Raw genomic sequence first — 115,343 nt, 5'->3', positions numbered from 1 at the left:
ACAAAGCCTATGGTAATTGAGAATGTAAGAGAGATACCACAACTTGGTAGGTTTGCAATAAGAGATATGGGTATGACTGTTGCAGCAGGTATGTGTATAGATGTTAAACCTAAGAACAAGTAATTCCTTCTTCTTACTTTTTAATTATTTTTTTAATGGAGTGGGAGCATGCAGAGGGCTAGAATAAAGTTGAGCAGTACAGATCACAGGGAACTAGATGACGTCTGTAGGCAAATAAAGGAGATCGCTGAAAAAACAGGTGTAGATATAGCAGGACCTATACCATTACCTACGAAGAGGTTGAAGGTAGTGACAAGGAAATCTCCAGATGGAGAAGGTTCTTCCACCTTTGATAGATGGACTATGAAGATACACAAGAGACTCATAGATATTGAAGCAGATGAGAGAACTATGAAACGTATTATGAAAATAAGAATACCTGACTCTGTTCAGATAGAGATTGAACTAAGAGGCTAATTTTGAATAAGTATTAATGTCATAGGCAGGTCAGTTGTTGCAATAGTTGAATACTATTGCAACAAAACTCCTTATTTTAAGTTCCTTATCCCATAGTGGATAAGGAGAAAAATATTGTATAACTATATTCCATAGTGAATATAGTGGATTTTTATACTTTTTATAATTTCATTACGAAGTTTAAAAATTATTATATTTAGTACTTAGAAGTTGTTCAAAGAGAAGATTTTTATATCTTTTTTATAATGTTTATATTTTTGATCGGATTTTTATTTTTACAATAATAATTTTAATTCCATTATTTACACTACATGCACCATTAAAAACCTCAAAAAACAATAACTATAAAAAAATAGAAAATCCCCAAGACTGTTAATTTCTCTAAAAAACAAATATTCTCCTTTGGGCCAAGTATATTGAATAGAGGTTTTTTACTATTTTTTAAAGTCTTTTCTTTTTATCACTCCCATCACTTATTAAATTATCGATTATTATTCTCATTTTTAAGACCACTCTTAACTTCCTCTAAGAATCTCCCTACTCCAACCCTACTCATAACAGCAGATAATCTCTCCCTCTGAGGTTTCTCGGCGTACTTGGAGTATACCTTCAATACACTCTCTATTAAATTAATTATCCCATCCACATCCATCAACCTAAGGGGCACTCCAAATACTATATCTCTTCCAGATTTCCCTCCAACATATACCATATACCCCTCCTCTTTTACCTCCCTCCCCTCGTTAGGACAGGCCTTGATACACTTTCCACAACCTATACAGAGGTTGTAGTTGGTGTAGGAGGTTTTCCCTCTAACATCTATGGCATCAACCTTACAAACATCAGCACATCTTCCACATCCATTACAGTTTTCATTGGTCTCAGGGTACTTAACACCAACAATTCCAATATCGTGGATCTGTGGCCTAACACACTTGTTTGGACAGCCACTTATTGCGATCTTAAATTTATAAGGAGCAGGGTACTCCTTAAACCTCTCATCTATCAAGGTACACAACTCCTTAGTATCTACCAGTCCACTACTACAGTTCCCACCACCTGGACACCCAAGAACAGCCCTAACTAAAGGTCCCTCGGAACCTGTAATAAAGCCCCTTCTATGTAGTTCTAAAACTGTATCCTCCACATCCATTGGATGGATAGAGTGTATCTCAAATGCCCCCCTATCTGTTATCTTTATCCTGCCTCCATACTTTTCAGTTATCTCCACTATATCCCTTATCTCCTCTGTGGAATACCAACCACAAGGTTTCCCCCTTATCCTTATAAAGTGGGTATTATCTGCCCTCTTACCTACCCCTCCGTAGTCTGTGATCCAGTAGTAGGATATCTTTTTCCCCTTTTTTCCCCTCTCCTCTATCTCCCTTCTAAATTTTTTCATCTTCAACTTTCTCATCCTCTCTATACTCTCTATATCTACTCCTTCCTTCAACTCTATGGCCTCCTTAATATCCTCCCCCTTTTCAGTCCTAACTATCACTGTAGAGTATCCCTCTGGACTTCCCACAGATCCCACAGAGACGTCTGCCATTACAGAGTCGAAATCTCTACAGATCCTACACCCTTCACAGTAATTTAGTTCCTCCAGGGGAACTGTATACCTCTCCCCCTCCTTAGTAATCATTATAAACGTTCCCCTCTTAATATCGAACTTCTCTATATCTTCCCTTTTAAGGTTATTCTTTTCAAGGACCCTATCTATACTCTCCTCTTCAAACTTCCCCATACAGAACAGTCCAATTAAGTACTCTATCCTTGGAAAATTCACCATTCTCCCATCCCAACCTATCTCACCGTTGTACTTAGCCAGATACGGGAAGTACTGAAGTTTTCTAAGACCAGATATTTGACATGGAAGACCTACAACTGCAACCCTCTCAATACCTATCTCCCCTGCAGTTCTAAGGGCATCAAGGGTAGAGATCGTATATTTAGATCTTGCAGATCTCTCTATATCCTTAGGATCCTGTACTATCATAGATACAGGTTTCCAGCACTCATCACCTACAACTATCGCCCCATCTATCTTATTATTCTCCAAGAGGTACTTTAAAAATGCAGTAACCACCCCGCCATCCTGCCCCTCAATATCTCCCCTTCCATAGCAGTACTCCTCCCTCTCCTTAAAACCTGCCCTGATCCTTATCTGATAACCTCCAGAAGATACCCTTGGACATACCTCGTAGCACATACCATGCCCTTTCCTTAGACATTCCTCTTTTAACTTGGGAACGTCCTCAAAAATCACTATATTATTTGGACACACTATAGCACAGGTACTACACTTAGCACATAGACCGTTGTCTACTATTTCACTTAGTTTCCACTGGTACATGATTTTCACCTATATTAATTAAATATTAGACAAAACAGTAAAATTTGTTTTATAATAAGTAATATAAAATTTATGATTAAAATTGGTATCAAATGAATCAATTCTCCGTCCCTCTTGGAACATTTTAAACATAAAGATAATAAAAGAGAGAGGACCTAAATTCTCTTTATTTAGCAGGCATATCAACCCTGCTACAACCTATAATAGAACTAGTAGGGAAAAAATTGATAATTTTTTGAATTTAATAAAAATTATTAAACAATTTTATAAGTAAAATCTTTTTTTTTCAAAAATATCATCATTTTTTACATATTTTATAATCTTATAAACCCTACTTCCCATCAAAAGAATAGTTTAAAGAATAATAAAAATAATTATAAAAATAATAAAAATAAAGAAAAAAGGTTTAAAAAAAACAGAAGACTTCTATTATCCTAGATATAGCATTTTAAAAAGAAGATTGGAGGTGAATGATCCTCTGAATATCTTTTAATATAGGGATTCAGAATAAGATCTCCTATCTTACCTAAGTGTTCAGAAAGATCCTAAAGATATTTAACATTAACCTGGTTCCCATCAAGATTGTAAGAAGAATAATAAAAATAATAATATAAAAAATAATAAAAATCTTAATGAGGAATAATAATAAAATGTAATAAAATTTGGATACTGGATAAACAAGTAATTATCACTTTTTGATGGAAAGTAGGGCATTAATAATAGCAACCTATTAGGAAGTATCTACTCCACTTCCATTTAGTATCTTAGAGTATCCCAGGAGAGATTATCTATCTCTTATTTTTGATCTTAATACCTTCTTTTTATTACTTTATAATTATTCTTATCAGAATTTATTGATTATTTTAATCATGATTTTTATTATAACAATTATTATTATTTTTTCATTTTTTCATTGTTCTTTTAATCACTACTTGGTAGGAACTAAGGTATTTTATAATAGAATAATAATTCCTATTAACAGTGTTTTTCTACAAATTATACAAGGAGTTTTAAGATCAATATGCCTCAAAAAATAAGGGCCAATGGAATTTCACATGTTTCCCAATACTCAGAAATAATCCAAAAAAGAAAATAATTATCTTAAGTCTTTTTTTCTTAGTAAGTATTAGAGTTATTTATTTTGAATTTTTGTATATAAAAACTAACCTGGTATAACCATGATAACCATAATAAGCCCAGAGGGAAGTTCTACAACTTATGCCCTAAAGAGGGCTATAGAGGATCTAGGAGTAAGATGTGAGATACAACTCTTAGCAGATGATAGATTAATAGTGGATAGAGATTTCAATATAGAGTGTGATTTAATACATCCCAGATGTAGTATAGGTAATTACTTAGATAGATTAACCATGTACTCCTGGCAGGTGTTAAATGCCTTGGAATGTGAAGGGCATACCTTTATAAACAGTTTAAAAACCCTATATAACTCATCAGATAAGTTTAAAACTATTAAAATACTCTCTAAAAATAAAATAAATACTCCAAAAACCGCCCTAATAAGAGATTACGAAGATGCAAAAAGGTTTATGGAGAGGGAAAATTTGGACTATCCCGTGGTACTGAAGAACTCCTTTTCAAAGTGTGGAGTTACAGTTAGAAAGATAACATCAGATGAGGAGTTAAAAAAATACACCAAGAATGCAATATGGGAGGGAATGATAGTACAGGAGTATATAGACTTTAAAATCGGAGATGCCTACAGGGATATTAGGATACTGGTAGTCGAAGATGAGGTAGTTGGTGGATATAGTAGGGTTAGTAAAAACTTCATTACCAATCTATATATGGGAGGTTCTATTAAGCCTGTAGAAATCACTGAAGAACTGGAGGATTTGGCACTTAGATGTGCCCAGGCTATGGGTGGGGATATAATGGGAGTAGATATACTTCCCTCGAAGGAGGGTTATTATGTTATTGAAACTAACGCCGTACCAGGTCTAAAGGGATTCCAGTACTTAGGTGTAGATGCAGATTACAGGATCGCAGAGTTTTTAATAAGGTGCAGTAAGGTATAAATCTCTTAGGGGATTTCTATGATGGAGTTGATCTATGGTTTCATCTTTATATTTATCGCTATAATCCTATCTATCAAAGAAGAGATCAGGTTAGAGAAGGAGATACTGTATTCTGCCTTTCTGGCACTTGTTCAACTTATACTGTTAGGTTATGTTCTTATCTATGTTTTTGAATATGAGGGAATGATAATTACCTACATCATAGTACTTGTAATGATACTTACTGCAACCTATATCGTCAACAGTAAAATTAGTACTAAAATTAAAGGTAATAAATGGTTTATGTTTTTTTATATCTTCTTAACACTTCTAACAGTTGCCTTCTTTACCTTGATAGTATGGAAGTTTTCCTATATAGTGCCCTACGAACCAAGGTATATTATTCCCTTAATGGGCATGATTGTTGGAAATTCCATGAATACCATCCATTTGGCACTGGATAAGATCATAGATCATATTAGATCCAACAGAGATATACTCTGGGGTTATCTAGCTTTAGGTGCATCTGAGTTTCAGGCACTGAAACCATTTATGAAGGTGGCGATTACCTCCGCCGTTATACCTAAGATGAACATGACTAAATCTGTAGGCATTATATTTATACCAGGGACTATGACAGGTATGTTACTCAGTGGTGTAGATCCTCTATATGCGGCGAAGATTCAAGTTATAATTATGTGGATGATACTGGGAACTGCCTTACTTTCAGGTTTAATACTCTGTTATCTCTCCTACAGGGAGTTAATTAGGATATAATATAGTATTTTATTGGCTATTGTTATTTTACAGCCTCCAGCTTTGAGATAGAAAACTTTAAATAGAGGAAAATATACCTTTTATATTCGTAGATACTACTAAAAATCGGATTATAGTAAATTAAAACTTATTATTACTATCTTTTTTCTTTTTTGACCAAAAAAATTGGAATTAAAAAGTAAATAATAAAAAAATTAATAATAATAAAAATTATTTTTTAATATTCAAAAGGTGAAATTGATGTTCAAAGCAACGATTAGTAATGCAAAGGAGTTTAAAAAAATAATTGATGCCATGAGTAACTTAGTAGATGAGATCTCCTTTGAGGTAGATGAAAGGGGTCTAAGGGCAAGTGCAATGGATCCATCTCACGTAGCGCTAGTGAGTGTGAATGTTCCAAGGGAGGCTTTTGAGGAGTATATTGCAGATCCTCATGAAATAGGGGTAAATCTTGAGGCGTTGAAAAAGATCATGAAAAGAGCAAAATCGAAGGAAAAATTGGCTTTAGAACTGGATGAGGAGAAAAACAGGTTGAATATTATCCTTAAAAACGATGCGACGAGAAAGTTCTCACTCGCCCTCTACGATGTCAGTACCTCGAATGTTAAAGTACCAGATCTGAACTATCCAAATGAGATAGTTATAAAGGCGGGGGCATTCAAAGATGCCCTGAAGGATGCAGAGTTAGTTGATGACCATGTCACTCTACAGACAGATGAAGAGGGTAGATTTATAGTATTTTCAAAGGGAGATATAAATCAGTGTGAGACGATCTTCGATGAAAACAGTGAGGCTGTATTGGATATAAGGATCACAGAACCTGCAAGAAGTACCTTCAGTCTCTCATACTTGGAGGATATTACAAAGGCAGCATCCTCAGACGATATACTCCACATATACTTAGGAACTGACATGCCTGTAAAGATAGAGTTTAACATTGCAGATGGAAAGATTCTCTTCCTCCTGGCTCCAAGGATAGAGTCCTAAATTTTTTTATCGGGAAATTATGTATAAAGAGATTGTAAATGTATTTTTTAACGAGTTGAAAAATGACAAATTGACAAAATTACCTGAAAATTTTTACGAGAATGTTAGAAAATATATAGAAGATGAAAAGTACGAAAGTGAAAGGGAGCACAGGCGGATACTGTACTATATCAAAGAGTTAAGAAAGTTAAGACTGTACAAGGCATTTTATGGGAGTAGGGAGAATCTCTTAGAGGAGGAGAAAGAAATATTGAAGATAATCGAGGATATTGAAGGTATCTCCAGCATCCAAAGGAAGGAGGTAGAGGAGGCTAAGGTAGAGGTATCAGAGGATCTATCAGAGATACCAAAACCTATAAATACTCAGAGGTATATTGACATTGTAAGGGTCTTAACCAATTTTCCAGAATTCACAGATGGAGAAACAGTATATAACCTAGATGAGAACGATATCATATCCTTAGATAGAAGAATTTCTAGGATATTGGAAAAGTACGGGATCGTTAAAAGGATAAAAGGTGAATTCTATGAAGATGAAAAAAAGGATAAAGAGGTACTGCCCTTACTGTAAAAAACACACTGTACATACAGTAGAGTTGGCTAAGAAGAGGAAGGCAAGTGAATTAACCTGGGGTCAGAGACAGTTCAGAAGGGTTACCTCAGGTTATGGAGGATATCCAAGACCTCTCCCAAGTGGTTCAAAACCTGTTAAAAAGTTGGACTTAAGGTACAAGTGCTCAGAATGTGGAAAGATGCACACTAGACGTAGTGGTGGATTTAGAGTGAGGATATTTGAATTGGTAGAGTAATTTTTAGATGGAGGTGAGATGTTGGATCTAATACCAAAACCAAGGAGTAGGTTTTTAAAGGTCCAGTGTCCAGAGTGTGGCAACGAGCAGGTTATATTTGGATGCCCTGCAACTGTTGTAAAATGTATAGGTTGTGGAAGAGTAATTGCAGAGCCAAGGGCATCTAAGGGGCTTATAAAGGCTAAGATATTGGAAGTATTGGAATAAATTTTTTATTTTTTTATTATAATTATTTTTATTAAAAATTTTAAATATACTATTTTAGGGATATAATGATGAAGATAACGAGGATGCACGGCGCTGGAGGAAAGTTAATGCAGGAACTTATTGAGAGGGTGATACTGGGTAATTTAGAGTTAACCTCTGTAGAAGGGGGAGTAGGATTGAGGGATTTGGACGACGGAGGAACTGTACCCATTGGAGATAAGGAGGTTATTTTTACCATAGATGGACATACTGTTAAACCTATATTCTTTCCAGGGGGGGATATTGGTAGGTTGGCAGTGTGTGGTACTGTTAATGACATAGCAGTTATGGGAGGAGAGCCGATAGCCCTTTCTTTATCTTTGGTATTACCTGAGGGTTTTCCCATCGATAAGTTAGATAGGATAATGAAGTCCATAAATGAGGCGTCTAAGGAGGCAGAGGTACCTGTGATCACTGGAGATACTAAGGTATCCAAGGTAGATGACATAGTAATAACAACCGCAGGTATAGGGATAACTGATAGGGGGAAGGTTATAAGGGACAGTGGTATGAAGGAGGGGGATGTTATTATAGTCTCAGGTAATATCGGAGAACATGGGATGGCGGTACTTCTGGCAAGGGAGAACTTCGACTTTAAGAGTAATCTAAAATCAGACGTTGCACCTCTAAATAGACTTATAAAAAAGGTACTTGACAGTGGTGTTGAGGTTCATGCCATGAAGGATCCAACAAGGGGGGGTCTCGCCAGTGCCCTAAATGAGATGGTGGAGAAGAGTGGTCTTGGGATAAACATATACGAGGATAGGATACCTATAAGTGAGGAGGTGCAGTCACTCTCTGAAGCCCTTGGTATAGATCCTCTAACGGTGGCTAACGAGGGAAAGGTTGTTATGGCAGTTAAGAGGGAGGATGGGGAGAGGGTGTTAGAAATATTACGTTCTCATCCTCTTGGAAGGAATGCCGAGATCATAGGTGAAGTAGTATCAGATCATAAGATGGTGGTGATGGAAACCTTAGTTGGTAGGAGGATAGTGGATACGCCGATGGGGGATCCTATACCGAGGGTGTGTTGATAAAAATATAAATATATAACCCTAATTCCTATCAAAAGGATAATTTTAATTTAAAGAATAATAAAAATAATTATAAAAATAATAAAGAATTTTAAAATAAAAATTTCTTATCATAAGGAGATCTACTTTTTTGACGATATTTAACTATCCATACTAATCAGGAGATAATGATCTTTTAAATTTCAATTAAAATAAAATATTAATATTTTATAAAAAAATTATAATATAATAAAAGATTAATAAAAAAGATAATTAAGAAAAAAGAAAAATTCCGCCTTACATTTCAGTACTCGGTGTAGTTGAGATTTTGTTTTTTCATCTGTATATATTCCTTAATTTTTTATTTCTTTAGTTTTAATATTAATTATTAATTATTATTTTTTATTATTGAAATCTCAATAGTTGTAGTTAATTTAAAATGTTATTAATTAATTTAAAAAGTTTTGTTTATTACCATAATTATTCTTTTTTATAATTCTCAATATTTTATTTAAGATCTCGAGGGTTGTTGTTTTAGTAGAAGTTTTATTACGATATATTTGTGATAAAGATGAAAACCTGGGAATTTATAAGAGAAGTAATAAAAAACATAAAAACTCCAAATTTAAACAGAACTGTCTTAACATCCTCTAATAAAAATAAACTCTTCTACACCAGTGCTCAGGGAGATGGGAAGGTAAAGGTAGTTTTACCCTTTGTTTTCAGAAGGGAAGATCTTATCAACTTAAATCCTAAGGGTTTAGAGGGAAGCACCGCTAGAATAATAGAATGTATCAAAGAAGAAATGAGAAGAGGAAAATTCCCTCCACTTTCAGGAAACCTTGGGAGGAGATACAGGGAACTCTACGAGCCTCTCACTGTAGTAAATTGTGATATGAACATAGGGAGTAACCTCTGGAGGGCAGATAGATACAACTACATAGAGGGGGATAGAATACACCTACTTTTAAGGATGGTATTCTCCGAGAGGGATCCAAGGAGTATAGGTAGAAAGATAGACGAACTCTCCCAGGAGTTGGAGGAGTACATAGATAAAATACCTTACTCCCTACTGGAGAGGGAGAACATCAATATAGTTAATCAGAAGGATCTAAGGGATAGGTTGGATGACCTGGGCCTTGTAGTTTTCATAGGGGATTACTCCAAACCTGCCAGGAGTTATACACCTGTTAGGAGACACTTTCGGATAGCGGGACCTAAGGAGGGGGTGAATGTACCTTTTATAACTCCTAAGGAGTTGAACCCTGTAGAGGTGGAGTTGTACGATGGAAGGGTGATAACAGGGTTGGGTATTAAGAAGAGGGAGGTATTTGTTATTACTGGAAGAAATGCCCAGGGGAAGACTACACTACTTGAGGGTATAGAGAGTGGCCAGGACGATCACCTCCTAGGTGATGGGAGGGAGTATATAATAACTACTAAGAATTTAACTAAGGTTACAGGAGGCTCTATGGATATGCAAGGTTGTGATATCAGTCTATTCTTCGAGAAACTACCTAAGGGGTTGAAGGGTACTCCAGAGAGGGTTGTAGGGAGGGCTTCAACATCTATGACTATGGCCTACAGGATCCAACGGGCTATGACTAACGGTGTAGATCTTATCCTTATAGACGAGGATAACTCTGCAGTAAATCTCCTTGTAAGTGGTTTGCTGTCTAAGTGGTTCGAGGGGGTGAAATCCCTCTCGGAGATTATGATGAGGGAGAGGGAGAAACTAACCTCTGCCTTTATCATCACCACCAGTAGTTTAGATCTACTAACTGCATTGGCAGATAGGGCTATCTATCTGGAGGATCACGAGGCGAAGTATTTAGATCTGGATTACTTCAGGGAGGAGTTAAGTAAGTACTACTTGGAGTTAAGTAGGGAGTTGAGGAGGATAGGAGGTGATAGAGATGGTGGAATTACTTGCTCCTGCAAGGGATCTAACATGTCTTAAGACTGCAGTTGATTACGGGGCAGATGGGATATACTGTGGATTGAAGGAGTTCAACATGAGGATAACCGCCAAGAACTTTACAAGGGAGGAGTTGAAGGAGGGCGTTAAGATAGCACATGATAACAACAGGAAGATCTACCTCTGTTTAAACACTGTAATATACGAGAAGGATCTGAAGAAGTTGGAGGAGGTTTTAGACTTTGCAGTGGAATCTGAGGTGGATGCAGTTATAGTAAGTGATATAGGGACTATGACACTTGCAAGAGATTACGGCTTAAGGGTACATGCAAGTGTCCAGACAAATATTACAAACTCCCTAACTGCAAAGTTCTACTCCAAGTTTGCAAAGAGGGTTATACTATCCAGGGAATTGACTTTGAACCAGATAAGGGAGATAAGGGAGAAGTTGAAGGAGGAGGGTGTAGATTTAGAGTTGGAGGGTTTTGTCCATGGGGCGCTCTGTGTGGCTATAAGTGGTAGGTGCTTCCTAAGTGCCTATTTATTCAACAGGAATGCAAACTGTGGGGACTGTCTCCAACCATGTAGAAGGAGATGGAAGTTGATAAATGAGCACCACGACGGTACCCATGAGTTGATCTGTGAGGGGAAGTATCTACTGTCTCCTAAGGATCTCTGTATGATAGAACATATCCCAGAACTTATGGAGGTGTTGGATAGTTTTAAGATAGAGGGTAGGAGTAAGAACGCCGACTATGTAATGAGAACTGTGAAGGTTTATAGGGAGGCTATTGATGCTGTATTGGATGGCACCTACTACGAGAAACTCCCTTACTTTAAAAAGGAACTCCTTAAATCCTACAACAGGGGATTTGATACTGGTTTCTACTTCAGAGATAAGGTAGATAAACATGACTTCCAGTACGAGATAGAGGGAAATGCCTCTCCATACAGGAAGGTTGAGGTGGGAGTTGTAACGAACTTCTACAAGAGGATAGGGGTGGTGGAGATTAAATTAACTGGAGATTTGAGGGTTGGGGATACCATACTTATAATGGGAAATAAGACAGGGTGTATAGAGGAGAAGGTTGAATCTATGGAGATCGATCATAAACCTGTAAAGATCGCTAAGAAGGGGGAGAGGGTTGGAGTTAAGATCAGGGGCGTTGCCAGGGAGAATGATAGGGTGTTTGTTTTGTTGAAAAATAATAAAAACCACAGTTCTTAAAGGGTTGAGATTTTATATTTAAAAGGTTATGTTCATAATTGCTATTTTTAATTATCACTTTTGATGAAAACTCGGATTATAAAAATAGTTTTAATAATTATAATTATAAAAATATTAAGTAAAATTATAACAATTTAGATAATTGATAGATGTCGATAGATGGATATTATTGACAACTTTGGGAATGTATAAAGAAAGATAAAGTAGGTAATTGAAGTGATATGGGTTAAGGTGTTAGAATTATGTTTTCTAAGAAGAAAATTGATGGTATGACTGCAGAAGAATGGTTCGAGAAGGGAAATACTCTATATGATCAGGGGAAATACGAAGAAGCTATAAATTGTTATAATAAGGCGTTGGAGATAGATCCAAATTATATAGATGCTTGGAAAAATAAAGGAAATGCTCTCTCTGATTTAGGAAGATACGAAGAAGCTATAAATTGTTATAATAAGGCGTTAGAGATAGATCCAAAATATGTTCATGCTTGGAATAATAAAGGAAATGCTCTCTCTAATTTAGGAAGATACGAAGAAGCAATAAAATACTATGATAAGGCGTTGGAGATAGATCCAAAATATGTAGATGCTTGGAATGGTAAAGGAGTTGCTCTCTCTAATTTAGGAAGATACGAAGAAGCAATAAAATACTATGATAAGGCGTTGGAGATAGATCCAAAATATGTAGATGCTTGGAATGGTAAAGGAGTTGCTCTCTCTAATTTAGGAAGATACGAAGAAGCAATAAAATACTATGATAAGGCGTTGGAGATAGATCCGAAGTATGCTTATGCTTGGAATAATAAAGGAGTTGCTCTCTCTGATTTAGGAAGATACGAAGAAGCAATAGAGTGTTATGATAAGGCGTTGGAGATAGATCCAAATAATGTATATGCTTGGAATAATAAAGGACTAGCTCTCTCTAATTTAGGAAGATACGAAGAAGCAATAAAATACTATGATAAGGCGTTGGAGATAGATCCGAAGTATGTTCATGCTTGGTATAATAAAGGAAATGCTCTCCGTAAGTTAGGAAGATACGAAGAAGCAATAGAATGCTATAATAAGGCGTTGGAGATAGATCCAAAATATGCTTATGCTTGGTATAATAAAGGAAATGCTCTCTATGATTTAGGAAGATACGAAGAAGCTATAGAGTGTTATGATAAGGCGTTAGAGATAGATCCAAAAGATGTAGATGCTTGGAATGATAAAGGAAATGCTCTCTATGATTTAGGAAGATACGAAGAAGCAATAAAATACTATGATAAGGCGTTGGAGATAGATCCAAAATATGCTTATGCTTGGTATAATAAAGGAAATGCTCTCTATGATTTAGGAAGATACGAAGAAGCTATAGAGTGTTACGATAGAGCATTGGCAATAGATCCAAAAGATGTAGATGCTTGGAATAATAAAGGAGTTGCTCTCTATAAGTTAGGAAAATTTTTAGAATCCATAATATGCTTTGGTAAAGCAGATAAGAAAAATTATATACTTTATATAATAATAACTCTTATATTCATCCAGATAGCATGGATCCTAATCTTTGGTTGGAATTGGATACTAATTACAACAATTAACCTAATAATTATTTACATCATTATAAAAACCACCTATTTCTGGATTAAGTATTGGACCAATAAGAAAAAAATAGAGAGGGAAATTTTTGAAATGGAGAAGAGATATATAATTAAAGAGTTGAAAAAACTTATAGGTGAATACGACGATGAGGACGATTAGGAAGACAAATACTTTAATAGGGACAGAAAAACCTAAAGCCCATAGATCCCAGGAAACTCAGAAGTATTTTTTAACTCCAATTACCTAAAAATAACAAAAAGTCCCAACACAATCAGTATAAAACCTGAGATAAAACTAACAAGATGAGAGTTTACAAATTTCTTAAATACCTCTTTACCTTCAAAACCTATAACACTTAGGAGAATTATTGGAAGTCCATAACCTATTGAATATATAAATAAAGCCAAAACTCCAAAAATAACATCTGATTTTGTAGATACGTAGGTTAATATTCCCGCTAAAATAGGATCTGCACATACATTGGCTCCAACACCGTAAGACAATCCAAAGATAAAAGAGGTAAGCACTTTATACTTAAGGGAGATATTTTTATTGTTAATTTTAGTTATAATCCTGTTAAAAAAATTTCCCTTCAATCTAAATGAAAAACCCTTTTTAAACATAATCAATAAACCTAAAACTATCGCCAAAATACCTGCAACGTACTTTAACCTGTAAATTCCTAAAAATATGCCAAAAACAGATGAAATAGCCCCCAATAAACTAAAAACTATGGAGAATCCCAAAACAAAAAACAAAGATACAATAAATGCCTCTATTTTAGATTCCGAGATCCCAAAGGTATAGGAAAATACCACAGGTAGTACAGTCAATACACAGGGACCCAATGCAGTAAATACCCCTGAAATAAATATTAACAGTAGATCCATAACATCTCCTAAGATTACTGATAAAGTTCCCTGGCCTTATTTACTATTCCCTCTGGATCGTAGCCGATAGTTCTTCCAACTACAACACCGTCCTTGACGTAGATAACAGTAGGTAGCCCTCTAATTCCCAATTTTTCTGCCAACTCTCGACGTTCATCAACGTCTATCCTTATAACCTCTACACCCTCCTTCTCCAACTGGTTCAGTGTAGGTTCAAGATCCTTACAGTATTTGCACCAGTCAGCGTGAAATACCACTATTGCAGTTTTTCCTTCAAGATTTAGATCCTTTATTAATACTTCATTGTATTCACTATTTCCAAAATCTATACAACCTGAAAGTATTGTTGTGATGGATAGTAATATTAAAAGTAGATATGTCTTCATATTATCACTATAATGTAGGTACTTAGGAGATTTTATTTTTTTGTAATTTTTTATTTTATTTTTTTACTTATTTATTTTTATTGTAATCATTATTTTTATTTTTTTGATAATTTTAGGATCTGTCTGAATAACTACCATCCTTTACCTCATTAAAAGTAAAAACATAAAACTATCATACAGAAATCTCTATATAATAATCGGTTTCATACTTATCCAGATGATATGGATCCAAATCTTAGGTTGGGATTGGAAAATAATTATAATAATATAATCTAATAATTATCTATCTAATTTTAAAAATCATCCATTTCTGGATCAATTATTGGATCAGTAAGAGAAAATAAAGAAGGAAATTTTTGAAAAGGAAAAAAAGAGTTGAGAAAACTTGTAGGTGATTAACGATGCTGGAGGAGATCAGAGAGGTGATGCTTGAATTGAAAGAATTAATAAAAGACGATAGTTACTATAATGCATCAAAAGATATTATCAGAAAGGCTATAAGGGAGATTAAAAAAGATAACTTCAAAAGAGCATTGAAATTACTGAAAGAGGCTAAAAATCTGGCTTTAAAAGAAAGGAATATCGTTGAGAGGATTAAAAATTTGGAAGCAAAGATAAAGATCCATGGAAAGGCAAGGAATGTTGCTAACAGTATCTACGATAGAATCAGAAGTGGAGATTTAGATAACGCCGAGGATCTCATCCCAGAACTTGAAAAGATATTGGAAATAGAAAATAGAATTTTTATGAAAATAGAAGATGTTGAAAGACTTATAAGTAGAGAACTCCCTGGCTCAAATCCTAAGGAGGCTAAGGAGTTGAAGGAGGAGGCACTCAATCTACTCAAAAAGGGTAGATTCAATGAGGCTGAAGAACTTATAGAGAAGGCTAAACTCGCTGCTAAACCAACTCCAGATTATCTACTCCAGAGGGCGAAGGATTTTGCCTTAGATGCTGAGAGAAGTTTCACACAGGATAAATTTGAGGAATCTATTGAACTGTGGAGGAGATCACTTGAGGAGTATGAGAGGGCTAAGGAGGCTGCAAGGGAGAGGAAAGATGAGGATCTAGTTAGGGATATAGAGTTTGCCCAGGAGAGGATAAGACAGAACATAGAGAACGCAAAGATAGCCATAGATAACAGGGAGATGCTCAAACTTGTTTCCAAGGCAAACGAGTACGTTGAGAAGGGTAATAAGTTTTTCTCATCTAAGAACTACGACAGTGCATTGGAGAGTTATATGGAGGCTAAGAGGTTATTCAAATCTGCACTTGATATCGCTGAAAAGAGGAATTTTGAAAGGGATAAGATAAGGGAGGGGCTGGAAAGTGTGGAGGAGAGTATTGAACATGTGAAACTTGGTAAAGGGGAGTATCTTATAGATGTAGATATCGAGGATCCTGAGGCTGAGAGGAAACTCTACTCTGCACTGGAGTATTTAAGATCCCTGGATGTTAGAGATAAAGATAGGGTTAAAGAGTTGATACAGGAGTGCTCCGAGAGAATAATCGCTGTGAAGATAAGAAATGCCGAGAGGATGATGGAGAAGACAGAAGAGTTGTTCAAGTCAGGTGAGTACTACGATGCAAGGGAGAGGTATAGGGAGGTATGGCAGTATTTAAACGAGGTTGAAGATGAGGCTGTGTCTCTAAAGGTAACCTCTAAGATACCCTATATCCAGGATCTGAGAAATGCCTGTGATAGGAACATAACACAGATAAGGAGGTTACTTGTGGATGTTGGAGAGGTGAAACCTGAGATATATAAAGTTGAGGATGTTAGGAGGGGTATTAAGATTGAAGTTGAGAGAGGGGGTGGTTTCATAAGGGATGAGCGCCTTGAGAAACTTAGGGAGGAGTACGAGTCCCTCGAGTATATCGGTTCTGGTGGTTTTGCCAGGGTTTATAAGGCTAAGAGGAGGGATGATGGAAGTATAGTTGCATTGAAGATACCTGAGGAACTTACAAGGGAGGCTGAGAAGGTATTCTTCAACGAACTTGAAAATTGGAGAAAACTTAACCACAGGAATATCGTCAGGTTGATAGAGCCAAGGTTGACTCCATTCCCTCATATGGTCTTGGAGTACGTTGATGGAGGGAGTCTCAAGGAGGGGAGGATGGATATCGAGGATGCATGTAGGATCATAAACGACGTTGCCAGGGGTATTGAATACGCCCACTCCCAACTTGTTATACATGGAGATATAAAACCACAGAATATTCTACTTAAGAGGATCGGGAGGTTCTACGAGGCTAAGATAACAGACTTTGGGTTGGCAGTTGCAGTTACGAAGTCCAGGAGTATTAGAGGATTTACACCGATGTACTCCGCTCCAGAACAACTGGAAGGGAAGGTAAGTGAAAAAACAGATGTATATCAACTGGGACTCCTCCTTTACGTCATGCTAACAGGGTTTAACCCATTTGATGGGAAAACTAACTCCGAGATAGAGGAGAAGGTAAGAAATTATATACCAGAACCTCCCTCAAAGTACAACAGGGATGCAGAGGGGCTGGACGATTTAATTATGAGATGTCTCTCCAAGGATCCTGAGAAGAGGCCAAGTGTAAGGGAGTTCAGGGAGGGGGTTTATGAGTTTATGAAGAAGAGGTACGGTATCAGTCTGCACCTGACGAAGGATTACAGAACGTTAGTTGAGAAGTCCCTGTACTTAGCCTTCTACCATGCAAAGGAGGGGGATTTAGTGTCCTGTTTGAAGGAGTTGAAGTTTGCGGAAGGTAAGATAAGGGATGAGAAACTTAAGAGGGATTGTAGGTGTTTAATAGGACAGATCGATTATATGGTAAGGGAGGGAATTAAAGGAGAATCTATAGTTGAAGAAATTGAGAAATTTTTGAAGTTGGTAGAGTGAGAAGGATGAAGAGAGTGAAAATATTTGGACTAGCGGTGTTTTTAAGTTTATGTATGTTGAACGTAGTATGGGGGGAAGAGTATGTTTTGTTATGGAAATATGAAACAGATGGAGTTGTTGAATCAGTCTCCATAACTCCAGATGGGGAGTATATTGTTGCTGGAGGTGGGTATGGTCATGTCTACCTCTTCAACAGATTTGGGAAGTTACTGTGGAAATATGAAACAGATGGTAGTGTTTACTCAGTCTCTATAACTCCAGATGGGGAGTATATTGTTGCTGGGAGTGGGGATGATCATGTCTATCTCTTCAACAGAGAGGGGGAGTTGTTATGGAAGTACAAAACAGATGATTGGGTTTACTCAGTCTCTATAACTCCAGATGGGGAGTATATTGTTGCTGGGAGTGGGGATGATCATGTCTATCTCTTCAACAGATTTGGGAAGTTACTGTGGAAATATGAAACAGATGGTAGTGTTTACTCAGTCTCTATAACTCCAGATGGGGAGTATATTGTTGCTGGAGGTGGGAAGGGGTCGTTAATAGGAAATAATATTTATTTCTTCAATAAAAAAGGGAAGTTACTGTGGAAGGATGGAATATATGGTTGGGTTAAATCAGTCTCTATAACTCCAGATGGGGAGTATATTGTTGCTGGAGGTGGGAAGGGGTCGTTAATAGGAAATAATATTTATTTCTTCAATAAAAAAGGGAAGTTACTGTGGAAGTATAAAACAGATGATAGTGTTATCTCAGTCTCCATAACTCCAGATGGGGAGTATATTGTTGCCGGGAGTGAGGATGATCATGTCTACCTCTTCAACAGAGAGGGGGAGTTGTTATGGAAGTATAAAACAGATGATTATGTTAAATCAGTCTCCATAACTCCAGATGGGGAGTATATTGTTGCTGGGAGTTGGGATAAACATGTCTATCTCTTCAACAGAGAGGGGAAGTTACTGTGGAAATATGAAACAGATGGTAGTGTTTACTCAGTCTCTATAACTCCAGATGGGGAGTATATTGTTGCTGGAGGTGGAGATATTTATTTCTTTGTCTCAGTTCAAACGATAGAAAAAATATTAGATGACGTTAAATTAATAATCTCTCAGATAAAGACCAAATACAATGTTAAAGAAGCCGAAGATATATTACACCAGGCTGAGGAGGCATTTAAAAGAGGAGATTATTCTAAAGCAGGAGAACTTACTTTAAAAGCAAAATCCCTTGCCCTAGATATAGACCAGGATGGAATACCTAATGAAGAAGATTTTGCTCCCTATGTAAACAACTACTATCTCTATACCTCAGGAGCTGTAATCTTTCTTATGTCCCTCTACTTCGGAAATAAATACTATAAATACAGAAAGAGAAGAAAAAAACAACTTGAAAAAGAAAAAAGAGAGATAATCGAAGAGTTGAAAAAACTCATTGGGGAAGAGAAATGAATAAAATAAAATTCTCAGCCCTTTCAGTGAAGGGAAAAAGGGAGAAAAACGAAGATGCTTACCTGGCAGAAAAAATAGGTAAATACTACGTCTTCGCAGTGGCAGATGGGATGGGAGGACATGCCTATGGAGAAAAAGCAAGTAGGATAGCCATAATGGAGTTAAAGGAAACCATCAAGAGATCCCAGGGCAAACCGGAAGATCTACTTAAAAAAGCATTTGAAAATGCCAACAGAGAGATCTTAGCCTACAGTGATATAGTTGGAGCAAAGATGGGAAGTACACTTGTAGCCTGCTTACTAAATAAAAATGGAGAGTGCGTCATAGCAAATATTGGAGATAGTAGAGCCTACATCATAGATGATGACAACGTATGGCATACGAAGGATCACAACTACATCCAGGAACTCCTCAACACAAACATCATAGATGAAGAAGATGCCAAGAAACACCCAATGAAAAACGTACTTACAAGAGCCTTAGGTATTGAAGAAAATATCGAGCCAGATATCTACAGAATAAAACTAAAGGGAACATTATTACTCTGTAGTGATGGCCTCCATGATTACGTAGATGACAGAGAAATTGCAGAGATCGTAAGATCCTACGAACCTGAAGAGGCCTGTAGAAAACTTGTTAAGTTGGCACTTGAAAGAAGTGAAGATAACATCACTGTAATCGTTGTAAGTTTGGAATAGTTAGTTTATAAACCTTGATTCCCATCAAGACTGGGATTAGAGGAATAATAATTATTATAATAAAAATAAAAGTCTTAAGAGGAATAATAAAATGAATAAAATTCTGATAGATGTAAAAAAATAAAATAACCTTTTCTTTCTATATTGAACACCGGATAAATAAGTAGGATTACTACCTTAGTTCCCATCAGTAGTGATTAAAGAATAATGAAAATGGGATAATAGAAGTTTTTATTTTAACCTCAATTCCCATCAAAATAATGATTTAAATAATAAAAAGACTGAGAAAATATTAAAATATAATACTTTTAATAAAATTAATAATAGCAATCTGTTAAGAAGGATCTACTCCACTTCCATAGTACCTTAGAGCGTCCCAGGAGATTATCTCTTATTCTGATTTTAATACCTTCTTCTTATACTTTTATTTTATAACTATTATTATCAGAATTTTTTTGATGGAAATTAGGGTAAAATTAATATTTTAAAGTAGGAAATATAAGACAGACGGTAGTACCAACTTATTAGTAATAACTCAGATATAAAGTATATAGTTTGTTGAAAGTAAAAAACATGTTTTTTACCTCCTCAACAGAGAAGAGATATTATTGTGGAAGTATAAAACAGATAATAGTATTTTATCAGCATCTAGACTAGAAATAAAATATTTATTACTATTATTAGTAAAAGCAGAATTTCTTACCATTCCAGCTAAACAGACATTCAATAAAGGATAATTACATCAGAGCAAAAATAGCAGAGTCAGCAAAAAGACTACCTTTTCCCAAAAAAGTTTATCTTTTCTATTAACTCAGTAAAAGCCCTTCTCTCAAACTCCAAAACCTCCTCCTCTGTCAAGGTACCACTTATCTCTCCATCTAAGGTTAACTTATCCACACCTCTAAGTACCATCCGATCTCCTCCATCTCTGTTTAGTATCTCCTCTGCTATCCTGTCATGGACAAAGGCTAGAGGTGGAATAAATACTGTGTCTTTCAACTCCTTAGGGTCTACTGTTTTTAAGTCCTCTGCTGTAATAAGATCTGCAATATCCTTATTTACCTTGACAACATTAACTGGCGTATCTTGAAATACTTTTCTAAGAAAATTATAGGCTATCCTTCCAGTGATTATAGTAGCCTCAGCCTCTACCTTATCCCTCAATCTTTCAAGTATATGCTCATGATAGGTTATTGCAAAGGGTGCCTTTGTTAAGGGATCGTAGAGGGGTGTTCCAGTGATTCTGATATTGTCTCCAAAGTTTTCATGGGCCTCTTTCACAATATTTTTAAATTCCTCAATAGTATGGGGGGTTATGCCCTCTATAATTGGAGCGTTTTTTAGTATAAGACCCTGTTCAGTGGTGTTTGCAAACCTCATCAATATAACTCCCCTTGCTCCCCAATCTACCAAATCCGACAACGTCTTTTTTAAAACCTCTCCGTCGTTGACCCCTGGAATAACTATTACTGCACAGTGTACCTCACAGTTTTCACAGAAGTACTGGAGACATTTTAAAGATATCTCGGCGTTTCTATCATTTAACCACTCTTTTCTTATCCCTGGATCTGTGGAGAATACTGAGAATGTAACTTCGTCCACCCCAGCATCTACAAGAACTTTTGCAGTGTCTAAATCTTTAAAACCCTTTCCAGAGGTGTATCCTAAGTGTATCTTTAAACCCATATTACCGATATACTCACAGAGAGGTATTAGATCTGGATAGAAACTTATATCTCCCCCACCAGTAATATTCACCTTCTTATACCTCTGAAAGAAGAGGGCACTTTGAACCTGTTGTATAACCAGTGGTAGTGGGAGAAAATCTCCATTAATCTCTCTTACAGAGTATGTACAGTAATCACAGCCTATTTGATATGTGCAGTTTTTGCATCCAAAAGGTGTTATATTATCCCTATCTAATTTCCTAAAATAACAGAATCTACAGAAACCTCCACAGTTTTTACCAGGTTCTCCTTTTAAATCTACCAAAAGTTGAGATTTATCCTTAAGTACATCCTCTTTTTCCTCTGTATCCCATAAACTCTGAAAGTTGCTAAGATCAAAGTTCATGATATCATTTGACATTTTTATAACCCATATTAAACATTTAATATGATACAATAATAAATATTTAATAATAAAAATAATCATATATGAAATTTAATAAAATAAATATTCCATTCAGATATATTAATATACAATCTTAGGGTTTTAAAAGAATATATATACTTTTCGATTTAGTTTTAATAGAAAATTTATAAATATTGTATTAACCGATAAAAGGTAATGATGGCTAATAAAAAGTAAAGAGTGGTTGATATGAAAAAGTACAACGATACAATATGCTTATACGATGCTAAAGGAAATCTTGTAGAGGAGAACGTACCAGTAGAGGCAATTAGTCCGCTACACAACCCAGTTATAAAGAAGTTAGTAAAGGATATTAAGAGAACTGTAGCAGTCAACTTAGCAGGAATTGAGAACAGTCTAAAAACTGGAACTCTTGGAGGAAAAGGTTGTAAAATACCTGGAAGAACTTTAGACTTACCAATTGTAGAAAATGCTGAAACTATTTTAGAAGAGGTAGAAAAGATCTTAAGAGTATCTCCTGAGGATGATACCTCTATTAAGGCAATTAACGGTGGAAAGCAGGCAGTTGTACAGTTACCATCTAGAAGATTAGAGATAGCAGCAGAGTACTCTGTATCTATGTTAAATACTGCAATGGCTTTAAAAGAGGCTATAATCAAAACCTTTAACATCGATATGTTCGATGCACCTCTAGTCCATGCTGCGATTATAGGTAGGTACCCACAAGTAATGGACTATATGGGAGGTAACATTGCCTCATTGTTAGGCGCTCCTTCTAACATGGAAGGTTTAGGTTATGCACTAAGAAACATTATGGTAAACCACTACGTAGCAACAACAAAGAAGAACATTATGAATGCAGTTGCACTGGCATCTATTATGGAACAAACTGCAATGTTTGAGATGGGAGATGCCATAGGATCCTTTGAGAGGCTACATCTGTTAGGTCTTGCATACCAGGGATTAAACGCTGATAACTTAGTTATCGACTTAGTTAAGGCAAACAGAAAAGGTACAGTAGGTACAGTTGTAGCCTCTATAGTTGAAAGGGCTTTAGAGGACAAAGTAATAGCTGAAGATAAAACTTTAGAGTCTGGATATACATTGTATAAACCATTAGATATTGCCAAGTGGAACGCCTACGCTGCAGCAGGATTAGTTGCAGCAGTTATTGTAAACTGTGGTGCTGCAAGGGCTGCTCAGAACGTCGCATCAACTATCCTCTACTACAACGATATACTAGAGTATGAGACAGGTCTTCCAGGTGTTGACTTCGGTAGAGCAGAGGGTACTGCAGTAGGATTTAGTTTCTTCTCCCACTCCATCTACGGTGGAGGAGGTCCTGGTATATTCACTGGAAACCACATAGTTACAAGGCACAGTAAGGGGTTCGCTATCCCACCAGTATGTGCTGCGATGTGTGTAGATGCAGGTACTCAGATGTTCTCTCCAGAGAGGACTTCAGCACTTGTTGGAACTGTATACGGTGCTATAGACGAATTCAGAGAGCCTCTGAAGTATGTTATTGAAGGGGCTCTTGAGATAAAAGACATGTTCCAATAAATTAACAGGTTGGAGTTATGATAGAGGTTGAGGTATTTCCCCACAGATATTTAAAAGCAACAACCACTGAAAAGTTCCTTAACGAGATATATTCTCTAGATACGGTAGAGAGGGTCATTATTCATGGCCAACCTCTACCAAAAACTGTATACTACGGTCCTGCAAGGGGCACTCCAGTGAATCACTCTGAGAGAAAGGTGATCAACGTACATGGGGTTCCAGTGGAACTTACAGTGATGGCAGGGCGGTTTTGGATTACCTTAAAAGATGACAGTGAAATAGAGAAGATCGAAGAGATCTGCAAATCCCTCTTTCCCTTTGGATACAATATAAAGGTAGGTAAATTTACTAGAGATAAGGCAACAGTGACAGATTATATAAAGTACGGTGAAAGAGTAGTGAATATGATGGACAGATCCCTTATCGGATTGACAGATCCAAGGAGTAAATTTGACAGTGCAGTGAAGATAATACCTAAGGAGAAAGATGAAGAGACATCTTCTAAAGAATAATAGGATGTGATTCTATGCCTGTGGGGAGAAGGGAACAGATAATAGACTGTAGGGCAGTGATGGGACTGGGGGAAGGAGGGGGCTTAGCCCAGAGAGGAACCTTTGCAGAGGCCCTAAGAAACGATGTAGTCGTTGTAGCCATGTCTCCAGGGAGACGACACATTACAAAGCCAGTGTGTGAGATAACCTATGGGATAAGAGAGGCTGGTATTCAAACTAGTGTCTTGGTTCTAAATGCTGGTAGTGGTATTCCCCATGACGCCCCCCATGGTAGTTTAGGGTCTACATTTGGTATAAAACCAGAGGAGGCAGAGCAGGTTAACAGACATAAACTCTGTATAATACACTTTGGGAATGTTAAAAGTCATATTGTATACAAAGCAAGACTTTTCTTGAGATACGTGGAGATACCAACGATAGTGGTCTGCCAAACTCCTGTAGATATGGAGGATTTCGCGAAGGTGGGAATAAAAACAAGGGACGTCATGCCCCTTGAACCTGTAACTAAAGGTACTATAGTAGATATAGTATCTGGTATTGTGAGAGGAGAATCTCCTCCTCAATCCAAGATCGATGAAATTATCAAAAAGATTAAAGACAATCTTAAAAATATAAAAAATAAGAGGTGATCTTATGGCATACACACCTCAATTCTATCCAGGTAAAACAAGAATTGCTCAGAACAGAAGAAACCATATGAACCCAGATATCCAGTTGGAGAAGTTGAGAGAAATCCCAGATGACGACGTTGTAAAGATCATGGGACACAGACAGCCAGGAGAGGACTACAAGACTGTCCATCCACCATTAGAAGAGATGGATCTTCCTGAAGACTACGTCAGAGATCTCGTTGAACCTATAAGTGGTGCTAAGGAAGGACATAGAATAAGATACATCCAGTTTACAGATTCCATGTACAACGCTCCAGCACAACCATACGATAGGGCAAGAACCTACATGTGGAGATTCAGAGGAGTAGATACAGGTACTCTCTCAGGAAGACAGGTTATAGAGATGAGAGAGAGTAACTTAGAGGAGATTGCAAAGAACTTCTGTATAGATACTGCATTCTACGATCCAGCAGTCTGTGGTATAAGAGGGGCTACAGTACATGGACACTCCCTGAGATTAGATGAAAATGGGTTGATGTTCGACGCACTACAGAGGTACGTATATGACGAGAAAACAGGGCATGTACTCTATGTAAAGGACCAGGTTGGGAAGCCTCTAGATGAGCCAGTAGATGTTGGAGAGCCTCTACCACCTGAGAAGTTGGCAGAGATAACAACAATATACAGAAAAGATAATATCCCAATGAGAGAAGATACAGAACTTATTACTGTAGTTAAGAGAATACACAGAGCCAGAACCTTAGGAGGGTACATGCCTACAGATGAAGTATTTAAAGAATTATAAAATATAACTATTATTAAAAATTTTTTGAGGTGAATATGATGGAGGCAGAAAAGAGATTATTCCTCAAAGCATTAAAGGAGAAGTTTGAGGAAGATCCAAAGGAGAAGTATACTAAGTTCTACATCTATGGAGGATGGAAGCAGTCAAAGAGAAAGAGGGAGTTCGTAGAACATGCAAAGGAATACTTAGAAAAGAGAGGAGGTATTCCATTCTACAACCCAGATATTGGAGTTCCACTAGGACAGAGAAAGTTAATGCCTTACAAACTCTCAGGTACAGATTACATAGTAGAGGGGGACGACTTACACTTCATGAACAACGCCGCTATGCAGCAGATGTGGGACGATATAAGGAGGACTGTTATTGTAGGTATGGACACTGCACATGCAGTACTTGAGAAGAGATTGGGAGTAGAGGTAACTCCAGAGACTATAAACGAGTACATGGAGGTAATCAACCACGCACTACCAGGGGGGGCAGTTGTTCAGGAGCACATGGTTGAGGTAGACCCTGCATTAGTATGGGACTCCTACGCTAGGATATTTACTGGAGATGACGAGTTAGCAGATGAGATCGATAAGAAGTTCTTAATAGATATAAACAAGTTATTCCCAGAGGAGCAAGCAGAACAGTTGAAGGCAGCAATAGGTAAAAAAACCTACCAGGTATCCAGGGTACCTACCTTGGTAGGTAGAGTGTGTGATGGAGGTACAATAGCAAGATGGAGTGCAATGCAGATAGGAATGTCCTTCATTACTGCATACAAACTCTGTGCTGGAGAGGCAGCAATTGCAGACTTCTCCTACGCTGCAAAACACGCAGACGTTATCGTAATGGGTACAGCACTACCTGCAAGAAGGGCAAGAGGTCCAAATGAGCCAGGAGGAATACCATTTGGTATATTGGCAGATATTGTACAGACCTCCAGAGTAAGTGAGGATCCAGTAGAGCAGGCTTTAGAGGTTGTAGGAGCAGGGGCTATGCTCTACGACCAAATATGGCTAGGTTCCTACATGTCTGGAGGGGTTGGATTCACCCAGTACGCTACAGCAGCATATACAGATGACATATTAGATGACTTCTCCTACTACGGATACGACTACGTAGAGAAGAAGTATGGAATAAACGGAGTAAAACCAAGTATGGATGTTATTGAAGACATTGCAACAGAGGTCACTCTCTATGCATTGGAGCAGTACGACGAGTACCCAGCCCTCTTAGAGGACCACTTTGGAGGTTCCCAGAGGGCTGCAGTTACAGCGGCAGCATCTGGTATCTCAGTATGTATGGCAACTGGAAACTCAAATGCTGGAGTTAACGGCTGGTACTTAAGTCAGATACTACACAAGGAGTACCACAGTAGATTAGGGTTCTACGGATACGACCTACAGGATCAGTGTGGTGCTGCAAACTCCTTGTCCATTAGAAACGATGAATCCTCTCCATTGGAGTTGAGAGGTCCAAACTATCCAAACTACGCAATGAACGTAGGACACCAGGGAGAGTACGCTGGTATAGTTCAGGCAGCACATTCTGCAAGAGGAGATGCCTTTGCTCTTAACCCACTGATCAAGATAGCCTTTGCAGATCCACTACTGATATTCGACTTCGCTCATCCAAGAAAAGAGTTTGCAAGAGGAGCACTGAGGGAGTTTGAGCCAGCAGGAGAGAGAGATCCTATTATTCCAGCACACTAATTAAATCTTTTTTTATTATTTTTTAATTTTAAAATATTTTATTTAAAGAATTCTTTATTATAATTAAATTATTCTTTAAAAAATCCTTATTTAGCCTTATTTTATAAAATTAAACCGAAAATAATATATATACTAGTATAATAATAAAGAAATAATTTGTTTTTAATGGATCGGGGTGAAACTATGGATTCAACACTATTAATCCTTGGAGCTTTAGCACTTTCAAGTGCTGCAGCTACTGTAGCAGGATGTGCAGAAGATTTAGAGTCTGATGTAGGTTCTCAGTCAAACCCAAACTCACAGGTACAGTTAGCACCACAAATGGGTAATATTCATAGGTACTTTAACAAGGCTATATCTGGAGAGCCTGTATCTTATGGTCTCTATGTCGCTGTAGCAGGTACTGTTGCATGGGCACTTATGAATATTGGAATAAATGTAATTTTGGCATTAGTTATTGGGGCAGGTATTGCAGCCTTTGTACATGGAGCATATGCTGTTAGTGCATACTTTGGGAGAATAGTAGGTCAGTCTAAAAACTTTGGTCAGCCTGTATACTTAGATGTTGTTATAACACATTTAGGGCCTATAGTTGGACATGGATTTATTGCAGTGTTCTGTATGTTACTAGCGGCCTATTTAGCAACTACCATGTTGGGCAATCCATTTCCACTGCCGTTAGTAGCACTGATCTTCGGTATTACAGTAGGTGCTATAGGTTCATCAACTGGAGACGTCCACTACGGTGCAGAAAGGGAGTATCAGAAGTATCCATTTGGTGGAGGAGTCCCTGTTGCAAACCAGGGGGATATTGACATCAAGGCAGAGGTAGGTATTAGGAACGGTATGGATTCTTCCTACTTCTGTTCCAAGTTAGGAGGTCCTTTAACTGGCCTTACATTTGGTTTAATAGTATTCCTCGACGGTTGGAGAGGTATAGTTGGGGAGGTTATTGGAAATCCTCTCGGAGGAGATCTAGTATCTAAATCACTAATTGCTATTATAGTAGGTATAATTATAGTGGCAATTGCAGCATGTTTAAACAGATTAGTGGAAGTTTATGCAAGGAAAAAGTATGGACCATACACCGATAGATAAAGAAGTGGTGATAGGATGGATATAACCTTACTAATCCCTTTTGTTGAGATCACTTTGGCAGGTGCTATAATTAACGCAAGTGTTCACTTTGTTCCAGTAGGTGGAGCTCCTGCAGCTATGGCTACATCTACAGGGATAGGTACAGGTACTACCCAGTTGGCAGCAGGGGCTGGATTCACTGGTTTAATGGCTGCTGCAACAATAGCTGCCCAGAGTGGAGTTAATATATTCAATCCTATACACTGGGCAATTATCTTACTCTCAGGTGCAGTTGGTTCTATGATCATGTTAGGTTTAACTATGCTAATGGGACAGTTGATCTACGTCTTTGGTATAGGGGTAGTTCCAGCGGCAGATAAGTGTGAAAAAGATCCAATTACAGGGGACTATCAAAAGTCTTACATCACCCCAGGTACTACAGGACATGCAGTTCCTACAGTATGTTTCATTAGTGGATTAATTGGAGCAGCCTTAGGAGGTTTAGGAGGAGCACTTGCATATGCGGCACTTATACAGTTAGGTTTCTCTCCAGAAGTTGCTGGAATTACAGCAGTAGGATTTTTCTTCATGAATGCAGTACTGGCATCCTATAATATAGGAGGTACTATAGAAGGGTTCCACGACCCCAAGTTCAAGAAAATACCAAATGGTATTATTGCATCCTTTATAGCGTCCCTACTAACTGGAATTATAGTAGTTTTAATGGCGTTAGGAATTAATTAAAAAATTAATTAAAATTATTAATTATTATAATAATTTCAATATTGAGTTGAGGTGTTGTTATGAGTCATGGTGGTGGAGGACACGCTGCAGAACTCTACCCTGAAAATCAGATTATAATAGTAGGTACTGTACTTGCAATCTTGGGAATGTATATTTCACAGTTTTTCCCACAGGTATCTATGATATTGGGAGGTCTACTAGCCTCTGCAGCTACTGTTGCAGGTGCAAATACCACAAGAAAGGTTGCAGCCTATGGACTGGGGACAGGGGTACCATCTATAGGTATGCTAAGTTTAGGAATGGGTATAATATCCTCAGTATCAGGTATATATCTCGTAAATACGCTGGTAAAGGAGTTGAATGTTGGTAATGAGATACTGTACATCATTCCAATAGTTGTGACAGTGATATCTATAGTCCTAGGATATATAGTAGGTAGGTTAACTGTAAAACCTATAGGTATGAAGATCCCTATCATGGTTGAGAGTATGACCAAGTTGTCCCTTATGGGGGCTCTCTCAATTATGGGGTTCTGTACAGCCTATGCAGGTGGATTTCTTCCAAATATCATCATCCCAGGATCTATAAATAATGGAGTTATGGCCTTGGCATTTATTGCAGCAGGTATGGCTATACTCCATCCATTTAACGCATGTTTAGGACCTAACGAAAGCCATAAAAGGACATTAACTTTGGCCGTAGCCTGTGGATTTTTAACATGGTTTATGTTCTCTATTGCTAAGTTGGATGTAATATCTACTATAGCCTCCTTAGTACTTTGGGCTGTAGTATACAGAGAGTTCATAAAACAGTCATTAAAGGATGCTTGTGCTGTATACTATACTCCAGAGTTACCTAAGAGAGAGATGTAAGGTGATTTCATGGATATAGTAAAGGTATGTCCCGAGTTGGGAATAGTAATGGATGTGGATTCGGGGCTGATTGCAGAAACAAGAGAAGATATTGTAATGGTAGATTTAAACCCTGTTAGGAGTGAAATAGAGAAGTTAGAGAAGTTAGCAAAGGCCTTTGAGAACTCCTTAGATCCACGAAATCCTCCCTTGAAGTCCTATCCTGGTAGAGAGGGTGTATACAGTATAGGAGGTATTTTCCAGGGAGTATTTTTCGGTTTCTGGATAACTATGGGGGTAGCCCTGCTGATTATAGTATTGCTAGTTAGTTTATATCCCAATCTACTTCAATAATCTTTAACTGTTGGGGGTGCTGCAGATGGTAGATATACTTAAATTTTTGATGGATAATATTGAATTAATATCTCTTTATAACAGAATGGATATTACCTTTGAAAATCCTGGAGCACTTGATGAGGAACCTATGATCTTGGATTTAGAGGGTGGAAAGGAAAAGGAGGAGGAAGATACAACTACTATAAAACCTTACTCACCAGAGTTAGCACTGTTAGAAGCTAGGACAAAGATAATATATGAAAAGATAAACGATGCTGCACTTATATCAAAATTTAATACAGGATACTATAACGGAAAGATCCAAGGTATAGCCATTGGGCTGTTTCTTTCACTGTTGATATTTTCATTGCTATAAAGAGGTGGGATAATGCCAGAGAAGAGAGAACCAGCTCCAGGATGGCCCATTGTTAGTGGGGAGTATGTGGTGGGAAATCCAGAGAGTTGTGTCGGAGTTGTTACATTAGGATCTCATGGTTTGGAACAGGCTGCCATTGAGGCTGGGGCTGCCATTGCAGGTCCATGCCATACTGAAAACCTGGGAATTGAGAAGGTAATAGCAAACTATATTTCAAATCCAAACATAAGGTTTATGATACTCTGTGGTTCAGAGGTACAGGGACATATTACAGGACAGTGTTTCAAAGCTCTATATGAGAATGGTATTGGAGACGATGGAGGTATCATAGGGGCAAAAGGAGCAATACCTTTCTTAGAAAACGTTGGAAAGGATGCTGTTGAAAGATTCCAGAGACAGATCGTTGAAGTGGTGGATCTAATAGATGTTGAAGATATTGACAAGATAACCCAGGCTATAAAGGAGTGCATCTCTAAGGACCCTGGAGCTACAGAGGAAGACCCTGAAGAGATAGATATAAAGAAAAAAGAGGGTGGATTACCAACAGTTGCTAAACCAGATTTGGAATTTACAAAAAAACTTATGGACTCATTAGAGTATAAGGTTGGATTGATGACGAGAGATTTAGGATTAGGTTCTGGGGTTCAGGCAGGATCCCTTTTAGGTATTATCTTGGGCTCTATACTGGCTATAGTATTAGTTGGAATACCCGTAGTTTTAAAAATACTTTTAGGGTGATTAGATGGTAGAGACTCCACCTTCAGTAATAACTCCCTCTAAGGAGTATAAGGAGTTACAGGAGAAGTTAGATAAAATCGATGAAATGGTGGACAATACAAATGCCGAAATAATGCAGAGGTTAGGTAAAAAGGCTGGTAGAGATATAGGAATTGTATATGGGTTTATAATTGGTCTTATTATTACAATATTGATAGGAAAATTGTTACCAAATATATTACTATTTATGAATATGAGATAAAAGAGAGGTGGCACCATGTTCAAGTTTGACAGGGAACAGATGGTAATTGAGATTGCAGGAAGGAAATTCGGTGGTCAGCCAGGAGAGTATCCAACAGGATTGTCAGGTACCATATTCTATGCGAGACATAAAATCGTAGAGGATGAGAGAAAAGGTATATTCGACAAAGCTGCTGCAGAGGATTTAATAAATAAACAGGCTGAAATGGAAGATATTACTGGAAACCCAGCCCTTGTCCAGGTATTTGGAGGGAACCCAGAGGCATTGGTAAAGTATATTGATTTTGTTGCTGAAGTATGGGATGGTCCAATGTTGTTAGACTCTACATCTGGAGAGGCAAGAATGGCTGCTGCAAGGAGGGCAACAGAGGCAGGATATGCAGATCAGTGTATCTATAACTCTATCAACGTATCCATTGAAGAGGAAGAGTTTCAGAACTTGGTAGAGAGCGATATAGAGGCCTCAATTGTTTTATGTTTCGATCCTATGGATCCATCTGTTGAGGGTAAACTGAATGTACTGTTAAATGGAGGTAAAACAGCAGACACTGGAATGTTGGAGTTGGCAGAGAAGGCAGGTATAAAGTATCCATTAATAGACGTTGCAGTTACACCTCTAGGTAATGGAGCAGGTCCTGCTGTAAGGGCCTCCTTTGCAGTTAAGGCGAAGTTAGGATTACCAGTAGGAAGTGGTATTCACAACATACCCTCTGCATGGGATTGGTTGAGAGAGTTTAGAAAGAAGTTAAGAGAATCTGGACACACCCAACTCGCAAAGGATGTGCACCATGTATGTGATATAGGGGCTAACATTATCCAGACCATGGCTGTAGGTGACTTTGTCCTCTATGGACCTATTGACAACGCTCAGTTAACATTCCCAGCAATAGCAATGACAGATGCGGTAATTGCAGAGGCTGCAAAAGAGATGGGTATAAACCCAGTAGAGGCACATCCATTTAATAAACTATTATAAAAAAGAGAAAGATTTAAGTTATTAACTACTCTCTGGAGTTTGTCCCTTTTCCATTACACTGATCTTACTTTCTAACTCTTTTTGAAGTTTTTCTATGGCTGCTAATGTTTTTGATATCTGTTCTCTAATCTTATTCTCTGCAGTGTTTAACTCCTCAACTGACTCTTTAAAATCTTTTATAGTCTCATCAATAGGTTTCTCAACAAAGACATCAGCACCTACGTTGGCGATAATTTTTTCACTGTCGTGGACTGTCGCTTTGGTAAATACTCCACCACCGAGAGGTATGAGTACCTCTTTGGACTGTTTTAACCCCTCCATAGACTCTATAGATTTTAAAATTTCCAACTTTATAAGTTCTATTTTCCCTAACTCCTCCTGTAATCTATTTATCTGCTGTTTATAGATCTCGATCTGGTAAAGTTGTTTCTGTATCTCCTCATTTTTCACAGTATCACCTTTTTTTAATAACTATATTAAGCATAAGATATATATAGTTATTTGTAATTATTGATAATTATAATTATTTTTTATTATAAAATTCTTTGGTGTGTATCATGTTACTCCTCGATGTCTTAGAGTATCTGTTTATACTGGCGAAGGCTCTAAGTGAGGCTTGGTTGGATGTAGTAAAGAGGAGTATAAATGGTGATATAGACCCCCAAGTTGTAGAAATAGAAACTGAGATAAACAGTTTAATAGGACAGGTACTCTTAGCATGTAGTATAACCCTCACTCCAGGGACATTAACTATAGGACTGAATCCCGAGAAAAGAATATTGAAGGTTGCCACAATTGTTCCTATAAAGAGGGAAGATATTGTACCCTTTGAGCCCTATATAAAAAAGATCTTCGATAAGAACTAATCTAACACCTTGAACCACTTAGGAGTTTTTAGTAATTTGTATCCCCCTAAGGCCCCAGGTTTAGTTTTTATCTCAAACCCTAAGGACTGTAGGTCCTTAATTCTCGAATACACCGCTCCTCTACTATTACGAGATATGTATTTTTTTAGATACTCTCCTGATACATACTCTGAATTCTTGGAAAATACTCCCTTATCTTCCAGTATTTTTCTCGCATCTTTTTTACCATATTTTTTAATGAGGTTGTTATATTCCCTGTTTATCTCTAACAACTTTATCAATATAATAAAATGTCCTAGATCTAACTTTATATTTTTTTTATAGGCCTCTCGTAGAAAAGCCCAAAAATCTAACTTTATACTGTCGTATTGTATCTCCATAGTACCTCCAAGTGGAACTGTCAAAAGATAATGGTATAAAATTATTTTAGATTCATTATATTAATTTAAATTTTCATGTAATATCCAATCAGAAATACTATCTTTTTTTTGATGGAGGTATCCTAGTGATTTCTCTTTCTTAAATTTGCCTAATATAATTAAAATGATAGTAATAATTAAAATTATTATGGATATAATAAAACAAAAAATAAAGAAAAAATGTTTCAAAATAAAAAATTTAAAAATAAAAAATCCCCTATCTACTCCTAAAATTGAAAAAAATAATCCTCTCTAATAGGATTTAACAGTTGAATACTTCATATACCGATAGAAAACTCCCTTCTCATTTTTTAGTACTCAGAAACACTCTAATAGTTTTATATTAATAGTTCTATATTTATTTTTTCATTGATTATCTTCGATAGATAATAAATATTTTATTATTTTTCTAACATCCTTTAATAGAGACTAAGAAACAAATTAATATAATCTTTAATAATATTTAATGATATAAACATATCTTAATAATATCTAGAGAGGTTTAAAGAATTTTCTTATAACAACCTTTTTTATACTCTCTATCCTTTATACTAAATAATTATTAAATCTTTTACCTAGGGAAGTTTTTGATGAAAATAGGATTAAATTAATTACTTTCGCACTACTTAATTCATTAAAGATAATTTTTTGCCTTTCCTTTAAAACTTTTGATCTAGATTCATTAATAAAACTTCAAATTAATATGTCTAGAAAACATTTTGGAGATAGCCTTTTATTAATACCTACAAATCTTTTTCAAATCTACTTTAAGATGAGAAGGGGGTATAATACCATGAGAGATGAAAAAGAACAAAAAGATATAGAATCTACTTCAAATACTCCCACTGGGCCCTCTTCAGATAGAGAGAGTAAAAAGTATTCAAAAAGACAGAAAATATCTCTTATTCTTGGATTACTTGTGTTTACAGTCCTCCTCTTAATTCCCACACCAAATACATTCCTTAATACAGCTATCGATCTCGTGGAATTAGATGATAAACTGCTTCAGGAAGCCTCAAAACTTGGGATGGTAAAGGATGGAAAAATAATCGATAAGTTAGCATTCATAGAGTGGTTAAGGGAGAAAGATCTTAAGAGTTACGAAAAGATCTATAAGAAAGCTACTGAAATGAAGTGTGTAGCAGCTTTAGCCCTATTAATGGTAATATGGTGGATAGGGGAGGCAATACCTCTACCTGCAACTGCCCTGCTACCTTTAGTAATTCTCCCTATACTTGGAGTCAGTGAGATCAAAGAGGTTGCACCAAGTTATGCATCTCCGATAATTTTTCTCTTCATGGGAGGTTTCATGATAGCCGCTGCAATGATGAAATGGGGACTTCATAGGAGACTGGCCCTTATGATAATCAAGATGATCGGTACAAGTTCTCGAAAAATTGTTCTTGGTTTCATGGTGGCTACAGCGTTCCTCAGTATGTGGATATCTAACACTGCAACTACAATGATGATGATGCCTATAGCCCTCGCTATACTCCTTCATATATCAAAGATGGGAGTTGAATCTAACAACTCCAGATTTGGTGTAGCGTTGATGCTTGGAATTGCCTATGCAGCGACAATTGGGGGAGTTTCAACCATAATAGGTACACCACCAAATGCCATATTAGTTGGTACCTTACCTATCCTGTTTCCCGATGCCCCTCCGATAACCTTCACTCACTGGCTTGCAATAGGGGTTCCTATTTCATGGACTTTCCTCTTTATCTCATGGTTTGTACTTGTATACCTGACTAACCCTCCTGAGATGAAGAAAATACCTGGAGGTAAAAGAATAATTGAGGAGGAGTTGGAAAAATTGGGACCATGGAGTAAAGGTGAAAAAATAGTCCTTTTAGTTTTCATACTTACAGCTCTAGCATGGATCAACAGTTCACCAAAGACAATAGGAGACATTGTAATACCTGGAATAAAGACATTTCTACCCTTTGTAAATGACACAGTAATAGCCATGATCTCTGCAATCTCCCTCTTCCTGATTCCTGTAAACTTTCGTAAAGGTGAATTTGCCCTTGACTGGGATAGTGCGAAAGAGATACCCTGGGGAATACTTCTACTCTTTGGAGGAGGTATAGCCCTTAGTAAGGCATTTGTGAAAAGTGGGCTGGCCAACTGGATGGCTGATCAACTTATGTTCTTAGAGGGAATGCCTCCGATTGTGATTCTATTTATCGTAGTTACCCTAACTATCTTCCTTACAGAGATGACGTCAAATATAGCCATAACAACCTTAATGATGCCAATAATGGCCAGTTTTGCCCTTGCAATAGGTGAGGATCCACGGATATTTATGATATCTACCGCTATTGCAGCAAGTTTTGCATTTATGCTCCCAGTTGCAACACCACCAAACGCCATAGTCTTTGGTACAGGTTATGTTACAATGCCACAGATGGTAAGGAATGGTTTTATATTGAATATGATAAGCATCTTTTTAATTACCCTCTTCTGCTATATTTTTGTACCAGCAGTCTTCGGTATCGAGTGGGGGACGGTACCTAATTGGGCAAAACCTTAACTTTTCAATATTTTAAATTTTTTATTAAATTATTAATTATTAAAATAATAAATTTTAAAAATATTAGATCCTACTTGAGAATAATAAAGAGTCCCAACACAACTAATATAAGACCTGAGACAAAATTAACAAAATCAGAGTTGGTAAATCTCTTAAATACCTCCTTACCCTCAACACCCATAACACTTAAAAGAATTATTGGAAGTCCATAACCTATTGAATACACAAATAAAGCCAAAACTCCAAAAATTACATCTGATTTTGTAGATACATAGGTTAATATCCCTGCTAAAATAGGATCTGCACATACGTTGGCCCCAACACCGTAAGATACTCCGAGAATAAAAGAGGTAACTAACTTATACTTAAAGGAAATGTTCTTATTATTCATTTTAGATATAAATCTGCTAAAAAAGTTTCCCTTCAACCTAAATGAAAAACCCTTTTTGAACATAATCAATAGACCTAAAACTACTGCTAAGACTCCTGCAATATATTTTAACTTGTAAATTCCTAAAAGCATGCCAAAAACTGATGAAATAGCGCCTAATATACTAAAAACTATAGAAAACCCTAAAACAAAAAATAAAGATATGATAAATGCCTCTTTTTTAGACTCTGAAATCCCAAAGGTATAGGTAAATACTACAGGTAGTACAGTCAATACACAGGGCCCTAATGCTGTAAATACTCCTGAAATAAATATTATCAGTAGGTCCATACTACTTCCCGAAAATATGTTAAAAAATTATTCATAAAGTTCCCTGGCCTTATTTACTACCTCTTTTGGATCGTAGCCGACAGTTCTTCCAACTTCAAAACCATTTTTAATGTAGATAACAGTAGGTAGCCCTCTGACTCCAAATTTTTGTGCCAACTCTGGATGTTCATCAACGTTTATCCTTATAATTTCTATACCTTCCTTCTCCAACTGGTTTAACGTAGGTTCAAGGGCCTTACAGTACTTACACCAGTCAGCGTAAAATACTATTACTACAGTTTTTCCTTCAGGATTTAGATCATTTGTTAATTTTTGATCATCCCCATTATTTTCATCTTCTATACAACCTGAGAATATTGTTATCAAAGATAGTAATATTAAAAGTAGATACACTCTCATATTATCCCATAAATTAGATATTAGAAAATTTTTACTTTATTTTATTTTTATTATAATCATTATTTTTTCTTTTCTAATATTATTATTTTTCTAATTATTTCTAAATCTACCTAAAAATTTAGGAATGTATTCGAGAGCATTCTTTAAACTCATTGATATATATTTATCTTTTAGGTATCCTCTCTTTCTCATCTCCTCTCCCACCCACTGGCAAAACCTCCTGTCCTGGATAACAACAATGCCGTAATCCTTCTCAGTCCTAATAAGCCTTCCTATCATCTGTATAACTGTGCTGGACATTGTATGAAAGGATGTCATTAAGAAGGACCTCCAATGGGCAGTTTTGGGATCCACACCTCTTCTTAACAGTTTCTCCTTTATCAACCTCTGTTCCCTGTTGAGTAGTGGAGTAGGTACTGGAAAGGGTAGACTGTCTATTATTACCATAGTGAGGGCCTCTCCCGGGATATCCACCCCCTCTGCAAATCTACCAGTTGCCAGGAGTACTCCCCCCTCTCTCTCAAAACGTTCCTTTAGTTTTTTAGCATCCTTTCCATCCATATCTGGGTGATAGCAGAATATATTTCCCTTTAACTCTGAGGCTCTCTCTAATAGGTAGTTATAGGCACTCTTAAGATCTTCGAAACTTCTAAAGAGTACTAAGGTATTGGCCTCTGCAGATCTTAGGAGTTTAAATATATTTTCATTTGCTCTTTTTCTTTTTAGATTCCAGTCTATCTCATACTTCATATTTACTCCATCAGTTAAAGCGATTATCTTTCTCCTCTCCTTTGGAAAGGGACTATCTAAGACCAATGGATCGAAAGATTCCACTCCAGTTTTAAGCCCATGTATCTTTAAATTACCTATGGTGGCAGAGCAGTGTATCACCGTTGCATCGCCGTATAGTCTTTTAAGGTAGGAGGAGACAAGTACAGGTACACATAACAGACTCTTCCCACTTCTATATATGACGAAGTTATTATCTATAGATTCCAAGTTCTTTATTCTATCTAGAAAATCTGTCAGGGACATATCTGGCAACTTCTTCTGGGATACATAGTGGTACTCTAAGTATACAAGAGCCCTGTTATCAATCTTAAATCTTAACTCTTCTCTCTCTAATTCCTTATTTTCCTCAAAGGAAAGGATCTTATCCTTTATACTACGGATCTGATAGTAGCCATCTAGTAGAGTTCCCAGTGCCACTATATTTCCCTTAGAAGTACCTATTATCTCCTCCCCGTAATAAAGGAGAGCATCTTTACACTCTTCAATATCTACATATCTCGATACATAGTTATGGACTATATTCCAAAAATCCCTCTCGTAATTTTCTATATTATCTCCATCTAACATTGGATACTTCTCTTTAAGTCTGGTAAGGTACTTTTCCAGCATCTTAGGAGCAAAATAATAGGCCATGGCCCTTAATCTACGAAGTGCCACCTCTGGATCTACCTCTATTGTGGCAGAGTTTCTAATACTTTTCTCAAGTTTATGAGCCTCATCACAGATGATAACCTCAGTTTTTCTGTTTGCATCGATCTCCTCCTTTATATGATAGAATATACTGTTGTTCATAACTAAGATATCTCCTTCTAAGCACTCTATCTTAGATTTTTGGTAATCACAGATGCAGAAGGGACAGTAGTATCTTATCTCTTCACCTATCTTTACAGGCTTTTTCTTTGTACCACATATACACTGGGTTCTTCTATTTGGCCGATGAAAACATCTCCTATTTAACTTACAGAAAAGCCCATCTGCCTTACTACCTTTGACCTTACAGATGAAGTTGTTCTTTCCCATTATAAAGGATATTTTTAAGTTAGGTTTTAGGGCGTTTAACTCCTCTAGTATCCTCTCCTGTTGATCTATAGTTTCTGTAAGTATAATGATCCTCTTACCTCTCTCTGCAAAGTATATGGCAGGAATGAGATAAGAGAGGGTTTTTCCAACACCTGTTGGAGCCTCCACTATGAGATGATTTTTATTTTTTATAGAGTGAAATATCTTTTCCATCATCTTTATCTGCTGAGGCCGTATTTTCTCATAGGGGAATTTCAACCTATAGAAGGTTCTAAAATCTTCCAGCGAGTTATCCATCTAAACCACCAAAAAGAGAATGGTTATTTTATACAATCTCTTTAATTTATTAAAAATTGAGATAAGGATTTTAATAACAAAATAGTTAATATTTATTCTGCGTCTTCGAAGTAGAGGAATATATTATTATAACCTATAAATTCTCTTCTTTTCACTATTTAGAGTTTAGTAAAATGATATGATAAGATACAAAAACATTATTATAAAAATTATAAGTTAATTAAGAAGTGATTTATATTATAACAACTATTATTTAAATTATTTAAAAAATTAAAAAGAAGTATTATTTTCTGTAATAAATGGTGAAAACTATGATATCGTCTACAACTTTAATTTTAATATTTCTAACACTCTGGATAATTTTAAATTTTTACTACTACAGAAGGGAAGATGAGAAAGGTTTGAAGACATATTATGGGATCTTTGGGATATTGAGGACATCCTGGGGTCTAAAGATTATAGATAAAATAGGTAAGTACAGATTTTGGCAGAGGATAGGATTCTTACTGATCCCTATTAGCGTAATAGTTAGTATCCTCACATTTTACACATTTATAAATTCTACAGTGGGATTGTTCACTGGTTCAATACCTAAGGAGAGTTCAAAACCGATCATACTACTATTTGGGGACGTTATCCCATGGATTCCAGGAATTATAGCACTTATATTGGGTATAACACTTCATGAATTAGCTCACGGTATTGTAGCCAGATCCTTTAACTTAAAGATAAAAAGTACAGGATTGATACTGTTTCTAGGTATCCCTCTTGGAGCCTTTGTGGAAATAGGAGAGGAATTTAAAAATGTTAGTAAGAAGATAAGGGGTGCTATAGCATCTGCAGGACCTATGGTAAATATAATGATATTCCTCCTTGTACTTCTAATAACTCCCTATATATCTAATATAACAACATCCATAACTATTACGAAGGTGTTTGAAGACTTTCCAGCCAGTGGAATTCTTAAAGAGGGAGATATAATATACTCCATAAATGGGAAGAGAATTACCTCTCTATCAGATTTCCGTGAGATAGTAAAGGAGATAGGGCCAGAGGAGAGTATAACCATTACAGTTATCAGAGAGAATCAGATGAAGACTTTCAAATTAACTACATCTCCAGAGGGTAAGATAGGAATCCTCGTTGAACCTCCTAAGTCCTTGGTATTTATAATGGAGACACTATTCTGGACAGGGATGTTGAATTTACTATTAGGGTTTTTTAACCTCTTACCTGCTCTACCTCTCGATGGATTTCATATCTGGAACGCCCTTCCTGAAATCGTTAGAGATCTAAGGGCTAACAGTAGGATAACAGAGACTATCTCAAAGTATATGGAGTATCTGATAAACGAAAGAAATCTAACCACGATGAGTATAACTATATGGTTTGTAATACTGGCTTCTATATTCTATTCCCTTATGTAGAAAATTAGGGGTGTGTAGAAGTGGAAAATCCAGTTGATATAAATCATATATTTGAAGAGGAAGGTATTAAACTACTTAAGGAGTTAGGGTGGTACGGTTCCATTGTAGTACAATACCATGATAATTACGATAAAAAAATTTTTGAGGAGGTTAAAAAGTACGGAGAGAGGGAGGGTTTGAGGATATACACAGGTGTAAAGATAAGATCTGAATCTCCTAAGGTGTTGGTAAGGTACGTAAAAAAGTTTAGGAATAAGGTAGATGTGATACTTGTGGAAGGGGGCCTATTAAAGATCAACAGACAGGCTTTAGAACTTCACGACGTGGATATACTTTCTACACCTGAGTTGAACAGAAGGGATAGTGGTTTAGATCATGTGCTTGCTAGACTAGGGAGTGTTCATAGAGTAGCTATCGAGTTGAATTTTAAACAGTTGTTGATAAAGAGAAATCCATATGAGAGGGCCAGGTTGTTATGGGCATTTAGGAGAAATATGCACCTGGCGAAAAAGTTTGATACTCCTGTGGTACTCTCAAGTGGCGCTGAAAGTATATACGATATAAAATCTCCCTACGACTTAAGGAGTTTTCTTAATACGTTAACAGGGGATCCTGTATATTCAAAGACTATTATGGAGTTTCCCTATAAGATTGCAGAGTACAGAGTGTATTTGAGGAGGGATAACGTTATAAGATATGGAGTAGAGGTTGTTGAGGATGAGTAGGATATAAAAATGACATATATAAGATATAAAGGGAAAAATATATTAAATAGAAAAATAATAACAAACAAATAGATTATTATCAATACTACAAGGGTGAAAGAATATGAAAACCTACTATGCTATAGTACTATCTTTATTGATAGTACTTAGCATACTACCTACCAGCTTAGCTGTAGATACTTCTGAGAAGATAGCAGTTGTTGTATCTACTCCAGCAGATGCAATTGTTGCAGCCCCCTATGCTAAGGCCATGGGGTACACTCTAATATATACACCTACAAATAAGTTATCAAGAGATGCTGAAAGGGAACTTATAAGAGGGAGATACAGTAAAGTTATAATAGTTGGGGGTCCAGTGGCAGTAAGTAAAACTGTTGAAAACAGTATAAAGAATTTAAAAATAAAAACTGAGAGAATTTGGGGAGATACAAGGGTGGAAACCTCCATAGAAGTATATAAAGCAATAAAGAGGGAGAAACCTGAATTGGCAAGGGATGTAGTAATTGTTGAGGGGTTCAACGAGAAGATATCACCAGTGGCAGTTAGCTTCGATGCTCCAGTATTGTACTATGGACTAAATAGGGAAAATGAAGTTATAGAGGTACTGAAAGACATAAGGGTAAAAAATGCAGTGGTCTTAGGTAAAAAGACTCCGAAAGATATTGTTAATGTAGTATCAAAGATATCTAAGAATACCTTCATTGCAAGTGGTTCCGAGAGAGATGTTATAAGGACTGCAATATCTTACATTGAGAAGATAAACCCAGAGATTAAGAATAAAGGGGCAGTAATAATTTATGCAGAGAGAACGAAAGACCCAGTTATAAATGGAATATTAAACTTTGTTAAAGGTTATACCGGTATGATAGTACCCCTTCCATCCAAAGATACAGGAATAGTAAAGAGAATACTTCTAAAGGTTGTAGAGATTACTTCTTCAATTACAGTGAATAGTGAGGATCCAAAGGTAGTTGAGAAGGTAAGTGATATTGCACAAAAGTTAGGACCTGTATCAGTTTCACCAGCACCTGGTGCAGGAGGTGGTGGAAGTGGAGGAGTAGGCGGAGGTGGTGGAAAAGGCGGAAGTGCACCTCCACAACAAACACCAACAGGTCCAGCAGTGAAGATTGTTGCAAGTGGGAAGGAAATAGTATTTATGGGGCAGAATGATAAAACTTTAAAGATCAGTGGAGATTATAACATAGATCTACCTGAGGTAAAAGCGGTTGTGAATGTAGTAGATAAGAAAGATACTAGTAAGAACATAACGATAGACTTTAAAGATAATAAATCTGTAAAGACAATAATAGAGGCAATGAATAACTTCAATGTGATAGCATATAGGGGAAGTAATGTAATTATAACCTACTATAATCCAGAGATGGAAAGTGAGAACGTTTCACTCCATGTAATAACTAATAGGAGATCCTTAAGGGATAATATAAACAAGTTATTAGATGGAAATGCTACAGGGTTGATAAAAATATTAAATATAAGTTATGTAGGAACAGGAACACTATGCCCTACTCATGGTGGAACAGGATTTATCTACACACCATCTGACTATGGAGAGCACATAGTAGTAATCACTGAAGGAAATGGAGTTCCAAGTGATGCTGATAATGTAAAAGTATTGGCAGTGGGTGGATTCGAGGTAGTAAGATATAATATGAGTATAGAATATGAGATAGATAGTGATACAGTAGAGGTAAATATAGCCCTAAACGAAACACCAGAAAATCCAGTGAGATACGGGGTAGTATTGATCAAAAAAGATATTGATTTAACATTAAAAATAATAGGAACTAATCCAAACAACAACCTGTTCAATGTATCTATCGTTGGTGACAACGGAGAACATGAGATTGTAATCAACAACAAGCGTATAGAATTGGATGCGTCAAAAGTGCATAACATAATTGGGACAGTGTACAATGATAGCACTGCTTCATCGTACTACACTAAAGTTACGTCAAATAATTATCCAGAATTACCTATGTTGTTAGAATATATACCAGACAGTTATTTAATAGCAATAGCCTACGACACAGAAGAAAAGAAGATCGTTGCCGTTGCTCAAAGATCAATAGACTAACAAATGGAAAATCTAATTTATATTTTTTAAATAATTTTTATTTTTTAATGTTCTATATTTAAAAATTTGAATATATTTAATATTTGAATATATTTAATAAATAATTATTTTAAAAATTTATTTTAGTTTTATCAAAAGGATAGGATTAAGTTTAAATTTACCTAGTTTCCGTGATTCCATAAAAATAATAATAAAAATATTAGAATTATAATAAGTATAATGTGAAGAACAATATATCAAATTTAATTTAAAAAGGTGATTTAAATGAAAAAACTGTTCTTTATAATCTTAGGATTAATACTAATAGTATCTCCAGCATATGGAGTATCGAATCTAACAATCACTCCCTCAGATCCAAAGGTTGGAGATACAATAACAATAACTGGAAAGGCAAATCCCAATGAAGAAATTAACTGTAAAATTTGGTTTGAGATCAACCCTTCCATTAATCCCCCTAAATATAAATACTTTATGAACAACGTAGAAATACCTAATGCCTCTAACAGTTTTAAAATTATTGCTAAAAATGCAGAGAGATTATACGTAAGTTTGAAAATTGGTATGTGGGTCACTCAGGGTGCAAAGGCGAATAAGGAAGGAATAGCAGTAATCTCTAAATCCAACATCCCTCCGGGTATTTACGATATTAGAATAAGAGGAACTATAAAAGACCCAGAAAAACCTGTAAAATTAAAAATATTTGCATCAACTAAGATAAAGGCAGATGAAAATGGTAATTTCAAGTACTCCTATAAGGTGAACAACATACCTGAGGGGACAATAGTCCATCTAGACATTGGAGGTATAAAGAGGGACATAGTAATAAAAAGTTCCATACCTGTACCTCCACCTGTAGATACAGAGGATGAGACAGATAAGGACAACACTACTACTGAAAAGAGAAGTACAGATAAAAAGGAGGAAGATATTACTTCTGTATCTATAGAAAAGGATTACTCAGACACTTCTCACAGTGGTAGTACTAATAAAAAGAATATTGAAGACAGTAGCTCTACATCTCCTGAAGAGGATAAGTTAGACACTACCTACAGTAGCAATAGAAACACCTCTAACAAAGAGAACAACTACAATACACCTATAAACAAGAAAGATTCTAAAAAGGATAACCAAAACACACCAATAAACAACTACAATATCAACAATGCTAAAAATACACCTCGAAAATCTAAAAAGGAAAATATAGTATACGGTACAGTGATAAAAAATATTGGAAATGCAATACTGATAATACCTAACGGTACCAGGGTAAGTACAGATGGGGAAATATCTATAAAGGAGGTAAATATTCCAAACACTACATTGGCATACTATATATCTCCAAGGAATGCTAAATTTAGCAAACCCCTTATCTTAGAGATACCTTATAATTTATCCCAGGATAAAAGGATCACAGTTCTTTATTACGACAGACAATTGGGAAGATGGATCAATATACCCTACACTTGTGATAACAATACAATAACTGTTAAAATATCAAAATCTGGATACTATACAGTAAAGGAGGAATATATAGAGATAGAAGATAAGAGTATAATAGATAAATTCTACTCCATCATAGATCTTTTCAGGATAATAACAACCTTATTACTGAACTACCTGCAGAACCTCTTTAAATAATATCTACCCTCTCAACCATACAAAGATCACCAGTACTACAAAGATAACAAAGAGAACTATTAACTGTGCTCTCATAATTCTCTTTCTCTTTTTTATATATTCATCCTTACACTTTTCAGAGCAGAAGGTTTCATCTGGTGGGATCGATATTCCACAGTTTAAACAGTGCCTATGTTTCTCCATAAAGATCCCCTGTATTATTCACCAGGTACAATTAAGGTACCGTTGTGTCTGTTCTCTATAACATTCATTATCTCCTCTGGAGTACCCCTGATAACTACAGTTCTCAATTTTGCCCTGTCTATTATCTTGGAGGCTAAGGGATCTACTATAGAGGAGGATCCCGCCGCTATAGAGGAGGATTTAGTAATTTCTACCAACTCCTTTGTTGTTAGATGTTTTATTTTCTTTGCATCTTTATACTTCCTTGGATCCCTGTCGTAAACTCCATCTACGTTAGTGGCAATAACAAGTAGATCTGCATCTATATACTCTGCCAGAGAGGCTGCAACAGCATCTGTAGTGTGGGCAGGATGGGTACCTCCCATAACAACGATCTTGTTTAAATTCAATATCATCTCAGCCTCCTTAAAATTCTCTGGTACCTTCTTTACAGAGTAGTTTCCAAGGGCGGCGATTAGAAGCATACTGTTCATCCTTGTTGCCAATATTCCTATCTCATCACAGAATGCTTCGTTTGTAAACTCCCTGGCTATAGAAATGTATTTCCTGGCAATATAGCCCCCTCCGACTACTATGCAGATATCATGTCCTATGTCTTTTATACTTTTGAACACCTCTGCGTATTTTCTTATGTTCTCTACATCACCCTCCCTGGGCATAACAACTGAGCCACCTAATGCAAAAACTACTTTCATATTTCTACCTCTCCACTTTTCAAAACATTAATAAAAAATAAAAAATAAACTATTATAAAAAAATTTATCGTAAATTATATATAGTATGAGATTTTATTGGAATAAAACATATTTTTATAATCAGTTGATGATTTTTAAAGGGGTACTATATAGTTTTTTAGATGATAAACATGGATAGATATAGGTCACCCTCTTTAACAGTAGACGGTATTTTAGAGGTCGATGGTAAGATTCTACTGGTAAAGAGAAAAAATCCTCCTTTTAAAGATTTTTGGGCATTTCCAGGAGGTTTTGTAAAGTATGGAGAAAGGACAGAGGAGGCTGTAGTAAGAGAAGTTTTTGAGGAGAGTGGAATAAAAACCAAGGTTAAGGACCTTTTAGGCGTATACTCAGATCCAAATAGAGACCCCAGGGGTCATACTGTATCTGTAGTATATGTGTTAGAGTATGTAGAGGGCTCTCCTAAGGGATCAGACGATGCGAAGGAGGCTAGATTTTTTACTATCGATGAGGTAAAGAATATGGATTTGGCCTTCGATCATAAGACTATTTTTAAGGATTATTTAAAATTTAGAGAGAAAAGGTGATATCGTGGTAAAATTTTGTAAAAAATGTAATAACATAATGCTTCCAAAAGATGGTAAGTGGGTATGTACTGTATGTCAATTTGAGATGGAGATGGAAAAAGAAGGTGAAACCTTTATACTCAAGGAGAGAATCGAGTCCAAAAAACAGGAAATCGCAGTAATCGAGAATGTAAATACACTACCAACTACTAAGGTGGAGTGTCCTCAGTGTGGAAACTTAGAGGCATACTGGTGGCTTCAACAGACAAGATGTGCAGATGAACCTGAAACAAGATTCTATAGATGTACAAAGTGCGGTCATACCTGGAGAGAGTATGATTAATTATTAATTATTATTTAAAAAATTTATTAAAATAATTATAAATAAAAAAAGAGATGACATTAAAAAATAATTCTCTATATTTTCAATATCCCTAAATATGGCTTTAATACTTTTTATTATTTAACTTCTCTTTCCCATCTAAAACCTGATGAGCCACTTAAAGAGGTTGGTGGAGATTTTTATCTTACTCCTCTTTTTTAACATTTATACCTTCTAAAAGTATCTGTCCCACCTTAACCTTTTTACATTCCTTCTCAGAGAACAGTCTAAACCGCCCTGTATTACAGAAGTGCTGTACCCTCAACCCTATCCTTTTCAGTGTATTCTCATCCATCCTCTCTCCAAGAAACTCCTTAAGTGTTTTAGAAACTCCTCCACAGGGAGAGTCCCTAATGACCTCTATTTTCTCTATGATGTTATTACTTAAGTAGATGTTTACCTTAGGTTTTCCAAAGTACCTTAAAAATTCTCGTAGTTGAGGGTACTCTTCTAATTTGTCTTGAAGGTAATCCTCATCTAAATTACACAGTAGATCTGGGCACACTACATTTTTAAACTTCTCAACCTGTCTCTTGAAACCTTCACCTTCCCATATACCTACTATTATAAAAGGATTTTTATCTAACTTTTGGTTGCTGATCTCTTCAAGTAGGGTATAGGTAAGATCTGGATCTCTTAGGTAGGTAATTAAAATATGGTAATCTTTAAGTTTTTTCAGTATTTCTTCTTCTATCTCTATATCATCAAAATTACCTCTATATTTCAATATAATATACTCGCAGGGGAACTTCTTTTTTATAACCTCGTAGGCTCTATGTCCATACTTCCCATCTGAAACTATGGCTACAGATATCTTATCCCTCATCTACACCACAGGATTAATTATATTTTTATATATTTAGATGTTTGGATATTTATTTTTATAAAATAAATGGTAGCCCGGCGCGGATTCGAACCGCGGTCCCGGGGTCCAAAGCCCCGGATGATAGGCCACTACACCACCGGGCTACTTCCAGGTAATCAAGCAAGATTTTAGTAGTCAATTCTTCTATTTATACTTTACTATGATTGATGTATTTAAATCAATTCTGTTTCAATATAAAAATATAGATATAAAAACATAACTTTTTAAACTACTGATAAAGTTAACAATTATTATCATAAATAAAAAATTAATAAAATAATAATAAGAAATGCAAAAAACTCTTAAAAAGAAAAACTAACAGAGGTTCTACTCTGCTTTTTTAGTACTCTCAGTATAGTCCAGAAAATGAAACAGTTATTTTTACTTTTCAGTTATATATTATACCCTACTTCCCATCAAAAGGATAATTTAGAGAATAATAAAAATAAAAATTATTATAAAAATAATAAAATTAAAGATTAAAGAAAATATTTAAAAAAACAGAAAACCTCTATCACCCCAGATACAAAAAATTTTAAAAATAATATTGAAGGAGAATGATCCTCTGTATATTTTTTAATACAGGGATTCAGAGTAGGATTTTCTATCTTAACTAAATGATCAGAAGGATCCTAAGGGTATTAATGATTTTTATATTGGTTATTTTTTATTATTCTTTTAATCACTACTGATGGGAACTAAGGTTATATTATAATTAAAAAACTCTAATTTCCATCAAAAAATTCTGATAAGAATAATAATTATAAAAAATAAAAGAACATAAAAAGAAGGTATAAAATCAAAATAAAAGATAATCTCTTGGGATACTCTAAAATACTCTATGAAAGTGGAGTAGATCCTTCCTCACAGGTTGCTATTATTAATTTTGTTAGATTATTAGATATTATATTTTTTATTATTTAAATCATTACTTTAATGGGAACTAAGGTATATATTATTTATTTTTAGGTGTTAATAGTTTGGATTTTTATTACTTTTTCATTATTCTTTATAGGTTACTATTAGTTTGAAGTGTTCTTTATTTTTAATTTTTTAAATATTTTAACACTATAGATTTTTAATAACTCTTCCCTTTAAAGGAGCTTTTACGTTTTTACTCTCTTTTTATTTTTATAATTTTTATTAAAATTATTTTTAATCTATATTTTTTTATATATAGTTCGAAAATTATTAAAATTTAATTTTTTTCTTATCTTATTACATTCATGATTCCTGCTTAGCCCTCCACTCCTCAAGTATTCTATTCCAGTTCTTCCTTAAAAATTCCCCAACTTGGGAAGAGTCTCTCGTTCCAACTACACATGTCCAGCCAGTCTTTTCCTCAATATCCCCCCTTACAGGAGCTGCTAACCCTGGAAGTATAATAATCCTATGATTTACCTTCTCCCCTATCTTCGTCTCCTCTATTAATCTTTTGGCGTTATCTCCACAGTACTGTCCCCCTGCCACTGCGACATCCACTGCCTTACCCTCTGTATCCATAACTAGGAGCCAACAGGTAACCCCATCCTTTTCAAAGTCTCCAGTTACTGTGTAGAATGTTAGGGAGAAGTTTGTAGTCATGATCACTGGGCTATTCTCATCTGGATTTCCAATTGGATATAATCCAGGCTCCACAGTTTGAGGTTTCCTAGGATCTGTATATATTGCCTGCCTAAGGGCAAGTATTGGCATCAACTCCCAAACCTCGGTACCGTGAATAATTATTCCATCTCCATACCTGTTCAACATTGCACAGGCTGTCCTCGCCTCCATAATTCCGGCAGCCTTATCTAGTTCTTCAACAAACTGTTTAATTGGATTGTTGCCCTTTAGTACGTAGAAGTAGGTATTTATTGGAAGTCCTAAGATAGGATATCCAAGAAGTTTATCTCCCCTTTCAATGGCACTTCTCCTTATCATCACAAATCTATCGAGAGTATCCATAATGTTCTCTGGTGTAGTGTGAGGATCTAAAATTAGATCCTCTATACCATGTTGAAGGGACGCCTTAACCATGCCCTTCAGTGTTTTAATATTTCCTGAAGATAGCACCACTGCAAACTCTTTTTTATCCTTCCTTTTCTTTGATATTAACATCCTCATCATTTCAGAGAAGTTCTCCTCTGTTACTCCGTATATCATAGGTTTAGATCTTACAACATCTAAGGCTTTTTCTATACTCTTTACATTTAGGGAACAGAGGGCGACAGGTACCTTGGTGTTTTCTTGAATAATCTTCAACGCCCTTACAAACTTTTCAGGATCATTTGAGGCATTTCGCAATGCTATAAAGTCTAACTTCAACTTCTCCCCTGTCCTCTCAAAAACAAAATCCTCAACGAATTTAGCCCTCTTTTTTATCTCCTCCTCAGGTAAATTATCTGATATATCTACCCCTATAGCCGTCGGATTAAAGAAGGTGAGTTCATACCTGTACATTACCTCCTCTCCACCTAGAACCACCTTCTTATCCTCGTATCCAAACCATACCTCCTTTACAGGTGGGGAGAGGAGTTCTTCAAGTTTCTTTCTATTCTTCTCAAACTTTGGAGATTTTAATATTGGACATTCATCGAGGGTGGCCTTCCTCTCCTGTAGTTTCGTAGCAAATGCCATACAGGAGGATTCCCCACATTTCTTACAGTTTGTCTTTGGAAGTAGTTTGTAGATATCCATGGCACTTATCTTTTTAGCCATCCTATCACCGATACTAAGCCCTTATCCACTGGTAGTTGTCAGTACTTACCTCTATCTCCCCAGGCTTACTTACCAACAACTTCCCAAACTCCTTTACTACCGCTATGGAGAGGGGGTGGAGCATCATAAATATATCTACGCCACAGAGGAGCATGGTCAATCCCGTTGTAATTTCCCAGAGTGGTAATCTGTACCTTCTATCTCCCCACTCTGGATTGACCATCCAGGCCTCTCTGGCACCTATGGCGTTTGTAGTTCCAGAGGACATGGGCATATTTACCAGTTCGTCGCCCTTTAAACCTGCTAACCTTAACCTTGTCATGGCATTTATGGAGAACTCTATACCGTATCCAAGGGAACATGTTGTAGGGTCCATAACGATTCTATCTCCATCGAGACCGTGGGATATTAACCTTCTATTTAAATCCCTTGCCATATTTGGATCCATAATAGTCCAGGACAGTACGTTATGATCGTACTTCATTGCAGCATCTGCTACTTTCTTATAATCTAAATCTAAGTTTGCAGATGCCAATAGACACCTCTCCCCCTCTGCAACTTGAGCACATGCTTCCAAAACAAGAGGATCCTTCTTAGGATCTCCACTACCCCCAATAACAAAGGGCACATCTACAGCCTGGAGTAGATCCTCCATCAACTTTGCAGCTTCCTTTGGAGGTGTATCTTTAATCTTTGGATCTGTAGATATATGGTGTATAGTTACCATATCGGCGTTGAACTCCTTTACACACTTTTTAGCCCATTCAACAGGATCCTCCATCACATCCTGGAAGTACTCCCTAACAGGCTTAGGTAGTCCAGGCATCGGCATATCGAATATGTCGAATGTTACCACTGGTGGATTCGGTTGAACCTCCTCGAACCTGTAAAGTGCCCTCTGTCCACCTATTTTTATTACCTTTCCTCTACCCCCTTCAGACTTAGGCCTACCAAGTTGCACCTCTCTTATATACCCTCTGTACTTTTCTACTGGAGGCTCCCAATCTACTTCAGGTATCTCTATCTTAGGTTCTTCCGGTGATACTATTTTCTTAATACCTTTCTTTATTGGAGGAGTTTGAGGTATAGAGATAGGAGATAGGGTAGGAATGTTTATAACAATTTCATCTGCAGTTATTTCGATGCTGTCTATCTTTATACTATTAACCTTTTTCATCAGTTTAAATATTTCATCTAAATCCATTATGACCACCAACAGGACAAAAATCTATCATTATAAATCATTATAGATTAGGCTAGTAATATATAAAGTTTTTGAATAAGTTATATTTTCCCTTAAAATCCGATTAAAAGAATTAAAATAACTTTTATAGTATTAAAATTAATTTTAAAGTGTTTTACAGTAAATTTATTTAAAAATTTTAGAACTTTGATGATCATAATGGAAAATACAAAAAAGATATTAAAATTTGAAGTTAAATAAGTCTTTGAAACATGGTAAATTATCATAAACAGGTAAATATCTTTTCAAATACTGCAAGATACTTAAAGAATATAGAGGAATAAAACTCTCTTAACAGGGTATTTTTTATAAAAATATATTTTATGTTAAAATTTTCTTTATTATTTTTTAAATTTAAATTACTACTTTGATAAGATTGATAGAATTGTTATTCTTTAAGATGTTTATAATTGGATTTTAACTATTTATATTAAAACAAAAATTAACAAAGACCCTAATCCCTATTAATAAAAAAATCCTGATAAGAACAATAAATTATAAAATAATATTATAAAATTAATAAAATATAAAAAGAATGTATTTAGATCAAAATAAGAGATAAATAATCTCTCCTGGGATGCTCTAAGATACTACGGAAGTGGAGTAGATCCTTTTTAATAGATTACTATTATTAATTTTATTAAAGATATTAAAGATAATGTATATTTCAATAATATTTTTTTCTAGTCCTTATTTATTATTCTTATTTTTATTATTTAAATCATTACTTTGATGGGAATTAAGGTTAACAAGATCTTAATAATAATTAAAATACCCTACTTCCCATCAAAAGGATAGTTTAAAAAATAATAAGAATAATAATAAAAATAAAATAAAAAAATATAAAAAAATAAAAAATGTTTAAAATAAAACTTCTATTAATCCCAGATATAACATTTTAAAAAGAAGATTGGAGGGGAATGGTCCTCTGAATACCTTCTAATTAGTGAATACCAGAATATGATTCCTTATCTTATCTAAGGGTTCGGAAGGATCTTAGGATATTTAAGAGTTTTTATATAGATTTTATACTGATTATTTTAATGATGATTTTTATTATTATAACAATTATCATTTTCACTGTTCTTTTAATCACTACTGAGGGAAACTAAGGTAATAAAATAATATAATAAAATTTTATTATTATAAAAATTAAAAAATAGAAAATCCTAAAAATCATTAAAAAGTATTAATAAAGATGTTGTTGTTATTTCTTAGAATACCTTGAATTCCTAATTCATTTTCTTAAGAGATTTTTTACTCTCTTTTTATTCCTTAACTTTTTAATTTTTTTGTTATCAATTGTTATTTTTTGATTACGAGTTTAAAAATATGGTGTCAATATGGTAAAGTTAAAAAGTGAGGACATACTCCATCTAAAGAAGATACTTCAGGAAAATAAAAATATACTCTTTCTATGTCATCACAATGCAGATCCAGATGCGATTGGGGCGGCAGTTGCCTTGAAGTATCTTGCAGATGTTTTAAACAGATCAGAGGATAAAAATCTTAAAATATCGGCAGATTCTATAAGTAAGTTGTCAAAGAATGTACTTGAGGAGATTGAGGAGGATGTGGAAGTTGTTCAGTATCCCAAGTTGTTAGATGTAGTATTTTTTGTGGATACCTCCAATTTAAACCAGGTAAAGATAAATACTCAGGATTTGAAAGATTCTATTTTAGTAGTTGTGGATCATCATAAAAGGACAGATCTCTTAGATCTTTGTACTCTCTCTATCGTAGATGAGGGGGCTACCTCCACCTGTGAGATAGTTTCTCAGATATTCAGGGAGATGGGGATATATCCTCCAAAGAAAATTAGGATAGGTTTACTCTCTGGTATCCTCTACGACACTAAACATTTGAAACTTGCAAGGGAGGAAACTTTTCAGATAATAGCCTGGCTTATAAAGGGTATTAATTTCCAGAAGGTGCTCAGTCTTCTAACTCAGGAGATGGATGAGAGTAAGAGGATAGCACATTTAAAGGCCTGTAGTAGGATGGAGTTAAGGGAGGTTGGTGGGTATATTGTGGCACTGTCCTATGTAAGTTCCTATGAGGCATCCTGTGCAAAGACTATTGTATCTATTGGTGCAGATGTGTCCTTTGTGGTGGCGGTAAGAAAGAGGGAGAGGGAGATAAGGGTAAGTGGGAGGTGTAGGAAATCCTTATCTAAAAAAATACATATGGGGGAAATAATGGAAGAAGTGGCCAAGAGGTTAGGGGGAAAAGGAGGTGGGCATAGAGAGGCTGCAGGGTTAAATGCGAAGTACGATAAAAGTAGGAGTAAAGATGAGGTTATAAAGGAGGTTTTAAATCTCTGCTATGAGGTTTTTAAGGAGAAGGTATTAGGTGGATAATTTTATAAAAAAGTAAAAGATATTTGTTCCCTATTCCTTTATAGAGTTATGGAACCTATAGAATTACTATATTTTTCAGATATATTATTTAATGTATCAATAGTTTTATTCGCTGCCTTTCCTGGAGCGTCAGGATTGGAGTTTAAATAGTTAGTGATATAATAATAGACTGCAATAGCGGAGACGATAATTGTTGCAAAAATTAAAATACCTAACTCCATAGATATCTGTCCTCTTTTGGAGAGTATTTTGGACATAGATAACCCAAAAAAATAAGTAATAAATTTAAATTATTTTGTTTATTGTAATTTATTGAAGAGTAATTTGTCTTAATCTACCTGTAGCATTTTCTGCTAACCTTCCTAACTCATTTATTGTCTGAGTAGCATTATCTTCTGCTGCACCTGCACTATCACTAACACTCTTTACATAGTAATACGCAGCAATTGCAGCAACAGCAACAGCGGCAGCAACTAATATACCTAACTCCATGGATATTTGTCCTCTTTTAGATATTAATTTTTCTATTATCATAACTTTTACCTCCTTTTTTCTATTAATGCTATATTCCCAACAACTAGTATAAAAATGTTACCTTCAATAACTATTTTACATAAAATACAATACTTTTCTATAATTTAATATATCTATAATACTTTAGGAAAGGACGATGGGTTCCATTATTACGAGACTAAATATTTTAAATCTAAAAGGTAGAGTTAATAAAACTCTATTTTTCACCTCCCCCAATGGTTTCTAGATATTACTAAAGAATAATAACGACACGACATTAAAACCCCTTTTTTCTTTTATATATTGGATAATCTCTAAGATCTTTATATTTATCTCTAATATCTTAAATTTATATCTGGAAATAATTCTAAACTGAAATAATAGAACGGATCTTTCTTAATTAATTTTTGTATATTTTGTATAAATAATTATTATAAATTAAAAATTTATAATTTATTCAATATTTACTAATACTATTTTAGTTTAATATATTAATCTAATTCTGTTTAATATAATATAACTTAAAAAATGACTATAAATATTTTTGGTGTCTCTTATGAGAACAGAACACTTTATTTTACTAACCCTCCTACTAGTGGGATTTATAACGATGCCCGTTATAACATCAACTATTAAAACTACTCAACCTTACAGTGTATTTAATAGAGAGGAAAATGGATGTTATAAATTCTTTAAGTTGATGTACAGTATAAATCATAATACAAAACCTTTAATATATCCCTATAGTAGAGAAGATCTAAAGGAAAACTCTGTCCTGTTTATTATATCTCCAGATGTGGGATTTACAAAGGATGAGGTTGAAGATCTAAAAGACTACGTGTCTTCAGGGAATATATTAATTGTTGCAGATAACTTTAGGAGAGGTAACGATATTTTAAAACACTTAAATATATCATACAGATTTTCTAAAAATCCATTATACGATATAACAAAACCTATTGGACTCTACAGTAATGGATATATTCTACTAGAAAATTCGTCTGCAATTTTAGGCGAGGATAAAGGCACTGTTATAATGTACTCCAGTAAATCGAGTAGAATTGGCGAATATCCTGAGCCAGCAAAGGAGTCATCCTATCCAATTATAATAGAAAAAAATCACGGCAAAGGCAAAATAGTATTAATATCTGATCCAACAATATTTAAAAATGAATTATTCAGTTATAATAGAGAGTTTTTAAAAAGTTATTTCAACTACTCAGAAAAAAATGCTATATACTTTGATGAATATCACCACTCCGATGTAAATCCCCAAAACATCGTTACGATAGTTATTAGAAGTAACAATATTTCCCACGAATTTTTGAGTTATCTATTTACAGTAGTTTTGATAATTACAGTACTATCTAGGGAGATACTTAAACTACTTAGATTTTTGTTGAGAAAACTTGTAGACACTCTTTTAGGAAATACCTTTAAATATGAAAATGAGTTATCTATCCAAAAGGTTCTAGAGGATGTTAGTAAAAAGTATCACTTAGATAAATCTACCCTCTATAAGATTGTAAACAAAATATTGATGTAAGGGTTTATTATGATTTTTGAAAAATTAAGAGAAGAAATCGGAAAAAAAATAATAGGACTAAATGAGATAATCAGAGATCTTTTTCTATCTTTTATATGTGAGGGGCATATTTTACTAGAAGGAGTTCCAGGTCTCGCCAAAACAACTTTAGCCAAGACATTCTCTCAGTGTATAGGATTGAGTTTCTCAAGGATACAGGGTACTCCAGATCTTATTCCCTCTGATATAACAGGTGGTGAAATATACGATATAAACTTAGGAAAGTTTAAATATATCCCAGGACCTGTATTTTCCAATATCCTATTAGTAGACGAAATAAACAGGATGTCTCCAAAGACCCAGGCTGCACTGTTGGAAGCCATGGAAGAGAACAGTGTATCAGTTGGTGGAAAAACATATCTTCTACCTAAACCCTTTATGGTTATTGCAACCCAAAATCCTATTGAATTCGAAGGTGTAAATCCACTACCTACAGCACAATTGGATAGATTTATGATAAAATCTAATATTAAGTATTTAAGTGAGGAAGACGAACTAAAGGTATTGATTTTAAAAACTGGTAATAGTGAGGATGGGAATATAAATACTATCGTAGATAAAAACACCCTCCAGAAAATTTTTAAAGAAGTGAATAATATTCATACTTCTAGACCTATATTAAAGTATATAAGAGATATCATAGTACATACTAGAAGAGACAGAAGGATAGTATTAGGTGCAAGTACAAGGGCAGGAGTACAACTACTTAAAATAGCTAAGGGTAGTGCCTACCTTGAAGGTAGAAAATATGTAATTCCTGACGATGTTAAAAACAACGTACTTAAAGTTTTGAGTCATAGGATTGTATTAGATTATGAGATAGAAGAATCTGCAGAGGATGTTCTAAGAGACATACTAGATAAAGTAGAGGTTCCAAAGGGAGACTTTAGATACGATTGATTTTTCAGAGGAGATGGATTTCTATGGATACAACAAGATACTCCCATATACTTCTACGGTTTGGGATAATTTGCTGTGCCTGTGGATATCTGTTGAACAATCTCTATGGAACATTTCTCGGTATCTCTATTTTTTTATATCTTTACCTTATAGAGAGTATCTCCAATTTAAAGATACGTACTGAGTTAGAGGGAACTACTTTAAAGGAGCGCCAATGCTCAAAGATAATAGTTAAAGTTCATGGGGAGAATACGGTACCATCCCTCAATTTTTCCTCACCTCATGGAGTACTCTCTTATATAGTATCAACAAAAGGAAACCTTTTGGAGTATCTGATAAATGTAATACCATTCAAAAAGGGAGAATTTATATTAAATATAGAGGGTAAATTGTATGACTTAAGGGAATTGTTTAGTACAGACTACAGTGAATTCTTTAAACTACAGGTAGAGCCCTCTATTGAAGGTTTAAAATATTATATAGAGAAAGAGAATCAGATGACTCTTCTATCTAAAGGTGCTCTTGATCCTGAGATCTGTGAGTTAAAACTTTATGAAATAGGAGACGATCCTAAGAGGATAGATTGGAAGAGATCTTTTAAAGTAAGTAGATTAATTGTTAAAAAACTTACACATCTAGAGGATAGAAGTATCTATCTCCTGCTGGATGTAGGAAGTAGTATGAGAAGATTTACAAAGAGAAATAGGAATAAGTTGGACTACGCTATATCACTGTTGTTGAGTATTGTAGAAGGTAGTAAAGAGGATTTAAATATTATTATCTACGATGATTATAGAATCTTAAAGGTACATCCAGTTAAAAAAGTTGAAGGATATTTTAAAAGAAAGATACTTCAAGAGAAGATTTTAGAATACCTACAGGATATTAAACTAGTTCCACTGGAAAAGTATATTCCAAACGTTAGAGGTATCTACGAAAAAAATTACAGTAGAGAGGATAACTATATAATACATTCTTATCTCTCAAAAAGAGGTAGAGGGAGTTTTGGTATTATCCAATGTACAAAACTTCTGACGAAGATGAAAACTGGAACTGTAATAATAATTACAGATTTAGAATCAAATATAGTGCCTCTTTTTAAAAGTGTAAATATTCTAATCAGAAAGGGATTTAAAATAGTAATCTATGCACTCTATACACCTTCTTTTAACTTAGATGAAAGGGATCTATTAGAGGGGGAACTATTGGTAAAACTTTACAAACACTACGAAAATAGAAAGAAAATTATAAAGGATCTGAAAAGAAGAGGAGTTGCTGTGGTAGATATATCCTATAAAGATGGAATTAAAGGAGTAATGGACAAACTAAAGAAATTAAAATAAAGTAGTTATATATTATAAAATTTTTATTATTTTATGACATATAATTTAATATGGTTGTTAATTATGTACAGGCTACTATTACTCTTGGAGGGCATACTATTTGTCAACGTTCCATATAAAGATTACATACTTATAGGTTTATTAATATCATTTATAATGGTTTATATTAAAAAGTTTTGGGGATTTACAGTATATTTAATAACTCTCCTCTGGCTGTCCAACTTATTAACAGTTGAAAATATGTTCTCACTAAAAATGATATATGCAACTATATATCTTCTCTTTCCTGCTATTCTCTACTTAGATGCACTGTTAAAAAAAGACTTCAACTTCGATGTTAAACTACTTGGAATATTTTCAATTCCTTTATTATTATATCCTCTGCTTGATATACTTTCCATAGATAAGGATGTCCCTTTAACCTTAACCTATGTATTACTTCTGATTTACGGGGTTTATCTGAACTTCAAAAGTGATGTACCTAAAATAAATAACCTAATAAAAATTTTTGCAGGTGTTTCAATTCCATTATTTACATTGTATCTTTTCTATATGAGTTTTCCAGATGTTCTTTCTTATCCAAGATCCCAGATTTCCGTCCTCTTAGGTCTTGTAGGACTCTATTTACTAATCTATAAAATTAGAAGTATCAACGACTAAGTATCTCTAAAACCTTTTGAAATACTATCACAGTAAATATACCAATACCCAAGTATAGAATTATATCCAAGTTGTTCTGGATCTTTTTATTGTAATATGGACCTAAGAGGGAGTACAACAGTAAGAAGGTAATAAGAAGTAGAATTAAAAATAGTTTAACGTCATTAGTTAGGGTAGAAAGAAACACTACAGAAGAGGTCAATATTAACAAAAACATTAATTTATACTTCATAGATTTCACCAACTCTACTCTATTACATCTTTTACAACCCTTAATTTGATTAATACTTTTCTGTTCTCCTCTTTTATACTCTCTATTTCTAATATCTTATTTAAAAACTCTGCAACAGTTAATATTATGGCACCACATATAGGACATGGACACTTTCTACATAGATTATCTCTCTGAAGTTTTTTACATAGGGAGTTATCCTCTATTCTGTAGGATAAAACTACACTATCTTTCTTTATATCTATTTTAACATCACCACCGACCTGAAGAAGTGTTAAAAGATATTCTAAATCATCTAAAAGATTGTTTACATCTTTATTTTCCAGGGAGTATTCTTCTCTATATTCTTTCAACAACTTTCTTAACCCTTTACCTAAGGGAGAGAAGAGAAGACCCATCTCGTCTTTATTGTCTGAATTTACAAAAAGAGTATTGGCATCCAATATACTAAGATTTACTTTAAAATTCTCATAAAGAGGTAAATAAATACAACCTTCCTTTAAATTTTCCCTTGGGGGTATAACCACACCACTTGTTTTTATATCCAATCCTTTAATTAACCTTTTAATTAGATCTATGTAGTCGTTGAATATATTGGAAGTTATATCGTATTTTACATACCTATCATAGGTAAAGATTAGTATAATCCATCCAACAACTATTAACCCTATTCCCAAGTTTATAAAGTGTACAATATCTTTTAAATATCCGTTAACTAGAAGTATTGTTCCGAAAACTATTAAAAAAACACCTGTTATCCTCTTTATATTGAAAATATCTGGACAGATAACCCTTATTTTTTCTCTCAACAGGTTTTTGATGTTAATGTGATCACTGTGATTGTTATTCTTCTTATTCATAGATATCCTCCAAAAGAGGTTGATGATATGATGATATATTTATGTCCATACGGGTTTTATAGAAGACTATTGATAAAATTTCTGATAATCAGATCCATTTTATTTATGTATAAATATGGTAGTAAAACAGATAAACATTTGAAAGGAGAGTAGGTTGGACCCTATCCACCAGGACTACTATATACAATGAACTTTTTCAAAGGCTAACCTACGCTAAAAATTATTTATTATATTATTATGTAAGAAATTATTTTATAATAAAAGATTTTACTCTCCTTTTCCAGTACTAAGTAATTCTTGAAATAAAGGGTGTTGGATATGGAATTATCTTTTTATATTAAATCTTCAGGAGGTTCATAAACATTTATCCATAGATGAAGACTTCTATACACTTTGGTACTATTGTTAACTGTCAAAAGAAATACAATCCTATGTTTTCCAGGAATATTCACTGTGAAGTTCAAAGGGATAAATACCGTCTCGTTATGTTTCAAAAATATCTCTCTTGTAAGTGCAGTATTGTAACTTAATGTACCGTTCCACCTATCCTCTGGAGTTATGTTTATGGTATAGTTATAGTCGTAGGTTCTGTTTGAGAGAAATACCCATATCTTATATTTCATAGGTCTGTACTCGTAGTTCCTAACTCCAATTATAACAACGTAGGATTTATTTATATAGATCTCTGTTGGATAGTCGTATGCTTTATACTCACTGTTTAGTATATAGAACTCCGTAAATCTCGCTCCAACCTTTGGTGCATAGATCAGATAAATCGTCAAAAAAATAGAGAGTATAAGTAATACTCCCAAAAAAATGGTTAACATACGTTCCAAGGATCTCTTATTGATCATCTATTCACCTACTTTCTTCCCCAATCGTCCTCTATTCTAACGATGTCATCCTCTCCTAGGTATTCACCTATCTGAACCTCGATAATCTCTAAAGGTATCAAACCAGGATTCTCCAACCTATGTTTTAACCCACTTTTAACAAAGGTACTTTCTCCATTTCTAAGATAGTACTCCTTACCTTCCACTACAACCTTCGCCATTCCCCTAACTACGATCCAGTGCTCACTTCTATGATGATGAAGTTGATAACTTAACTTCTTCCCAGGAAGCACCTTTATCTTCTTTATCTTGTAGAACATTCCCTCCTCTAACACTGTATAGGACCCCCAAGGTCTATATACTGTTTTGTGATATAGTACCCTCTCGTCATTTTTCTCCTTTAATTTCTTGAATACTTCCTTTATCTTCTGAGAACTCTCTTTCTTACATATCATCAGAGCATCTCTGGTGTCCATTACTATAAGGTTGTCCACGTCTATCAGAGAGACTAATTTATCACTTTCAGTTTTCACAAGGTTGTTTTTTGAGTTGAATACCATACCCTCACTGAGTATGATGTTTCCATTTTTATCTCCTTCAAACTCATCGAAGAAGGCATCGAAACTACCCAAGTCGTTCCACCTTATATTTAAAGGGATAACTCCTACTCTATCTGACTTCTCCATAATACCGTAATCTATAGATATATCTGGAACCTTGGAATACACCTCTCTAATATTTTCTAATCTAAATGCCTCATAGACTTGTGGACAGTGTTTCTTTAACTCCTCTTCAAATATATCCGTATTGAAGAGAAACATCCCACTGTTCCAGAAATATCCACTCTCTATATACTTTTTTGCAGTCTCTAAATCAGGCTTCTCTTTAAACTCCTCTACAAGATATCCAACATCCTCCAGTTTTTCTTTCGAGGGTTTTATATAACCATATCCAGTATGGGGCTTTGTAGGAGTTACGCCGAAGGTTATAAGGTGAGTCTCTGCTATCTCCAATCCTTTTTTTATAGTGTCTATAAATTTTCCTTCATCCTCTTTTTTTATCAGGTGATCAGATGGAAATACCCCAACTATATAGTCACTTTTATCTTTCTCCCTTATACTTTTCACCCCGTAGTATATAGCAGGAAGGGTGTTTTTACCCTCAGGTTCAACTAGGATATTCTCTTCCCTGAAATCTTCATATCCAAGTTCTTCGATCTGTCCCATAACATGAAACTTGTGCAATTCGTTGGTAACTATGTAGATATCCTCTGGATCCTTACAGAGTTTTAAACATCTCTCAAATGTCATCTGGAAGAGGGACCTGTCAAAGGTGTCGAACTTTATAAACTGCTTTGGGAAATGCTCTCTACTTAGGGGCCATAATCTACTCCCAACCCCTCCTGCTAATATTATAGACTTCATAGTTTCACTTTTGAAAATTTTTGGAAATTATTAGTAACAATTATATATAATCCTTATTATTATAATTTATATCGGTGATAAAATGAAAGGCATCGTTCTTGCAGGAGGTTCTGGAACAAGACTATACCCTATAACCTACGCAGGGAATAAACATCTCCTACCTATATACAACAAACCTATGATATACTACTCCCTCTCTATACTGATGTTAGCCAAGATAAGGGATATTCTTTTGATATCTACTCCCGAGGATCTACCAAGGTTTAAGAAACTTCTAAGAGACGGTAGTCATATAGGTATTAATATAGAGTACAGGGAACAGGAGAAACCGAGGGGACTTGCCGAGGCTTTTATCATAGGTGAGGACTTCATAGGTGAGGACAGTGTATGTTTAGTACTGGGAGATAATATACTCTACGGTAGTGGTTTGACAGAGTTTCTCCTTAGGGCTAAGGAGGAGGTAATTAAGGAAGGAGGGGCTATGGTATTTGGACAGTACGTGAAGGATCCTGAAAGGTATGGTGTAGTTGAATTCGATAAAGATGGCAATGTAAAGAGGATAGTGGAAAAACCGAAAAATCCACCATCTAACTACGCTGTAATAGGGCTCTACTTCTACGACAACGATGTAGTGGAGATCGCCAAGAATGTAAAACCATCTTGGAGGGGGGAGTTGGAGATTACAGATGTAAATAACGAGTATTTAAGGAGAGGGAAATTGAAGGTAAAACTACTACCTAGGGGTACTGCATGGTTTGACGCAGGTACCCATGAGAGTCTCTTGGAAACCAGTAACTTCATCGAGGCTATTGAGAACAGGATGGGACTGATGGTAGGATGTATCGAGGAGATCGCCTATAGGAATGGGTGGATAAGTAAGGAGGATCTGTTGAAGTTGGCTGAGCCTTTGATGAAGACGGATTATGGTAGATATCTGAAGAGGATAGGTGAGGAGTTTTAAATAATTAATAATGAATATTATAAAAATTATTAAAATTATCAGTGTGATTATTTAGGTGAAAAATATGAAAGTTTTAGTTACAGGTGGTGGAGGATACATTGGCTCTGTTTTAGTACAGATGTTACTTGAAAGAGGATATAAAGTAAAGTGTCTCGATAGATTCTTCTTTGGTGTAGAGACATTATCAGATGTTGCTGGAGATCCAAATCTTGAGATAGTAAAAGACGATATAAGATGGTTCGATCCTACTCTACTAAGGGATGTTGATGCTGTAATGGATTTAGCGGCACTCTCAAATGATCCCAGTGGTGAGTTGGATCCTACAAAGACTATGGAGATCAACTACAAGGGTAGGGTAAGGGTTGCTAAGTTATCAAAGAAATATGGAGTTGAGAGGTATATACTGGCATCCTCCTGTAGTGTCTACGGTTTTCAGGATGAGGTGGTAGATGAGAACTCTCCAACGAACCCATTAACTACATATGCAAAGGCTAATGCATTGGCAGAAAGGGAAACATTACTCCTTGCTGATGATAATTTCTCTGTGACTGTTCTAAGACAGGCTACTGTTTATGGGTTGTCTCCAAGAATGAGATTTGATTTGGCTATAAATGGGATGGTTTTAGGGTTCTATAAGCATGGGAAGATACCTATAATGAGGGATGGAACCCAGTGGAGGCCTTTTGTACATATAAGAGATACAGCAAGGGCGTTTATAACAGTTTTAGAAAGTGAAAGGGATCTGATCAAGGGAGAGATCTTCAATGTGGGAAGTAACGAGCAGAACTATCAGATAAAACCATTGGCTGAACTTATTGCAGATGCTATTGGACTTCCATTTAACTTCGAGTGGTATGGTTCTCCAGATAAGAGATCTTACAGGGTAGATTTCAGTAAAATTAGGGATGTGTTAGGTTTTAAACCTAAGTATACACCAAAGGAGGGTGCAAAAGAGATATACGACGCTTTAGTTGAAGGGAAGGTAGAGGATAATATAAAGACTAGGACTGTTGAATGGTATAAATTCTTACTTACTGCTCAGAAGATAATAAAAGAAGTTGAATTGAGAGGAGTCATCCTTTAGAGGTGATAGTATGCCCTTTGAATTTAAGAAGATGAAAATACCTGATGTAATACTTATAAAGCCGAAGGTATTTGGAGATGAGAGAGGATTCTTCATGGAAACCTACAAGAAGTCAGATTTTGAGAGGGCTGGGATAAAAGGAGAGTTCCTTCAAGATAATCACTTAATGTCAAGATATGGAGCCTTAAGAGGTTTACACTTCCAGAGGGAACCTTATACTCAGGCGAAAATAGTTAGATGTATCAGAGGAGTTATCTACGACGTAGCAGTAGATCTAAGGAAAAATTCACCTACCTTTGGTAAATGCGTAGGAGTTATACTTTCGGAGTATAATAAATATATGTTATACATTCCAAGAGGTTTTGCCCACGGTTTACTTGCACTTAGTAAAGAGGCTGAAGTAGTCTATAAAGTAGATAACGAGTACGCCCCTCACTCCGAGGGGGGCTTGATATGGAACGATCCAGATGTAAATATTCCCTGGCCAATTGAGGATCCTGTACTCTCAGAGAAAGATCAGAAATGGCCAACACTTAAGGAGTTGATTGAGAGGGACGATTTATTCTAAGGTGACATTATGAAAGTAGCTGTAATAGGAGCCACTGGACAACTTGGTTCAGATCTAGTTAAAGTTTTTGAAGATGTAATTCCCTTAACACATAGGGATATAGAAGTTACAGATCTTTCAAGTTGTGAGATCTTGAAAGAGTTAAAACCTGATGTTGTGATAAACACTGCTGCCTATCTCAAAGCAGACAACTGTGAAGAGTATCCAGAAAAATCTTTTCTTGTGAATTCTGTTGGTGCCAGGAATATAGCACTTATCTGTAAAGAGATAGGTGCAATTGATGTATATATAAGTACAGATTTTGTTTTTGATGGATTTAAAGAAGAACCTTACACCGAGGAGGATGTACCTGATCCAGTCAATGTATATGGGGTAAGTAAGTACGCCGGTGAGATTTTAACAAGAACTATCTGTGATAGATATTTCATAGTGAGAGTTGCAAGTTTGTTTGGAGTTGCAGGAGAGCGTGGAAAGGGTGGGAATTTTGTTGAAACCATGATCAAGAAGGGTAAAAGTGGCGATGAATTATATGTAGTGGATGATATAACCATGTCTCCAACCTATACAAAGGACGCTGCCGTCGCCATTGAAAAGATCCTCTCCTACAAACTACCTTACGGTATCTACCATGTTACAAATGAGGGGTGTTGTACATGGTATGAATTTGCAAAGGCGATTTTTGAGATCACAGGTATAGATGCAAAGTTGAATCCAACAACATCGGATAAATATCCAACAAAGGCTAAGAGACCTAAAAACTCCGTCTTAAGTATTGAGAAGATAAGATCCTATGGAATAGATATGAGGCATTGGAGGGATGCTCTCAGGGATTATCTGAGGGAAAAGGGATACCTATGAACCCCTACAGCATACTTGCAATGAGAAAGGCTTTTGAGTTGGTTAAGAAGAGGCAGAAGGAGAACATACACAAAATTCCAGATCTACAGGAGAGGTTGATGAGGTTGAGAAAGGTTAGGGAGGAGAGTGTTGGAAATTCCCAGTTGATGGAAAAAACTGTTGAGAATTTAGAAGACAGCGGATTTAATGTGGTATTTGCCAAGGAGGAAGAAGACGCTATGGAGGTTATCCTAAAAGAGGTTGAAGGTGAGGATATAGTAGTGAAATCTAAATCCAACGTCTCTAAGGAGATAAAATTAACTGAGAGGTTGGAATCTCTTGGTATCAATGTTGTAGAGACAGATATAGGTGATAGACTTATCCAACTTTTAAAGGAAGAGCCGTCACATCCAACTGCTCCAGCCGCCCATCTTTCCTTAGAACAGATAATTAGAGAACTTAAAGAGAGGTTTAATGTAGAACTTAGTAGTGCCGATGACGTTGTAAGGTTTTTATTGAAGGATATAAAAAAGAGTATTGAGTTGGCAAATGTTGGTATAACAGGTGCAAATGCTATATCCTCTGAAGGTTCAGTTTTAATCTTACACAACGAAGGGAATATCTTTGAGATCTTAAGGAGACAGAAGAAGTGGATAATACTGTCTGGGATCGATAAACTCTATCCAACCTTAGATGATGCCCTAAATGCTATAAGGATTCAGACGTTCTTCGCAACTGGACAGGTGGTGCCGTCGTTTATAGAGATAGTAAGTGGTATTAGTAAGACTGTCGATATAGAGAAGAAGTTGTTTAAGGGAGTACATAATCCAAAGGAAATAACTTTAATATTACTAGATAATAAGAGGAGTTATCTTATGAATAACGGATTTAGAGAAATGTTTTACTGTATAAGTTGTGGGAACTGTGTTATTCACTGTCCAGCACATAACACCTTTGGTGAAGAGTATAAAGGTGGTAGGCTGGCTCTGTTTTCAGCATTATACGGGAGTAAGTCCAATTTGAAGTTATGTTTAAGTTGTAGGAGGTGTAAAGAGAACTGTCCTTTAGGTTTAGATATAGCTGGTATGGTTAGTAGGGTGAGAGAGGGTAGCGAGATATCCAATTTAGTCTATTCTCATTTAAAATGGTTAGTTAGGAATATATATTTGGAAACACTTACATTATATCTCTCTTAAAAACAATAAATAATTAAATTTTATTTTTTTTATTAAGACTTATTTATAATATCTAAAAAGGGATATACTCCTAAGAATTGAAAAAATAATAAATTCTGATAATAAAATTTAATATTGTTAGGTATTATAATAATCTAAATTATGTATAAATTTTTAAATCTGTTTTTACCAGTGATATTTATGAGTGTTACTAAGAGAATATTAAAAAACACAGGTATTTTATTCGTTGCAAATATTCTCTCAAAATTCTTCGGATTTTTATATTTTATGTGTATGGCTAGATATCTTGGAGCCGAGGGCTACGGTATTATATCCTTTGCATTGGCATTTACTGGAATGTTCAGTATACTTACAGATATGGGTTTACAACTTTTAATAGTTAGAGAGGTTGCAAGATATAAGGAAATTGCATCTAAATACTTAGGAAATGTTGTTGTTATAAAGTTTATCTTAGGAATAATAACTTTTTTACTAATTTTTCTTTCAATAAATTTAATGGGATATCCCTCTGAGACAAAATATGTAGTATATATAATATCTTTGTATGTAATAATTAACTCCTTTAATTTAGCATTTTATTCCATCTATCAGGCCTATGAAAAGATGGAATACGTTGGAATAGGAAATATAATAAACAGTTTATTACTATTTATAGGTGTTTTGATAGGGATATATCTTAATTTTAATGTATTGGGATTAGCCTTTATATATTTAACTGTATCAGGGATCATATTGTTATACAACATCACCATTACTATGTTTAAGTTTTTAAAGGTAAAATTAGAGATAGATTTAAATTTCTGGAGAGAAATTTTAAAAAAGGCTCTACCCTTTGCATTAAGTAGCATATTTGTTGCTATATACTTCTGGGCAGATTCTGTTATGCTATCTTATATGATAGGAGATAGGGCTGTTGGAATATACAATGCGGCGTATAGACTTGTATACGTTCTCCTGTTTATTCCTACGATATATTTTACATCTATATATCCAGTTCTATCAAAAATGTATCTTGAATCTAAAAATAAAATATCTTTTATGTACCATAGATCCTTAAAATACATTTCAATAGTTGGATTATTTATAGGTATAATTACAACATTATTTGCGGAACAGATAATAGTCTTTATTTATGGATACGAGTATTTTGAATCTGTGATAGTTTTGAAGATATTAATTTGGGCAGTAGTATTTTCTTTCATGGCTCATGCTACTGTGTATACATTGAATTCTATCAATAAACCTCAAATATATACTAAAATTACTGGATTTTGCGCTGTATTAAATATATTACTAAATATATATGCAATTCAGAAATTGGGGTACATTGGTGCTAGTATTACAACTGTATTTACAGAATTTTTAGGATTTTTGGCTATGTTTCTCTATTTAAAATATTACTTTAATGAAAATATAATATCGTATCTATGGATAATTAAACTATTCTTTGGATTAGGACTTATAGCTACTTTTTATTTGTATACACTAAATTATATAAATAAAAATATTGTACTACACTCAATAATAACCCTGATTTTTTTTATTACGATTATAACGTTAATATTTATTATAATATTTGATGAAATAGATTATAAACTATTTAAAAAAATTCTAAAAAGGAGGAAAAATTATGGATCATCCTAGGGTTTCTATAATTATACTAAACTGGAACGGCTGGAAGGATACAATCGAGTGCTTAGAATCCCTCTACAGGATAAACTACAACAACTACGATGTTATAGTTGTAGATAACAACTCACAAGATGAATCTATTGAAAAAATAAAGGAATACTGTGATGGTAAGATAGAGGTAAATTCTAAATTTTTTAAGTACTCAGGGGAGAATAAACCTATTAAAGTATTTGAAGTTGAAGAGGAGGATGTAGAAAAAGGGTACTTTAAAAATAAAGAGGAATATGAGGAATTACCTCCAAATAGGAGATTGATATTAATAAAAAATAAAGACAACTACGGTTTTGCAGGGGGAAATAACATAGGTATTAGATTCGTCTCGAACGTTCTTGAACCTAAATACATCTGTCTGTTAAACAATGATACTGTTGTTGATAGGAATTATTTAGTAGAACTTGTTAAAGTTGCTGAAAGTGATGAAAAAATTGGAATAGTTGGAAGTAAGATATACTATTACGATTACAATGGAAGGGATGATGTTATCTGGGCTTTAGGTGGTGGTGGGATTGATATAAAGTTGGGAAGAACTTGGCACTATATAGAGGATAGAGAAGATCATGTAATTGAATGTGAATATATCACTGGATGCTCCATGTTGATTAGAAAAGAGATATTATATAGATTAAAAGGATTTAATGAGAGATATTTTTATTGTTATGAAGATACAGATCTCTCTGTGAAATGTAGAAAGTTAGGGTATAAATTATTATGTGCTACAAAGTCCGTTTTATGGCATAAAGTTTCTGCAAGTGCTGGGGGGAAGGATTCTCCTGTTTCTGTTTATTATGGTATTAGAAGTAGAATCTATTTTGTTAAAAAACATAATAGTTTTTTTAATTATTTATTATTTTTAATATGGGTTCTGAGTCGCGGACATATAGGAGGGATTTATTATTGTGTTTTTTTAAAAAAGAAGATTTATCTGTTGAAGTACTTTTATATGGGTATATGGGATGGTATTATGGGGAGGTATTATAAGAGAGATTTATAATATAAAAAATATAATATAAAAAACGAACAAAATATTATTGGCATATTATTATTTATTATTTACCCTAGTTCTCATTACCATTAGCTGATAAGTATTAAACGTCAATAGACTAAGGATAATTTTAACAAATAGGCCTTTTCTACTTACGGCCCGTATATATCTCAATCCGAAGTTGTCTACAACTGAGAAAAGTGTTATTTTTTTTCTCAGTTTAGAAAGGGATCTGCAATACTCCCGTTCCTTATCACTCTTTATCATGTTTTCCTCTTATTGTGATGAATATAATACCCCTTTTCTCCATTTCTTCGGCAAATTCCCTGTTTACATGCTCTTTATCACTTATAACAACTTTTTCCTTTACCATTTTAGCGAATTCTTCTTCTTTATCCTTTAGGATAATTAAATCATGCTTTTTGCAGTATCGATACTGAACCAATACTTAATAAATTTTTAAATAAATACTGGAGTTTTCTTTATATCTCTATCCAAATAACTTCTAAATACCTTTCTTTTATATCAAATCTAAATTTAAATACCTTTTTCATCAAAGGGACAGAAGAAGAATGCTTATCTCCAACAGATACGAAATTATAGCAGTGCAATCACATTAAAATAAAAGAATTTTTCTATAATTTAATTTATTTAGTAAATTATTCATTTTATCTTTTTAATAATCCCTAAACACTTTTCTTTTCCCTAAAATCCATCATAGATGTCATTTCCATTAATAGGAGAAAACTCTTCATAAATACCTTAATTTTGAAATTTATTCTTAAATTTATTTTTTTTTGAAATGATTTAAATTAAGTTTTATGTCTATATTGCTCAATATAAGCATAAATATCTTCGTTCTCTCTCTTTTCTAATTAATATTATTAATTAAAAAAAATAAGATTGTAAATTATCCTACTTAAAATTTAAATATAAAATATAGAAGATTGATCTATAAAAATTTTCTCAATTTATAGAGTTTATTTGCTTTATTAATCATATAAAATACTTCTAATTCAATAGAATATTGCTAAGGTGCAATATTTAAAATTTCTATGGATTTATTTACTGGTGTTGTTATATTATTATCTAAAGTCTTCTTTTCTTCCTTTGTATTCATCTTTCTTATGGTTTTTCTTAGAAATTCTAATTTTTTTATCTTTTTCTACTAAAACAATTGAAGATTTCATATTTATTCATTAATAGTAATTAATTTATTTATTTTTTATTTAGGGTAATATAGTTTTGTCCCGTTAGAAGGGAAGAGTAAATTAACTGTTTAATTATGGTATGGAGTGATCTGAATAGAGATTAATTGTAAGTTGAGAAAACACCCTAAAATACTTATTTGATATTTATTTTATTTTGACCGCCCCTAAAGATAGTAAAAGATTAGTAAATAAAAAAAGAGGTAAAAAACTTCTAAGAAAAAAGATTAACAGAATCCTGCCCTGTTTCTTCAGTGCACAGTGTAGTTTAGAGGATAAGAGCTTATTTTACTTTTTCACCTGTATTTATTCTTCATTTAGGGATTTACAGTTTAAATATTCTTTATTTTCTGATTTTAATTATTCTTTATTATAATTATTATTATTCGACATCTCGATGGTTGTTATTATTTTAATTAATTTTGTTTATTACTATGGTATAAATATACTTGACTTTTTCCATTATCATAAACTTTCAATGCATTAATAATAATAGGTTTTATATCGCTATAGTTATATAAAAGACTGACTTGGAGAGGATTATACCAAGTCCAATACAAACTATACACAAGATTTTGATATGTTAAATGAATAAATACACTATTATTTTTAGGTAAATCATAGTGTATACTTACATTTCCATTATCTAATATTCTTCCTTTTGCTATAGTATAAACATTGCCTTTTACGTCTCCATATAGCAACAAAGAGGGATAACCCTGTACTAAATCAAATCTATACACATCCTTATAATCCCCATACTTCCCTATCCACTTTCCAGATACTATATTTTCAATTGGTATAACTTTTTGAAAATAACCTATTTTTGGTTTTATTAGGCTATTGTTTAAAATTTTTTCTTTACTTAATGAAATAGATCTTGGATTATCATTTATTAATTCATTTACTAAGAAAGTTCCAGGAAAAATCAGTAAAAGTATAAAAAATATAGATGATATTTTTATATAATCTATATTATGTATTTTAATATTTTTTAATTTTTTTAATATAATATATAATATATTTACGATTTTTTTAATACCTACTATTGAAAAAATACATAATACAAGTAACGAAGTTTGGTACAATCTTATGGGATCAAAGGATGAAGTGATTGACGGTAATACTACAGCTGATATAAGTAAAAGCAGCCAAAAACCACTAAATCCAAGTAAAAATATGTGTTTTTCTTTTATTGTCTTTTTCTTTACTATATTGATATATAGTTTATCAATATATCCTATAAAAATAAAGAAAGATAAAACCACATAGAGAAGTTTAATTATATGATCAGTGATACCTGAGGACAGTTTTACAGTCACGGTATAGAGTACTCTAGAATCATATGTATCGAATATCTCATAAGCCCAGATGGATTGAACGAAATCTAAAAAACTCTTAAACGATATCGATTGTGAAATATATATATACCATCCTACTGTAAGAATAATAAGAATTTCTAAAAATGTTATTAACACCTTTTCCATTTTATTGTTTTTAAATGAAAAAATCCATCTCCAGATTTTTAAAAATATTAGGGTAAATATCGTTGATGCTATAATTATATATGTGGTTGCATAATGTGATACAACCAGTGAGAACCCGAATATAGATAATACCAATTTTTTAATATTTAATTTAATTTTAGAGTTTAAAAAAGCTATTATTATTAATAAAACATACAACTGAGCAAGTAACTGTTTCGTAATAACCGTTATTTTTATTAGATACCCAGCTGTTGATATAAATAAAAATGCAGACAAAAACGAAAGTTTTCTGTTATTTGTTATGTTTTTAGTAAATACATATATGGATATTGGAAGTAACGAGCAAAATGATGGTAAAATTAACTTGTATATCCAATTTAAAGAAGTATTTAAAATGTAATAAAATATAGTTGGTAATATAGTTACGCTTAGAACTGAATTATAAGTGCCGGGCACAACCTTAGTACACTCATACCATGGCCAGTATCCCAGAGATATTATATTTTTTGCTAAATAGAATTCCCCTACACAGTCATTTATTATAATAGTTTCACTAATTAACTGTCGATGTAATATTAAGCTAATAGCCATAACCCAGATAGCATAAGGGTAATATTTTTCATCGATCCAATTTGTAAATCCAATAATTAAACTAATTAAAGCAATAAGTACAATCATTAATATTAATAAAATATTGTTATTGTAATAATTAACTAAGTACGTCCCAAATATAGCTATAAAGGGAATTAAACTTAAAAATAACACCTGTGGGTTTATTATATCTTCAACTAGAATATAACCTGGGTTTTCATAGTCTTTATCTCTTATATATGCAACAATAGATAAGATCCCTACAACTAGGGTCATAGTTAAAATTATAGGAATTTCTGCTATTGGTTTATCTGTTATTCCTAAAAGAGGATAGAACATATTCATTAAAAACCCAACAAACATATCTAAAAATAAACTTAATCCTATTGCATATAGAAAACTTTCTCCAGAGCTTAGATCATGTATTCTAAGTATTCTAAGAAGTAAATATCCTGGAATAAATGTTAAATAAATGAATCCGAATATCTGCCTTAACAACGGTATTTGGATATCTAATTTATCCAATACGACAACTCCAAGATATACTAAAAGGATACTAAGTACAACTGTTAGGAAACTTTTAATATCCCAGTCATTTAATCTAAAGGGATTTTTAATATACATATTTCCCACTTTAATTGTTATTTTTTAACTTTTGCTACAATCCACATAGTATCATATACATTAACATTTAGTAGATTTTTAATAATCAGACAAATATAATAATATAAAGTATGTAAAATAAATTTGATTCTTCCATTTACAACATAATATGGATCTAGGGTATCTTCAATAATTTCAAATCCAGTCCTTTCCAACAAATATTTTATAGATTTTCTTGTGAAATAAGATAGATGAACCTCGCCTTGAGTATCATCTAGTGTTATTTTTGGTATCCCATATCGACTAAATTTTTTATTAAATACTAACGATTTAATAAATCTTCCTATTCTCCATCTTATACCTTCTATTTCATTAGGTATGGCAATAACTACAATACCATCCTCTGATAATAATTTTTTAACAGAAAGCATGGTAGATACTGGATCTGGTACATGCTCCAATACATGAAACAGTGTTATTATATCAAACTTTAAATTCTTAAAATCAATATTTTCCAGTTCACCGTATAATATATCTAAGTTATACCTCTCCTTGGCAATTCTTATTGCAGATTTTGATATTTCCGTCCCGTATACTTCAAAATCATGCCTGCAGAGATATAGAAATTGTCCTATTCCAGTGCCTACATCTAGTAATCTTCCATGCTGTTTTATCTTCTTTAGTAATTTTAGTCTTCTAATCCATAGTACTTCTCTTGCGCTTTCATTAACAATCCATGTATCGTATTTATCTATTCTTGAATAATAATTAGCTATTTCCTCCATTGTAGGTCTAGGATTTATAAAGAAGTGTCCACAATTTTTACACATACATAAATTAGATTCTTCCTCAATATTTATTATTTTATTAGAATTACAAACTATACAATTTTTTAATTTCTCAATTTTCATTTTATCCCTCACTTCATATTATAAACTTCTTCATAAACCTTTAAATGTTCTTCAGCACACTCCTTCCAACTGAATAACTTAGCCCTCTCTAAACCCTTCTTTCTCAGTTCTTCCCTTAACCCATCGTTAGTTAAAACCTCATACATCGCTTTACTCAACCCATCAACATCGTAGGGATCAACCATTATCCCAGCATCTCCTACTACCTCTGGTAGAGATGAAGTATTAGATGTTATCACAGGTGTTCCACAGGCCATAGCCTCTAAGGGTGGAAGTCCGAAGCCTTCATATATAGAGGGATAAACGAAGAGATCTGCAGCGTTGTATAGGGCGGGGAGGTCCTCCTCTGGAACGTATCCTGTGAATATAATATCTTTCTGGAGGTTTAATTTGTCTATTAATTTCATAATGTGTTTTCGTTTGTATTTACTTATTTGAGGATTTCCAGCTTTCACCAATTTGATATTATTAAAACCGTATTTAGTTTTTAGCTTATAAAATGCCTTAATAAGTGTTGGAAAGTTCTTTCTAGGCTGCTCTGAACCGACATATAAAATAAAAGGGAATTTTAAATTATATTTATATTTAATTTTCTCAATTTCATTCTCAGGAATTGGTTTATAGTGCTCGTTAACACCCAAATAAATCACATTAATCTTCTCTTCTGAAATACTAAAATGTCTAACAAGATCATTTTTAACATGTTTTGATATTGTTATAATTCTGTCACTTTTTTTCATACCTTTTAGGGAGTATTTTATAAAAGAAGCGTATATTAGACCATTATTTTTTTTGTATAATATCGGGATTATATCTAGACACGTTACTATTGTTTTTGTATTAAATTTAAATTTGTTAATAATAAATGCCTCTTCCTGAGACCACACATGAACTAAATCTGTATCTTTCCTGAGAGAATTTTTAACTATTTTTGGATAAAATATTAAATTACAAATAATAGTTTTACATGGAATCTTATATTTCGGTAAAAAGTATGATATCTCATTAAAATCAATATAGTTAGTCAGTCTCGTTGCAGTTTCATAATATACTCTATATTTCCCAAAAATTTCATTCATCTTAAATCCAATAATTGCATCAACTTTAATTTTTTTTTTGAGTTACCATTATTTTCCCTCCTATTTATCTCATATTATAAACTTCTTCATAAACCTTTAAATGTTCTTCAGCACACTCCTTCCAACTGAATAACTTAGCCCTCTCTAAACCCTTCTTTCTCAGTTCTTCCCTTAACCCATCGTTAGTTAAAACCTCATACATCGCTTTACTCAACCCATCAACATCGTAGGGATCAACCATTATCCCAGCATCTCCTACTACCTCTGGTAGAGATGAAGTATTAGATGTTATCACAGGTGTTCCACAGGCCATAGCCTCTAAGGGTGGAAGTCCGAAGCCTTCATATATAGAGGGATAAACGAAGAGATCTGCAGCGTTGTATAGGGCGGGGAGGTCCTCCTCTGGAACGTATCCTGTGAATATAATATCTTTCTGGAGGTTTAATTTGTCTATGGTTTCAAATATTGATTTATATTTCCATCCTTTTTTACCGGTAATAACTAGCTTATGTGGCAATCCCTGTTTTTTAAGTTTGTAGTATGCTTTAATGAGGGTGGGAATGTTTTTTCTCGGTTCCAATGTCCCAACGTATAGAATAAAAGGATAGTTTATACTGTATTTCTTTTTTATACTGTTAATCTCCTCCTCAGATAGGGGTTTATATTTTTCATCAACTCCAAGGTGTATAACTTTTATTTTATCTTCAGGTATTTTAAAATATTTTATAATATCCTTTTTTGTATTATATGAGTCTGCTATTATTTTATCTGCTGTTCTGAGGGTTTTTGGTAGGAGGAGTTTGTAAATTAAATATTTTCCATTTTTATGTTCATTAGGGAATAGTATAGGTGTTAAATCATGGATAGTATATACATATTGTTGTTTAATTTTAAAATAGGTTGGCGCCTGGCTAGGATTATGTATAATCTCTAAAGAAGACAGTTCTGAAGAAGGAAGTACTTTAAATTTCATAAATAAATAAATATACCAACTATAAGTTTTAACAGGATAATTTTTAAATGGATTATTAATTATAACATTATCTAAGTTATTAAATATTTTTATTTTATTATAATTAATTAAATAAATGGTAGTTTCTTTGATAGAGTTTATTTTTATTAATTCTTTAATTAAATTATAAGTATAATTTCCTACTCCTGTTAAAGATTGATTTAATGGTTCTGATATTATCCCAATTTTCACTTTCTCCCCTCACTTCATATTATAAACTTCTTCATAAACCTTTAAATGTTCTTCAGCACACTCCTTCCAACTGAATAACTTAGCCCTCTCTAAACCCTTCTTTCTCAGTTCTTCCCTTAACCCATCGTTAGTTAAAACCTCATACATCGCTTTACTCAACCCATCAACATCGTAGGGATCAACCATTATCCCAGCATCTCCTACTACCTCTGGTAGAGATGAAGTATTAGATGTTATCACAGGTGTTCCACAGGCCATAGCCTCTAAGGGTGGAAGTCCGAAGCCTTCATATATAGAGGGATAAACGAAGAGATCTGCAGCGTTGTATAGGGCGGGGAGGTCCTCCTCTGGAACGTATCCTGTGAATATAATATCTTTCTGGAGGTTTAATTTGTCTATGGTTTCAAATATTGATTTGTATTTATATCTTTTTATACCGGTAATTATTAATTTATATTCAGGTAATTTTTTCTTTAATTTATAAAAGGCATAAATCAATCTTTCGACATTTTTGTTTGGTGCTAAACCACCAGTGTATAGAATAAAGGGATAGTTTATATTGTATTTCTTTTTTATACTTTCTATCTCCTCTTCAGGGAGAGGTTTGTAGTTTCTGTCAATTCCATGGTAAATAACTTTTATTTTATCCTCAGGTATTTTAAAGTATTTTATAATATCTTTCTTTGTATTGTATGACACTGATATTATTTTATCTGCTGTTCTAAGGGTTTTTAGTAGAAAAAATTTGTAGGAACAGCGAAGTAAAAGGTGGTGATATTGATTAAAAATATAAGGCATAATATCATGAACTGTAATAACTTTCTTTTGATTTTCTCTTAACTTAATAAATAAAGTTATATTTTCAGGACTGTGTATAATATCTAAATCTAACTTTTTACTTTTTAAATAATAGTTTAAATAAATATGCCAAGAGTAATAAGCATACTTTTTTGGTAAAAAATTAAAAGGATTATTTATAATTATTTTATTTAGATTAAAAGTATTGTTTTCAATATAATTAATTAAAAATAAATCATCTTTAGAGATTTTAGATAACTCCCTGATTAAATTATAGATATATCTCCCTACTCCGGCCAATGTTCTATTTAACCTATCAGATATAATTCCTACTTTCATAACAGTATCACTTAAATAACCTTTTTCATTATATTTAAAAGTTCTTTTCCAATAACCTTTGGGGTGCATCTTTCTTTAAATACTTTATATCCTCCTTCAGCGATTTTTTCCCTTAATTTCTCATTTTCTTTTAACTCTAAGATCTTCTCTGCCAAGTCTTCTGGATTGGCATGTTCAACAAATAGGGCACTTTTTCTATCTGTGAGTAATTCCCTATTTGCTGGATTGTTTCCAACGATAACAGGTTTTTTCATTGCTAAGAATTGGAAAGTTTTTCCTGCTATTACTCTTTTCCCTTTGTCAATGTCTGAAAAGTGTCCACCTAAGCAAATATCTGCCTGAGCAATTTCTAAAGGTAATTCCTCATAAGGTACCCACTCTACAAATTCTATATTCTTAATATTTAATTTTTTAACTAAGTTAATAATTTTTTTATATACAAAACCTTTTCCTACTATTTTAAATATAATATCTTCATAGTTCTCTAAAATTTTCGCTGATTTCACAATATATTCTATACCGTGTAGAGGTAAATATGTTCCATAATAAAAAACTTTAAATTTATCATTATCCTTATTAATATCTCGTGGATAAAATATATTGTCATCAGCGCCAATAAATATCCTTTTAAACTTATTTTTATCTAGTTTAAAAGTATCTACAAAATAAGTTATATGGGTATTCGTATCCAACAAGACAATATCTGCTAAATCACATGAAGCTTTATCTAAATGATACAATAACTTTCCCATAATGGAATTCGACCTAAATATTTTCCTATCGTAACACAACGTATCATATACTGAAATAAGTGCATCAAAAATTATAGGTTTTTTAGACAAGATCTTCACTATAGGAACAATAGGTTGTCCGAGAAATCCAACATATACGATGTCACAATCACTACTATATCTTAATAAATACTTTTTAAATACTGATATATATCTTTTGAAATAGTTCTCAGCATTGCTCGTATATTCCAATAACTCCACATCTTTCTGAAGTTTTAAACCTTTCAGTATTACCGAGTTCCTTACGTAAGAAGGTTCCCTCCCACATATATATAGTATCTTCATAGTAATCACATCACTTCCTAAGCCACGCCTTCAACATCACAGGGAATGCCACAAAAGGATACTTCAATACCTTCAATCGAGACACTCCATGTAATCTCTTCTCAAAAACTATAGGCACCTCCTTATACCTCAATCCCTTCTTTCCAGCCCTTATAATAATCTCCTGGTGAATGCCCCACCTATCGGCTTCCAGATCCAATACCTCTGCAGCGTACCTGTTAATGGCAACTAATCCACTCTGGGCATCTGTAGTTGGAAGTCCTGACATGATCCTAGTAACGAAGGTAGACATGTGATTACAGAGTATCCTTATCCTGTAGTTTATATTGGCACCCTCTTTATACTTCCCAAGAAACCTCGATCCTACTACAATATCGGCCTCATCCTCTATAATAGGTTTGCAAACAGGTAGTATATCTTCCTTTCTATACTGTCCATCTGCATCGTATATAATACACACATCATAATTAGAAGATAAAAAGTATTTATACCCCTCCCGTATAGCGGCACCTTTACCTCTATTTTTATGGAATCTTATTACTTCGACCCCACATTCCCTGGCATACTTGGCAGTGTTATCACTACTTCCATCATCTACAACCAATATACCATCGACAATATTCCTAATATTTTTTATTACAATTTTGATAGATCCCTCCTCGTTGTATGCCGGGATCAGTGCCAGGATTCTCTTAGATATAGTATCACCCTTTTAATCCATTAGCCACCCTCTCCAGATCTGCCTCAACCATCATTTTAACTAAATCTTTAAATTTAGTTTTCGGTTCCCAACCTAATTCCCTTTTAGCCTTTGAGTAATCTCCTATAAGTAGATCTACTTCACAAGGCCTAAAGTACTTGGGATTCACCTTTACCAATATCTTACCACTGTTGGCATCTCTACCTATTTCATTTACCCCTTCTCCTTCCCATTCAATATCTATTCCAACTACTTTAAAAGCCTCTTCCGCAAATTCCCTAACAGTGTGAGTTTCATTTGTTGCAAGAACGAAGTCGTCTGGTTTACTGTGTTGCAACATCTTCCACATACCGTAGACGTAATCTCCTGCAAATCCCCAGTCCCTTTTAGCATTCAAATTCCCCAGTTCTAAACAATCCTGTAAATTGTAGTATATCCTTGCAACTGCAAGGGTTATCTTCCTAGTCACAAATTCAGGACCTCTCATAGGAGACTCATGATTAAAGAGTATCCCGTTACTCATAAATAGATCGTAACTCTCCCTGTAGTTTTTCACTGTCCAAAACCCTGCCAACTTGGAGACACCGTATGGACTCCTTGGATAAAAGGGAGTAGTTTCCCTCTGAGGAACCTCTTGAACCTTCCCGTAGAGTTCAGAGGTAGCAGCAAAGTAAAATCTTGAAGATGGTGAGTACTCCTTTACAGCATTTACCATGTTCAAAGTTCCCCCTATGTTAACATCATATGTAAACTTAGGATTCTCAAAGGAAAATCCAACAAAACTCTGTGCAGCTAGATGGTAAACCTCATCAGGTTGCACTGTTTTCATGACATTGTCTATAAATAGGTTATCTGTAATATCTCCCCAATGGAGAGTTATCTGCTCCCTCTCCTCCTCAGATAGATATCTTAAATTACCTATGGAATTCTGACTGTTTCTTCTTACAATACCATGAACTTCGTATCCTTTCTTCAAAAGTAGTTTTGTTAAATAGTAACCATCCTGTCCAGTTATTCCAGTTATTAATGCTTTTTTCATAGTATCACAATATTATTTTGAATATTTGTAGTTAGAATATATTGTTGCCAATAATATTATTTAATAATTAATAATTTATTTTAATAATTTATAGGTTTAAACTAATTTTTATTTGTAATAATAATTAAAAAATAACTTTAGAATTTAAGATTTAGTAAAAAAATATTGATAAGTATTATATTATAAGCTTTTAATGACTTTTAATATTATCCATATCCCTCCATGTGAGATATAAATAAAAACTTATTCTTTAAAATTCCCTCCAAAAGATCTAATCTCTACATCAGCTTCTCTTCCCTAATAAAATTATTGTGAAAAAATGTGTAAGAAAATCTTTCCATCTAGAGCATCTCCTTCAAAAATACCCTCATAATAAAAACAAAAAGTGAAAGGAATGATCCGGAATAAGAGAAATATCTGGAAAAATAGCATAATCAGAGAGAGGTTAAGTTGGTACTATAAGGTAATGAACAACTGGGCACCTGCAAAGTTCCTAATATGTAAAAAGATAGAGAGCGAGGATCCTACTAAGTTAGATATCAAAAACCTCTGGGATCTCCACAGGGAACTCTCCAAAGATTTCGACAAAATATTCGAGGGTATCAAAAGTGAGAGGATTTAGATCGATGATATTCCCACTCCAAAGTTCAACTTCCTAGATGTTAAAGTTGAAATTGCGAAAAATATATTTAAAAGTTGCCACTTCTGTGAAAGGAGGTGTAGAGTAGATAGAAGAAATGCAGAGGGAGACTGTAAGGTAGATTACACCTACGTCCACAGTTGGTTTCACCACCTTGGAGAGGAACCTCCATTAGTTCCCAGTGGTACCATATTCTATGGAGGATGCAACTTTCACTGTGTATTTTGTCAGAATTACGATATAAGCCAGGAGTATCCAAAAGGTGGAGTGAGATTAGGTGGAAAAGAGTTGGCACTGATACAGAAAGAGTTAAGGGTAGAGGGGGTGAAGAATATAAACCATGTGGGAGGAGATCCTATTCCAAGTACATACACGATCCTTGAGAGTTTCAAGTACTTAGATATAAATGTGCCTCAACTTTGGAACAGTAATATGTACTGTAGTATTGAAACCATGACTTTACTTAGGGAGGTAATAGATATCTGGTTACCAGATTTCAAATACGGCAACAACAGATGTGCTGAAAGGTTAAGTATAGTGGAAAACTACTGGGAGGTAATCACCCGAAATATAAAGATAGCCTATAACTCAGGAGATATGATAATTAGGCATCTTGTACTTCCAAACCATATAGAGTGTTGTTCAAAACCTGTACTTAGATGGATAGCAAGGAATTGTCCAAAGGCCTTGGTAAATATAATGGGACAGTATAGGCCCGAGTATTTAGTCTCCAAATATCCAGAGAGATGGCCTGATATAGGAAGAACTCCAACCTTTGAGGAGATGGAACAGGTATATAGATATGCCGAAAGGTTAGGGATATTGTATGGTTTGTGAAATAATAGGGTCGGTAAAGAAAAAGTTAACTAATAAGATCATGATAAAATAAATAAAGAAAATAATAAATAACGAATTGTTTTAAAAGGTTTTAAGAATAATACTTTTTCTACTACTCTAAATATAAATTTTTTAAGTGTATAAATTTGGATAATATCCTTCTCTAACTACTAAAAATTAAAGGGGAAAGGAAAAATTTCCATTCTCTCCTAACTATAACTCTTGGATGTCTTTATTCCCAAATAATGTAGAGATTGGTGAGAATAGTTTTAATTTCTTTTTTATTTTTATTATTTGTATCATTTTTATTTTTACAATTAACTTAGTTATTTTTATTATTAATTTTAAAGATTTAATAAAAAATAATATCTCAATCTTCTGTTTTTCTAGTACCTGAAGTATTGTAAAGGATACAGCGAGATTTACTTTTTCCTTATTTTATTTGAATATTTCATCATTTAGTCACAAATCCACCAAAGACGTCTCATAGAGAGTACCGTTAACCAATGTATAGATAGGTACTCCTTTAACTCTCCAGCCCTCAAAAGGTGTAAATTTAGACTTAGATTTAAACCTCTCTCCCTTTATTGTAATCTCCCTCTTTAGATCTATAACAGTTAAGTTTGCAGTTTTTCCCTCCTTTAATCTGTTGTCTATATGGAATATCCTTCCAGGTTTGTTGGAGATGAGATCTACAAGACGAAATAGAGATATCATCCCTTTATTTACAAGGTTCAACATCAACGGGAGAAAGGTTTCAACACCTGGAATACCTGATGGACATTCCCTTACATCCCTACTCTTCTCCTCGTAGGTATGGGGAGCATGATCCGTTGCTACAATATCCACACTTCCCTCTATTAATCCCCTCATAAGTGCCCTGTTGTCCTCCTTGGTTCTCAAAGGAGGGTTGAATTTACCTAATCCCTTCAATTCCTCGGCCATGTCCATATTTAGATATAGGTGGTGGGGAGTAACCTCCAAGGTGATTTTAACATTTTTAAATCTCTCCTTCGCCTTCTTTATCAGATCCAACCCCTCCTTTGTAGAGATATGGCAGAAGTGGATATGGGGTTTTTTATTCCCTAACTTCTCTATTTCCTCTAAACATCTTAAGATCTCCTTTATTCCCTCCACCTCGCTCCTCTTATCTCTTATCCTACAGTGATCTATCCAGGAGTTTAAGGGATATCTTTTTTTATTCTCCTCTATCACATCCTTATGTTCAGCATGGATTGTAAATATCTTATCCTGATTGAGAATGTCCCTTAACTTACTATAATCACTTATAAAGAGATCTCCAACAGATTCAACCATAAATATCTTATAGGATTTTGCCTCCTCTATCTTATCTAAGTAGTTATTTTCTGTTACACCGTAGTTAAACTCTATATTCACTTTACTCTTCTCCTTCCCCTCCCTATATTTCTTGTAGAACCTTTCCTTTGTGGTAATTGGAGGGTTGTCGTTTGGCATATCTATAACGTAGGTTATCCCTCCATTTATAGCGGCCTCACTACCTGATATAAACCCTTCCTTTTTAACGTTGTTATATCTAAAATGGACATGGGCATCTATAATTCCTCCAATAACTATCTTATTTTTCAGATCCACCTTTGTATCTCCATTTTTAATATCTTTTTTAATTTCTTTTATAACTCCATCTTCAATTAGTATATCTCCCTCTACAATTTGGTTGTTGGTCACTATTCTGCAATTCTTTAGAATCAACTTGTCACCTGGAATATTGGGTAGAACAATACAATGATTATAGTAATTGGTATCTTATCAGCCAGGAGTAATAAGTAATATTATAATAAAATATTAATTTATTTCCATTAAACCCCATTCCTATCAAAGTAGTTAATTAAAAATTAAAGTAATTATAATAAAAAATTAAAAAACAATAAAACAAAATGGTAGGAGAATAAGACAGAAAATCCTACTATAAAATATAAAATTCTATTTAGGGGATCACCCCTCCAATGTTCAGAGACAGGGAGAACTATCCCTGTTTATATATAATTTTTATATTGTAAGGACATATAGAAGTTTTTTATTTTTTAACAATTTTTTATTATTTTTTTATATCTTATTATTATCCGAATTAATATAAGATTTTTAATTAATTTTATTAACCCCAATTCCCATCAAGACTGTGATTAGAAGAATAATAAAAATAAAAATATTATAATAAAAAATAATAAAAATCTTAAGAGGAATAATAATAAAATAAACCTTAATTCCCATCAAAGTAATGATTTAAATAATAAAAATATTAAAAAATAATAAAATTAATAATAGTAATCTATTAAAAAAGGATCTGCTCCACTTCCATAGTATCTTAGAGCGTCCCAGAAAGATTATCTTTTATTTTAATTTTAATACATTCTTCTTATACTTTTAGTTTTTATTCTTATTTCTTATTTTATTATTATTTTTTATATTATTACTTTTGATGGGAACTAGGGCTCTCTTTTATATTTATTAATCTTATAATTATAATAACCCCATTTTATTAGAATTTTTTTGACAGGGATTATTAACAAAGTTATTTAAACCCTGTTTTCCCAGAAAATGTGTTAAGTAGTTAGTAAAAATTAGTTCTTTTGAATTTCTCACACTTTTAAAAACTATTAGAAAATTTCAATGATAAATAATAAATGTTGATAGTGATAGTATTGGAGAATAACTTCTTATATTTATTATAATGATTATAATTATTTTTTATTAATCTTTTATTTTTTAAGCGGTAATAACACAAAATTTTATAGATGCCTATTGTTAATATGAATTATTTTTAACCATAATCTATAAATATAACTTCAAAGAATAGGGATATAACCACTCTTTTTATACCATGATGATATGAGTGGGCCAAAATGGATGAAAAACGTATATATTATTTTTAAAAGGATAAGGAGGGAGATATATGGCTATATATGTAAAATTTGATGTGCCTCAAGAGATAGAGGAAAAAACTCTCGAATTAATATCTAAAGCTAAAAAGATCAGAAAAGGGGCAAATGAAGTTACAAAGGCTGTTGAAAGGGGTATCGCCAAATTAGTAGTTTTGGCTAAAGACGTTCAACCAGAGGAGATAGTAGCACATATTCCATACCTCTGTGAGGAGAAAAATATTCCGTACACCTACGTATCTACAAAGGAGAATTTAGGTAAAGCTGCAGGGATAGAGGTAGCAGCATCCTCAGTTGCAATTATTGAAGAAGACGATCCTGAGGAGTTAAAGGAGTTGGTGGAGAAGATAAAGGCGTTAAAAGAGTAAGGTAATATCTAAGGTGGTAACATGTCTGAGGATGAAATGGTCTATAAAGAAGCCACAGCGGCAGAAGTAATCCAGGTAATTGGAAGGACAGGGGTTACTGGGGAGATAATCCAGGTAAGGTGTAAGATATTAGGGGGGAGGGATACAGGTCGTATTCTAACGAGGAATGTTAAGGGGCCTGTAAAAGTTGGAGATATTATAATGCTCAGGGAAACTGAGAGAGAGGCTAAACCATTAGGTAAAAGGAGATAGGTGAAGTTTTATGGAGTGGAAAAGGTGTAGTTTTTGTGGAGGAAAAATAGAACCTGGTACTGGAAAGAGATATGTAAAAAAAGATGGTTCTGTACTACTCTTCTGTTCCTCAAAGTGTGAGAAAAACTACAAACTAGGAAGAGATCCAAGGAAACTTAAATGGACATATATATACCACGAACTTAAAGTTAAGGGAAGTTAATAAATATCAAATAATTTAAAAGGTGATAGGATGATAAATACTCAGAGGCCCTTAGATATCCTAGGGAAGGCTATAAATACAAATGTAACTGTTTATTTAAAAGATGGTACCGTAGTAAAGGGTATATTGAAGGCATACGATCTACATATAAACATAGCCCTTGAAAATGCCAAGTTTGACAAGGACGATAAAGAGTTCCAAATGATCGTAATTAGGGGAGACAACATACAGTTTGTATCCCTCTAAATAGAGGATAAGGTGAAGTGTTATGAGTAAAGGTACTCCCTCAATGGGAAAACACAACAAGGGATCTAAACATATAAGATGTAGAAGATGTGGTAGAAGAGCCTACCATGTTAGAAAGAAGGTCTGTGCAGCCTGTGGTTTTGGGGCTAGCAAGAGGATAAGGAGATACTCCTGGCAGTCCAAGAAGGTTAATAGAGTCAGGATAAAATAACTATTTATTATTTTTTTAATAAGAAAATTAAAAAAAGAATAAAAAATAAAAAAGAGTATACAGGAATCCATAGTACTCTTGGATATCCAAAAGATAATGAAAATTTTTTACTTTATTATCATAATTAATTCTTTTAATTAATAATTTTAAGATATTTCTATTTTTAATCTAATTTTGATTATTTTTAACCCTAATTCCCATCAAAAAAATTCTAATAAGAATAACAATAATTATAAAAATAAAAGTATAAGTGAGGGCATTAAAATTAAAATAAAGATAATCTTTCTGGGACGCTCTAAGACACTATGGAGAAGTGGAGTATATCCTTTCTAACAGGTCGCTATTATTAATTTTTATTAAAGGATTATAACCCTAGTTCCCACCAGTGATAATATAAAAAATATTAATAAAATAAAAATAAGGATAAAAACTAAAAAAAATTAAAAAGTAATCCTACCTCTGTTTCTTCAGTGTCCAAAAAAGGTTATTTTATTTTTCTGCCTCTATCAGAATTTTATTCATTTTTTATTTCTCTTAAAACTTTTATTATTTTATCATAATAATGATCATTATCCTAGTTCTCATCAAAAAAATAGTTTAAAAATAATAATGATCAATAAAATTATAATAATTAAAAAAATTAGAAGAAATTAAAAATAAAAAACTTCTATTATCCTAGATACAAAAAATTTTAAAAATAATATTAAAGGAGAACGATCCTCTGAATACCTTCTAATTAGTGGATACCAGAATATGGTCCCTTATCTTACCTATGTGTTCAGAAAGATCTTAGGATATTTAATGATTTTTTATATAGATTTTATACTGATTATTTTAATCATGATTTTTATTACAACAATTATCATTTTCATCGTTCTTTTAATCACACTTGGTAGGAACTAAGGTTTTTTCTAGTCTTTTTTATTATTTAATTATTCAAATCATTACTTTGATGGGAACTAAGGTTATTTTTATTTTATAATAGTTGCTATTGAAACCTTGATAGCTGTTCAAGGTACAACTCCTTACTTGATAACACTTTTTTAATTTAAATCCTTTTATTTAGATTAACAGATTAAGGAAAAGTATATATATAATAAAATAAGAATTAGGAATAGGAATTCCTATTCCTCTTTTTAGGTGATAATATGAAGAAAATAGAAGCCGTAATAAGACCAGAGCGATTGGAGATCGTTAAAAATGCCTTAGCAGAGAAGGGATATGTTGGTTTAACAGTAAGTGACGTAAGAGGAAGGGGATTACAAGGGGGTATGACTGAGAGGTATAGGGGAAGAGAGTACACCGTAGATCTGCTACCAAAGGTAAAACTTGAACTTGTTGTTAAAGATTCCGATGTTGAAGATGTTATTAAGACAATCTGTGAAAATGCAAAAACTGGGAAACATGGAGATGGTAAGATATTCGTAATACCTGTGGAGTCTGTTGTAAGAGTTAGAACTGGAGAGAGAGATGGAGAGGCACTGTAATAAATTAGATGGGGTGATTATATGGCTGAGATGAACATTACAGAGGCGCTTACTCAATTAATGACAGCAGGAGATATATTCTTCCTCGTTGTTATGGGAGTGTTGGTATTTTTAATGCAGTTAGGATTTGCGATGCTGGAAGGAGGGCAGGTTAGGAGTAAAAACGTAAATAACGTTATGATGAAGAACATGGTTGATTGGTTAGTTGGATGTGTTTCATGGTTGTTTATAGGTTATATACTATGTACCTCTTTAAATCCAGGTGATTTTATAGCCTGGTGGGGAAAGATATTTAGTGCGGCTCCATTTTTAGAGAATAACGGTCTTGAGTTGGCAAACTGGTTCTTTGGCTTAGTGTTTGCAGCAACTGCAGCTACTATAGTTTCAGGGGGTGTTGCCGAGAGAATAAGATTCAGTGCCTATGTGTTAATATCTATATTAATTACTGCCTTTTTGTATCCCTTCTTCGTATATCTAGGTCCATGGGGCGCAAGTATAGTAGGATGGCATGATTATGCTGGAAGTTTAATAGTTCACGGTTTAGGAGGGTTCTTAGCCTTAGGAGCTATTGCAGCGTTGGGACCAAGAAAGGGTAGGTTTAAAGATGGAAAACCTGTTCCTATCTTGGGACACAACATACCTATGGCAGTTTTTGGAGCCTTTGCCCTGGCAATTGGATGGTATGGATTCAACGTAGGTAGTGCCTTAGCCTTGCAGGATATAAGTGGATTGGTATGTGCCACTACCACTTTGGCCATGGCAGGGGGAGGTATTGGTGCACTTATAGCATCAAAGAAGGATGTACTGTTTACTGCCAACGGTTTAGTTGCTGGTTTAGTAGCAATCTGTGCTGGAACAGATATAGTCAGTCCAATTGGAGGATTAATTATAGGTCTTATTGCAGGTGCCCAGGTGCCCCTTGTATATAGACTCTTGGAGAATATGAAGTTAGATGATGTATGTGGTGTAGTACCAGTCCATGGAACTGCAGGAGTTATCGGTGCAATATTGGCAGGTATCTTTGGAATGACAGCCCTGGGAGGTACTGGGGATGTTAATATAGTCAGTCAAATAGTAGCATCTATCTTCTGTATAGTGTATGGTGTAGCCTTAGGATATATAATTGCCAAGGTAGTTGGAGTTGTAACTGGAGGTCTTAGAGTATCTGAGGAGGAGGAAGAGATAGGTCTCGATTTAACAGAACACAAATTACCTGCCTATCCTGAGGAAGAGGCAGCATAATTCTAATATTTTTTTTCTTTTTTTTATTTATGAAAATTCTGAAAAGAATAAAGTATAAATATAAACAATTATTACTATAGTAGACTTCATCTTTTTTATCTAAAACTTTTTTATAAAAAGAAATTAAAAATAATTTAAAAGATATTTTAAATAATTTAAATTTTCAGGTGATATAACTATGGAAAAAGAGGAAAAGATAAATTTACAGGGAAAAAACATCACTGTTGATACCTGTGTAATAATAGATGGAAGGATATCTGAACTTATAAAAAATGGAGTAATAAAAGACTGTAAGATTATAATTCCAGAACCTGTAGTAGCAGAGTTAGAAGCCCAGGCAAACAAAGGTCGAGAAATAGGATTTCTAGGTATAGAGGAACTTACTAGACTTGTAGAGATCTCCAAGGATCACAACATAGAAATAGAGTACTACGGTGAGAGGCCCTCTATAGATGCAATACAACTTGCCAAGACTGGAGAGATAGACGCCATGATCAGAAAGGTTGCAAAGGAAACAAACTCTGTTCTACTCACCAGTGATAGGATACAGTACAGCCTTGCCAGAGCCCAAGGTATAGAGGCTTACTATTTAGAGATCGAGGAGGAGATGGTAGAGTTGGAGATACTTAAGTACTTCGATGAAAACACCATGTCCATACACCTAAAGGAAAACTGTATACCTTATGCAAAGAGGGGTAAACCAGGTAATGTAAAATTAGTCCCAGTATCTGATGAGAAACTGTCCAAGGAGGATATGGAACGTCTTATAGATAATATATTAAAATACACGGAGCAGAACAACGGGTTAATCGAGATACAGAAGAGAGGTGCCACAGTAATACAGTTAGGTAATATAAGGATATCAATAGCAAGACCTCCCTTCTCAGAGGCCCTTGAGATCACTGCTGTGAGACCTATCGCCAAGGTATCCCTTGAGGATTACAAACTATCAGATAAACTGTTGGAGAGGTTGAAGGATAAATCTAGAGGAATATTTGTCTCTGGGAGCCCAGGAAGTGGAAAATCTACATTCGTCTCTGCACTGGCAAAGTTCTACTGTAATAACAACATGATAGTAAAGACTATGGAGAACCCAAGGGATCTCCAGGTGGATGAGTTAATTACCCAGTACGCTCCTCTTGAAGGTAGTATGGAGAACACCTGTGATGTCTTACTACTGGTAAGACCAGATTATACCATATACGACGAGGTTAGGAAGACTAGGGATTTCGAGATATTTGCAGATATGAGGATGGCAGGAGTAGGAATGGTAGGGGTAGTTCACGCCTCAAAACCTATAGATGCCATTCAACGTCTCATAGGTAGGGTAGATCTCGGTATTATACCTCAGATAGTGGATACCGTTATATTCTTAGAGGATGGTAAGATCAAGAAGGTATACGAGATCAAATTTACTGTTAAGGTACCTCATGGTATGAAGGAGGCAGATTTAGCCAGACCAGTTATAGAGGTAAAGGACTTCGAGACTGGAAAAACAGAGTACGAGATATATACCTATGGAGAGGAAGTTATAGTTATGCCGATTGAGGAGGAGAATACTAAGCCTCCAGTATATAAGTATGCAGAGGATGAGATAAAGAAGGTTTTAGGTGCTTATCTACCTAGAAAAATTAAAAAGAGTATGGAAGTTAATGTAAAGGACGATCACACTATAGATCTCATAGTACCTGAGAAGTATGTACCTGCAGTTATAGGGAAGGGAGGAAAAGAAATAGCAAAGTTAGAGGATAACTTAGGACTTAGAATAAACGTTGAGAAGAAGGAGGATAAAAAGGGAGGGTTTATAACTTACGAGTATATAAATGATTATGAGACTACGAAGTTGGTTGAAACTGAGAGGCATGTTATAGTAGATGTTGGGGAGGATATGGTAGGGAGCAATATTAAGATCTACGTAGATGGTGAGTTTCTATGTCATGCAACAGTGGGATCTGATGGGGTGGTGAGGATAAACAAGAATAGTAAAATAGGTAAGGAACTTTTAGATGCTATGAAGAAGAATAAAGATGTTTACGTTGAAATTGATTAACATTATAATAAATATTATAATAATTTTAATTAAAAAATAAAATAGATGAAGTAAAAAACTCATTATCTACCTTATTACTTTTTCCTGGGATGTCTTTAAAGGCTTCTGAGAAAATTATTAGGGATTATTTTTAACTTCAATAATTTATAAGAACTATTAGGTAAAAAAACCATCGGAACCTATAAACTAGAGAGTTTCCAATAAAAAAATATAGTCGTCGTAATAATATTAAATAACCAAGTATAAAAGTCATTCTCATTGACAGGAACCTATAATGGAGTAAAAGGGACGTATCTTTAGTGGTTATTATGATAAAAACTGTAGTTGGTAGTTATCCAGTGGTCATAAAGGAGCCTGAAAGTCTATGGGAGAGGGTATTGGATATCTTTGGTATCTATGACAGGTACAAATATGCCATTGAGAGGGCAGTTAGGGATCAGTTAGATGCAGGTATTGATATAGTAAGTGATGGACAAGTAAGGGGAGATATGGTAGAGATATTTGTAAATAATCTCTACGGTTTTGATGGTAAGAGAGTTGTGGGAAAGGTTGAATTTGTTGAACCTATTACCTTAAATGATATAAAGTTCGTTAAGAAGATTATAAGCAAATACTCCAAAGATAAGGGAATCAAGGGGATAATAACAGGCCCTTGTACTATTGCAGGATCTGTAAGGGTAGAAGACTATTACACTGACAACAGGGATGAAACTTTGATATACGATCTAGCAAATGCACTTAAGAGAGAGGTGGAGTCTATCCAGGATTATGTATCTATGATACAGATAGATGAACCTATTCTATCTACAGGCCTCTACGATTTAGATACTGCAAAGAGGGCGATTAAAAGGATATGTGAAAATATCAAAGTACCTGTGGCTCTACATGTATGTGGAGACGTCTCAAGTATATTTCAAGAGTTAAATACCTTCAACGTAGATATTTTAGATCATGAGTTCGCATCCAATAGAAAAAACTTAGATATATTGGAGGAGATTAATAAGAAAATAGGTTTTGGGTGTATAAACACTAAAGTAAAATCTGTAGAGTCTATAGAGGATGTTAAGAACCTACTAAATGAGGCTCTAGAGATCTTGAAGAATAATCCTTTATTTTCAGGTGTCCAGAGTAATGAAGAGATATTGAAGAGGTTAAATGAGTATATGATGGTGGATCCAGACTGTGGTATGAGACTTCTACCTGTAGATATAGCATATAAAAAGTTGAAGGTTATGGTTAACGCCTCAGAGGAGTTTGAGAGGGAGTTAAGGGAGAGAGCATGAGAGCCTACGAAAGACTCCTGTTAAGTATAGATTCCAATAGATTTCCCGAGGAATTTAAAAGAATACTACTGGAACTTAACATTTCTCTGAAGGAGTTCTCGGAGATATCAGATATTCCATACAGTACCCTATATAAGATAGTTCAGGGGGGAGATTTTAGAGTATCTACCCTTAAAAAAATAATAGATACGGTGAAGAGATTTGAAATGAAAGATGAGGAGATTGATAAGATAGCAGTTATTGCAGCAAGGCCCTCTCTAAATAATATAAAAACTAAGGTGTTTAAAGTCCAGGGTAAGGAGTATCTACTGAAGGAGTATCCTGCAAATTCCCTGGAGGACTGTATAGTTGCTGCTATCCAGGCAGAGAGAGAAGGAGTTAAGGCAATAATATGTGCACCTATAGTAAGTTCTAGTATTGAAAAGGTTGTAAGGGTACCAGTTGCAGTTGTAATACCTGAAAAAGATGCCTTTATGAAGGCCCTAGAGGTTGTGGTGAATAAGATATAAGAAAAATTTACTGGAGAATAATTAAGATTTCTATCCAACCACCTAATTTAGGATATTTCAAGAAATAACAGTTTTAAAAATTACTCTAATCAATAATAACATTAGTACGCTATGAAAAGGTGTATACTATGAAGAAGAGTTTAATAAAGAAGGTACTTGAACTTAGAGACGCTGGTCTTACAACTGTAGATATTGCAGAGGAGTTGAACATATCTGTAGATACTGCCCTCTACTTAGTACTAAATGGAGAGAAACTTTTAAAGGAGTCTGAGGAGATAAAGAAGGAGGCGGAGAAAAAAACAGATATCTTCGTCAACTGGGACGATATTAAGATCTCCCCAAAGAGGTTGAGATGTATTACCTCTATAATGTGCGATATGTTAAGTGATATGGACTTCGACGTAGTGCTTGGTATATCTACAGGAGGAATACCTTTAGGTATCCTGATCTCCGAGGAGTTAAACAAGAATTTCTCCATATACGTCCCTAAAAAGCACCTTCATGGAAGGGATAAGACTACAGGTTTTATAGGGCATAACTACCAGAGTATGAAAGGTAAAGGTATAGTTGTAGTAGACGATGTAATAACTTCTGGAAACACCATTAAGGAAACTATAAACTATGTAAAGAGTATAGGAGATCCTAAAGGTGCTATAGTGGTGATAGATAAAAGTGGTATCGAGGAGATAGGAGGGGTTCCTGTAAGGGCTCTCTTTAGAGTGGGAACTGTTGAAGTTTCCAGATAATTTTATATTTAAATATCCTCTTTTTTGAGAATGTTTCTGATTAGAAGATAAAAGGGAAGTTTTTAACTTTTTAGTTGACATTTCTTAACTCCAATCCCTACATAACTAGAATATTTTTCCCTATTTTATAATAATAAAAAAGATAATATAATATAAGATTTATAAAAAGGATAGTCAGTAGAATTTTATACTGTTCCCAGCATTTATGAGTACATTAAAGAGAGGAAATAATAAAGAGATTAATCCTTTTGCATCTTTTATTATCCTTTGGAAAGCATTTTGACAGTTATTGATGATGGAGAATTACTGGATAAATAGATAACAAGTATACGCATTTTAATTTTTGGTGATCCTGATGATTATTACAGTAGCCTCTGGAAAGGGAGGGGTGGGAAAAACCACTGTAACTGCTAATTTAGGAGTGGCACTATCGAAGATTGGAAAAAAGGTTCTCCTGGTAGATGGAGATATCTCCATGGCCAACTTAGGTATAATATTCAACCTTGAAAAGAAGAAACCCTCTTTACATGAAGTTCTAGCAGGTGAACATGACGTTAGAGAGGCCATATATAGGCATAAAACAGGTGTCTATGTACTTCCTACAAGTTTGTCCATTGAGGGATATAAGAGATCAGATTTAGATCTTTTTCCAGAGGTAATATCAGATATTGCAGATAACTACGACTACGTGCTTATAGATGCTCCCGCTGGATTAAACAGGGACATGGCAGTTCATTTAGCAGTTGCAGATAAAGTCCTTATCGTCTTGACACCTGAACTGTTCTCTATATCCGATGGTCTTAAGATAAAACAGAGTAGTGAAATGGCTGGGACTCCTATCTTAGGGGTGGTTTTAAATAGAATTGGTAGGGATTTTGGAGAGATGGGTGTTGATGAAATAGAGATGATTATAGAAGAGAAGGTTATCTCCACAATTCCTGAAGATGAGAATATAAGAAATGCTACATTGAAGAGGATGAGTGTTATAGAGTACGCTCCAAAATCACCCTCTGCAGTAGCCCATATGAATTTAGCCCTCAAGATTGTAGGTTCCTATGTGGATATACGTAAGATCGAAGAGGTACATAAGGAAAGTATTTTGAGTAGGATAAAAAGGTTAGTCTGGAGATTTGTAAGGTAAGTTTTTAAAACTTTTTTATTTGGTTAATTATAATTTTTATTATTATCTGAGAAGATTTTATTAATCTCTATTCTATCCATAATATACTTCTCCAACTCCCTAGCCTCCTCAACCTCTCCCTTAGTTATAGGATGTCTAGGCACTGCAAAACATCTTATCTCTTTACTTGTGGATATATCGTAAGTTCCAATCCTCTTTGCAATATCCATTATCTCCACCTTATCTAGCCCAATGAGGGGGCGGAATATAGGATAGGATACTCCTTCACTAATTACGTAAATATTTCTTAAAGTCTGAGATGCAACCTGTCCTATACTGTCTCCTGTTATTATACCTTCACAGTTAAACCTCCTTGCATACTCCTGGGCTATTTTTAACATAATCCTCTTACATATTATACAGGTATATTTCTCCTTACCTATCTCCTCCAGAAGTTCCCTTATACTTTTGAGGATCTCCCTATAATCAAAGACTACAAGTTTTGAAGTTGGATCGTAATCTTTAAGTACCTCGTATATTCTCTTAACCTTTTCCAATCCCTCATCACTGATCTTTAAGTGAAGAAGTACAGTACCACAACCCCTTTTCATCATAAGGAAACCAGCCACTGGACTGTCGATTCCATCAGATAGTAGTACTAAAACTTTCCCCTGACTGTTGACAGGTAGACCTCCTACACCTCTAAATACCTCTGTAAATATATAGGCCTTATCTATGATCTCTATCCCAAGGGTTATTTGAGGGTTCTTTAGGTCCACTTTTAGAGTAATATCACCTGGTTTAACTCTTTGGAAGTTCTTCAATATACTCTCTCCAATACGCCTGTTTATCTCTACAGATGTTAAGGAAAAGTTCTTCTTAACTCTCTGAGTTTTTACCTTAAAAGTTATAGTACCATTCCCCAACTCTTCAATCTTTCTGAAAAATACCTCTATGGCAGTCTCCTCTATCTCCTTCATATCTAGATTACACTCTACAGAGGGACTAAAGGATACAATACCTGGTACTTTTTTTAAGATGGAGATAACTCTATCTAAGTTGTTATCTTCTACCTCTAAGAGTAGTCTCCTATGGATTGTTTTTATATTGCCCTCTATGTTGTACCTCTTAAGAGCTAACTTAATGTTGTTTTTAAGAATATTCTCAAATCTTCTCCTGGTATCTCTGGATTTTAACCCTATCTCTCCGTATCTTATGAGTACTTTATTGTACATGTTTTTATCATTACTTTTTTGGTTTTAAAAATTTTATTATTTTACTTTATTCGTTTTTATATTAATAAGATGAAATTTATAGTCAGGTACATAAAAAATGTAATTATGAAAATAACATAGGAAGTAAAAAATAATAAAAAGGCTACTAACTTCTCTTAGAACATTCCTAGAACTTGGGGAGATGAATTTTCCTATTAAGAGATCCTATCCTCGGCTGTAGTGGAGATATCTGAAAAGAGAGGATCACAGAGTTTCATCCCATTTAGATCATTATTTGTTATTTTTTACTTTGGTGAGACTAAGATATTAAAATTTCCTAAATTAAAAAAAGATTTAGAAATAGACTATAAATGTTTTAATCTTGCTCTACACCTTTCTATACGCCATCAACAGCACAACTACGATAGATACTATTACTGCACCTATGGGGATGGGGACTTTCACTGTATTAGTGTTTCCGTAAGAGTATCTAGCTATGATGTTTATAATAGGCTGGGAGCCATTAGGAAGTATTGACCCATTATAGGAGATATTCTCATTAGGATATTTATATGGCATAAATACTCTCGAGGTGTTACTTCTATTTAAGTTTTCAAAGACAAAGGATAAGTTATGGAAGTAACCTCCCTCTTGCCAAGCTCTAATAATCTCTATTCCATTTTCTGATACATTTATTTTCCAATATCCATCTGCATAGTTGTTATCGTTATAGTTGTCGTTCATTATTATTTCAACTATGGAACCTGGTTCTATCTCTGCAATATATGGGAGTTGGGTTAGATTATAGGTGTTTCCATTATTTCTCTCAAATATTGTATACTTTGTTCCATTTGGTGCTGTCCAAGATACTAATGCAGTGGGTGCTGGATTTGTAGTCCCATTTTCATCGTTTATATCTATTATCTGTCTTATTATCTCTCCATTACTTAACTCATAGTTTATAACAACATAATAATAGTGTGGACCTTGGTATGAATTATTTCCCTCAAATGTATTCCCTAGAGGATCGTAGTAGGTACCGTTATATTTAAATACTCCCAACCAGGCTCTTTCAATCGTTAGACCCTCTCCATACACATATAACGGCATTAGGAGTATTGACATTAACAATAATACTCTAATATATTTATTATTCATAATCCCATCTCTTGGATGTTCGTTATTATTTTAACTATTAGTTATTACTCATATATAAGGATTATTTATTACTTCAGGAACAACACCCCTATATCACCAATGTTAATATTCCCTTTAAAATCGGTAGTAGTATTAGTGAGATTATCGTTGTTATAAAACATGCCGAGGCTACCAACTTAATATCCAATCTGTATAAGAGAGAAAAGACAAGGGACATCATTGCAGAGGGCATTGCAGATTGGAGGATTAACACATTCCTCTCCAATCCTTCGAGGAGGAACATCATGGAGAGAATTGCCGCCAAAAGTGGAGCGATACCCATTCTAACTAAAAGTGCAAGGATCCCATACTTAATACCGAACTTTGTAGAACTTGGAGATAGGGACAACCCTAGGGATATCATTATGAGAGGTACAGTAGCCTTAGAGAGGTAATTTAAGGTATCAACTAAAAAAGTTGGGATATCCTCTACCCCAATACCGAGAATTATAAAGAGGATACTTAAAATACATGCTATAAAGGGGGGAAATCTTAGAAGTTTCTTTATTATATAAATAGAAGTATTACCCTCTCCCTTTATACCCTCTCCAAAGGTTATCCCTACAAATGTCCCTATTAAAAGACTGGCGATAACACTTCCCATATCACAGAATATAGCCCTTACAAGACCTGGATCGCCGTAGAACCCATAGATAACAGGATAACCTAAAAACCCAGTATTCCCCAAGGCACAGACTAAGATTAACCCACCTATGGATCTCCTCTCCAATTTCAAATACCTTCCAAGAATATAGCCAACGATACCACATAAGGTAAAGATAAAAAATATTAAAATAGGTAATTTTATAAATAAGGGCAACTCCTCAAGAGACACATTTTTTAGTATAGTCAGAAATACAGTTGAAGGCATGGCAATATATACTACTACGTTGTTTAGTACAGATCTATCCTCCTCTCTAAGTATCCCTAAATACTTCGAGATATAACCAATAGAGATCAGGGAAACTATTACAAACATTATCTCCATCTATTCACCAGATTGCCTTTTTAAAAGCCTTCCTTCTGTGTCAATCTCTCCCTTTCTTATCCTCGTAGTAGATATTGGTTTATTATTTTCACCTACTACGTACTCAAAAACCACTATCTCTAAAGGTTTTAAGTTATTTTTTACCCTTATTTCGTTTATTTTTCTGGCATTTTTTTCTGTCTCCTTGGTAACTACTATGATGTCGTAGTCCTTAACTGTGGCGTCTCCGTAGGGATCCTCTATTACTACTATATGGTAGGGCACCTTTAGAGTGTCTAAAAAATCCCTTAAATTTTTCAATCTGACACTTAGAGGATTTACACTGTGGGATTTGTAGGTTTTTACAAACCTATCTGAGGTTATACCTACGTAGAGTTCTCCAAGTTGAGATGCATATTTTAAAAGCTCTTTATGTCCCTTATGAAGAATATCAAAGGTGCCTCCTACTACTACCTTTTTAGACATCTTATCCCAAAGAGTTTTAGGTAAGGGTATTTATATTTTTATATCTCGCTAACTTATTGTCTGTCAATAATCAGATTCTCCAAATTATTATAAAAGTAAGTTGTTATTGATATAAAACCTTAGTTGCCATTAAAACAGTTATTATAATCTATCTATCTGGAGAGAATGCTTTATAAACACTAGAAGATAAGAGTCGAGGACTGATCGAAGAATACATATCCTGTTTAATTTACTTTTAAAAAAATTTATATTTAAGATGGGATAGGAGTTTTTTTAATTTTAAACGATTTCTTCATTATATTGATTATTATAATTTTTATAATAATTATTTTTATTTAAAATAATAAATATAAACCTGGTTTTACTCTCTGAATATATCCTGAAACACTAAAAAATAAAAAGAATCTTTTAAGTATTTTATTATATCTACCATCAACTTAGCAACTCTATTATCTTTTTCTCTATCTCCTCTTTAGGCCTGTTAGTTATGTTGGCCAACCCTTCTGCAAATATGGTGGCGTACTTAAGTATATACTTCCTTTTTTTCTCTTCTTCCCTCTCTCTCCTTATCTTCGATAGATACTTCTCAAGTTCCCTTGCACACAACATAAGAGACTGTCTAATCTCGTTGTATATCTCCTCGTTCTCTTCAGGACTGCAGGCAATAGCCTGTTTTCCCGCAGAGGTGTAAGGTATATGGGTAGAGATAAGATTTACAAATACTGTTAAAGGTACATCCTCCTCGTTTTTAAGACCGTATCTTCTCCAGTTTATACTCTTTACAGCGTTAGTTATACCACAACCTGATGCATCAAAGAGTAGAGGTACATGATTCGCAAATCTCATTATCTCCATTTTTCTAGTACCATCAGATTCCCTTCCTGCACCACCACCGTAGGCTAAACCTACCTCAACTGCAAAGGGTATTCCTCCTTTATAGGTTTTAGGCCTCCTCGTTATTGCCTTTACAAATTGAGGTTTGAGGATCATCTTTAAAGATTTTTCAATATTCTCTGCACCTATAGGTCTCAGTCCAGTAGAGGAGGGTGCCATAAACTCCATATCCTGAAGTGCCCTTACGATCAACTCTGCATCCTCCCAACCCATCTCCTTGGGGGATTTATCTAAGAGTTTCTTTATCTCTCTTCTAAGTTCCTCCAACTCCTTCTCAGATAGCATACCTCTATCTTTCAATGCATCTACAAACTCCTTAGGTTTTTTAGTGATCTCTCTAAGTTTTTTCTTCAACTCCTCCATTGTAGAGGCACTTAGATAGTTCCTCTCTGCAAAATCTATGAAGTTTTCAGGTTTCTTTTTGAAGTGCCTCTTAATTTCCTTCAGTTTCTCTTCACTTAACTTATTTATCAGGTACTCCATTATTAAATATTTTAGATAGTAGAGTTTTAATTGGGACAAACTCTCCGGTAGAGCCTTTATTATCTCTTTAACTTCTTCTATTTCCTTTTTATCCAAATACTGGGAGAACTTCTTTAGGTATTTCTTAATATCTACATTGAGATAACACTTTACTATTAGATCCCAAAGTGCACTCCCTCTATATCTCTCCAGTATCTTATCTCTAAGTATATAATCCTCAAGTTCTTTAACCCTCTGTGGAGTTACCCTGGAGAGCTCCTTAACTAACATATTAGAGATCTTCTTCGCATTAGTCTTTCGTGATATGTAGAGAAGTTCATCGGGAGTTAAACCGTAAGGATGAGGTTTTATCTCCTCGGGACGTGCAGGGATCTTATCGACTGTTCTCTCAAATACAACAGTCTCCTCTGGATCTACAAGTGTTATCCTTGCATGAGGAGTGGATAAACTTATCCTTCTGAGGTACTCGTAGGGCCCCTGCTCCCTTCTGTTGTAAGTAACCTCTTTGAACTCCCCCTCTACCCTTGTACCCCTCCAATGTCCCTTTTTCACCTCATGAGATAGAATATCCCCCTCGTTCTTCTCAATACTCATCTTCACCTCCATTACATGGATCTTCCCATCTCCAGTAGAAGTTGTTATTTTCAGAGGTTTTCCAGTGGTTATTTGGGCAAATAGAAGTACCCCTGCAGCTCCAATACCCTGCTGTCCTCGAGATTGGACAAAACGGTGCATCTTAGAACCTGCCAGCATCTTACCAAATACCTTAGGAACAAACTCTGGAGGTATACCAGGTCCATTGTCCTCTACAGCAACTCTGTAGTGATCTGTCCCAAGTTTTTTAATCTCCACCTTGATATCAGGTAGTATCTCTGCCTCCTCACAGGCATCTAAGGCATTAGTTACCAACTCGTGGATTATCGTGGTCATACTTCTTAACTTCCCACTGTATCCAAGCATATGCCTATTTTTTCTAAAAAATTCCGAGATGGAATGCTCCTTAAACTCTTGAAATATAGGACTCTTATCTCCCATAATTTCTCACCGAGAGTAGTATCTAACAAATACTATAAGTAAAGATATCATAAAAACTAACTTTTGGTAAAAATAGGGCTGTTATAAAAATAATAAGATTTTATATAATATAAATATAGTCATGCACATAACATTTTGGATTTATAATAAAAATATAAAAAATGAAAAAGTAAAAAACCCAAAGTAGAGTTAATGAAAATATCCCTCTTTCTCCCTCATGTTCAATAGAAACAGAGGATAACGGCAGATTTTACCTTTTTAACCTTTATTAACCTCTTAGATTTATATTTTTTAATTATAATAATTTTTTATTATTTTATTGTAGTTTAAAAAATTATATTCCATAATTTATAAAAAGAAAAAAGAAAATTTTTTATTTCCCTCTTCTTCTGTTAGCCTTTATACTTGGCCTTACCTTTTCCGCTCCTTTACCTTTGTTTCTTAATCCCCTACCCTTCTTACCTGCCGAGGTCAGCCCTCTAAATACTCTACCTTTATGTTTCCCTGTACATAACCAGTTGTATCTAGGATCACTCATTATAGATGGGTGGTGAGGATCTACTAGAATTACCTCGTACCACTTGTACTTACCATCTTCTCCAACCCAGTAGGAATTCAGTACCTCCATGTTTGGATATCTTCTAGCAGCCCTCTCCTCTGCTATCCTCTGAATAGATTTACCCATGGTAATCTTTTTAACCCCCAAGGTCGCAGGTTTTTTGGAACCTGTAGGTCTTGGTTTCCTCAGTCCACCTCTTCTAACTCTAACTCTAACTACAACAATCCCCTGTTTTGCAGTGTATCCCAAGTTCCTAGCCCTGTCTATTCTTGTAGGCCTTTCAATCCTTACAACTGCAGGCTCTCTTCTCCATTTTTGCATTCTTTCCCTTAGCAAGTCCCTAACATAAGATTCCTTTGGAACTTTCCAAGCCTCCTGAATATACTTGTATATACCCATAGTTATCCCTTTCTGAGTGTTTTAATTGTGATAATCTTATAAAAAAATAGAAAAATGTGGTGGTTTTACATAGTGGTCCATGGTATATTAACTTAACGGTTATAAGTCTGATTCTCCTATAGAGGTTTAAATGGCCATGATCACTACATAATTTAAGATAAATTAGTTATAATAATTTTTTAAATATTCATTAAAAAATAATTTTATAATAAAGTTCTGATAAAAATAAAAATAAATAAAATATGATTAAAAAGAAGTTGTTAAAATCAGAAAAAGATAAATACTTTTTTAAGAACATCCTCGAATATTGAGGATGAAGTAGATATACCTAACAGGATAGTATTGTTAATCAGAAATAGGGAGTTAATAAGATCTTTATTTTTTGAAAATGTCTTAAGTATCAGATACTGGACAAAAGTATCCAAGAGGGCAAGGTAGGAATAGTAGGATATCCCAATGTAGGCAAATCCTCACTTATAAACAGTTTAACTGGTAGAAGGAGTGCTACCAGTGGTCTTGTTGCAGGGCTTACCAAGGTGAGCAGTGGGTAAAACTGACAAAAAACATTAAACTACTAGACACTCCAGGTATAAATCTTGTTTTCTATTGTTTAAGTTAATATTAAAAGAATAATTAAAATAAATCCTAAATAAAATTAATTAACAAAAAATAAGGCCATTAATAACATCTATCTTCCATCTTTCAGGATAATTATTAAAATATAAAATAAAACCTGTTAGGAGAACATATTTTTCTTTAATATTCAGTGATAGATAATAGGAGTTTTATAGATAATAGAACTTTCTCTGTTTTTAGACTAATATCATTTTTATTATTTTTTGTTATATAAAAAATTAAAAATTAAATAATTTTTCTTAAGAAAGTTTTTTGTCTTTTTTTCTTTTTTATTAATTTATTCTATTTTTATTCTAAATTTTTATATTTATAATAATTATAATTATTCTATTGGAATTTTTTAATATAAAAAAATTAAAAACCTAGGAAATTAGACTAAAATTACCGTTAATAGACACTACCTAACAATTCTCATTTTTTATTTTACGGCTATAAAAGTTATAGGCAAACTATTTAAACATTCCTAGTATAATAATGTGATATCTTCTATTACTTAGTAGGGAATTTTCCCTTCCTTCCATCTCTCTAGAAACACTAAGAAGGTGCTAAATAAAAGACTTTCATCTTTTTATTTTTAATAAAAACCCTTACCCTTCTCTTTTCATCTTCTTATCCACTCCAACCACATAACTGACATTATCCCTCTTATATATTCTCAGAGTATCTCCCTCTTTGATATCTTCAAATACGTTATTGTACTCGTATACTTCGTAGTTACTGTCATCCATTGCTATAACTGTTTCTGGAGAGACTGAGATAACTGTAGCGGTAGGACATTCCTCTCCTCTCTTTAGTAGTCTAGTCTCCTTCTCGGCAGTACTCCACTGGACAGGTATCTTTTCCCTCCTATCTGCTATATCCTCTAGGTATAGTTTATCCTCTTTTATGGAAACCACCTTGTACGTCTTATCTCTATATTCGACTATATCCCCTACCTTGTATTCAGGTATCCTTACAACTATGGTGATCCTGTAGAGGTTCTTACCACTGTTCTTATCAACCCCCACTAATTTAGCAGTTTCTTTGATCTTCCCTCCATACTTAGATTTTATACTCGAGGCTATGTTTCTCGCTCCACCCATAGAACCAATTTGATAGTCCAGTCCCTCCTTCTTAGGTATGAATTTGGATATAAAGGCCATTCTATCCTTTTTCAGTCTTTTTTCAACCTCCTTCCTTACAAACCTATCTAACTCCTCTCTCTCCTCTTCAGTTAGAGGCCTATTCATAGCCCTTATCTGGAGAGTAGCCTCGTAGTAGTTAGACATATACCTGGAACATCTTGGACACTGGACCATCTGTAGACGTACCTTTACATCTTTCTCCATAGTTCTCTCTCTATCCTCTCCTGGCAACTTCCCCCTTCCAATTACCCTCACTGGGATCTCTACCTTAGTTCTCTTACCCCCTGGTAGTTGCCCTGGCTCCTTAGGTATTATTTCAATCTCTATATTTTTATGAGCCTTTTTTAAGTTGTCCTTTGTGGCGTAGTAGGCTATTTCATCTAGTATAGAGTACAGATCTTCACCCTTTGGATCTTGCCAAGTTCTCCTCTTATAGGAACCGCACATATGACATACTTCAATCTTTATCTCTTCAGGTACGTGAAACAGAGGATACACCTGGGCGTAGCACTCCTTACATAATCCCTCTATTAGTTCACCTTCATAACCACACCTATAACAGAATCCTTTCATGTTTTCACCTAATTAAAAATTATAGTCTTAGTTTCCATTAAAATAAAAATAATAATTATAATTAAAAAATAAATTAAAATAAAAAATAAATACAGGTAAAAAATTGCTTTTATCCTCTGGATTACACTGAGTACTGGAGAAACAGGGCGTGATTTTTGTTAAATCTTTTATTTTTAGTTTAATATTTTTTACTTTTTACTTATATTGTTATAAATTTATTTTATATTTTTTAATTAACCCTAGTTCCCATCAAAATGATAATATAAAAACCTTAGTTCCCACCAAGTAGTGATTAAAAGAATAAAAATAATAAAAAGATTAAGAAAATATTAAAATATAATACCTTTAATAAAATTAATAATAGCAACCTATTAGGAAGGATCTACTCCACTTCCGTAATATCTTAGAGCACCCTAGGAGAGACTATTTATCTCTTTATTCTGATTTTAATACCTTCCTTTTATACTTTTATTTTTATAATTATTGTTATTCTTATCAGAATTTTTTTGATGGAAATTAGGGTTTTTTAATTATAATTATTATTATCTAATTTTTTTTAAACCATCACTTTGATAGAAATTAGAAAAAATTAAATTAATTTAATAGGTTTTATAGCTCCACAGGCCATACACTTGAGGAAATGGAGCCTACCTTCCTTAATGATCTTGGTATCTGGTTTTCCACATTCCTCGCATAGTACATACTCCTCTATAAACTCTCTGATCTTACTGTTTATAAGGTAGTTATTAAATTTACCCTGGAGTATCAACCTCTGTCCCTCTACATTTCCCGCAGTACCTAACTCTCTCATTATATACTTTGCAAAGAACTGTATATCCCTGTTTATAACCTTTGCAATATCCCTGAAGTTCTTTATTACAGTCCTGTTACCCTCAACAATACTATCTGCAGGTGGTATCTCAAATCTTATATCTTTAAATACTTCCTCTGGAAGTTGGCTAAATGCCCTCTTAAGTAGAGTATCGTAATCGTAATAGATTTTATGTTCCATCAGTATCACCTAATTTTATCATCTCTTTTATTGCTTTTACTATATAAATCTGATGTTATTAATGAAATATCTAATAATTCTTAAAATGTTGAATAACCTTTCCAATGCTTCCAATAGGTGTATCAGGAATAAATTTTTTATTATAATTATTTAAATTTTTTATTTTTTATTTATTATAATAATTTAAACCTTATAAAAAAGAGAGGTGGAATATTGAAAGAGATGATCCTTAAGTATGTACTTCAAAGTTCAATCTTAAACAGTGGGAAAGTAAATCCAAAGGGAGTTATGGGAAAGATATTGGCAGACAATCCTCATCTAAGGAGTAGGGCTAAGGAGATATATAACTTAGTACTTGAGGTGTCCAAAGAAGTTGAATCCATGCCCCTTGAAGAACAGAGGAAGAAGTTAGAGGAGATAGCTCCAGATATGATAGTTGAAGACAGTAAAGAGAGAAAGAGGGAGTTGATATTGAGGAATGTTAAAGATAGTGTAGTTATGAGATTCGCCCCAAACCCCTCCGGCCCCCTACACTTAGGACACAGTAGGGCAGCGGTGCTTAACGACTACTTCGTAAAGAAGTACGGTGGAAAGTTCATACTGAGACTGGAGGATACAGACCCTAAGAGGGTACTTCCAGAGGCATACGAAATGATAGAGGAGGATCTAGAGTGGTTGAATATAAGAGTAGATGAGAAGGTTATACAATCTGAGAGGATGAAGATATACTATGATCACTGTAAGAGGTTAATAGAGATGGGGCATGCCTACGTATGTGAATGTGATCCTGAAGAGTTTAGGGAACTTAAAAATCAGGGGATACCCTGTAGGTGTAGGGATAGATCTGTGGAGGAAAATTTGGAACTCTGGGAGAGGATGTTGGATAACAGTTTAGAGGGGGCTGTAGTTAGGCTGAAAACTGATATACAACATAAAAATCCCTCTGTTAGGGACTTTCCAATATTTAGGATGGAGGACACTCCCCATCCAAGAACTGGAGATAAATATATTGTTTATCCCCTTATGAACTTCTCAGTTCCAGTTGACGATCATCTACTGGGAATAACCCATGTTCTAAGGGGGAAGGATCACATAGTTAATACGGAGAAACAGAGGTATATATACGAATACTTCCAATGGGAGATGCCCGAATATATCCACTACGGTATTCTAAAGATAGAGGGGACAGTACTAAGTACCTCTAAGATGTACGAGGGGATAATTAAGGGGGAGTACAGTGGATGGGACGATCCAAGGTTGGGAACCTTGAGAGCCCTTAGAAGGAGAGGAATTAAACCTGAGGCTATATACAGATCCATGTTGGAGATCGGGATAAAACCTGCAGATGTAAAGTACTCCTGGGAGAACCTCTACGCTATAAACAGGGAGATAATTGATAAGGATGCAAAGAGGTTCTTCTTCGTGGAGAATCCTAAGAGGTTGAAGGTGTTGGGAGGAGAACCTAAAACACTCTATCTTAGGATGCACCCCGATAGGGACTTAGGTACCAGGGAACTTCCATTTGAAGGGGAGGTTTATATCTCAGATAAGTTAGAGGTTAATGGGATGTACAGGTTGATGGAGTTGTACAACATAGTCGTAGAGAGGATAGAGGGGGATGTAATATACGCTAGGTATCACAGTGAGGACTTCAGGATACTTAGGAGGAAGAGGGGGAAGGTAATACACTGGGTACCAGTTAAGGATGCCGTGAAGACTGTAGTAATTGATACAGAGGGAAGGGAACGTCATGGATTTGCAGAGAAGGACTTTAGAAATGTAAATGTAGATGAGATCGTCCAATTTGAGAGGTATGGGTTTGTAAGGGTAGATGATAAAATAGAGGATGATGAGTTAAAGATCATCTGCTACTTTGCTCACAAGTAATAATAAACCGTGTTATTAATTAAAGTAGCGATTAAAAGAATAGTAAAAAACACAACTTATATATCTTTCAGGATCTTTACTGAAGACTGACTTGATAGAAACTAGGGCCAACAATAACTTGAATAGAAGATAATCATTATAAAAATAATTAAAATCTAAAAATATAAAAGTAGTTAAAGAACGGACACAGATAAAATAAAAAAGTTAAAATTAATCCTTATCTTCTAGTTTACACTGAATACTGGAGAAGTAGGAGTGGATTTCTATTAATCTTTTTTACCTATTACTTTTTTTATTATTTTTTTATTTTTTATCTTAATCCTATTTTAATTTTAATTATTTATTATTTATTAATAATTTATAATTTTAAAAAAATAAAAAATTATTTATGTATTAATAGCGATTTTTATCTATTATTTACACTTCCTTTTTTATTAGAATTCTCGATAGTCGCTCCTAGTTTAAAAAGTTTTATTGTTTAAAGAATAACATCTTTTTATTTTATAGTACTTAGAAACACCCTACAGGATGTAGTTAATTTTATTATTAAGATTACCATCTTTCTAATATAGAAAAATTAAAATTCATCTAAGGTGGATGCAATCTCCAACATTTATATATCGGATGCCCTCCAGCGTAGAGAGGTATATTCCACCATAGTCAATCTTAAAAACTGTTCCAGTTATTTCTTCATTTGGTGTTACTACTTTGACGTATCTACCAAGGGTTTTGGAGTACTTTTCATATTTTTTTAGAATCTCCCTATCCTCTAGATGGAAGTTGTCCTTAAATCTACTGAGAAATCTATAGAAAATTTCAAACCTATCGTACTCCCTTTTACACAGTTCCCGCAGAGATACTGCAGTATCTTTTAGATCCTCTGGAATATGGTTGTTGATATTTATACCTATCCCTAAGACGACAAACTTATGATCCCAGTTTATCTCCGAGAGGATACCACATATCTTTTTATCTCTATTGACACTAACGATAACATCGTTGGGGAATTTTATACCTATAGATTCTCGCAGGTTTTTAGGTAAATACTCTATCAACGTCTCATAGACGGAGATAGAACCTATAAAGTTCAACTTACCAATACTTTCCTCCCTGTCATTTAAATACTCTTTTAAATCAAGTAGTATCGAGAAGTAGAGTCCACCGTAGTTAGAATACCACCTCCTCCCAAGTCTTCCCACTCCAGCACTTTGAACTTCTGCAATAACAACTAAGTTTCTCTTACCTTCTTTACCTAACTTATAACAGTATCTGTTTGTAGAATCTATCCCCTTTAGATGAATAACTTTTAGATCCATGGTTATACACGATGGAAATCTCGTTAACTAAATTAATATTTAGTCTCTTTTTAGAGTTTCCAGAAATATTCAAAAAATGTTTACACTTATTATTTTATTATAATATTTAATTTTTGAGTAATTAAAACAAAAATAGTAATAAAAATAAAATGTAAAAAGTCTCTATATAACAACTTTCTCTGAATTGTTTCAAAAAATCCTAAAAAAGAATAAACAGGATTCCCTTCTAAATTAATATGGTAGAATTTAAAAAAAAACAGTTAAAATAATAAAAGAGGATAACGACAAGAAAATAATATGCTCCAGTCGGGATTTGAACCCGAGTCGCGGGCTCGAAAGGCCCGCATGATTGGCCGGGCTACACCACTGGAGCAATGTTAATAGGAAAAAAGATCCATGGCGGACCCGGGGGGATTTGAACCCCCGACCCCCGGCTTAGAAGGCCGGTGCCGTATCCAGGCTAGGCCACGGGCCCATAAAAGAAATACTTCAAAAGCATACACTACAATATCAGTTCTCCTATATATACTTTTCGTTAATCCATATATGTAAATATTCAAGTAGTGTATTCGGAATTAAGGGTTACATAGTCATGGGTTAGATCACAACCGTAGGAGGTATTCTTATATTTCCCCATCTTCAGATCTACAACTATCTTAATCTTGTCGTTCTTCATAATCTTCTCTGCCACTTTGAACTCCTCACTCTCCTCATCTATAGGATCTCCATCTTTAACTAGATAGACCTCCCTCTTATAATCGGATATTACAATATCCATAACCTTCATATCCATCTCTGCCCCACTGTATCCCACTGCAGCGGCTATTCTACCCCAGTTTGGATCTCCACCATAGAGAGCAGTCTTTACAAGTAAGGATCTAACGATACTCTTTGATGCCTTAATAGCATCCTCCTTTGAGGCACAACCCTTTACTACAACCTCCATCATCTTTGTACTTCCCTCTCCATCCATTACGATCATCTTAGCCAGTTCCCTACATATATAATGGAGAGCGTCTTTGAACAACTCAGGACACTCCTCGTATCTAACTCCACTCTCTCCATTTGCAAGGATAAATACAGTATCGTTGGTACTTGTATCTCCATCTACAACGATGTTGTTAAAGGTTTCATCTACTACATCCTGGAGTACTACCTTTAAATCCTCTGGATCTATCTTGATATCTGTAGTAATAAAGGAGAGCATTGTTGCATGGAGCATATTAGGTGCTATCATTCCAGCACCCTTTGCAGTACCTCCTATCCTCACCTTTCTACCATCTACCTCAAATTCAAGGGCAAGAGTTTTTGGAAATCTGTCGGTAGTAAGTATAGAGAGAGCGAAGTTGTAGTTATTACTTTCTTCTTTCAACCTCTTATATGTTTCTTCTATTTGAGAAAGTATTGTATCCATAGGCATCTTTCTTCCAATAACTCCAGTGGAGGCTATTAAGATGGAATCCTCAGGGATATTTAGGAGTTCTGCAGTTTTAGATATCATTCTTTTTCCATCTTCGTATCCATTCTTAGTAAAACAGTTGGCATTTCCACTGTTTACTACAATACATCTTAACCTATCCCTGTTATTCTTCAGTACCTCCTTGGATATCCTAACAGGATGGGCAACAACTTTATTGGTTGTAAAGGTTCCTGCACCAGTACAGTTTTTCTCAGAGTATATTATACCTACACCATACTTTCCATTTTTATAGCCATTTGCTTTGAAACCTTTTGGAGCTGTGACGCCGTTATCTATTATTCTAAAGTTCATATTTTTCACCAATATAAGCCTACTTTTAATAATACTCCCTAATTTTATCAGAATGTATATGGAATTTATTTTAAATTATTTTAAACTCAATACGATATAAATGTATTTATATTATAAATTGTGGATGTGTAAAAAAGATGACGGATAGATACTGTTAATCTATGGTAAATAATATAACTGAGCAGATAATCTTTCCCTCTAAAAAGGAGGAATAGTCATGTTTATTAAAGGAATCATTGCTAGTATCCCTATAGCACTTGGTTATATTCCCATTGGTATAACCTTTGGAATAACAGCCTTAACATTAGGATTTAACGAAGTTGAAATACTTCTTGCATCGGCATTGATATTCGGTGGAACAAGTCAATTCGCGTTAATTTCCCTTATGCCCCATTCCTTTATAGATGCAGTAGTTGTTCCATTACTTTTAAACCTAAGATATATAATTTATAGTTGTATAATCTCCGAAAGATTTGAAATAAAAAACCACTTTATAACAGCATTTGGATTGACAGATGAGGTTTTTGCCTTATCTTTAAATGCACCAAATAGTGAGGAATTTATCTTAGGTTTAGAGTTGGGAGCTTATTTGTCATGGATTTTAGGAACTTTAATTGGTATCCTGGGCGGGTCAATCCTACTCTCTAATAAAATCTTGATACCTTCCTTAACATTCTCATTTCCAGCACTGTTTTTAGTCCTTCTAATTTCAAACCTTAAAGGATCTCATATAATCTCTGCACTGATCGGAGGATCTATCTCCCTTCTATTCCATTATCTTGGATATACTTCTGTTGGAATACTACTTGCAGGTATTCTAACTCCAATACTGTTGTTAAAAATAAAGGTGGGAAAATGATAGAGCATTACATTGCCATAGTATTAGTCGCCATAGGAACATATCTAACAAGGTTTTTACCCCTATATTTTAGCGAAAAATTTAAAAGATTAAAGGGCATTAATGAATTCCTTCCCTATTCATCGACAGCTATAATATCTGCACTTTTTATTACCTCCTTAGTATCCTTTCCCATTGATTTTGAAAATATAGGTGTGAGCATCGTAGCATTAGTATTTGTATTTTTATCATACGGAAAATGGAAGAATTTAGGTGTTTCTGTATTAATTGGAGTGGTGATTCATTTACTACTGTCTTTAGTTGTTGGAATTTAGCAAATTTAAAAGCTTAAACATTGGAAATATATTAAAGAACCCTAGTTCCCACCAAAGTGATAATATAAAATAATATACCTTAGTTCCCACCAAGTAGTGATTAAAAGAACAATAAAAAAATGAAAAATAATAATAATTGTTATAATTAAAAATCATGATTAAAATAATCAGTATAAAATCTATAATATAAAATACTATTAAACATTCTAGGATCTTTCTAATCACTTATGTAAGATAGGAGATCTTATTCTGGTATCCACTATATTAAAAGATATTCAGAGGGCTATTCCCCTCCAATCTTCTTTTTAAAATTTTATATCTGGGATGATAGAAGTTTTTTATTTTTTAAACATTTTTATTTTATTATTTATTTTTAAATTTTCTTTTTTATCATAATTATTTTTTTTATAATTATTTTTATTATTTTTTTTTAAACTATCCTTTTGATGGGAGCTAGGGTATTAAAGATATTGTATTTTTACTTGCCTTTATTATTTTTTATAAATTAATAAATAAAAAATTAAATACTGGATAAACACATAAAATTTTACTGTATCTCCTCGGGATGTCAGAACACTAGAAAAGCAGAGAAAATTTCAGGTTTAAAGTAAAACAAAATTGGTGCAGTTTTATGATAACTCTTAAATCCCCCTCAAGAATCCATATTGGATTAATAGATCTCAACGGAAGTATAGGTAGAGTAGACGGAGGATTGGGGATTGCATTAGACTACCCTAACTTTCATATCGAGGGTAAAGAGAGTTCAGAGATCGAGATAGAGATAGAGTATAGAGGAATCCCTGAAGATACTTTAAATAATATAAGAGATAGGGTATTCAGAGTATCTGAAAAGGTTTTAAAATATATTGGAGAGGACGGGATCTACATAAAAGTGAAAGATATTATCCCCCTACACAGTGGGTTAGGTAGTGGTACCCAGATGGCACTATCTACAGGGATGTTGATATCAAAAGTGTACAACAAGGAGTTAGACATCAAAACTCTAGCCAGTATCACAGGTAGAGGAGGAACCTCGGGAATAGGTGTATATGCCTTTGAGAGAGGAGGTTTCATAGTAGACGGAGGGCATACCTTTGGAAAGGGCAAGGACAAGGAAATATTTGCTCCTTCTTCAGCCTCAAAAAATGTCAGAGTACCTCCTCTAATATTCAGACATGACTTCAAGTGGGACATTGTACTTACAATCCCTAAGGGAGAGAACATCCACGGTGATAGGGAGGTGGATATCTTTAAGAAGTACTGTCCTGTGCCTTTAGAGGAGACCCAGAGGATATGCCACATTGTCCTTATGAAAATCCTGCCTGCTATAGTTGAGGGAGATATTGTTTCATTTGGTGAAGGTATCAACAAACTTCAGTATTTAGGGTTTAAAAAAGTGGAAGTGGGACTTCAGAAGGAAATAGTTAGGAATCTTCTAGGGGAACTTCAGAGGGTAGGCTACAGTGGGTTATCCAGTTTTGGGCCTACCTTGTACTCTATATGTAATGGTAAGGAAGATATTAGGAAAGTAGTTGAAACCTCTAAGGAGTTTTTTGATAGAATAGGTATAGATGGGGAGATAGTGATCACTAAGGGCAACAACGAAGGATATGTTTTAAATCCCAGTTTACATTAGAGTAAAAGTTAAGATTTTTAATAATTTTTTAACTTAAGTTCTCATCAAAGTGAATAGTTAAACAATAAAAAAAATAATAAGAATTATGATTATTAATAAGTATTTATAAAAATTAAAAATCTTAATAGTGCTAAATATTTAATAAAGAAATATTAATGGCTAAAAAGTAAAAACCGTTATCCTTTATTAAGAAAGGTATTTATCTCTTTATAGTTATCCAACCAATGTTAAAAATTTTATTTTATAACCTTCTTTTTAATTTTTTATAATTATTTTTTAATGGAAAATTTGGAGTAGTATTTTAAAACATCTTCTTAATAAGAACCATATAAACATCTAGTTTTTCTTATATCCTCCTCTATCTTGTCCATCTCCTCTCCATATCTTCTTCCTATAGTTTCCATAATACCCAGTATAGTGTCTTCTTCAATGTCGATTCCTAGATCCTCTAATGATGAGGTTTTAATATAAGATGGGGTTCCTTTCTTAGAAAGGTTTATACCTAAATGTATCTTTCCCGAAGATATACCCCTGGAGGCTATAGATACTGACAACTTCCCCCCTTTATAGTACAGATCATCACCTTTCCTTGTTATCTTTTTCCCAGAGATCTCCTCCAGTACCTCCTTAGTTATAAGCACTAGAAGCCTCTGCCTTAAATACGCCATCTTTAAATCTGGATTGTCGAAATGTTCGAGAATGAAATTTATGGCATCTAAAGAAGTTATCAATACTTTGCTCCTAAAACCTTCCTCCTTTACATCCTTTAGATCTTTCATATTCTCTAAAGGTACCTCTATCTTCCCTCTAAAAACCACAATACTATCCTTCTGGATGCTGTACCTTTCAAAGGCCCATAATGGTTCCAATTCTTTTCCTGTATACGTCATTCTTTTCTCTTCTATTATCAGTGAAACAGTGTTGAAGTGTATAATCTTCATTTTTTCACCATAAATTAGAATAGTATTAAAATTTTCACAATAGAAGTAAAAATTAATAGTTATTTAAATAGGAATGGGATTTTTATTATAATAATTATTAGGAAATAAAATGAATTCTTGTTAATCTATAAGATAAAAATTTATATTTTATCCTAATACACTTTAAGGTTAATCTGCCTGTAAAATTGTGGTGATAGATATGTGGAAGGATGCACCATCTCATATATGTAGGGGAGGGGATCTTAGAGGATTGGCCTTCTGTTGTCCCCCTATAAAGAACTGTCCTATACACGATGCACTGGAGGTACTAAAGATGACCCCTGAGGAGTATATTAAGATAAAAGAAGAATTTGGAAAGAAAACAAGATTAGGGGAAGGAAAGGGCACCTGTTTCAACAGTTTAGTATGGTGCTGTAAGATAAGTAAACCATGTCCTTTACGGGATATGGTTCTTAGGAGTATTGGGATGAGTAAGGAAGAGTATATGGAATTAAAGAAAAAATTATCTCAGGAGATATTGAGAAGATCGAGATTCTTTAGAGAGGCTGTAGAACTCTTGGAGGAGAAAGGATTTAAAAGAGAAGATGTTGAGAAATTATTACTTGAAACTGGAGATCTGAGAAAAACTATTCTGAAATTAAAAAGTAGCAATTAAATATTTGAATATACGAATAAAACATCTTAAAAAAAATAGTGGGCTCGGGGAGATTCGAACTCCCGACCACCGCCGTGTCAGGGCGGCATCATAGCCAGCTAGACCACGAGCCCAATCGATTTATTGTAATACTATAAACATATATATAAGGTTTTCGGTTTTAGTTTAGGGTAATTTTCATGTGTATTATTCTATAATACTGTTTTAATCCCATAGATCATTCTCAACAGGATCATCTTTTATATCTTCACAAATTTTATTGCAGTCTTTTATTTTAATTATAATTTTTATTATTTATTATATTTTATTTTTTTAA

The 115,343-nt window shown here is 34.2% G+C and carries 107 protein-coding genes, 4 tRNA genes and 2 pseudogenes (1 of these 113 cut by a window edge); 68 read left to right on the top strand and 45 right to left on the bottom strand.

The annotated features are described in order from the left end of the window. Together tuf and rpsJ are read left to right on the top strand one after the other, a co-directional pair. Positions 1-123, top strand: partial view of a translation elongation factor EF-1 subunit alpha gene (gene tuf / locus CFE53_RS01320; protein WP_148120092.1) — the final stretch only. 1,164 nt of this gene lie to the left of the window's left edge; the window shows 123 of its 1,287 coding nt (coding positions 1,165-1,287); its start codon lies beyond the left edge, outside the window; its stop codon occupies positions 121-123. A 45-nt stretch (positions 124-168) separates the two neighbouring features. Further along, positions 169-477, top strand: a complete 309-nt coding sequence (rpsJ, locus tag CFE53_RS01315; protein WP_148120091.1) for a 30S ribosomal protein S10 — start codon at positions 169-171, stop codon at positions 475-477. Between the two features lie 481 nt (positions 478-958). Here rpsJ and CFE53_RS01310 read toward each other — a convergent pair whose 3' ends face one another. Next, a complete protein-coding gene (locus CFE53_RS01310; protein ID WP_148120090.1) occupies positions 959-2,833 on the bottom strand; it encodes a Coenzyme F420 hydrogenase/dehydrogenase, beta subunit C-terminal domain in 1,875 nt (624 codons plus the stop codon). A gap of 1,178 nt (positions 2,834-4,011) precedes the next feature. Here CFE53_RS01310 and cofF point away from each other — a divergent pair. The 10 genes from cofF to CFE53_RS01260 all read left to right on the top strand — a co-directional run bounded on the left by cofF (position 4,012) and on the right by CFE53_RS01260 (position 13,568). Next, the gene (cofF, locus tag CFE53_RS01305) at positions 4,012-4,869 is read left to right on the top strand and encodes a coenzyme gamma-F420-2:alpha-L-glutamate ligase (RefSeq protein WP_148120089.1); all 858 of its coding nucleotides are present in this window, start codon (positions 4,012-4,014) and stop codon (positions 4,867-4,869) included. Positions 4,870-4,887: 18 nt separating this feature from the next. Further along, entirely contained in the window at positions 4,888-5,625 is a 738-nt protein-coding gene (locus tag CFE53_RS01300) for an ABC transporter permease (protein WP_148120088.1), read from the top strand. Between the two features lie 240 nt (positions 5,626-5,865). Continuing rightward, positions 5,866-6,612 (top strand): DNA polymerase sliding clamp, encoded by a 747-nt coding sequence (locus CFE53_RS01295; RefSeq protein WP_148120087.1) that lies wholly within the window; start codon positions 5,866-5,868, stop codon positions 6,610-6,612. A 19-nt stretch (positions 6,613-6,631) separates the two neighbouring features. Beyond that, positions 6,632-7,183 (top strand): hypothetical protein, encoded by a 552-nt coding sequence (locus CFE53_RS01290; protein WP_148120086.1) that lies wholly within the window; start codon positions 6,632-6,634, stop codon positions 7,181-7,183. After that, positions 7,140-7,421: a 50S ribosomal protein L44e gene (locus tag CFE53_RS01285; RefSeq protein ID WP_148120085.1), complete on the top strand. Its 282-nt coding sequence runs from the start codon at positions 7,140-7,142 to the stop codon at positions 7,419-7,421. The genes CFE53_RS01290 and CFE53_RS01285 overlap by 44 nt, the downstream gene beginning before the upstream one ends. Positions 7,422-7,442: 21 nt before the next feature. Further along, positions 7,443-7,628 carry a 30S ribosomal protein S27e gene (locus CFE53_RS01280; protein ID WP_148121112.1) on the top strand — a complete coding sequence of 62 codons (186 nt, stop codon included), beginning with the start codon at positions 7,443-7,445 and terminating at the stop codon, positions 7,626-7,628. A gap of 68 nt (positions 7,629-7,696) precedes the next feature. Further along, on the top strand, positions 7,697-8,701 hold the full coding sequence (gene hypE / locus CFE53_RS01275; protein ID WP_148121111.1) for a hydrogenase expression/formation protein HypE: 1,005 nt from the start codon (positions 7,697-7,699) through the stop codon (positions 8,699-8,701). Positions 8,702-9,251: 550 nt separating this feature from the next. Continuing rightward, positions 9,252-10,640 carry a P-loop domain-containing protein gene (locus CFE53_RS01270; RefSeq protein ID WP_148120084.1) on the top strand — a complete coding sequence of 463 codons (1,389 nt, stop codon included), beginning with the start codon at positions 9,252-9,254 and terminating at the stop codon, positions 10,638-10,640. Then, complete coding sequence (locus CFE53_RS01265; protein WP_172456337.1) at positions 10,597-11,826, top strand: U32 family peptidase; 1,230 nt, start codon at positions 10,597-10,599, stop codon at positions 11,824-11,826. Before CFE53_RS01270 ends, CFE53_RS01265 begins: the two co-directional genes overlap by 44 nt. Before the next feature lie 242 nt (positions 11,827-12,068). Beyond that, a complete protein-coding gene (locus CFE53_RS01260; RefSeq protein ID WP_148120083.1) occupies positions 12,069-13,568 on the top strand; it encodes a tetratricopeptide repeat protein in 1,500 nt (499 codons plus the stop codon). Positions 13,569-13,648: 80 nt separating this feature from the next. On the opposite strand, the gene CFE53_RS01255 is transcribed toward CFE53_RS01260, so the two are convergent. Both CFE53_RS01255 and CFE53_RS01250 read right to left on the bottom strand, forming a co-directional pair. Continuing rightward, positions 13,649-14,299, bottom strand: a complete 651-nt coding sequence (locus tag CFE53_RS01255; protein ID WP_148120082.1) for a cytochrome c biogenesis CcdA family protein — start codon at positions 14,297-14,299, stop codon at positions 13,649-13,651. Positions 14,300-14,313: 14 nt separating this feature from the next. Continuing rightward, positions 14,314-14,685, bottom strand: coding sequence for a thioredoxin family protein (locus CFE53_RS01250; RefSeq protein WP_148120081.1), 372 nt, complete (start codon positions 14,683-14,685; stop codon positions 14,314-14,316). A gap of 401 nt (positions 14,686-15,086) precedes the next feature. Between CFE53_RS01250 and CFE53_RS01245 the strand changes: the two genes are divergently transcribed. The 3 genes from CFE53_RS01245 to CFE53_RS01235 are packed head-to-tail and all read left to right on the top strand — an operon-like array spanning position 15,087 to position 19,704. Then, positions 15,087-17,558, top strand: a complete 2,472-nt coding sequence (locus tag CFE53_RS01245) for a serine/threonine-protein kinase (protein ID WP_148120080.1) — start codon at positions 15,087-15,089, stop codon at positions 17,556-17,558. A gap of 5 nt (positions 17,559-17,563) precedes the next feature. Further along, complete coding sequence (locus CFE53_RS01240; RefSeq protein WP_148120079.1) at positions 17,564-19,006, top strand: WD40 repeat domain-containing protein; 1,443 nt, start codon at positions 17,564-17,566, stop codon at positions 19,004-19,006. Beyond that, positions 19,003-19,704: a PP2C family serine/threonine-protein phosphatase gene (locus tag CFE53_RS01235; RefSeq protein WP_148120078.1), complete on the top strand. Its 702-nt coding sequence runs from the start codon at positions 19,003-19,005 to the stop codon at positions 19,702-19,704. Before CFE53_RS01240 ends, CFE53_RS01235 begins: the two co-directional genes overlap by 4 nt. Before the next feature lie 774 nt (positions 19,705-20,478). On the opposite strand, the gene mmp10 is transcribed toward CFE53_RS01235, so the two are convergent. Next, complete coding sequence (gene mmp10 / locus CFE53_RS01230; RefSeq protein ID WP_148120077.1) at positions 20,479-21,792, bottom strand: methyl coenzyme M reductase-arginine methyltransferase Mmp10; 1,314 nt, start codon at positions 21,790-21,792, stop codon at positions 20,479-20,481. 234 nt (positions 21,793-22,026) lie between these two features. Between mmp10 and mcrB the strand changes: the two genes are divergently transcribed. The 13 genes and pseudogenes from mcrB to mtrH all read left to right on the top strand — a co-directional run bounded on the left by mcrB (position 22,027) and on the right by mtrH (position 32,324). Then, positions 22,027-23,361: a coenzyme-B sulfoethylthiotransferase subunit beta gene (mcrB, locus tag CFE53_RS01225; protein ID WP_148120076.1), complete on the top strand. Its 1,335-nt coding sequence runs from the start codon at positions 22,027-22,029 to the stop codon at positions 23,359-23,361. A 17-nt stretch (positions 23,362-23,378) separates the two neighbouring features. Then, the gene (gene mcrD, locus CFE53_RS01220; RefSeq protein ID WP_148120075.1) at positions 23,379-23,873 is read left to right on the top strand and encodes a methyl-coenzyme M reductase operon protein D; all 495 of its coding nucleotides are present in this window, start codon (positions 23,379-23,381) and stop codon (positions 23,871-23,873) included. 14 nt (positions 23,874-23,887) lie between these two features. Continuing rightward, positions 23,888-24,502 carry a methyl-coenzyme M reductase I operon protein C gene (gene mcrC / locus CFE53_RS01215; RefSeq protein WP_148120074.1) on the top strand — a complete coding sequence of 205 codons (615 nt, stop codon included), beginning with the start codon at positions 23,888-23,890 and terminating at the stop codon, positions 24,500-24,502. A 4-nt stretch (positions 24,503-24,506) separates the two neighbouring features. Further along, positions 24,507-25,289: a coenzyme-B sulfoethylthiotransferase subunit gamma gene (gene mcrG, locus CFE53_RS01210; protein ID WP_148120073.1), complete on the top strand. Its 783-nt coding sequence runs from the start codon at positions 24,507-24,509 to the stop codon at positions 25,287-25,289. Positions 25,290-25,327: 38 nt separating this feature from the next. Further along, the gene (mcrA, locus tag CFE53_RS01205) at positions 25,328-26,986 is read left to right on the top strand and encodes a coenzyme-B sulfoethylthiotransferase subunit alpha (protein WP_148120072.1); all 1,659 of its coding nucleotides are present in this window, start codon (positions 25,328-25,330) and stop codon (positions 26,984-26,986) included. Positions 26,987-27,169: 183 nt separating this feature from the next. After that, positions 27,170-28,084: a tetrahydromethanopterin S-methyltransferase subunit E gene (mtrE, locus tag CFE53_RS01200; protein WP_148120071.1), complete on the top strand. Its 915-nt coding sequence runs from the start codon at positions 27,170-27,172 to the stop codon at positions 28,082-28,084. A 15-nt stretch (positions 28,085-28,099) separates the two neighbouring features. Next, entirely contained in the window at positions 28,100-28,807 is a 708-nt protein-coding gene (gene mtrD / locus CFE53_RS01195) for a tetrahydromethanopterin S-methyltransferase subunit D (RefSeq protein WP_148120070.1), read from the top strand. A 59-nt stretch (positions 28,808-28,866) separates the two neighbouring features. After that, positions 28,867-29,679, top strand: a complete 813-nt coding sequence (gene mtrC, locus CFE53_RS01190; protein WP_148120069.1) for a tetrahydromethanopterin S-methyltransferase subunit MtrC — start codon at positions 28,867-28,869, stop codon at positions 29,677-29,679. 9 nt (positions 29,680-29,688) lie between these two features. Further along, positions 29,689-30,012 (top strand): tetrahydromethanopterin S-methyltransferase subunit B, encoded by a 324-nt coding sequence (locus CFE53_RS01185; protein ID WP_148120068.1) that lies wholly within the window; start codon positions 29,689-29,691, stop codon positions 30,010-30,012. Between the two features lie 46 nt (positions 30,013-30,058). Beyond that, positions 30,059-30,370 (top strand): annotated as a pseudogene (locus tag CFE53_RS01180) (tetrahydromethanopterin S-methyltransferase subunit A); the annotation flags it as partial. Between the two features lie 12 nt (positions 30,371-30,382). After that, positions 30,383-31,108, top strand: a complete 726-nt coding sequence (mtrA, locus tag CFE53_RS01175; RefSeq protein ID WP_148120067.1) for a tetrahydromethanopterin S-methyltransferase subunit A — start codon at positions 30,383-30,385, stop codon at positions 31,106-31,108. Positions 31,109-31,112: 4 nt separating this feature from the next. Next, positions 31,113-31,349, top strand: a complete 237-nt coding sequence (mtrG, locus tag CFE53_RS01170) for a tetrahydromethanopterin S-methyltransferase subunit MtrG (RefSeq protein ID WP_148120066.1) — start codon at positions 31,113-31,115, stop codon at positions 31,347-31,349. Between the two features lie 15 nt (positions 31,350-31,364). Beyond that, on the top strand, positions 31,365-32,324 hold the full coding sequence (mtrH, locus tag CFE53_RS01165; RefSeq protein ID WP_148120065.1) for a tetrahydromethanopterin S-methyltransferase subunit H: 960 nt from the start codon (positions 31,365-31,367) through the stop codon (positions 32,322-32,324). 21 nt (positions 32,325-32,345) lie between these two features. On the opposite strand, the gene pfdA is transcribed toward mtrH, so the two are convergent. Next, positions 32,346-32,774, bottom strand: coding sequence for a prefoldin subunit alpha (pfdA, locus tag CFE53_RS01160; protein ID WP_148120064.1), 429 nt, complete (start codon positions 32,772-32,774; stop codon positions 32,346-32,348). A gap of 107 nt (positions 32,775-32,881) precedes the next feature. Between pfdA and CFE53_RS01155 the strand changes: the two genes are divergently transcribed. Beyond that, on the top strand, positions 32,882-33,190 hold the full coding sequence (locus CFE53_RS01155; protein WP_148120063.1) for a monovalent cation/H+ antiporter subunit E: 309 nt from the start codon (positions 32,882-32,884) through the stop codon (positions 33,188-33,190). On the opposite strand, the gene CFE53_RS01150 is transcribed toward CFE53_RS01155, so the two are convergent. Further along, complete coding sequence (locus CFE53_RS01150; protein ID WP_148120062.1) at positions 33,187-33,570, bottom strand: HTH domain-containing protein; 384 nt, start codon at positions 33,568-33,570, stop codon at positions 33,187-33,189. The two genes, CFE53_RS01155 and CFE53_RS01150, sit on opposite strands and share 4 nt — an antisense overlap. Positions 33,571-34,402: 832 nt before the next feature. Between CFE53_RS01150 and CFE53_RS01145 the strand changes: the two genes are divergently transcribed. Next, complete coding sequence (locus tag CFE53_RS01145; protein ID WP_148120061.1) at positions 34,403-36,145, top strand: DASS family sodium-coupled anion symporter; 1,743 nt, start codon at positions 34,403-34,405, stop codon at positions 36,143-36,145. Between the two features lie 70 nt (positions 36,146-36,215). On the opposite strand, the gene CFE53_RS01140 is transcribed toward CFE53_RS01145, so the two are convergent. The 3 genes from CFE53_RS01140 to CFE53_RS01130 all read right to left on the bottom strand — a co-directional run bounded on the left by CFE53_RS01140 (position 36,216) and on the right by CFE53_RS01130 (position 39,374). Continuing rightward, complete coding sequence (locus tag CFE53_RS01140) at positions 36,216-36,866, bottom strand: cytochrome c biogenesis CcdA family protein (RefSeq protein WP_148120060.1); 651 nt, start codon at positions 36,864-36,866, stop codon at positions 36,216-36,218. A 27-nt stretch (positions 36,867-36,893) separates the two neighbouring features. Further along, positions 36,894-37,265, bottom strand: coding sequence for a co-chaperone YbbN (locus CFE53_RS01135; protein WP_148120059.1), 372 nt, complete (start codon positions 37,263-37,265; stop codon positions 36,894-36,896). 90 nt (positions 37,266-37,355) lie between these two features. Beyond that, positions 37,356-39,374, bottom strand: coding sequence for an ATP-dependent DNA helicase (locus tag CFE53_RS01130; RefSeq protein ID WP_148120058.1), 2,019 nt, complete (start codon positions 39,372-39,374; stop codon positions 37,356-37,358). 311 nt (positions 39,375-39,685) lie between these two features. Here CFE53_RS01130 and CFE53_RS01125 point away from each other — a divergent pair, with 311 nt between their 5' ends. From CFE53_RS01125 to CFE53_RS01110, 4 genes are all read left to right on the top strand, one after another. Next, positions 39,686-40,801, top strand: coding sequence for a site-2 protease family protein (locus tag CFE53_RS01125; protein ID WP_148120057.1), 1,116 nt, complete (start codon positions 39,686-39,688; stop codon positions 40,799-40,801). A 20-nt stretch (positions 40,802-40,821) separates the two neighbouring features. Next, positions 40,822-41,526, top strand: a complete 705-nt coding sequence (rnp3, locus tag CFE53_RS01120; RefSeq protein WP_148120056.1) for a ribonuclease P protein component 3 — start codon at positions 40,822-40,824, stop codon at positions 41,524-41,526. Positions 41,527-41,629: 103 nt separating this feature from the next. Then, positions 41,630-43,621: a cell wall-binding repeat-containing protein gene (locus CFE53_RS01115; protein WP_148120055.1), complete on the top strand. Its 1,992-nt coding sequence runs from the start codon at positions 41,630-41,632 to the stop codon at positions 43,619-43,621. Positions 43,622-43,885: 264 nt separating this feature from the next. Then, positions 43,886-45,259, top strand: coding sequence for a hypothetical protein (locus CFE53_RS01110; RefSeq protein ID WP_148120054.1), 1,374 nt, complete (start codon positions 43,886-43,888; stop codon positions 45,257-45,259). A gap of 3 nt (positions 45,260-45,262) precedes the next feature. On the opposite strand, the gene CFE53_RS01105 is transcribed toward CFE53_RS01110, so the two are convergent. Then, a complete protein-coding gene (locus CFE53_RS01105) occupies positions 45,263-45,442 on the bottom strand; it encodes a DUF2116 family Zn-ribbon domain-containing protein (RefSeq protein ID WP_148120053.1) in 180 nt (59 codons plus the stop codon). A gap of 14 nt (positions 45,443-45,456) precedes the next feature. Then, the gene (gene pyrH, locus CFE53_RS01100) at positions 45,457-46,137 is read right to left on the bottom strand and encodes a UMP kinase (protein WP_148120052.1); all 681 of its coding nucleotides are present in this window, start codon (positions 46,135-46,137) and stop codon (positions 45,457-45,459) included. Between the two features lie 170 nt (positions 46,138-46,307). Here pyrH and CFE53_RS01095 point away from each other — a divergent pair, with 170 nt between their 5' ends. Both CFE53_RS01095 and CFE53_RS01090 read left to right on the top strand, forming a co-directional pair. Beyond that, on the top strand, positions 46,308-46,724 hold the full coding sequence (locus tag CFE53_RS01095; protein WP_148120051.1) for an NUDIX hydrolase: 417 nt from the start codon (positions 46,308-46,310) through the stop codon (positions 46,722-46,724). 4 nt (positions 46,725-46,728) lie between these two features. Continuing rightward, a complete protein-coding gene (locus CFE53_RS01090; protein ID WP_148120050.1) occupies positions 46,729-47,046 on the top strand; it encodes a transcription factor S in 318 nt (105 codons plus the stop codon). A gap of 184 nt (positions 47,047-47,230) precedes the next feature. Here the strand turns inward: CFE53_RS01090 and CFE53_RS01085 are convergent, their stop codons facing one another. The 4 genes from CFE53_RS01085 to cdhD all read right to left on the bottom strand — a co-directional run bounded on the left by CFE53_RS01085 (position 47,231) and on the right by cdhD (position 51,854). Beyond that, complete coding sequence (locus tag CFE53_RS01085) at positions 47,231-47,911, bottom strand: DUF166 family protein (RefSeq protein ID WP_253254755.1); 681 nt, start codon at positions 47,909-47,911, stop codon at positions 47,231-47,233. 67 nt (positions 47,912-47,978) lie between these two features. After that, positions 47,979-48,054: transfer RNA gene (locus tag CFE53_RS01080), tRNA-Gln, on the bottom strand. Between the two features lie 1,120 nt (positions 48,055-49,174). Beyond that, on the bottom strand, positions 49,175-50,650 hold the full coding sequence (gene acsC / locus CFE53_RS01075; RefSeq protein ID WP_148120049.1) for an acetyl-CoA decarbonylase/synthase complex subunit gamma: 1,476 nt from the start codon (positions 50,648-50,650) through the stop codon (positions 49,175-49,177). A gap of 13 nt (positions 50,651-50,663) precedes the next feature. Then, positions 50,664-51,854 (bottom strand): CO dehydrogenase/acetyl-CoA synthase subunit delta, encoded by a 1,191-nt coding sequence (gene cdhD, locus CFE53_RS01070; RefSeq protein ID WP_148120048.1) that lies wholly within the window; start codon positions 51,852-51,854, stop codon positions 50,664-50,666. Positions 51,855-53,236: 1,382 nt separating this feature from the next. On the opposite strand from cdhD, the gene CFE53_RS01065 reads away from it, so the two are divergent. Further along, complete coding sequence (locus CFE53_RS01065) at positions 53,237-54,253, top strand: bifunctional oligoribonuclease/PAP phosphatase NrnA (protein WP_148120047.1); 1,017 nt, start codon at positions 53,237-53,239, stop codon at positions 54,251-54,253. A gap of 38 nt (positions 54,254-54,291) precedes the next feature. Here CFE53_RS01065 and CFE53_RS01060 read toward each other — a convergent pair whose 3' ends face one another. Both CFE53_RS01060 and CFE53_RS01055 read right to left on the bottom strand, forming a co-directional pair. Beyond that, positions 54,292-54,510 carry a class III signal peptide-containing protein gene (locus CFE53_RS01060; protein WP_148120046.1) on the bottom strand — a complete coding sequence of 73 codons (219 nt, stop codon included), beginning with the start codon at positions 54,508-54,510 and terminating at the stop codon, positions 54,292-54,294. Between the two features lie 52 nt (positions 54,511-54,562). After that, positions 54,563-54,787 carry a class III signal peptide-containing protein gene (locus tag CFE53_RS01055; RefSeq protein ID WP_148120045.1) on the bottom strand — a complete coding sequence of 75 codons (225 nt, stop codon included), beginning with the start codon at positions 54,785-54,787 and terminating at the stop codon, positions 54,563-54,565. Positions 54,788-55,322: 535 nt separating this feature from the next. On the opposite strand from CFE53_RS01055, the gene CFE53_RS01050 reads away from it, so the two are divergent. The 4 genes from CFE53_RS01050 (at position 55,323) to CFE53_RS01035 (ending at position 59,254) form a co-directional block, all read left to right on the top strand. Next, positions 55,323-56,312, top strand: a complete 990-nt coding sequence (locus CFE53_RS01050; protein WP_148120044.1) for a DUF4350 domain-containing protein — start codon at positions 55,323-55,325, stop codon at positions 56,310-56,312. 9 nt (positions 56,313-56,321) lie between these two features. Beyond that, positions 56,322-57,251, top strand: coding sequence for a MoxR family ATPase (locus tag CFE53_RS01045; protein WP_148120043.1), 930 nt, complete (start codon positions 56,322-56,324; stop codon positions 57,249-57,251). 23 nt (positions 57,252-57,274) lie between these two features. Beyond that, positions 57,275-58,594 (top strand): DUF58 domain-containing protein, encoded by a 1,320-nt coding sequence (locus CFE53_RS01040; protein WP_148120042.1) that lies wholly within the window; start codon positions 57,275-57,277, stop codon positions 58,592-58,594. Between the two features lie 63 nt (positions 58,595-58,657). After that, a complete protein-coding gene (locus CFE53_RS01035) occupies positions 58,658-59,254 on the top strand; it encodes a hypothetical protein (protein ID WP_148120041.1) in 597 nt (198 codons plus the stop codon). Here the strand turns inward: CFE53_RS01035 and CFE53_RS01030 are convergent. The 4 genes from CFE53_RS01030 to CFE53_RS01015 form a co-directional block, all read right to left on the bottom strand. Further along, positions 59,244-59,486 (bottom strand): hypothetical protein, encoded by a 243-nt coding sequence (locus CFE53_RS01030; RefSeq protein ID WP_148120040.1) that lies wholly within the window; start codon positions 59,484-59,486, stop codon positions 59,244-59,246. The two genes, CFE53_RS01035 and CFE53_RS01030, sit on opposite strands and share 11 nt — an antisense overlap. A gap of 14 nt (positions 59,487-59,500) precedes the next feature. Continuing rightward, positions 59,501-60,346: a hypothetical protein gene (locus CFE53_RS01025; protein ID WP_253254754.1), complete on the bottom strand. Its 846-nt coding sequence runs from the start codon at positions 60,344-60,346 to the stop codon at positions 59,501-59,503. A gap of 332 nt (positions 60,347-60,678) precedes the next feature. Further along, a complete protein-coding gene (locus CFE53_RS01020; RefSeq protein ID WP_148120039.1) occupies positions 60,679-61,200 on the bottom strand; it encodes a DUF1616 domain-containing protein in 522 nt (173 codons plus the stop codon). A gap of 8 nt (positions 61,201-61,208) precedes the next feature. Continuing rightward, positions 61,209-62,603, bottom strand: a complete 1,395-nt coding sequence (locus tag CFE53_RS01015) for a mannose-1-phosphate guanylyltransferase/mannose-6-phosphate isomerase (protein WP_148120038.1) — start codon at positions 62,601-62,603, stop codon at positions 61,209-61,211. Between the two features lie 82 nt (positions 62,604-62,685). Between CFE53_RS01015 and rfbA the strand changes: the two genes are divergently transcribed. The 7 genes from rfbA to CFE53_RS00980 all read left to right on the top strand — a co-directional run bounded on the left by rfbA (position 62,686) and on the right by CFE53_RS00980 (position 69,932). Continuing rightward, positions 62,686-63,564, top strand: a complete 879-nt coding sequence (gene rfbA, locus CFE53_RS01010) for a glucose-1-phosphate thymidylyltransferase RfbA (protein ID WP_148120037.1) — start codon at positions 62,686-62,688, stop codon at positions 63,562-63,564. Between the two features lie 64 nt (positions 63,565-63,628). Beyond that, positions 63,629-64,648: an NAD(P)-dependent oxidoreductase gene (locus CFE53_RS01005; protein WP_148120036.1), complete on the top strand. Its 1,020-nt coding sequence runs from the start codon at positions 63,629-63,631 to the stop codon at positions 64,646-64,648. Between the two features lie 10 nt (positions 64,649-64,658). Next, on the top strand, positions 64,659-65,216 hold the full coding sequence (gene rfbC, locus CFE53_RS01000) for a dTDP-4-dehydrorhamnose 3,5-epimerase (protein ID WP_148120035.1): 558 nt from the start codon (positions 64,659-64,661) through the stop codon (positions 65,214-65,216). Between the two features lie 9 nt (positions 65,217-65,225). Next, positions 65,226-66,074: a dTDP-4-dehydrorhamnose reductase gene (gene rfbD, locus CFE53_RS00995; protein WP_148120034.1), complete on the top strand. Its 849-nt coding sequence runs from the start codon at positions 65,226-65,228 to the stop codon at positions 66,072-66,074. Then, complete coding sequence (locus CFE53_RS00990; RefSeq protein ID WP_148120033.1) at positions 66,071-67,249, top strand: LUD domain-containing protein; 1,179 nt, start codon at positions 66,071-66,073, stop codon at positions 67,247-67,249. The genes rfbD and CFE53_RS00990 overlap by 4 nt, the downstream gene beginning before the upstream one ends. Positions 67,250-67,429: 180 nt before the next feature. Then, a complete protein-coding gene (locus CFE53_RS00985; RefSeq protein ID WP_148120032.1) occupies positions 67,430-68,893 on the top strand; it encodes a flippase in 1,464 nt (487 codons plus the stop codon). Further along, a complete protein-coding gene (locus CFE53_RS00980; RefSeq protein ID WP_148120031.1) occupies positions 68,880-69,932 on the top strand; it encodes a glycosyltransferase family 2 protein in 1,053 nt (350 codons plus the stop codon). The genes CFE53_RS00985 and CFE53_RS00980 overlap by 14 nt, the downstream gene beginning before the upstream one ends. A 1,615-nt stretch (positions 69,933-71,547) precedes the next feature. On the opposite strand, the gene CFE53_RS00975 is transcribed toward CFE53_RS00980, so the two are convergent. From CFE53_RS00975 to gmd, 8 genes are all read right to left on the bottom strand, one after another. After that, positions 71,548-73,833 (bottom strand): DUF2206 domain-containing protein, encoded by a 2,286-nt coding sequence (locus CFE53_RS00975; RefSeq protein ID WP_148120030.1) that lies wholly within the window; start codon positions 73,831-73,833, stop codon positions 71,548-71,550. A gap of 17 nt (positions 73,834-73,850) precedes the next feature. Continuing rightward, on the bottom strand, positions 73,851-74,723 hold the full coding sequence (locus CFE53_RS00970) for a bifunctional 2-polyprenyl-6-hydroxyphenol methylase/3-demethylubiquinol 3-O-methyltransferase UbiG (RefSeq protein ID WP_148120029.1): 873 nt from the start codon (positions 74,721-74,723) through the stop codon (positions 73,851-73,853). An 8-nt stretch (positions 74,724-74,731) separates the two neighbouring features. Then, on the bottom strand, positions 74,732-75,802 hold the full coding sequence (locus CFE53_RS00965; protein WP_148120028.1) for a glycosyltransferase family 1 protein: 1,071 nt from the start codon (positions 75,800-75,802) through the stop codon (positions 74,732-74,734). Between the two features lie 64 nt (positions 75,803-75,866). Continuing rightward, entirely contained in the window at positions 75,867-77,006 is a 1,140-nt protein-coding gene (locus tag CFE53_RS00960) for a glycosyltransferase family 1 protein (protein ID WP_148120027.1), read from the bottom strand. A gap of 9 nt (positions 77,007-77,015) precedes the next feature. Then, positions 77,016-78,143 (bottom strand): glycosyltransferase family 1 protein, encoded by a 1,128-nt coding sequence (locus CFE53_RS00955; RefSeq protein ID WP_148120026.1) that lies wholly within the window; start codon positions 78,141-78,143, stop codon positions 77,016-77,018. Between the two features lie 11 nt (positions 78,144-78,154). Beyond that, a complete protein-coding gene (locus CFE53_RS00950) occupies positions 78,155-79,219 on the bottom strand; it encodes a glycosyltransferase family 4 protein (protein WP_148120025.1) in 1,065 nt (354 codons plus the stop codon). A 10-nt stretch (positions 79,220-79,229) separates the two neighbouring features. Further along, positions 79,230-79,919, bottom strand: a complete 690-nt coding sequence (locus tag CFE53_RS00945) for a glycosyltransferase family 2 protein (protein WP_148120024.1) — start codon at positions 79,917-79,919, stop codon at positions 79,230-79,232. Positions 79,920-79,923: 4 nt separating this feature from the next. Beyond that, positions 79,924-80,958, bottom strand: a complete 1,035-nt coding sequence (gene gmd / locus CFE53_RS00940) for a GDP-mannose 4,6-dehydratase (protein ID WP_148120023.1) — start codon at positions 80,956-80,958, stop codon at positions 79,924-79,926. A gap of 394 nt (positions 80,959-81,352) precedes the next feature. Here gmd and CFE53_RS06890 point away from each other — a divergent pair, with 394 nt between their 5' ends. Continuing rightward, positions 81,353-81,580, top strand: a complete 228-nt coding sequence (locus CFE53_RS06890; protein WP_216360699.1) for a hypothetical protein — start codon at positions 81,353-81,355, stop codon at positions 81,578-81,580. A 67-nt stretch (positions 81,581-81,647) separates the two neighbouring features. Here the strand turns inward: CFE53_RS06890 and CFE53_RS06930 are convergent, their stop codons facing one another. Continuing rightward, entirely contained in the window at positions 81,648-81,770 is a 123-nt protein-coding gene (locus CFE53_RS06930; RefSeq protein WP_256386806.1) for a hypothetical protein, read from the bottom strand. Between the two features lie 17 nt (positions 81,771-81,787). Here CFE53_RS06930 and CFE53_RS00935 point away from each other — a divergent pair, with 17 nt between their 5' ends. Beyond that, positions 81,788-82,435, top strand: a complete 648-nt coding sequence (locus CFE53_RS00935; protein WP_256386816.1) for a radical SAM protein — start codon at positions 81,788-81,790, stop codon at positions 82,433-82,435. Between the two features lie 462 nt (positions 82,436-82,897). Here the strand turns inward: CFE53_RS00935 and pyrC are convergent, their stop codons facing one another. Then, the gene (gene pyrC, locus CFE53_RS00930) at positions 82,898-84,166 is read right to left on the bottom strand and encodes a dihydroorotase (protein ID WP_148120022.1); all 1,269 of its coding nucleotides are present in this window, start codon (positions 84,164-84,166) and stop codon (positions 82,898-82,900) included. Between the two features lie 1,201 nt (positions 84,167-85,367). Between pyrC and rpl7ae the strand changes: the two genes are divergently transcribed. The 12 genes from rpl7ae to minD all read left to right on the top strand — a co-directional run bounded on the left by rpl7ae (position 85,368) and on the right by minD (position 95,090). Next, on the top strand, positions 85,368-85,721 hold the full coding sequence (rpl7ae, locus tag CFE53_RS00925; protein ID WP_148120021.1) for a 50S ribosomal protein L7Ae: 354 nt from the start codon (positions 85,368-85,370) through the stop codon (positions 85,719-85,721). A 21-nt stretch (positions 85,722-85,742) separates the two neighbouring features. Further along, positions 85,743-85,973, top strand: a complete 231-nt coding sequence (locus CFE53_RS00920) for a 30S ribosomal protein S28e (RefSeq protein ID WP_148120020.1) — start codon at positions 85,743-85,745, stop codon at positions 85,971-85,973. A gap of 10 nt (positions 85,974-85,983) precedes the next feature. Beyond that, complete coding sequence (locus CFE53_RS00915; protein ID WP_148120019.1) at positions 85,984-86,175, top strand: 50S ribosomal protein L24e; 192 nt, start codon at positions 85,984-85,986, stop codon at positions 86,173-86,175. Positions 86,176-86,205: 30 nt separating this feature from the next. Next, on the top strand, positions 86,206-86,421 hold the full coding sequence (locus tag CFE53_RS00910; protein WP_148120018.1) for an LSM domain-containing protein: 216 nt from the start codon (positions 86,206-86,208) through the stop codon (positions 86,419-86,421). A gap of 22 nt (positions 86,422-86,443) precedes the next feature. Beyond that, entirely contained in the window at positions 86,444-86,632 is a 189-nt protein-coding gene (locus CFE53_RS00905) for a 50S ribosomal protein L37e (protein WP_148120017.1), read from the top strand. Between the two features lie 1,148 nt (positions 86,633-87,780). Continuing rightward, positions 87,781-88,119 (top strand): P-II family nitrogen regulator, encoded by a 339-nt coding sequence (locus CFE53_RS00900; RefSeq protein WP_148120016.1) that lies wholly within the window; start codon positions 87,781-87,783, stop codon positions 88,117-88,119. Positions 88,120-88,140: 21 nt separating this feature from the next. Then, on the top strand, positions 88,141-89,361 hold the full coding sequence (locus CFE53_RS00895) for an ammonium transporter (protein ID WP_148120015.1): 1,221 nt from the start codon (positions 88,141-88,143) through the stop codon (positions 89,359-89,361). Positions 89,362-89,539: 178 nt separating this feature from the next. Next, the gene (locus CFE53_RS00890; protein ID WP_148120014.1) at positions 89,540-91,411 is read left to right on the top strand and encodes a PINc/VapC family ATPase; all 1,872 of its coding nucleotides are present in this window, start codon (positions 89,540-89,542) and stop codon (positions 91,409-91,411) included. A 308-nt stretch (positions 91,412-91,719) separates the two neighbouring features. Next, a complete protein-coding gene (locus CFE53_RS00885; RefSeq protein WP_148120013.1) occupies positions 91,720-92,694 on the top strand; it encodes a methionine synthase in 975 nt (324 codons plus the stop codon). Further along, positions 92,691-93,203, top strand: a complete 513-nt coding sequence (locus CFE53_RS00880; protein WP_148120012.1) for a helix-turn-helix domain-containing protein — start codon at positions 92,691-92,693, stop codon at positions 93,201-93,203. The genes CFE53_RS00885 and CFE53_RS00880 overlap by 4 nt, the downstream gene beginning before the upstream one ends. 128 nt (positions 93,204-93,331) lie before the next feature. Next, entirely contained in the window at positions 93,332-93,949 is a 618-nt protein-coding gene (locus CFE53_RS00875) for an orotate phosphoribosyltransferase-like protein (RefSeq protein ID WP_148120011.1), read from the top strand. 355 nt (positions 93,950-94,304) lie between these two features. Then, the gene (gene minD, locus CFE53_RS00870; protein ID WP_148120010.1) at positions 94,305-95,090 is read left to right on the top strand and encodes a cell division ATPase MinD; all 786 of its coding nucleotides are present in this window, start codon (positions 94,305-94,307) and stop codon (positions 95,088-95,090) included. Positions 95,091-95,113: 23 nt separating this feature from the next. Here the strand turns inward: minD and thiI are convergent, their stop codons facing one another. The 6 genes from thiI to CFE53_RS00840 form a co-directional block, all read right to left on the bottom strand. Then, complete coding sequence (thiI, locus tag CFE53_RS00865; protein WP_148120009.1) at positions 95,114-96,304, bottom strand: tRNA uracil 4-sulfurtransferase ThiI; 1,191 nt, start codon at positions 96,302-96,304, stop codon at positions 95,114-95,116. A 366-nt stretch (positions 96,305-96,670) separates the two neighbouring features. After that, on the bottom strand, positions 96,671-97,408 hold the full coding sequence (locus tag CFE53_RS00860) for a hypothetical protein (RefSeq protein ID WP_253254777.1): 738 nt from the start codon (positions 97,406-97,408) through the stop codon (positions 96,671-96,673). Between the two features lie 121 nt (positions 97,409-97,529). Next, on the bottom strand, positions 97,530-98,468 hold the full coding sequence (locus tag CFE53_RS00855) for an AEC family transporter (protein WP_148120007.1): 939 nt from the start codon (positions 98,466-98,468) through the stop codon (positions 97,530-97,532). Further along, complete coding sequence (locus tag CFE53_RS00850; RefSeq protein WP_148120006.1) at positions 98,469-98,933, bottom strand: phosphopantetheine adenylyltransferase; 465 nt, start codon at positions 98,931-98,933, stop codon at positions 98,469-98,471. A gap of 432 nt (positions 98,934-99,365) precedes the next feature. Further along, positions 99,366-101,345: a DNA topoisomerase VI subunit B gene (locus CFE53_RS00845; protein ID WP_148120005.1), complete on the bottom strand. Its 1,980-nt coding sequence runs from the start codon at positions 101,343-101,345 to the stop codon at positions 99,366-99,368. 373 nt (positions 101,346-101,718) lie between these two features. Next, positions 101,719-102,303: a 50S ribosomal protein L15e gene (locus CFE53_RS00840; RefSeq protein WP_148120004.1), complete on the bottom strand. Its 585-nt coding sequence runs from the start codon at positions 102,301-102,303 to the stop codon at positions 101,719-101,721. 422 nt (positions 102,304-102,725) lie between these two features. Between CFE53_RS00840 and CFE53_RS00835 the strand changes: the two are divergent. After that, positions 102,726-102,895: pseudogene (locus CFE53_RS00835) on the top strand (GTPase); the annotation flags it as partial. Positions 102,896-103,526: 631 nt separating this feature from the next. Here the strand turns inward: CFE53_RS00835 and CFE53_RS00830 are convergent. After that, a complete protein-coding gene (locus tag CFE53_RS00830; RefSeq protein ID WP_148120003.1) occupies positions 103,527-104,636 on the bottom strand; it encodes a 60S ribosomal export protein NMD3 in 1,110 nt (369 codons plus the stop codon). A 589-nt stretch (positions 104,637-105,225) separates the two neighbouring features. Continuing rightward, a complete protein-coding gene (locus CFE53_RS00825; protein ID WP_148120002.1) occupies positions 105,226-105,648 on the bottom strand; it encodes a translation initiation factor IF-2 subunit beta in 423 nt (140 codons plus the stop codon). A 213-nt stretch (positions 105,649-105,861) separates the two neighbouring features. Here CFE53_RS00825 and CFE53_RS00820 point away from each other — a divergent pair, with 213 nt between their 5' ends. Continuing rightward, positions 105,862-107,535, top strand: a complete 1,674-nt coding sequence (locus CFE53_RS00820; RefSeq protein ID WP_148120001.1) for a glutamate--tRNA ligase — start codon at positions 105,862-105,864, stop codon at positions 107,533-107,535. Positions 107,536-108,119: 584 nt separating this feature from the next. Here CFE53_RS00820 and CFE53_RS00815 read toward each other — a convergent pair. The 4 genes from CFE53_RS00815 to argJ form a co-directional block, all read right to left on the bottom strand. Then, positions 108,120-108,851, bottom strand: a complete 732-nt coding sequence (locus CFE53_RS00815; RefSeq protein WP_148120000.1) for a biotin--[acetyl-CoA-carboxylase] ligase — start codon at positions 108,849-108,851, stop codon at positions 108,120-108,122. A gap of 298 nt (positions 108,852-109,149) precedes the next feature. Then, positions 109,150-109,224: transfer RNA gene (locus CFE53_RS00810), tRNA-Glu, on the bottom strand. Positions 109,225-109,248: 24 nt separating this feature from the next. Next, positions 109,249-109,326, bottom strand: a tRNA-Arg gene (locus CFE53_RS00805). Positions 109,327-109,407: 81 nt separating this feature from the next. Beyond that, a complete protein-coding gene (gene argJ, locus CFE53_RS00800; protein WP_148119999.1) occupies positions 109,408-110,622 on the bottom strand; it encodes a bifunctional ornithine acetyltransferase/N-acetylglutamate synthase in 1,215 nt (404 codons plus the stop codon). Positions 110,623-110,839: 217 nt separating this feature from the next. On the opposite strand from argJ, the gene CFE53_RS00795 reads away from it, so the two are divergent. The 3 genes from CFE53_RS00795 (at position 110,840) to CFE53_RS00785 (ending at position 113,431) form a co-directional block, all read left to right on the top strand. Then, positions 110,840-111,481 (top strand): AzlC family ABC transporter permease, encoded by a 642-nt coding sequence (locus tag CFE53_RS00795; protein WP_148119998.1) that lies wholly within the window; start codon positions 110,840-110,842, stop codon positions 111,479-111,481. Further along, a complete protein-coding gene (locus tag CFE53_RS00790; protein ID WP_148119997.1) occupies positions 111,478-111,795 on the top strand; it encodes an AzlD domain-containing protein in 318 nt (105 codons plus the stop codon). The genes CFE53_RS00795 and CFE53_RS00790 overlap by 4 nt, the downstream gene beginning before the upstream one ends. 634 nt (positions 111,796-112,429) lie before the next feature. Next, positions 112,430-113,431, top strand: coding sequence for a beta-ribofuranosylaminobenzene 5'-phosphate synthase (locus CFE53_RS00785; RefSeq protein ID WP_148121107.1), 1,002 nt, complete (start codon positions 112,430-112,432; stop codon positions 113,429-113,431). A gap of 314 nt (positions 113,432-113,745) precedes the next feature. Here the strand turns inward: CFE53_RS00785 and CFE53_RS00780 are convergent, their stop codons facing one another. After that, on the bottom strand, positions 113,746-114,372 hold the full coding sequence (locus CFE53_RS00780) for a DUF366 family protein (protein WP_148119996.1): 627 nt from the start codon (positions 114,370-114,372) through the stop codon (positions 113,746-113,748). A 199-nt stretch (positions 114,373-114,571) separates the two neighbouring features. On the opposite strand from CFE53_RS00780, the gene CFE53_RS00775 reads away from it, so the two are divergent. Then, on the top strand, positions 114,572-115,027 hold the full coding sequence (locus CFE53_RS00775; RefSeq protein ID WP_148119995.1) for a methanogenesis marker 9 domain-containing protein: 456 nt from the start codon (positions 114,572-114,574) through the stop codon (positions 115,025-115,027). A 39-nt stretch (positions 115,028-115,066) separates the two neighbouring features. Here the strand turns inward: CFE53_RS00775 and CFE53_RS00770 are convergent. After that, positions 115,067-115,140, bottom strand: a tRNA-Val gene (locus CFE53_RS00770). Between the last annotated feature and the right edge of the window lie 203 nt (positions 115,141-115,343).

Source organism: Methanofervidicoccus sp. A16, from assembly GCF_003351865.1.
Lineage (GTDB): Archaea > AGJL01 > Methanococci > Methanococcales > Methanococcaceae > Methanofervidicoccus.
Note: the sequence above shows the minus strand (reverse complement) of the source record. Positions and strands in the feature narration are given on the sequence as shown.

Excerpts from the sequence above, each read along its gene's own strand:
- rpsJ (WP_148120091.1), top strand. The coding sequence starts at position 169 with ATGCAGAGGGCTAGAATAAAGTTGAGCAGTACAGATCACAGGGAACTA.
- CFE53_RS01310 (WP_148120090.1), bottom strand. The coding sequence starts at position 2,833 with ATGTACCAGTGGAAACTAAGTGAAATAGTAGACAACGGTCTATGTGCT.
- cofF (WP_148120089.1), top strand. The coding sequence starts at position 4,012 with ATGATAACCATAATAAGCCCAGAGGGAAGTTCTACAACTTATGCCCTA.
- CFE53_RS01300 (WP_148120088.1), top strand. The coding sequence starts at position 4,888 with ATGATGGAGTTGATCTATGGTTTCATCTTTATATTTATCGCTATAATC.
- CFE53_RS01295 (WP_148120087.1), top strand. The coding sequence starts at position 5,866 with ATGTTCAAAGCAACGATTAGTAATGCAAAGGAGTTTAAAAAAATAATT.
- CFE53_RS01290 (WP_148120086.1), top strand. The coding sequence starts at position 6,632 with ATGTATAAAGAGATTGTAAATGTATTTTTTAACGAGTTGAAAAATGAC.
- CFE53_RS01285 (WP_148120085.1), top strand. The coding sequence starts at position 7,140 with ATGAAGATGAAAAAAAGGATAAAGAGGTACTGCCCTTACTGTAAAAAA.
- hypE (WP_148121111.1), top strand. The coding sequence starts at position 7,697 with ATGAAGATAACGAGGATGCACGGCGCTGGAGGAAAGTTAATGCAGGAA.
- CFE53_RS01270 (WP_148120084.1), top strand. The coding sequence starts at position 9,252 with ATGAAAACCTGGGAATTTATAAGAGAAGTAATAAAAAACATAAAAACT.
- CFE53_RS01265 (WP_172456337.1), top strand. The coding sequence starts at position 10,597 with ATGGTGGAATTACTTGCTCCTGCAAGGGATCTAACATGTCTTAAGACT.
- CFE53_RS01260 (WP_148120083.1), top strand. The coding sequence starts at position 12,069 with ATGTTTTCTAAGAAGAAAATTGATGGTATGACTGCAGAAGAATGGTTC.
- CFE53_RS01255 (WP_148120082.1), bottom strand. The coding sequence starts at position 14,299 with ATGGATCTACTGTTAATATTTATTTCAGGGGTATTTACTGCATTGGGT.
- CFE53_RS01250 (WP_148120081.1), bottom strand. The coding sequence starts at position 14,685 with ATGAAGACATATCTACTTTTAATATTACTATCCATCACAACAATACTT.
- CFE53_RS01245 (WP_148120080.1), top strand. The coding sequence starts at position 15,087 with ATGCTGGAGGAGATCAGAGAGGTGATGCTTGAATTGAAAGAATTAATA.
- CFE53_RS01240 (WP_148120079.1), top strand. The coding sequence starts at position 17,564 with ATGAAGAGAGTGAAAATATTTGGACTAGCGGTGTTTTTAAGTTTATGT.
- CFE53_RS01235 (WP_148120078.1), top strand. The coding sequence starts at position 19,003 with ATGAATAAAATAAAATTCTCAGCCCTTTCAGTGAAGGGAAAAAGGGAG.
- mmp10 (WP_148120077.1), bottom strand. The coding sequence starts at position 21,792 with ATGTCAAATGATATCATGAACTTTGATCTTAGCAACTTTCAGAGTTTA.
- mcrB (WP_148120076.1), top strand. The coding sequence starts at position 22,027 with ATGAAAAAGTACAACGATACAATATGCTTATACGATGCTAAAGGAAAT.
- mcrD (WP_148120075.1), top strand. The coding sequence starts at position 23,379 with ATGATAGAGGTTGAGGTATTTCCCCACAGATATTTAAAAGCAACAACC.
- mcrC (WP_148120074.1), top strand. The coding sequence starts at position 23,888 with ATGCCTGTGGGGAGAAGGGAACAGATAATAGACTGTAGGGCAGTGATG.
- mcrG (WP_148120073.1), top strand. The coding sequence starts at position 24,507 with ATGGCATACACACCTCAATTCTATCCAGGTAAAACAAGAATTGCTCAG.
- mcrA (WP_148120072.1), top strand. The coding sequence starts at position 25,328 with ATGGAGGCAGAAAAGAGATTATTCCTCAAAGCATTAAAGGAGAAGTTT.
- mtrE (WP_148120071.1), top strand. The coding sequence starts at position 27,170 with ATGGATTCAACACTATTAATCCTTGGAGCTTTAGCACTTTCAAGTGCT.
- mtrD (WP_148120070.1), top strand. The coding sequence starts at position 28,100 with ATGGATATAACCTTACTAATCCCTTTTGTTGAGATCACTTTGGCAGGT.
- mtrC (WP_148120069.1), top strand. The coding sequence starts at position 28,867 with ATGAGTCATGGTGGTGGAGGACACGCTGCAGAACTCTACCCTGAAAAT.
- CFE53_RS01185 (WP_148120068.1), top strand. The coding sequence starts at position 29,689 with ATGGATATAGTAAAGGTATGTCCCGAGTTGGGAATAGTAATGGATGTG.
- mtrA (WP_148120067.1), top strand. The coding sequence starts at position 30,383 with ATGCCAGAGAAGAGAGAACCAGCTCCAGGATGGCCCATTGTTAGTGGG.
- mtrG (WP_148120066.1), top strand. The coding sequence starts at position 31,113 with ATGGTAGAGACTCCACCTTCAGTAATAACTCCCTCTAAGGAGTATAAG.
- mtrH (WP_148120065.1), top strand. The coding sequence starts at position 31,365 with ATGTTCAAGTTTGACAGGGAACAGATGGTAATTGAGATTGCAGGAAGG.
- CFE53_RS01155 (WP_148120063.1), top strand. The coding sequence starts at position 32,882 with ATGTTACTCCTCGATGTCTTAGAGTATCTGTTTATACTGGCGAAGGCT.
- CFE53_RS01150 (WP_148120062.1), bottom strand. The coding sequence starts at position 33,570 with ATGGAGATACAATACGACAGTATAAAGTTAGATTTTTGGGCTTTTCTA.
- CFE53_RS01145 (WP_148120061.1), top strand. The coding sequence starts at position 34,403 with ATGAGAGATGAAAAAGAACAAAAAGATATAGAATCTACTTCAAATACT.
- CFE53_RS01140 (WP_148120060.1), bottom strand. The coding sequence starts at position 36,866 with ATGGACCTACTGATAATATTTATTTCAGGAGTATTTACAGCATTAGGG.
- CFE53_RS01135 (WP_148120059.1), bottom strand. The coding sequence starts at position 37,265 with ATGAGAGTGTATCTACTTTTAATATTACTATCTTTGATAACAATATTC.
- CFE53_RS01130 (WP_148120058.1), bottom strand. The coding sequence starts at position 39,374 with ATGGATAACTCGCTGGAAGATTTTAGAACCTTCTATAGGTTGAAATTC.
- CFE53_RS01125 (WP_148120057.1), top strand. The coding sequence starts at position 39,686 with ATGATATCGTCTACAACTTTAATTTTAATATTTCTAACACTCTGGATA.
- CFE53_RS01115 (WP_148120055.1), top strand. The coding sequence starts at position 41,630 with ATGAAAACCTACTATGCTATAGTACTATCTTTATTGATAGTACTTAGC.
- CFE53_RS01110 (WP_148120054.1), top strand. The coding sequence starts at position 43,886 with ATGAAAAAACTGTTCTTTATAATCTTAGGATTAATACTAATAGTATCT.
- CFE53_RS01105 (WP_148120053.1), bottom strand. The coding sequence starts at position 45,442 with ATGGAGAAACATAGGCACTGTTTAAACTGTGGAATATCGATCCCACCA.
- pyrH (WP_148120052.1), bottom strand. The coding sequence starts at position 46,137 with ATGAAAGTAGTTTTTGCATTAGGTGGCTCAGTTGTTATGCCCAGGGAG.
- CFE53_RS01095 (WP_148120051.1), top strand. The coding sequence starts at position 46,308 with ATGGATAGATATAGGTCACCCTCTTTAACAGTAGACGGTATTTTAGAG.
- CFE53_RS01085 (WP_253254755.1), bottom strand. The coding sequence starts at position 47,911 with ATGAGGGATAAGATATCTGTAGCCATAGTTTCAGATGGGAAGTATGGA.
- acsC (WP_148120049.1), bottom strand. The coding sequence starts at position 50,650 with ATGGCTAAAAAGATAAGTGCCATGGATATCTACAAACTACTTCCAAAG.
- cdhD (WP_148120048.1), bottom strand. The coding sequence starts at position 51,854 with ATGGATTTAGATGAAATATTTAAACTGATGAAAAAGGTTAATAGTATA.
- CFE53_RS01065 (WP_148120047.1), top strand. The coding sequence starts at position 53,237 with ATGGTAAAGTTAAAAAGTGAGGACATACTCCATCTAAAGAAGATACTT.
- CFE53_RS01060 (WP_148120046.1), bottom strand. The coding sequence starts at position 54,510 with ATGTCCAAAATACTCTCCAAAAGAGGACAGATATCTATGGAGTTAGGT.
- CFE53_RS01055 (WP_148120045.1), bottom strand. The coding sequence starts at position 54,787 with ATGATAATAGAAAAATTAATATCTAAAAGAGGACAAATATCCATGGAG.
- CFE53_RS01050 (WP_148120044.1), top strand. The coding sequence starts at position 55,323 with ATGAGAACAGAACACTTTATTTTACTAACCCTCCTACTAGTGGGATTT.
- CFE53_RS01045 (WP_148120043.1), top strand. The coding sequence starts at position 56,322 with ATGATTTTTGAAAAATTAAGAGAAGAAATCGGAAAAAAAATAATAGGA.
- CFE53_RS01040 (WP_148120042.1), top strand. The coding sequence starts at position 57,275 with ATGGATACAACAAGATACTCCCATATACTTCTACGGTTTGGGATAATT.
- CFE53_RS01035 (WP_148120041.1), top strand. The coding sequence starts at position 58,658 with ATGTACAGGCTACTATTACTCTTGGAGGGCATACTATTTGTCAACGTT.
- CFE53_RS01030 (WP_148120040.1), bottom strand. The coding sequence starts at position 59,486 with ATGAAGTATAAATTAATGTTTTTGTTAATATTGACCTCTTCTGTAGTG.
- CFE53_RS01025 (WP_253254754.1), bottom strand. The coding sequence starts at position 60,346 with ATGAATAAGAAGAATAACAATCACAGTGATCACATTAACATCAAAAAC.
- CFE53_RS01020 (WP_148120039.1), bottom strand. The coding sequence starts at position 61,200 with ATGATCAATAAGAGATCCTTGGAACGTATGTTAACCATTTTTTTGGGA.
- CFE53_RS01015 (WP_148120038.1), bottom strand. The coding sequence starts at position 62,603 with ATGAAGTCTATAATATTAGCAGGAGGGGTTGGGAGTAGATTATGGCCC.
- rfbA (WP_148120037.1), top strand. The coding sequence starts at position 62,686 with ATGAAAGGCATCGTTCTTGCAGGAGGTTCTGGAACAAGACTATACCCT.
- CFE53_RS01005 (WP_148120036.1), top strand. The coding sequence starts at position 63,629 with ATGAAAGTTTTAGTTACAGGTGGTGGAGGATACATTGGCTCTGTTTTA.
- rfbC (WP_148120035.1), top strand. The coding sequence starts at position 64,659 with ATGCCCTTTGAATTTAAGAAGATGAAAATACCTGATGTAATACTTATA.
- rfbD (WP_148120034.1), top strand. The coding sequence starts at position 65,226 with ATGAAAGTAGCTGTAATAGGAGCCACTGGACAACTTGGTTCAGATCTA.
- CFE53_RS00990 (WP_148120033.1), top strand. The coding sequence starts at position 66,071 with ATGAACCCCTACAGCATACTTGCAATGAGAAAGGCTTTTGAGTTGGTT.
- CFE53_RS00985 (WP_148120032.1), top strand. The coding sequence starts at position 67,430 with ATGAGTGTTACTAAGAGAATATTAAAAAACACAGGTATTTTATTCGTT.
- CFE53_RS00980 (WP_148120031.1), top strand. The coding sequence starts at position 68,880 with ATGGATCATCCTAGGGTTTCTATAATTATACTAAACTGGAACGGCTGG.
- CFE53_RS00975 (WP_148120030.1), bottom strand. The coding sequence starts at position 73,833 with ATGTATATTAAAAATCCCTTTAGATTAAATGACTGGGATATTAAAAGT.
- CFE53_RS00970 (WP_148120029.1), bottom strand. The coding sequence starts at position 74,723 with ATGAAAATTGAGAAATTAAAAAATTGTATAGTTTGTAATTCTAATAAA.
- CFE53_RS00965 (WP_148120028.1), bottom strand. The coding sequence starts at position 75,802 with ATGAATGAAATTTTTGGGAAATATAGAGTATATTATGAAACTGCAACG.
- CFE53_RS00955 (WP_148120026.1), bottom strand. The coding sequence starts at position 78,143 with ATGAAAGTAGGAATTATATCTGATAGGTTAAATAGAACATTGGCCGGA.
- CFE53_RS00950 (WP_148120025.1), bottom strand. The coding sequence starts at position 79,219 with ATGAAGATACTATATATATGTGGGAGGGAACCTTCTTACGTAAGGAAC.
- gmd (WP_148120023.1), bottom strand. The coding sequence starts at position 80,958 with ATGAAAAAAGCATTAATAACTGGAATAACTGGACAGGATGGTTACTAT.
- CFE53_RS06890 (WP_216360699.1), top strand. The coding sequence starts at position 81,353 with ATGATCCGGAATAAGAGAAATATCTGGAAAAATAGCATAATCAGAGAG.
- CFE53_RS06930 (WP_256386806.1), bottom strand. The coding sequence starts at position 81,770 with ATGGAGGTTCCTCTCCAAGGTGGTGAAACCAACTGTGGACGTAGGTGT.
- rpl7ae (WP_148120021.1), top strand. The coding sequence starts at position 85,368 with ATGGCTATATATGTAAAATTTGATGTGCCTCAAGAGATAGAGGAAAAA.
- CFE53_RS00920 (WP_148120020.1), top strand. The coding sequence starts at position 85,743 with ATGTCTGAGGATGAAATGGTCTATAAAGAAGCCACAGCGGCAGAAGTA.
- CFE53_RS00915 (WP_148120019.1), top strand. The coding sequence starts at position 85,984 with ATGGAGTGGAAAAGGTGTAGTTTTTGTGGAGGAAAAATAGAACCTGGT.
- CFE53_RS00910 (WP_148120018.1), top strand. The coding sequence starts at position 86,206 with ATGATAAATACTCAGAGGCCCTTAGATATCCTAGGGAAGGCTATAAAT.
- CFE53_RS00905 (WP_148120017.1), top strand. The coding sequence starts at position 86,444 with ATGAGTAAAGGTACTCCCTCAATGGGAAAACACAACAAGGGATCTAAA.
- CFE53_RS00900 (WP_148120016.1), top strand. The coding sequence starts at position 87,781 with ATGAAGAAAATAGAAGCCGTAATAAGACCAGAGCGATTGGAGATCGTT.
- CFE53_RS00895 (WP_148120015.1), top strand. The coding sequence starts at position 88,141 with ATGGCTGAGATGAACATTACAGAGGCGCTTACTCAATTAATGACAGCA.
- CFE53_RS00890 (WP_148120014.1), top strand. The coding sequence starts at position 89,540 with ATGGAAAAAGAGGAAAAGATAAATTTACAGGGAAAAAACATCACTGTT.
- CFE53_RS00885 (WP_148120013.1), top strand. The coding sequence starts at position 91,720 with ATGATAAAAACTGTAGTTGGTAGTTATCCAGTGGTCATAAAGGAGCCT.
- CFE53_RS00880 (WP_148120012.1), top strand. The coding sequence starts at position 92,691 with ATGAGAGCCTACGAAAGACTCCTGTTAAGTATAGATTCCAATAGATTT.
- CFE53_RS00875 (WP_148120011.1), top strand. The coding sequence starts at position 93,332 with ATGAAGAAGAGTTTAATAAAGAAGGTACTTGAACTTAGAGACGCTGGT.
- minD (WP_148120010.1), top strand. The coding sequence starts at position 94,305 with ATGATTATTACAGTAGCCTCTGGAAAGGGAGGGGTGGGAAAAACCACT.
- thiI (WP_148120009.1), bottom strand. The coding sequence starts at position 96,304 with ATGTACAATAAAGTACTCATAAGATACGGAGAGATAGGGTTAAAATCC.
- CFE53_RS00860 (WP_253254777.1), bottom strand. The coding sequence starts at position 97,408 with ATGTCAATACTCCTAATGCCGTTATATGTGTATGGAGAGGGTCTAACG.
- CFE53_RS00855 (WP_148120007.1), bottom strand. The coding sequence starts at position 98,468 with ATGGAGATAATGTTTGTAATAGTTTCCCTGATCTCTATTGGTTATATC.
- CFE53_RS00850 (WP_148120006.1), bottom strand. The coding sequence starts at position 98,933 with ATGTCTAAAAAGGTAGTAGTAGGAGGCACCTTTGATATTCTTCATAAG.
- CFE53_RS00845 (WP_148120005.1), bottom strand. The coding sequence starts at position 101,345 with ATGGGAGATAAGAGTCCTATATTTCAAGAGTTTAAGGAGCATTCCATC.
- CFE53_RS00840 (WP_148120004.1), bottom strand. The coding sequence starts at position 102,303 with ATGGGTATATACAAGTATATTCAGGAGGCTTGGAAAGTTCCAAAGGAA.
- CFE53_RS00830 (WP_148120003.1), bottom strand. The coding sequence starts at position 104,636 with ATGAAAGGATTCTGTTATAGGTGTGGTTATGAAGGTGAACTAATAGAG.
- CFE53_RS00825 (WP_148120002.1), bottom strand. The coding sequence starts at position 105,648 with ATGGAACATAAAATCTATTACGATTACGATACTCTACTTAAGAGGGCA.
- CFE53_RS00815 (WP_148120000.1), bottom strand. The coding sequence starts at position 108,851 with ATGGATCTAAAAGTTATTCATCTAAAGGGGATAGATTCTACAAACAGA.
- argJ (WP_148119999.1), bottom strand. The coding sequence starts at position 110,622 with ATGAACTTTAGAATAATAGATAACGGCGTCACAGCTCCAAAAGGTTTC.
- CFE53_RS00795 (WP_148119998.1), top strand. The coding sequence starts at position 110,840 with ATGTTTATTAAAGGAATCATTGCTAGTATCCCTATAGCACTTGGTTAT.
- CFE53_RS00790 (WP_148119997.1), top strand. The coding sequence starts at position 111,478 with ATGATAGAGCATTACATTGCCATAGTATTAGTCGCCATAGGAACATAT.
- CFE53_RS00780 (WP_148119996.1), bottom strand. The coding sequence starts at position 114,372 with ATGAAGATTATACACTTCAACACTGTTTCACTGATAATAGAAGAGAAA.
- CFE53_RS00775 (WP_148119995.1), top strand. The coding sequence starts at position 114,572 with ATGTGGAAGGATGCACCATCTCATATATGTAGGGGAGGGGATCTTAGA.